Source organism: Colwellia sp. BRX10-9 (assembly GCF_014077405.1).
In the GTDB taxonomy this organism is placed as follows: Bacteria; Pseudomonadota; Gammaproteobacteria; order Enterobacterales; family Alteromonadaceae; genus Colwellia_A.
The window spans coordinates 230,685-322,161 of sequence record NZ_JACGVV010000001.1 but is presented as its reverse complement, the minus strand read 5'-3'; the positions used below and the strand labels follow the sequence as shown (position 1 = coordinate 322,161).

The 91,477-nt window shown below is 37.9% G+C and carries 75 protein-coding genes (1 of these 75 running past the window's edge); 40 read left to right on the top strand and 35 right to left on the bottom strand.

Annotation, left to right across the window (positions count from 1 at the left end; genetic code table 11):
• Positions 1–313: 313 nt before the first annotated feature.
• Positions 314–2,818 (bottom strand): S8 family serine peptidase, encoded by a 2,505-nt coding sequence (locus H4J69_RS01355; RefSeq protein ID WP_182245171.1) that lies wholly within the window; start codon positions 2,816–2,818, stop codon positions 314–316.
• Between the two features lie 268 nt (positions 2,819–3,086).
• On the opposite strand from H4J69_RS01355, the gene H4J69_RS01350 reads away from it, so the two are divergent.
• On the top strand, positions 3,087–3,464 hold the full coding sequence (locus H4J69_RS01350; RefSeq protein WP_182245170.1) for a hypothetical protein: 378 nt from the start codon (positions 3,087–3,089) through the stop codon (positions 3,462–3,464).
• Between the two features lie 157 nt (positions 3,465–3,621).
• Here H4J69_RS01350 and H4J69_RS01345 read toward each other — a convergent pair whose 3' ends face one another.
• A complete protein-coding gene (locus H4J69_RS01345; RefSeq protein ID WP_070373951.1) occupies positions 3,622–4,239 on the bottom strand; it encodes a response regulator transcription factor in 618 nt (205 codons plus the stop codon).
• Positions 4,240–4,865: 626 nt separating this feature from the next.
• On the opposite strand from H4J69_RS01345, the gene H4J69_RS01340 reads away from it, so the two are divergent.
• The 3 genes from H4J69_RS01340 to H4J69_RS01330 all read left to right on the top strand — a co-directional run bounded on the left by H4J69_RS01340 (position 4,866) and on the right by H4J69_RS01330 (position 6,244).
• Positions 4,866–5,243: an RNA-binding S4 domain-containing protein gene (locus H4J69_RS01340; protein ID WP_070373952.1), complete on the top strand. Its 378-nt coding sequence runs from the start codon at positions 4,866–4,868 to the stop codon at positions 5,241–5,243.
• 266 nt (positions 5,244–5,509) lie between these two features.
• Complete coding sequence (locus H4J69_RS01335) at positions 5,510–5,956, top strand: RimK/LysX family protein (RefSeq protein WP_083277877.1); 447 nt, start codon at positions 5,510–5,512, stop codon at positions 5,954–5,956.
• 135 nt (positions 5,957–6,091) lie between these two features.
• A complete protein-coding gene (locus H4J69_RS01330; RefSeq protein WP_182222781.1) occupies positions 6,092–6,244 on the top strand; it encodes a hypothetical protein in 153 nt (50 codons plus the stop codon).
• 24 nt (positions 6,245–6,268) lie between these two features.
• Here H4J69_RS01330 and H4J69_RS01325 read toward each other — a convergent pair whose 3' ends face one another.
• The gene (locus tag H4J69_RS01325; RefSeq protein WP_182217008.1) at positions 6,269–6,616 is read right to left on the bottom strand and encodes a hypothetical protein; all 348 of its coding nucleotides are present in this window, start codon (positions 6,614–6,616) and stop codon (positions 6,269–6,271) included.
• Positions 6,617–6,941: 325 nt separating this feature from the next.
• Between H4J69_RS01325 and htpX the strand changes: the two genes are divergently transcribed.
• The 3 genes from htpX to rimK all read left to right on the top strand — a co-directional run bounded on the left by htpX (position 6,942) and on the right by rimK (position 11,060).
• Positions 6,942–7,811 carry a protease HtpX gene (htpX, locus tag H4J69_RS01320; protein WP_182244432.1) on the top strand — a complete coding sequence of 290 codons (870 nt, stop codon included), beginning with the start codon at positions 6,942–6,944 and terminating at the stop codon, positions 7,809–7,811.
• Between the two features lie 10 nt (positions 7,812–7,821).
• Positions 7,822–9,540, top strand: a complete 1,719-nt coding sequence (locus H4J69_RS01315; RefSeq protein WP_182244431.1) for a SulP family inorganic anion transporter — start codon at positions 7,822–7,824, stop codon at positions 9,538–9,540.
• Positions 9,541–10,133: 593 nt separating this feature from the next.
• Positions 10,134–11,060, top strand: a complete 927-nt coding sequence (gene rimK / locus H4J69_RS01310) for a 30S ribosomal protein S6--L-glutamate ligase (protein ID WP_070373965.1) — start codon at positions 10,134–10,136, stop codon at positions 11,058–11,060.
• 450 nt (positions 11,061–11,510) lie between these two features.
• Here rimK and H4J69_RS01305 read toward each other — a convergent pair whose 3' ends face one another.
• Both H4J69_RS01305 and H4J69_RS01300 read right to left on the bottom strand, forming a co-directional pair.
• A complete protein-coding gene (locus H4J69_RS01305) occupies positions 11,511–15,413 on the bottom strand; it encodes a response regulator (protein ID WP_182244430.1) in 3,903 nt (1,300 codons plus the stop codon).
• Positions 15,414–15,791: 378 nt separating this feature from the next.
• Positions 15,792–17,390, bottom strand: a complete 1,599-nt coding sequence (locus tag H4J69_RS01300; protein ID WP_182244429.1) for a cation:proton antiporter — start codon at positions 17,388–17,390, stop codon at positions 15,792–15,794.
• 515 nt (positions 17,391–17,905) lie between these two features.
• Between H4J69_RS01300 and H4J69_RS01295 the strand changes: the two genes are divergently transcribed.
• From H4J69_RS01295 to H4J69_RS01255, 9 genes are all read left to right on the top strand, one after another.
• Positions 17,906–18,817, top strand: a complete 912-nt coding sequence (locus tag H4J69_RS01295) for an urease accessory protein UreD (protein ID WP_182244428.1) — start codon at positions 17,906–17,908, stop codon at positions 18,815–18,817.
• A 54-nt stretch (positions 18,818–18,871) separates the two neighbouring features.
• Positions 18,872–19,174, top strand: a complete 303-nt coding sequence (locus H4J69_RS01290) for an urease subunit gamma (protein WP_182244427.1) — start codon at positions 18,872–18,874, stop codon at positions 19,172–19,174.
• A gap of 61 nt (positions 19,175–19,235) precedes the next feature.
• Positions 19,236–19,541 carry an urease subunit beta gene (locus H4J69_RS01285; protein WP_182244426.1) on the top strand — a complete coding sequence of 102 codons (306 nt, stop codon included), beginning with the start codon at positions 19,236–19,238 and terminating at the stop codon, positions 19,539–19,541.
• Between the two features lie 2 nt (positions 19,542–19,543).
• Positions 19,544–21,247: an urease subunit alpha gene (gene ureC / locus H4J69_RS01280; RefSeq protein WP_182244425.1), complete on the top strand. Its 1,704-nt coding sequence runs from the start codon at positions 19,544–19,546 to the stop codon at positions 21,245–21,247.
• A gap of 45 nt (positions 21,248–21,292) precedes the next feature.
• The gene (locus tag H4J69_RS01275; protein ID WP_182244424.1) at positions 21,293–21,745 is read left to right on the top strand and encodes an urease accessory protein UreE; all 453 of its coding nucleotides are present in this window, start codon (positions 21,293–21,295) and stop codon (positions 21,743–21,745) included.
• A complete protein-coding gene (locus H4J69_RS01270) occupies positions 21,708–22,472 on the top strand; it encodes an urease accessory protein UreF (protein WP_259367689.1) in 765 nt (254 codons plus the stop codon). Before H4J69_RS01275 ends, H4J69_RS01270 begins: the two co-directional genes overlap by 38 nt.
• A 53-nt stretch (positions 22,473–22,525) precedes the next feature.
• The gene (gene ureG / locus H4J69_RS01265; RefSeq protein ID WP_182172872.1) at positions 22,526–23,137 is read left to right on the top strand and encodes an urease accessory protein UreG; all 612 of its coding nucleotides are present in this window, start codon (positions 22,526–22,528) and stop codon (positions 23,135–23,137) included.
• Between the two features lie 86 nt (positions 23,138–23,223).
• Entirely contained in the window at positions 23,224–23,412 is a 189-nt protein-coding gene (locus H4J69_RS01260; RefSeq protein WP_182243755.1) for a hypothetical protein, read from the top strand.
• Positions 23,413–23,596: 184 nt separating this feature from the next.
• Positions 23,597–24,289 (top strand): DUF2982 domain-containing protein, encoded by a 693-nt coding sequence (locus tag H4J69_RS01255; protein ID WP_182244422.1) that lies wholly within the window; start codon positions 23,597–23,599, stop codon positions 24,287–24,289.
• On the opposite strand, the gene H4J69_RS01250 is transcribed toward H4J69_RS01255, so the two are convergent.
• The 3 genes from H4J69_RS01250 to H4J69_RS01240 are packed head-to-tail and all read right to left on the bottom strand — an operon-like array spanning position 24,286 to position 28,337.
• Entirely contained in the window at positions 24,286–26,361 is a 2,076-nt protein-coding gene (locus H4J69_RS01250) for a DUF3488 and transglutaminase-like domain-containing protein (RefSeq protein WP_182244421.1), read from the bottom strand. The two genes, H4J69_RS01255 and H4J69_RS01250, sit on opposite strands and share 4 nt — an antisense overlap.
• Complete coding sequence (locus H4J69_RS01245; RefSeq protein WP_182244420.1) at positions 26,358–27,395, bottom strand: DUF58 domain-containing protein; 1,038 nt, start codon at positions 27,393–27,395, stop codon at positions 26,358–26,360. Before H4J69_RS01245 ends, H4J69_RS01250 begins: the two co-directional genes overlap by 4 nt.
• Before the next feature lie 9 nt (positions 27,396–27,404).
• A complete protein-coding gene (locus tag H4J69_RS01240; protein ID WP_182244419.1) occupies positions 27,405–28,337 on the bottom strand; it encodes a MoxR family ATPase in 933 nt (310 codons plus the stop codon).
• Positions 28,338–28,698: 361 nt separating this feature from the next.
• Here H4J69_RS01240 and H4J69_RS01235 point away from each other — a divergent pair, with 361 nt between their 5' ends.
• Entirely contained in the window at positions 28,699–30,396 is a 1,698-nt protein-coding gene (locus H4J69_RS01235; RefSeq protein ID WP_182244418.1) for a proline--tRNA ligase, read from the top strand.
• A 179-nt stretch (positions 30,397–30,575) separates the two neighbouring features.
• Here the strand turns inward: H4J69_RS01235 and H4J69_RS01230 are convergent, their stop codons facing one another.
• Both H4J69_RS01230 and H4J69_RS01225 read right to left on the bottom strand, forming a co-directional pair.
• Positions 30,576–31,898: a hypothetical protein gene (locus H4J69_RS01230; RefSeq protein ID WP_182244417.1), complete on the bottom strand. Its 1,323-nt coding sequence runs from the start codon at positions 31,896–31,898 to the stop codon at positions 30,576–30,578.
• Between the two features lie 100 nt (positions 31,899–31,998).
• A complete protein-coding gene (locus H4J69_RS01225) occupies positions 31,999–32,589 on the bottom strand; it encodes a hypothetical protein (RefSeq protein ID WP_070373984.1) in 591 nt (196 codons plus the stop codon).
• A gap of 169 nt (positions 32,590–32,758) precedes the next feature.
• Between H4J69_RS01225 and H4J69_RS01220 the strand changes: the two genes are divergently transcribed.
• Together H4J69_RS01220 and yfbR are read left to right on the top strand one after the other, a co-directional pair.
• A complete protein-coding gene (locus H4J69_RS01220; RefSeq protein ID WP_070373985.1) occupies positions 32,759–33,973 on the top strand; it encodes a pyridoxal phosphate-dependent aminotransferase in 1,215 nt (404 codons plus the stop codon).
• Between the two features lie 23 nt (positions 33,974–33,996).
• Positions 33,997–34,590 carry a 5'-deoxynucleotidase gene (gene yfbR / locus H4J69_RS01215; RefSeq protein ID WP_070373986.1) on the top strand — a complete coding sequence of 198 codons (594 nt, stop codon included), beginning with the start codon at positions 33,997–33,999 and terminating at the stop codon, positions 34,588–34,590.
• Positions 34,591–34,678: 88 nt separating this feature from the next.
• On the opposite strand, the gene H4J69_RS01210 is transcribed toward yfbR, so the two are convergent.
• Positions 34,679–36,229, bottom strand: a complete 1,551-nt coding sequence (locus H4J69_RS01210; protein ID WP_182244416.1) for an HD domain-containing phosphohydrolase — start codon at positions 36,227–36,229, stop codon at positions 34,679–34,681.
• Positions 36,230–36,631: 402 nt separating this feature from the next.
• On the opposite strand from H4J69_RS01210, the gene H4J69_RS01205 reads away from it, so the two are divergent.
• Positions 36,632–38,593: a methyl-accepting chemotaxis protein gene (locus H4J69_RS01205; protein ID WP_182244415.1), complete on the top strand. Its 1,962-nt coding sequence runs from the start codon at positions 36,632–36,634 to the stop codon at positions 38,591–38,593.
• A 792-nt stretch (positions 38,594–39,385) separates the two neighbouring features.
• Here H4J69_RS01205 and H4J69_RS20015 read toward each other — a convergent pair.
• Entirely contained in the window at positions 39,386–40,039 is a 654-nt protein-coding gene (locus tag H4J69_RS20015) for a PEP-CTERM sorting domain-containing protein (RefSeq protein WP_259364811.1), read from the bottom strand.
• A gap of 1,177 nt (positions 40,040–41,216) precedes the next feature.
• Here H4J69_RS20015 and H4J69_RS01195 point away from each other — a divergent pair.
• The 3 genes from H4J69_RS01195 to H4J69_RS01185 all read left to right on the top strand — a co-directional run bounded on the left by H4J69_RS01195 (position 41,217) and on the right by H4J69_RS01185 (position 43,959).
• Positions 41,217–42,941 (top strand): acetolactate synthase 3 large subunit, encoded by a 1,725-nt coding sequence (locus H4J69_RS01195; RefSeq protein ID WP_070373994.1) that lies wholly within the window; start codon positions 41,217–41,219, stop codon positions 42,939–42,941.
• On the top strand, positions 42,941–43,438 hold the full coding sequence (gene ilvN, locus H4J69_RS01190; RefSeq protein ID WP_070373995.1) for an acetolactate synthase small subunit: 498 nt from the start codon (positions 42,941–42,943) through the stop codon (positions 43,436–43,438). Before H4J69_RS01195 ends, ilvN begins: the two co-directional genes overlap by 1 nt.
• A gap of 80 nt (positions 43,439–43,518) precedes the next feature.
• Complete coding sequence (locus tag H4J69_RS01185; RefSeq protein ID WP_182243490.1) at positions 43,519–43,959, top strand: GNAT family N-acetyltransferase; 441 nt, start codon at positions 43,519–43,521, stop codon at positions 43,957–43,959.
• A gap of 4 nt (positions 43,960–43,963) precedes the next feature.
• Here H4J69_RS01185 and folD read toward each other — a convergent pair whose 3' ends face one another.
• The 10 genes from folD to H4J69_RS01135 form a co-directional block, all read right to left on the bottom strand.
• Entirely contained in the window at positions 43,964–44,824 is an 861-nt protein-coding gene (gene folD / locus H4J69_RS01180; RefSeq protein WP_182244414.1) for a bifunctional methylenetetrahydrofolate dehydrogenase/methenyltetrahydrofolate cyclohydrolase FolD, read from the bottom strand.
• Between the two features lie 141 nt (positions 44,825–44,965).
• Positions 44,966–45,475, bottom strand: a complete 510-nt coding sequence (locus H4J69_RS01175) for a YcgN family cysteine cluster protein (RefSeq protein ID WP_182244413.1) — start codon at positions 45,473–45,475, stop codon at positions 44,966–44,968.
• 42 nt (positions 45,476–45,517) lie between these two features.
• A complete protein-coding gene (locus H4J69_RS01170; protein ID WP_182244412.1) occupies positions 45,518–46,573 on the bottom strand; it encodes a lytic transglycosylase domain-containing protein in 1,056 nt (351 codons plus the stop codon).
• Positions 46,574–46,583: 10 nt separating this feature from the next.
• Complete coding sequence (locus tag H4J69_RS01165) at positions 46,584–46,874, bottom strand: YcgL domain-containing protein (protein WP_182215728.1); 291 nt, start codon at positions 46,872–46,874, stop codon at positions 46,584–46,586.
• 52 nt (positions 46,875–46,926) lie between these two features.
• Positions 46,927–48,066 carry a ribonuclease D gene (gene rnd, locus H4J69_RS01160; protein ID WP_070374001.1) on the bottom strand — a complete coding sequence of 380 codons (1,140 nt, stop codon included), beginning with the start codon at positions 48,064–48,066 and terminating at the stop codon, positions 46,927–46,929.
• A 52-nt stretch (positions 48,067–48,118) separates the two neighbouring features.
• Entirely contained in the window at positions 48,119–48,979 is an 861-nt protein-coding gene (rluB, locus tag H4J69_RS01155) for a 23S rRNA pseudouridine(2605) synthase RluB (protein ID WP_070374002.1), read from the bottom strand.
• A 110-nt stretch (positions 48,980–49,089) separates the two neighbouring features.
• Positions 49,090–49,671 carry an SMC-Scp complex subunit ScpB gene (gene scpB, locus H4J69_RS01150; RefSeq protein ID WP_070374003.1) on the bottom strand — a complete coding sequence of 194 codons (582 nt, stop codon included), beginning with the start codon at positions 49,669–49,671 and terminating at the stop codon, positions 49,090–49,092.
• Positions 49,668–50,477 (bottom strand): ScpA family protein, encoded by an 810-nt coding sequence (locus H4J69_RS01145; RefSeq protein ID WP_182215747.1) that lies wholly within the window; start codon positions 50,475–50,477, stop codon positions 49,668–49,670. Before H4J69_RS01145 ends, scpB begins: the two co-directional genes overlap by 4 nt.
• A 60-nt stretch (positions 50,478–50,537) precedes the next feature.
• Entirely contained in the window at positions 50,538–51,158 is a 621-nt protein-coding gene (locus tag H4J69_RS01140; protein ID WP_070374004.1) for an L-threonylcarbamoyladenylate synthase, read from the bottom strand.
• 121 nt (positions 51,159–51,279) lie between these two features.
• Positions 51,280–52,164 carry an RNase RNM gene (locus H4J69_RS01135; RefSeq protein WP_182244411.1) on the bottom strand — a complete coding sequence of 295 codons (885 nt, stop codon included), beginning with the start codon at positions 52,162–52,164 and terminating at the stop codon, positions 51,280–51,282.
• A gap of 329 nt (positions 52,165–52,493) precedes the next feature.
• Between H4J69_RS01135 and H4J69_RS01130 the strand changes: the two genes are divergently transcribed.
• The 6 genes from H4J69_RS01130 to trpA all read left to right on the top strand — a co-directional run bounded on the left by H4J69_RS01130 (position 52,494) and on the right by trpA (position 59,419).
• On the top strand, positions 52,494–54,158 hold the full coding sequence (locus tag H4J69_RS01130; RefSeq protein ID WP_182244410.1) for an anthranilate synthase component 1: 1,665 nt from the start codon (positions 52,494–52,496) through the stop codon (positions 54,156–54,158).
• Positions 54,151–54,813 (top strand): aminodeoxychorismate/anthranilate synthase component II, encoded by a 663-nt coding sequence (locus H4J69_RS01125; RefSeq protein ID WP_182230087.1) that lies wholly within the window; start codon positions 54,151–54,153, stop codon positions 54,811–54,813. The genes H4J69_RS01130 and H4J69_RS01125 overlap by 8 nt, the downstream gene beginning before the upstream one ends.
• Positions 54,806–55,837, top strand: a complete 1,032-nt coding sequence (gene trpD / locus H4J69_RS01120) for an anthranilate phosphoribosyltransferase (RefSeq protein ID WP_182244409.1) — start codon at positions 54,806–54,808, stop codon at positions 55,835–55,837. Before H4J69_RS01125 ends, trpD begins: the two co-directional genes overlap by 8 nt.
• A 1-nt stretch (position 55,838) precedes the next feature.
• A complete protein-coding gene (gene trpCF, locus H4J69_RS01115) occupies positions 55,839–57,227 on the top strand; it encodes a bifunctional indole-3-glycerol-phosphate synthase TrpC/phosphoribosylanthranilate isomerase TrpF (protein ID WP_182215718.1) in 1,389 nt (462 codons plus the stop codon).
• 93 nt (positions 57,228–57,320) lie between these two features.
• Positions 57,321–58,568, top strand: a complete 1,248-nt coding sequence (gene trpB, locus H4J69_RS01110; RefSeq protein WP_182215716.1) for a tryptophan synthase subunit beta — start codon at positions 57,321–57,323, stop codon at positions 58,566–58,568.
• Positions 58,565–59,419, top strand: a complete 855-nt coding sequence (gene trpA / locus H4J69_RS01105; RefSeq protein WP_404842392.1) for a tryptophan synthase subunit alpha — start codon at positions 58,565–58,567, stop codon at positions 59,417–59,419. Before trpB ends, trpA begins: the two co-directional genes overlap by 4 nt.
• Positions 59,420–59,788: 369 nt before the next feature.
• Here trpA and glnS read toward each other — a convergent pair whose 3' ends face one another.
• The 3 genes from glnS to H4J69_RS01090 all read right to left on the bottom strand — a co-directional run bounded on the left by glnS (position 59,789) and on the right by H4J69_RS01090 (position 64,554).
• A complete protein-coding gene (glnS, locus tag H4J69_RS01100) occupies positions 59,789–61,459 on the bottom strand; it encodes a glutamine--tRNA ligase (protein WP_182215714.1) in 1,671 nt (556 codons plus the stop codon).
• A gap of 291 nt (positions 61,460–61,750) precedes the next feature.
• On the bottom strand, positions 61,751–63,601 hold the full coding sequence (locus H4J69_RS01095; RefSeq protein ID WP_182244408.1) for a DUF885 family protein: 1,851 nt from the start codon (positions 63,599–63,601) through the stop codon (positions 61,751–61,753).
• Positions 63,602–63,897: 296 nt separating this feature from the next.
• The gene (locus H4J69_RS01090) at positions 63,898–64,554 is read right to left on the bottom strand and encodes a DUF1456 family protein (RefSeq protein ID WP_182215710.1); all 657 of its coding nucleotides are present in this window, start codon (positions 64,552–64,554) and stop codon (positions 63,898–63,900) included.
• Positions 64,555–64,731: 177 nt separating this feature from the next.
• On the opposite strand from H4J69_RS01090, the gene mfd reads away from it, so the two are divergent.
• The 3 genes from mfd (at position 64,732) to H4J69_RS01075 (ending at position 70,170) form a co-directional block, all read left to right on the top strand.
• Positions 64,732–68,271, top strand: coding sequence for a transcription-repair coupling factor (gene mfd / locus H4J69_RS01085; RefSeq protein ID WP_182244407.1), 3,540 nt, complete (start codon positions 64,732–64,734; stop codon positions 68,269–68,271).
• 73 nt (positions 68,272–68,344) lie between these two features.
• Complete coding sequence (locus tag H4J69_RS01080; RefSeq protein ID WP_182244406.1) at positions 68,345–69,868, top strand: CsiV family protein; 1,524 nt, start codon at positions 68,345–68,347, stop codon at positions 69,866–69,868.
• Positions 69,869–69,882: 14 nt separating this feature from the next.
• Positions 69,883–70,170, top strand: coding sequence for a DUF1244 domain-containing protein (locus H4J69_RS01075; protein ID WP_182244405.1), 288 nt, complete (start codon positions 69,883–69,885; stop codon positions 70,168–70,170).
• Positions 70,171–70,184: 14 nt separating this feature from the next.
• Here H4J69_RS01075 and H4J69_RS01070 read toward each other — a convergent pair whose 3' ends face one another.
• Entirely contained in the window at positions 70,185–70,520 is a 336-nt protein-coding gene (locus H4J69_RS01070) for a hypothetical protein (RefSeq protein ID WP_182244404.1), read from the bottom strand.
• A gap of 180 nt (positions 70,521–70,700) precedes the next feature.
• Here H4J69_RS01070 and H4J69_RS01065 point away from each other — a divergent pair, with 180 nt between their 5' ends.
• Positions 70,701–71,450: a DUF2189 domain-containing protein gene (locus H4J69_RS01065; protein WP_182244403.1), complete on the top strand. Its 750-nt coding sequence runs from the start codon at positions 70,701–70,703 to the stop codon at positions 71,448–71,450.
• Between the two features lie 524 nt (positions 71,451–71,974).
• A complete protein-coding gene (locus H4J69_RS01060) occupies positions 71,975–75,676 on the top strand; it encodes a response regulator (RefSeq protein WP_182244402.1) in 3,702 nt (1,233 codons plus the stop codon).
• A gap of 369 nt (positions 75,677–76,045) precedes the next feature.
• On the opposite strand, the gene H4J69_RS01055 is transcribed toward H4J69_RS01060, so the two are convergent.
• The 3 genes from H4J69_RS01055 to H4J69_RS01045 form a co-directional block, all read right to left on the bottom strand.
• Positions 76,046–76,741, bottom strand: coding sequence for a pseudouridine synthase (locus H4J69_RS01055; RefSeq protein ID WP_182215698.1), 696 nt, complete (start codon positions 76,739–76,741; stop codon positions 76,046–76,048).
• 243 nt (positions 76,742–76,984) lie between these two features.
• Entirely contained in the window at positions 76,985–77,866 is an 882-nt protein-coding gene (locus tag H4J69_RS01050) for a U32 family peptidase (RefSeq protein WP_182221558.1), read from the bottom strand.
• Positions 77,867–78,000: 134 nt separating this feature from the next.
• Complete coding sequence (locus tag H4J69_RS01045) at positions 78,001–78,996, bottom strand: peptidase U32 family protein (protein ID WP_182244401.1); 996 nt, start codon at positions 78,994–78,996, stop codon at positions 78,001–78,003.
• 289 nt (positions 78,997–79,285) lie between these two features.
• On the opposite strand from H4J69_RS01045, the gene H4J69_RS01040 reads away from it, so the two are divergent.
• From H4J69_RS01040 to H4J69_RS01020, 5 genes are all read left to right on the top strand, one after another.
• Complete coding sequence (locus tag H4J69_RS01040) at positions 79,286–79,756, top strand: SCP2 domain-containing protein (protein ID WP_182221559.1); 471 nt, start codon at positions 79,286–79,288, stop codon at positions 79,754–79,756.
• A gap of 174 nt (positions 79,757–79,930) precedes the next feature.
• Entirely contained in the window at positions 79,931–80,566 is a 636-nt protein-coding gene (locus H4J69_RS01035; protein WP_182244400.1) for a LysE family translocator, read from the top strand.
• 24 nt (positions 80,567–80,590) lie between these two features.
• Positions 80,591–80,899, top strand: coding sequence for a DUF962 domain-containing protein (locus H4J69_RS01030; protein WP_182244399.1), 309 nt, complete (start codon positions 80,591–80,593; stop codon positions 80,897–80,899).
• 407 nt (positions 80,900–81,306) lie between these two features.
• Positions 81,307–81,765, top strand: coding sequence for a hypothetical protein (locus H4J69_RS01025; protein WP_182221562.1), 459 nt, complete (start codon positions 81,307–81,309; stop codon positions 81,763–81,765).
• A gap of 1 nt (position 81,766) precedes the next feature.
• Entirely contained in the window at positions 81,767–81,982 is a 216-nt protein-coding gene (locus H4J69_RS01020) for a helix-turn-helix transcriptional regulator (RefSeq protein ID WP_182221563.1), read from the top strand.
• Between the two features lie 25 nt (positions 81,983–82,007).
• Here H4J69_RS01020 and H4J69_RS01015 read toward each other — a convergent pair whose 3' ends face one another.
• Both H4J69_RS01015 and H4J69_RS01010 read right to left on the bottom strand, forming a co-directional pair.
• The gene (locus H4J69_RS01015; RefSeq protein WP_182244398.1) at positions 82,008–84,875 is read right to left on the bottom strand and encodes a response regulator; all 2,868 of its coding nucleotides are present in this window, start codon (positions 84,873–84,875) and stop codon (positions 82,008–82,010) included.
• 99 nt (positions 84,876–84,974) lie between these two features.
• Positions 84,975–85,808, bottom strand: coding sequence for an ion transporter (locus tag H4J69_RS01010; protein ID WP_182215682.1), 834 nt, complete (start codon positions 85,806–85,808; stop codon positions 84,975–84,977).
• A gap of 338 nt (positions 85,809–86,146) precedes the next feature.
• Here H4J69_RS01010 and H4J69_RS01005 point away from each other — a divergent pair, with 338 nt between their 5' ends.
• Positions 86,147–87,484: a sodium-dependent transporter gene (locus H4J69_RS01005; RefSeq protein WP_182215680.1), complete on the top strand. Its 1,338-nt coding sequence runs from the start codon at positions 86,147–86,149 to the stop codon at positions 87,482–87,484.
• Between the two features lie 248 nt (positions 87,485–87,732).
• Here H4J69_RS01005 and H4J69_RS01000 read toward each other — a convergent pair whose 3' ends face one another.
• The 4 genes from H4J69_RS01000 to H4J69_RS00985 all read right to left on the bottom strand — a co-directional run.
• Positions 87,733–88,932 (bottom strand): diguanylate cyclase, encoded by a 1,200-nt coding sequence (locus tag H4J69_RS01000; protein WP_182215679.1) that lies wholly within the window; start codon positions 88,930–88,932, stop codon positions 87,733–87,735.
• 50 nt (positions 88,933–88,982) lie between these two features.
• Entirely contained in the window at positions 88,983–90,335 is a 1,353-nt protein-coding gene (locus H4J69_RS00995; protein ID WP_259366327.1) for a DNA recombination protein RmuC, read from the bottom strand.
• Positions 90,336–90,560: 225 nt separating this feature from the next.
• On the bottom strand, positions 90,561–90,779 hold the full coding sequence (locus H4J69_RS00990) for a TIGR02922 family protein (protein ID WP_070374026.1): 219 nt from the start codon (positions 90,777–90,779) through the stop codon (positions 90,561–90,563).
• Between the two features lie 129 nt (positions 90,780–90,908).
• Positions 90,909–91,477, bottom strand: partial view of a fumarate hydratase gene (locus H4J69_RS00985; RefSeq protein ID WP_182215677.1) — the 3' portion only. 955 nt of this gene lie beyond the right edge of the window; 569 of the gene's 1,524 nt are visible here — the last part of the coding sequence; its start codon lies off the right edge, out of view — the gene reads right to left on this strand; its stop codon occupies positions 90,909–90,911.

Below are 91,477 nucleotides of genomic sequence, written 5' to 3'. Positions count from 1 at the left end.
ACTGCCAATTGCAAATTGCAAATTGCCAACTATTAATTCGACTATCACTGCAAGGCAATACCTAACGAGAAAAATAGAACCAGCTCACCAACCTCTGCAGAGAACAAACAAGAGATCACTTGGAAAATTTGTCAATGATATCGCTTAACATAGCATTAGCTTATCAAAACTATACTGAAAAAAGCAGAAACTATGATTAACAGTGTGAGTGGCAAGGGTAGCTAACAGGTAAAAAAAGGAGGCCAAATGGCCTCCTGATTAATATGCGGTACTAGTTACCGAAAGTAATTACTCAAAGTATTGACCAAAGAGCTTACTGAAAGTATTGACCAAAAAGACGACCGGCAGTTAAAGCATATTCTGCACGAGTGACTTTATAATTTCCACCAAAGCTAGCGTTCAACTGTGGCGTTAAGTCGTAAGTACCTTGAGTAACATCAAAGTGAACATTCAATAATGAAAGCTGTATGGCAAGTTGCACATAACCTTTCATATCGTCGGCAATGCTGTCTTGATCTGCTAGCACAATAGTCTGACCATTATAGTCAACCGTAATTTCATCTTTCTCAGGATCAAACGCTTTAGCCATTGATTCTAGTCCTAGAATTTGAACTAAGCTGTAAGCTAGGTCTACTTTAGATACACGACCGTTATGTGCAAACTCACCATTTTGACTAAGCATAACTGGCTGCTGTTCACGCAAGCTATCTTTCAATGCGCCACCGTTAACCGATACCGATTCAATAAACGCTTGGTAACCACTAGGTACTGAATTAAGCTCTGGCTTTGGCTCGTTGTCTAATTCACGGTATTGACGAACAGCGCCGCCCATGACTAGGTACTTAGCTAAGTCTTTACGTTTTAACTTTGCATCAGGGTTGAAATTACCGTTATTAAAACCATCCATTAGTCTTTTGCTTACTGCATATTTTATCGCATTTTCATAACGATGAGCGGATATATCGTTTACCCCTTCAAAGCCAATTAAGTCTTCAAAATTTATTTTAACGTCGAAATTCTCAGGAGCCATTGGACCATTAGTTAGATTAAGTGGATCTGGATTTACGCCAGATAAAGAGGTTAGTCCGTCAACTCGAACCGTCCACGTACCTGCCATTGCAGGTGCCGTAACACGCATACCAGTTTCAAGCACAGGTAAAGTTAAGTTACCAAAGTATTCTGTGCCCTTAGGGTCAATCAAAACTAATTTAGCCGTATTAGCCAATGAGCTCGCAGAGCCCTTAACCCACAATGCTTCACTATTGACGTGAAATTCAAATGAATTTTGCAGTCCTAGTGGCTCTGTGACGCCATTGGGTGTTGACCAGATAGAAGTTTCATAGCTTGTGTCACTAATTTCAACTAGCGTATTAGCATTGAAAACTTTACCGCGTAGGTTATTAACCGTGACACTGTGGTTCATATCATAGTTTTTGGCTGCGGCTACTGCTGCACGCGCGTTTACAAATCCAGCACCGACTTCAAAGCGCTCGTAACCTGGCATATTAGTCGCAGATTCTTGTAACAATTTTTTGATGGCCATGTTATCTAAGTCAGGATTAGCTTCTAACATTAGTGCAACAATACCAGCAACATGAGGCGTTGCCATCGACGTACCTGATATCATGGTATAGAAAGGTAAATGAGTAGGGTCCATCGCGTCTACATCAGCTTCACCACCATTTGCGCCGGCATTAGTAACAGCACGAGTAGAAATAACGTCTACACCAGGAGCTACGATAGTAATTTCATTATTGTAGGTCCATTTTTCACCACCTGGCATCACAAACTCGCCAGATTCATACTTATAACCACGTGAAGAGAAACCAGCTAGTGTGCCATCTTTTTCTCCTGCGCCAATAGACATGCCCCAAGGAATTTGTGCATAAGGGTTGTGCGTATCTTCACCTGAGCCTGAGTTACCTGCGGCAAATACAGATAATATTCCCATTTTATGGGCTTTATATGAAGCTAGAGAAACTGGGCCAGTCGGGTCGAACTTTCCACTTGAACCCCAAGAGTTGCTCATAACGCGCAATGGATTTTCGTAACTATCACCTTTAGTAATGGCATAGTCATAAGCGCCTATAGTATCAAGAATAAGAATAACGCCACCTGAGCCATAGCCTACTAATTTAGCATCTGGCGCTGCGCCTGGGTAAAGGCCATCTGACATAGTACCATATCCAGCAATAGTGCCAGCACAATGGGTACCGTGGCCTGAATTAGTATCTGTGTTAGGTTGGTTCTTAAGTATTAGACCTTCGGTTACACCCGTTATGCTTAATAAACTTGCATGCGTTAGACCTTGCACGTTATCAATCACTTTATCGCCAAAGAATAAATCCTGATGGGTAGCATCAATACCCGAGTCATTAACCATTACAGTTACGCCTTTACCGGTATATTCAATGCCATTTTGTAATTCAAATTCAGCACCTTGAACCGCATCAACCCCCGTGATTTGACGAGCATCAGAATTAAAGTATTCAAGCTCACGATTTAACCATACCGAGCGCACATCGCTACGTTGAGCAATGGCTTTAATTTGGTCTAAGTTAGCGACTACGCCAATAACAGGAACCGAAGCAAACTGAACAGCCTGACTAATACCTAGTCCAGAAAGATGCTCTAGTTGAGTTGTTGATACCGGCTCTAATTGGTTATAAGTTACTACGGCCATAACCGTTTGAGAACCAACCATAGTCGGTAAAAACTCAGCTAACTGCTCACCAATGGCAGCGTTAGCGAAAACTTGAGACGGCATAGTTAATGCCATGGTTGCTGCTGCTATTGCACTTAAGGTAAATTTTTTCATTATTTCACTCGTTCTAGTTATTGTTAAGGGGTGTATATAATTCACTCAAGCACTCTATCGAGTTAAGGGGGGCTGAGTAAATAGGGGGTTCCCCCTATCTAAAGAACTATTAGCTAAATTAAAATCGCTAATACGATCAACTCACTGATATTTTTTTTCTAAAATGATTCACTGTATAGGTTTGCTAATTAAGCAGTTATTTATCAAATCTTAGGGGACCCCCTATTTCATCTTTTTTGCTGAATCAGTTGCTATGTAAGCTGCTGTATTGAAAGATGCTAAACAACAATTTGGTCCCGTGATGACGGTTGATAATAATGGCGACTTCCACGGAGAATCAGCGTTGACTCGTGCACAGCTAGCTTACAATCTCGTGCAAGTTATTGGTAAAAATCAAGAGGCAGTAGACTTGAGCGAGGCGCATGAAATCACGGTTAATTACCATGGTGAATCAATCGTGATTGCTGACCAAAGTGATATTGCTGGCGATATGCGCGGTTATGTGCAAATTGCTTTGAACGAAGGTCTGTTAGGTGTTCGCTATAACCTTGAGCAAGGTCAATTTTATTTACAACCGACAATGGTTGCTACATTTAATCCAGAAGACGGTGTAACTCGAGCTAGCTATGCGATTATCGCTAATTAAATAGATAAAAATTACTTTGTCTCAGGGACAAGTTCGAACGCAGAGTAATAACAGCTAAATGTAGAGCAGAGTACGTATAACATTTACGTTCATTAAACGCCCTCCTTGTAGGGCGTTTTTTTGTCTCTAGCAAAGTTCAAATGAGATAAAATAAACGCTATTCAAGAAGACCTGCTTTATTAGCCATTCTTAGTAGTTCTGCCACACTGCCAACCTGCAGCTTTTTATATATTTTGGTGCGATGATTTTCCACCGTTTTTACACTCATATTGAGTAATTCTGCTATTTTCTTACTGGTATTTCCGGCAATTACTGAGAAAAACACTTCTCTTTCTCGACGAGTTAATACTTCTAATGGGTTGGACGCCGGCTGACAATTATTGGCAGATAAGTTTGGAAAGAAGGTTTTACCGTTATAAACATCTTTAATCGCATGAATAAGAAGATCTGAGGACGACTCTTTGAGGATATAACCTTTAGCACCCGCTTTTTGCATCGCTAAAATATACTCAAGTTCGTCGTGCATGGATAAAACTAATATTTTTGTCGTTGGCCGTTGCGACAATAGTTTGTCAATTGCCACCAGTCCGCTCATATTTGGCATAGAAATATCCATCACCACAACATCAGGATCGGTTTTTAAGGTTTGACTGATTAATTCTATTCCATCTTTACATTCAGCCAAGATAGTAAACTCGTTACCTGCCTTTAAATAGTTTACTAATGCTTGGCGCATAAGCACATGGTCATCAGCAACAACAAGTGAAATACTCATAACGAAAGAGCCATGGTATGAACGCTATCATCTTGAGCATCTTTGACAAACATGCACCTGTACAAGCGTTTTACTAATTGACTTAATTGACTTAATTGACTTTTTTCAAGTTTATTCAAATTAGCCTCTGTGTCCGGGTAAAGAAAAAAATAATGCGATACACCACTAATAATAGAAGGATGCATAGTGTTGTTCTGCAACTTTTCATGTTTTCTTAACAAGTAATAAAAGTTATTTACCCTGTTCGCCGTAAATTTGATTATGGCATAATTATAAACTTTAGCATTGTATAAAACATTTAAAAAGCATCAACTTATTCCTCAGCCAAGTAAACCTTGCTGTGGCTAATAATGGTCATAAAGTTTGATCAGTTTGTCAAAGCGGTCGACTAACTGCCGCTAAAAAAGCTAGATACAGAAACTTTATCAGCCGAAAGTCAGCTTAACCATTAACCCAAGCATTTAAATTATCAAGGCTATATATTAAGTGAGCTTTAAAAAGACCTGTTTTAATTGACGAAGTGCGATAATATAATTTACGACTAAATAATCTATACCTTATCCTTGTCACACTTCTTTATGTTATAATTGTTGCCATTAAATTTAATATCACTAGGCTAACGTTACATGTCTGCACACCCTATTATTAATATTTCGGTTGAACCAATCGAGCTTTGTAAATTACTAAAAATTGCCAATATGGTCGGTGGTGGTGGCGAAGCCAAAATAGTGATCAGCGAAGGTTATGTTCTAGTTAACAATGAAGTTGAGTTTCAAAAACGAAAGAAAATTCGTCATGGCGATACCGTTGAATTTGATGGCGAAATTTTTGAAGTTGCCCATACTCCAAAACAAAAGTCATCAACGACTGCACAGCCCAGTGGAGCTGGAACTAAAAGCTCGCTTAAAAAGAGTAAATCAAACACTAAAGAAACCTTTGTTTCTGCAGAGCAAGCAATTGAACCATCATCTTTGCCGGCGAAGAGAAGACCTATTTCCTTCTAATTTCAAACAAATTTGATGATATACCCCCAGAAAAACACTCCTTAAATGGGTGGAAAATCAAGCCACCCTACTTTACTTTAGTAATAAAAAAGCTATGCTTATCGAACAGTTATGGCGCTTATAACAATAAGAGCTGTCATTATTGCTGACAACGGCAACATCTTTTTGGCGTAGTATTTCTTAATAACAATGATATGCTATTGTTTTAGCACTTGTGCCGTAAAATATAATTTTGTCTGCTACAACAACATAATGAAATGAATAATATGAAAGAAAAAATACTTGTCGGTGCTAGAGAAACTATTGATTTACCCGAATTAGAGCTATTTGAGGTTGCAACCCGCATTGATACTGGCGCGCAAACTTCATCGCTCCATGTTGACCATATTTCTGAAAATAAAGTCACTGGCATGTTGGACTTTGAATTTCATCCTGATTCTCACGATGTCACTAAAACGATTAAATGTTCGGCAAAGATAGTCGATAGAAAACGTATAAAATCGTCTAACGGAGAAAAAGAACGTCGCTATATCATCAATACGTTGGCGGTAATGGGCGAATTAACATGGACAGTAAGACTGTCATTAACCGACCGGTCAAGCATGAACCACTTGATGCTATTGGGACGTGAAGCGATGAAAGGTGAAATGTTGGTCGATCCAGAATTTAGTTATCTCGCCTCAGTAGAAAAAATATCACCGAGTGTTGAGTAACGTTGAATAACATTAATAATAGTCAATAATCAATGATCAATGATCAATGATCAATGATCAATAAAGCAAAGGCCTTAATATGACCTTAAGGTTAACATTTTATCATAGATAGTTTTGTAGTAAGCGGAGTAATAAATGCGCATATTAATCGTCGAAGATGACAAGATCATCGGTGATGGTTTAGTTCAATGTCTATTGATGGATAATTACGCCGTTGATTGGGTTGAAACTAAAGAATCCGCTGAAACAGCATTTAGCCTGCCACTAAATTACAGACTAAAAAAATGATGACTCTCTATTCAAAAAATGTCATTACTTGCGCTGAAGATGAAGAACTAACCGACCTTTGTGCCAATACTCTACGAAGTTAGCTTGGGTCTGAAGTCTATCAGACCAGATATCGTTACCACGAAAACCTTTTGATTGAAGATCAACACTGCCATTAAACCATGGACGATATAAATCTTTATCTTTACTTGAAATTCGTATAATTATTTCATCAGCAAGATTAGCGGCTGCCAGTTTAATCCAAATATTTTCTTCCTCAGCGCGAATATCTTTCACTAAGTTTGTATCTTGCACTAGCACGTTGAATATATTTTGCGTTGCGTGAACAGGAGCAACCATGACAATAGCAATCAGTAAAATTAGAGCTTTCATATCTTTCCTTTAAATGTTTTGTATTCTTAATATTGTGATCATAATTTTCCACCTCTATCTAGACTCGTGAAAGTAAAATAAAGTCACATTAACCGTAAACACAAAAAAATCATTGATAATGCAGACAGAGTAAAACCTAAAACCAGTCAGCACATCGCTTATTTTCAGTCTAAATAAAACACCCGAATAAATTTTTAACACTTCGCCTATTATCAATAAATATACTTTGATTACTTGCCCACTATTTGATTAAATTACTTTGTGACTATTTGACTAACAGCCTTGTCTATAAAGGCATTATTATTGCAAAATGAAGAGATAAAAAATGAGAATCTTACTATTTTTGGCCACTAACATTGCCATTATGATGATTTTGAGTATTACCTTTAGCTTATTTGGTATTGAAGGCTTGTTGGCAGAAAATGGCGTCGACCTTAATTTTCAATCATTACTCATTTATGCCACGGTTATTGGCTTTAGTGGTTCGTTTATCTCCTTGTTTATTTCTAAGTTTATGGCGAAAAGAAGTATGGGCGTCGAGGTTATCGTGACGCCGAATAATCAAACCGAGCGCTGGCTACTCAAAACAGTACAAGAACAAGTCCTTAAAGCCAATATTGGCATGCCTGAAGTCGGTATTTTTAATCATCCTTCACCGAACGCTTTTGCAACGGGTTGGAGTAGAAATAATGCCTTAGTCGCGGTAAGCACCGGCTTATTAAGTCACATGAGTCAAAATGAGGTAGAAGCGGTTCTTGCTCATGAAATAAGCCACGTCGCCAATGGCGATATGGTAACAATGACACTTCTGCAAGGGGTTTTAAATACCTTCGTGGTGTTCTTATCACGCATTATCGGTCATGTGGTTGACCGCAATGTATTTAACGTAAAAAGTGGTCACGGACCTGCCTTTTGGATTGTCTCATTAGTTTCTCAACTCGTATTGGGCTTATTAGCGACTATGATAATGATGTGGTTTTCTCGCTATCGAGAATTTAGAGCAGATGAAGGTGGTGCAAGCCTTGCGGGCCGACAAAATATGATTGCCGCACTCAGTAAACTAGAGCAACTACAAAACTTGCCCCAGCTACCGACCGAAATGTCAGCTTTTGCCATTAGCTCAAGTAAAATGAGCGCACTCTTTTCGAGTCATCCGCCATTAGCAAAACGCATAGCATCGCTGAGCACTAAATAAGGGAGCTATTGTGTTGTCACGTTTGTATGATTTTATGCCAGGTTTAAACACCTTATTTAACTATGAAAGAAGTTGGTTTGCTGATGATGTTAAAGCGGCATTATCGGTTGCAGCCGTTGCATTACCGGTTGCTATAGCTTATGCACAACTCACCGGAGTTAATGCCGTAGTAGGCTTGTACTCCTGTGTATTACCTATGATGGTATATGCATTATTTGGGACCTCTAAGCAATTAATCGTTGGGCCTGATGCGGCAACTTGTGCAGTTATTGCGGCACTGATCACCCCTTTAGCCGCCGGCGACAGTACTAAGCATTGGCAGTTAGTTATTACCATGACAGCGATGACCGGTTTTTGGTGCATTCTGGCCAGTCGTTTTAAGCTTGGTGTATTGGCTGACTTCTTGTCTAAACCTATTTTAATGGGGCTGTTAAATGGTGTTGCCATAACAGTTATTGTTGGTCAATTTTCTAAAATATTTGGTTTTACCTTTGATGAAAGGTATCTGCTCGAACGTTTGGGCGGTGTCCCTGATTACTTAGCACAAACACATTTCCCAACATTAACTATCGCCTTATTTACCCTGGCTATTTATTTTGGTATGAAACGCCTAAAGCCCACTTGGCCTGCTTCAATGTTTGCCATTGCGTTGGGTGCAGCCTTAGTATGGCTTTTTAAATTAGAGCAGTTTGGTATAAAAACCATTGGCGTTGTCGAGGGGGGCTTACCCTTATTTCAAACACCTGAATTTAATGTCGGTGTTATTCGTGAGCTTGTTATGCCAGCACTTAACTTAGCGATAATAAGTTTTGTTAGCATGATGCTCACCGCTCGCAGCTTTGCCGCAAAGAATGGCTATGACGTTGATGCAGATAAAGAATTTATGGCTTTAGGTATTGCTAATTTAGCGTCGGCTGTATCACAGGGTTTTGCCGTCAGTGGCGCCTCTTCTCGCACCGCAGTCAATGATGCCAATGGCGGAAAAACCCAATTAGTCTCTATTATAGCCGCAGCCATTATTGCAATTATTGCTATTTTCTTTACTGCACCCCTTGAATTTATTCCCAGTGCCGCCTTGGGGGTTGTCTTGATTATTGCTTCTGTACACCTACTAGATCTGAAGATGGTCTGGAAACTCAGACTAAAAGACCGACAAGCATTTTACTTAACCTTAACCACTTTATTGGCGGTGTTATTTATTGGTGTTATTCCCGGTATTACCCTTGCTGTATTACTAGGTTTATTCCAATTTATTAGGACAGTAATGCGCCCCACCGACCATATACTCGGTGTTGATATCAACGGTGTAGTGCGAAGTTTAGATGCCAGTGATAAGGCGAAAGCGGTGGACGGTATTTTTATTTATCGTTTTAATTCGCCTTTAACTTACTTTAACTCTAGTTTCTTTAAACGCCGATTGTTAGAACAATATGCCAGACAAAAAGATGACATTGAGTGTGTAATTATTGATGCGGTGCCATGTTTTACTCATTTAGACTTAAGTGTGATGGCGATGCTATCAGATTTAGAGGTTATTTTTAGAAAGCGCGGTGTTCGCCTTGAGCTTGCTGGCAGAAAAAGACAGTTGTTGGCGTGGTTTGTAAAAGCAGAGATTAAATCAGGTCACGAAGGAATTTATGTGCATTCTGATTTGTATTTAGCCTTGAGAATGAACCAACGTAAACAAATCAACGAAACCGTCAGCAGCGCAGAAGAAGTGACGCTTTAGCGTAAAATAATGCCATGCTTTTTATGGTAGTCCTGCAATAAACAGCATCACTCAATATGATAAGTACAAAGCCTGTTTAACAAAGATTAAACAGGCTTTTTATTAAGGGTTACGCCATTACTTAGACTTGAGCACGTAATCTGACTTCATTACAAAATCAACAGCTAATAATTCATTAATATCAACGAAAGGGCTAGCGTGCATGGTAATAATGTCAGCAACTTTTCTGATTTCAAGTGTTCATAAACGCTTTGATATAGCCATTAAATCAGCCGAGTTAAATGTTGCTGATTTTAAAATTTCTTGTGATGTCATATCGGCTTTATACCTATCATTAAAGGCTCGCGACCAATTCAACACAAACCATTGAATTTGTAGTTTTATAAGGCTAATCCAAAAGAAGACGGTGCTTTATCATCGGTCTACTATATATGCTGTACTTATCAGATGAAATTTCAAATGGTCATATTGACATGCACAATAAAGTTGAGCTTGTTTACCGCCTTTGTCAAAAAATCTTTTATTTTTTGTGACTATTTAGTAAACAGTCTAGTCTATAGATTATTGTTCTTTATAAAAACAGGAAATCAAACATGAAAATAGCAATCTTATCTAGAAACAAGAAGTTGTACTCGACTCGTCGCTTAAAAGAAGCGGGTGAAGCGCTGGGTCACCAAGTTGACGTTATCGATACACTGCATTGTTATATGGATATCACTAGTGATAGATCTGTTGTGCGCTACAAAGGTAAAGAGCTGCCACAGTACGACGCTATTATACCGCGTATTGGCGCATCAATTTCTTTCTATGGCACCGCGGTAGTCCGTCAATTTGAAATGACCGGTGCTTTTAGTGTCAATGAATCTGTAGCGATTAGTCGCTCTAGAGACAAGTTACGCTCTATGCAACTCCTGTCAAGAAAAGGCATCGGCTTACCAAGAACAGGCTTTGCTAATCGTCCTGATAATGTAAAAGATTTAATTAAGAACGTCGGTGGCGCACCTTGCGTGATTAAGTTACTTGAGGGTACACAAGGTATTGGAGTCGTACTTGCTGAAACAACTAAATCAGCAGAAGCGATTGTTGAAGCATTTATGGGTTTAAATGCTGATATTTTAATTCAAGAGTTTATCAAAGAAGCCGGTGGTGCTGATATTCGATGTTTTGTTGTTGGAGACCGTGTTGTTGCCGCAATGAAGCGTCAAGGCGCCGAGGGTGAATTTAGATCAAATTTACACCGCGGCGGTTCAGCGGTACTCGTTAAACTGACCCCAGAAGAAAGAGCAACGGCCGTATCAGCAGCAAACATTATGGGGCTGAACGTTTGTGGCGTTGATTTACTGCGCGCCGAACGTGGCCCAGTGGTCATGGAAGTAAATTCTTCACCGGGTTTAGCCGGTATTGAAGCCGCGACTGAAAAGGATGTTGCCACCATGATCTTCAAGTTTATTGAGAAAAAGTTTATTGAAAAGAATGCTAGCGCTAAATCCAATCGAAATCGCACCCAAGGTAAAGGGTGATCTCCACGTTTAATCTCGATAACTTAGGGTCGTGACAGCCGATATTTAGTCTTCACGACCACAACATTCTCTGAGTTCACTCAACACTGGTCAATGCACTGACATACCGCATGACCTTAACTTGAAGAGAATATTTACGGTTTTCTGCTTTCAAGCCAACGATAAAATGAGCTGTCGTTGGTTTGTATACATCATTGCAAGAATGCTTACTAGCCTATGGATTAGACGTTTTCTATCATTCAAAAACAAGATAAAAAACTATCAATGATATTCATAATAAAATCACTAAAATATATTTTTAAAATAATCACTTTTGCTGTAATAACAACACAGAGCAGTCTAATAAACATTAATATTATGACCAAGCCGCCCTATTAAGACGGCTGTTTTTTACGCGATTTTTACTATTTTATTACGCTCAATATTGGTTTGACTTTTTATGCCTAGCAGCTATTTTAATTGAAATATTTTGATTGCCTCTTTCACTTGTTCTTTGTTGATCGGCTTAACCAAATAATCATCCATCCCTGCAGACAAGCATTTTTCTTCATCTCCAACCATCGCATTGGCCGTCATAGCAACGATAGGAATACTTAAATAGCGAGCTCCTGCATTACCTTGCCTAATTGAGGCTGTCGCTTGGTAACCATCCATTTCAGGCATTTGACAGTCCATAAAAATAAAAGTAAATGGCTGGCTCTCATCACTTGCTTTAAGCTTTTCAATGGCATCTTTACCGTTAATGGCAATAACACATTGGGTTATTCCTATTTTTTTCAATACCGCCATAGCAACCATTTGATTAACTCGATTATCTTCTACCAGTAGTAATTTAACCTTTTTTGTCCAGCTACTATCCTCATTAGATAAACGTGTTAATTTAGCCGTGGTCACTTCACTGATGAGCTCTTTTTCAGGTTCAGCTAATAAAGTGTTTAATGCTCGTTGTAAATCGGTGGTAATTACCGGTTTAGGAAAAAAACCATCAATACCACTTGCCGTGCTATCGGCTAAATTATGCTGAATGCTCATTAGCGTCATAAACATTATTTTTAGATTTTTATGCACCGGATTCAAGCGCACTATTTTAACAAATGCTAAAGCATCTAAATCAGCAAGTTGTTGATTAATGATCAACAAATCATAGTGGTCATTTTCTGTTTGCTTATTAAGAGCTGTGAGCGCAGGTTGTAAGGTCGTTATGATATCAGCTTCTACATGCCAGCAGTTTAATTGGCGCTTAATGACGTTAGCGCAGGATTGATTTTGCTCTATAACCAGCACACGTTTGCCTTGCAAAGCTTTTACAGGTTGAGACAATAAAGAATCCGCTGATTTTTCTAACAATAAATCACAGCTAAAAGTGCTACCTTCACCTGGGTTACTATCAACATCGACACTGCCTTGCATACATAAGCAAAGCTTTTTAACGATAGCAAGACCAAGCCCTGTGCCGCCATATTCTCGTGTTGTTGAAGCATCAACTTGACTAAACACTTCAAACAATCCTTGCTGCTTATCTTTTGGTATACCGATACCAGTATCAGATATTTCAGCAATAATTCGCCATTGCGTTGTCGAGTGATTTTGCTGGCAAAGACGAATAACCACCTCGCCTTGTTTGGTAAACTTAATAGCATTAGCTAATAAATTGGTCAATATTTGACGAAGTCGATTAGGATCGCCAACCACTAGCGACTCTTCAATATCAACAAGGTCAACGATTAACTCTAAGCCTTTGTGCTGAGCTTGTTGCGCAAAAGATTCGGCTAAGTCACCAACCATATCACGTAAGTTAAAACTAACATTTTCAAGTTCTAACTTATTAGCGTCTATTTTGGAGAAATCTAAAACGTCGTTAATTAATGCTAAAAGCGAGTGAGCACTTTGCTGGGCGATACCGATTCGGTGATTTTGTTCTTGGCTTAACACAGAGTCTTTAACTAAATCCAGCATACCAATAACACCATTCATTGGTGTTCGTATTTCGTGGCTCATACTGGCAAAAAATTCATTTTTAGCGGTTACCGCTACTTCTGCTTGCTCTTTCGCTTTAATAAGCGCGATTTCATTCTCAACGATTGCGCTAACGTCATAGTTCACACCTATCATTGATACCGGTTTTTTATTATTGTCGTAACTGATAATCGCCGCTGCTTTAATATACTTTATTTCGCCATTTGGCCATATAATTCGAAATTGTGTATCGTACTGACCGTGTACTTTAATTGCATTAATGAATTCACGACCGGCCTTCTCGATATCTTCAGGATGTACACCTTTGTCGCAAACGTCTTGCGCAATTAAAGCTGGTCGACGGTCGACACCATAAAGCTTAAACATCCAGTCGTCCCACTTTAATTCGTTACTAAGCAAATTAAGTTCCCACACACCGATACCGGCAGAGTCTGTTGCTAATCTCATTCGTTGGTTGTGTTGGCTAATACGCTGCTGGCTTATCTTTTTATCAGTAATATCTTGAAATGAACCATACAAACGGACACATTTTCCATCGGTAAACTCGGAACGACCACGGGCAGACACCCAAATTTCTTTACCTTTGGCAGTGACCAACTGCATATCTTCCTCGTAAGCACTACCGTCATTCATACACTTGGCAATTAACGCTTGTACTTTCTCTCTGCTTTCTCCTTCTTTATAAAAATTAATTGCCTGAGATAGTTCTGGTTGATACTCATTGGGCACTTCATGAATGACTTTAGTCATTTTTGACCAGTAAACATTGTTGTTAACTAGATCAACTTCCCAGACACCAATGCGAGCTTGCTGTGCCATTTCTTCCATTAAAGATTGTTGCCCTAGCAATCTATCTTTATGTTTAACACGTGTTAGCTCTGCACTTATCCAATGAGAAAACAATTGAATTAAGTCTAATTCCCTCGTGGTAAAAGGCCTTTCCGAAGGCTCAGGGCCAGAAAAGTTTAATGTGCCAAAAAGTTTGCCATCAACAGTCAATGGCACACCAATATAGCTTTCTAAACCAAAAGCTTGATAACACGGGTGATCTTTTATTTCACTTTCACCTGCATGGTAAAAAGAAATAGGCTGGTTTGCATGTAAGGTATGAAAACAATAGGTATTGCCTAAATCAAAAATATCTCCAGGATTAATTTCATTATTCGGAGTATGGCAATAGACAACTCGATATTCTTGATGATGAATTTCACTGATCAACGCAAGCGGTAAATTAAATATTTTTTTTCCAAGCTCTAAGATGTTTTGAATTTTATCAATTAAGCATTTGTCTATATCCGAGGTTATTTTATGGAGTTTATTAAGAGTCATTTCAGTTTGCTTAATACCACTAATATCGTTCTGAATAACAATAAAAGATTCTGCCTTATTGTCATTGTTGATCAGTGGCACTATGGTGGTACTTAACCATAGCTCTCGGCCACCTTTGATTTTATTAATGGATTCGCCATGCCAATATTCTTTAGCGATAGCTGTTAGAAATATATTTTTATAATCGTCTTGGGTATAACTTGAAGCGCAGATTTCAACAACACTGTGACCAAGGATCTCTTCTTCACGGTAACGATAGAAATCAAGAAAACGTTGATTAACTTCCGTTAACGTACCCTTTTCATCGACATTGACTCGATAAACAATCGCGTGCTTATTTATCGCCAGCATTAACTCGACGCTTTTTTGTTTAGAAAGTGAAAGTTCATGGTGATAATTGCTAATGAGCCGTTGCAGCGGCCTAAAAATGAAGAAGCTTATCGCAAATAATAGGGCCATTGAGACCAGCCATAAAAATGCTTCGAGTCTTTCTATGTTAACTATACGCTGATTAGTATGTTGCTCTATTTTGGAAACGACTAGATCTAAAGAAATCAGTAAATTATTAATAGCCCCTGGATTGAATTTTTCTTTAACTATTGCCTCAGCATTCTTTTTGTTTTGAGTCAGACTAAGCGCGATAGCACTTTCAGCGAAGTAATTGACCCGTTTGTTAAGCTCAGTCGGCGCGTTAAAATACCATGAATATAATTCACTAGGCATGCTATTAGATTTGTTAACCACCATCATTGTTAAAAGTTGCTGGTTAGTCGTAAACAATTTGACCGTATCGAAGAGATTTTTTGTCACCTTCTCATCAATTTCAGCCGTAGTTATATTGTGATAATGCTGAATGGCTAGGTAAGCTATTTTTTGTGACAACATTCTTTGGCCGCCAGCAAGATTAATCGTTTCAGCGTCTTTGGCTTGTTGATTAAATAATAGCATCAAACTTAAAAATGACAGGCTAATTAACGCAGCAATTAAAGCTATAGCTAATGAGTTACGACGTTTAATTTTCTGTTGTAGGGTTTTAATATTAGTCATATTATTTTGTTTACAATCCTTTAGCAGGCCCAGCGGCGATTTCAGCAATGACCTGACTATCTATAAGACAACGAGGCTAGCTTAACCCATTAATTAATTGTCGGATATTATCTCTGCCCAAGTATAGACCCTATATTCACATTAACTAAATATTAGATCAAATAATCAATAACTTATTCAAGGTCTATTGGTTAAGTTTTATTGATGAATTTCTATATGAAAGTGAAATTATTATAGATATAAAGCGGACTAAAATAATATTATTATGTCTTCTACCGGTTTTTAATAGGTTTTAGTGACGAAAAACTTTTGCCTATAGGATTATTACTGCCCTAATCAAGCTAAAAAATTATTATTACTCAGGTTATAAACTTCAATTCAAACCATACTTTTTTTAACTAATAGCACCGCTGTTTCATGTTGTGCATGAACAAAAAAGTTAATATTAATGCCCGCCAGTGCCTTTTTCTCCTCAAGTGAATTCACTTTAACGACTAAGTTTGCATTAGGATAGTAATCGAGTACGGCTTGGCAAATTATTTGTTTGTTCTTTAATGTGTTGACCGTAATAATGATACTAGTTGTTTGCTCTACTTTTAATGATTCAAGTACGGGCGTTTTATCTAGGTGACCAAAATAAGCGTTATAGCCACGCTTTCTTGCCAATAATACATGTTGTAAATTATCAGAAATAATTAAAAAGTTGATGCCATTATTTGTCAGTTCTTTCGCTACAATGCGACCTAAAATAGCAAAACCACAAACAATGGTGTGATTAGTCACCTTTACGGTGGTTATTTTATCAGCTTCAAAAAATTCAACGACAAAAAGTGCGGCTAATTTATAAATATTACTGACCATAAAGGGGGTTAATATCATAGATAAAACGGTAACCAATATCAGAAAACTCGCTAAATCTTTTGCTATCAGGTTTTGACTTATTGCCATAGCAAAAATCACAAAAGAAAACTCCCCTACTTGGCATAAGGCAACAGCAGATTTAATTGATTCGCTTTTATTCGATTTTTTTCTCATCAAAATATAAATAATCGTCGCTTTTATTATCATAACAAGGACGAGTACACTCATCACCCAATGAAGATGAGTTATAAAATAATCAACGTCTATTTTTGTGCCAATAGAAAAGAAAAAAACACCTAAAAAAAGATCTTTATATGAAGATATATCCGATTCAACTTTCATGTGAAATTTAGTTTCGGCAATAATCATCCCCGCAATGAAAGCGCCTAAAGAATAAGTAAAACCGAGGTTATGAGCAATAATTGATGCCCCCAATACGATAGTAAATACCGATATTAAAAACAGTTCTTCCATTAGCGCATTCGATGAAAAATGCAGTAACCAAGCAATTATTTTTTTTCCTATCGTAAACATAAAAATAATAATACCACTGGCATACAAAAAAGTTTTTAGCAGCACATCGGTTAGAGACAATTCATTATTTGAGAGAAAACCCATTAAGAGTAAAATAGGGATAACGGCTAAGTCTTGAAAAACCAGTATAGCAACTGATTTTTTACCATAGGGTGTCACTATATCTTTTGATTTTTTCAGGTAAGGTAATACGATAGCCGTTGAAGATAAACTAAATGAAAGCGCAATAATTAATGAGGGTATCGGTTCAATATTAAAAAGATAAAATGCAAGTATAAAAATAACAATAGCGCTAAAGCTAACTTGGATAAAACCATTAAAAAATATCAATTCCTTCATTTTACCTAGCTTCGCAAAAGACATTTCCAAGCCAATCGTAAACATAAGAAAAACAATACCAAATTCACCAATAAGCTCAAGGGAATGAATATTGTCACTGCCATTGAAATCAAAAATATTGCTTACTATGGTGCCGGTAATAATGTAGCCAATAATGTGCGAAATTGAGAACTTGGTTAACACTATATTGATAACGCTAGCGAGTGCTAACGAGACTGCAATAATAACAAGTATAGCGTCCATATTATCCTTTTAATTCATCTGTTGATGTATAGTAAAATTTAACTCATTAACGTCTATGCACATTACAGACCATATAAAATTAAAATTTAACATTTAAATACAATAACTTAAACAATCACTAACACACTATTTATTTTTAATACTCAATTAATCGCTCCATTTTAAAGCGCAAGCACCATAGCGGTGCAATCCCCTCCATGATTCTATTGGTGAACTAGCCGCCATGATAAGCGTTTAATTTAATTCACAGCTAAACCTTTATCTTCTAAACGCACTTAACCCCTTAAGTCAAACTGACATTGTCTTTGACACCAGCGTAATAAAAAAAGTAAAAACAATAACTTAACAAATAAACAGTCTTTCTTAGATGACATTATTTTTTTAGCCAATCAATCTCGTTATAACACTGAAATAATTAACTTTTATTATTTGGCGTAGTTTGTGCAAAACAGCTTTAGCCATGCACCCTCTTCTACTTTCAGCGAAAGTTAGAATAAAAAGTAGCCCATATAACCATGACAGCTAAGCCAGCCATCAATAATTTTCCCATTAACCCTTTGCCTAAAAATGCATGGTTTGCCAGCTTATCTTTAGAGTTTAGTTTTACATCGACTGGCACTCAACTTACCCGTACTCAACGCAATGGACCATTAAGCGTGCAAAAAGCTTTCTACCCAGAAGGAGGCGACTGTGCACATATTTATCTGTTACACCCACCAGCGGGCATAGTGTCGGGTGATGAATTAAACATTAACATTAAACTCAACAGACAAGCCCACAGTTTAATAACTACACCTGGTGCTAACCGCTTTTATCGCGCTAGAACAAACCTAACAATTGGTGATCCCAAACAAGTTCAACACCTTGATATTATTATTAACCATCAGGCGAAGTGTGAAAATTTCCCCTTAGAAACGATCGTTTATGAGGGGGCTGATGGATTTAATACTGTTGATGTTCACTTTAAAAGTGATAGCGCTTATTTAGGTTGGGATATTACCTGTTTGGGCTTACCCCTTTCAAATCAACCCTTTAAATATGGCAGTTATAGCCAATTAAACCGTGTTTATTGTGAAAACACTTTAATTTATCACGATAGAATTTCGATAAAACCTAGCAGTGGAGTACATCAACACATCGCAGGTTTAAATAGCCACAGTGTTTTTGCCACTTTTTTAGCTTATGCCCCAGCAGGTCTACTTAGCGATGCTGACAATAAAGCACTCGTAGCGCAATTACGCGACTGTATGGTTGAAGAAAACGCCGAAGAAAAAGTGAGTATCAGCCAAATACGCCAGTTATTAGTGATACGTTATTTAGGTGAGCATAGTGAAGAATGCAAAGCACTTTTTATTAAATTATGGCAAAAAATCAGACCGGTATACCTAGAAAAACCAGCGAACATTCCGCGTATTTGGCATACCTGATCAGACACTTAATGACCCCCCTTACTATTAAATAAATAAACAAAGGTGCACAGCATGGACTTATTACCAAGAGAGAAAGATAAATTACTGCTCTTTACTGCCGCATTATTAGCAGAGCGACGCTTAAAGCGTGGTGTGAAATTAAATTATCCTGAAGCTATGGCTTATATTTCAATGGAGATTATTGAAGGGGCCAGAGATGGTAAAACTGTCGCTCAAATGATGGATTATGGCCGCACGTTATTAACCCGTGATCAAGTCATGGAAGGAGTTGCAGAATTAATTCCTGATGTACAAATAGAAGCTACATTTCCAGATGGCACCAAACTTGTCACCGTTCATAATCCTATCATTTAACTAAACCTCTACAGAAGGTTACATAAGACCTAGTTAGACATTAAACACAAGAGAAGCAAAGATGATCCCAGGTGAAATAAAAACAGACCATGGCGAACACGAACTCAACGTAGGCCGTGAACGATTGAAAATTACCGTGGCTAATTCAGGCGATAGACCCATTCAAGTTGGCTCTCATTATCATTTTTTTGAAGTAAACCCTGCCTTGCATTTTAATCGAGAACACGCCAAAGGTTATCGTTTAGATATCACCTCAGGTACCGCCGTTCGTTTTGAACCTGGGCAAGAACGCCAAGTAAGCCTGGTTGCCTTTCAAGGCAAACGCAGGATCTTTGGTTTTCGCGGTGAAATACAAGGAAACTTATAATCATGGCCAGTATTGATAAAAACGCCTACGCACATATGTTTGGACCAACAGTCGGTGACCGAGTTCGTTTAGCCGACACAGATTTATGGTTAGAGGTTGAAAAAGACTTCACACAATACGGTGAAGAAGTAAAATTTGGTGGGGGAAAAGTCATTAGAGATGGCATGGGGCAAAGCCAAGCATCATGCTTTGACACCGTTGATTTAGTGATTACCAACGCCGTTATTCTTGATCACTGGGGAATAATTAAAGCTGATGTTGGTATTAAAGAGGGTCGTATCGCGATTATAGGTAAAGCAGGCAACCCTGATATTCAAGACAATATCGATATTGAAGTGGGTCCCGGCACCGAGGTTATAGCCGGCGAAGGGCAAATACTGACCGCAGGCGGAATCGACGCCCATATACATTTTATTTGTCCACAACAAATAGATGAAGCACTCATGTCGGGTGTTACGACTATGATTGGTGGAGGTACAGGCCCAGCAACAGGTACTAAGGCGACGACTTGCACACCAGGTCCTTGGTATATTCATAAAATGTTGCAAGCAACAAATGATTTCCCAATGAATTTTGGTTTCTTAGGCAAAGGGAATGCAAGTTTACCACTTGCCCTAGAAGAGCAAATTGAAGCGGGTGTTTGTGGTTTAAAGCTTCATGAAGATTGGGGAACAACCCCCGCGGCAATTGATAATTGTTTATCGGTTGCCGACCGTTACGATGTTCAAATAGCGATTCATACCGATACCTTAAATGAGTCTGGTTTTGTTGAGGACACCTTAGGAGCATTTAAAGGCCGCACTATTCATACCTATCACACTGAAGGTGCTGGTGGTGGACATTCACCTGATATTATTAAAGCATGTGGTGAGGCTAATGTTTTACCGTCTTCCACTAACCCAACACGCCCTTATACCATTAATACTATTGATGAACATTTGGATATGTTAATGGTTTGCCATCACTTAGACCCGTCTATCCCTGAAGATATTGCTTTTGCTGATTCACGTATTCGCAAGGAAAGTATTGCCGCCGAAGATATTATGCATGATTTAGGCGCTATTAGTATGATCGCTTCTGATTCACAAGCCATGGGACGAGTCGGTGAGATGATCACTCGTACTTGGCAAACTGCACATAAAATGAAACAACAACGAGGACCATTAGCTCCCGATACTGAACGAAATGATAACTTTCGTATAAAACGCTATATCGCTAAATATACTATAAACCCTGCAATTAGCCACGGCATTAGCCATGAGGTCGGTTCTATTGAGCTCGGGAAACTAGCTGATTTAGTGCTATGGAAACCGGCATTTTTTGGTATAAAACCTGCGTTAATTTTAAAGTCAGGCATGATAGCAGCAGCGCCAATGGGCGATGCAAACGCGTCTATTCCAACACCGCAACCTGTCTACTTCCGCCCAATGTTTGCAGCCTATGGCAGTGCCTCAGCCAAAACCTCAATGACTTTTATGTCACAAGCATCTATTGACGCTAATGTACCTGAAAAAATAGGTATGACACGGATGATTGGTGTCTGTAAAAACACTCGAAACATTGGTAAAAACGACATGATTCATAATAGTTGGCAGCCCAAAATAGACGTTGATGCTCAAACGTATGAAGTACGTGCCAATGGCGAATTATTAACCTGTGAGCCTGCGGTAACCTTGCCACTTGCACAACTTTACTGCCTATTTTAAACAAAAAATAAGTGATTCAATAAAATTAAAAGATTAGGAAATTACATGCTACAAGCACATCAGCGTTTTGACCATACTCACCATAATATAGCTGACTCAATAACTTTAGATCAAGACACCCGTAAAAAAGCACGTATTAAAGGTAAAACGGATGCTGGTTTAGACATAGGTATTTTTATGGCCCGTGGACAACCATTATTAGTCGGTGAAGTACTAAAAACTGACTGTGGATTATTCATTGAAATAAAAGGTCAAGCGGAGCCTGTATCAACCGCCATTGCAACTGACTGGTTAACCTTTTGTAAAGTTTGTTATCACTTAGGTAATCGTCACACCTCACTGCAAATAGGCGAGTTATGGGTACGTTTTAAACCCGATCACGTATTAGAAGAACTTGCACAGAAATATGGTTTAACGATTGATAATACCCCAACAATATTTGAACCTGAAAATGGTGCTTATGGCGTTAGTAGCCACGGCCACGCCCATGCCCACTAAACCTGCAGTGAAACCTGTGTCACTAGTACCAGCAGAAATAACACTCGCCGAGCCGATTAAGCTTAATCGGTTATTACAGTTATGCAGCGCAAACCTACCCGTGGGCGGTTTTGCGTTTTCACAAGCATTAGAATATGGCGTTGAAATGGGTTGGTTAACATCATCAGAAACGACCGCAAGTTGGATAAAGATTAATTTAGAGGAGTCTATAGCACAAACCGATTTAGCCATTTTAAAACGATTATTTAATGCCTTATCAATAAATGATTTTGACGATTTTAACGACTGGAATAACCATTTAATTGCTTGTCGTGAAAGTCATGAATTATTATTGGCTGATTTAGCAATGGGCAAAGCCTTAATAAGATTAATAAAACAGCTAAACAACCTTAATTTAGCCGCTTATCAAGCAATAATAACGCTTAAAGAAATCAGCTTTGTTAGTGCTTTTGCGCTTTGCGCTTATCTCTTTAAGTTAGATTTAATTTCAGCACAAAGTGGTTACTGCTGGACATACATCGACAACCAAGTCGCAGCAGCGACAAAACTAGTGCCTCTTGGGCAAACTCAGGCACAAAACCTTCTATTTGAATTATCTGAACAGACGCCATTAATTATTGAAAAATCAAACGGTATTTCAGATAACGATATTGGTGCCAGTCTGCCGCACTTAGCCATGACAAGTGCTTGGCATGAAACACAATATTCACGACTTTTTCGTTCTTAATATATTAAGTTGATTAATAACATGCTTTATAAAAATAAAAAGAGAAATAAAAAATGATAAAACAAGTTTTACGCATTGGTGTTGGCGGCCCGGTAGGATCAGGAAAAACCGCATTATTACGACAGCTATGTTTAGCGCTACGTAATAAATATGATATGGCAGTGGTCACCAACGACATTTATACGCGTGAAGATGCTGAATTTTTAACTAAAAATGACGCTCTCGCAGCAGACAGAATTATCGGCGTTGAAACCGGTGGCTGTCCTCATACGGCGATTCGTGAAGATGCCTCAATGAACCTAGCAGCCATTGACGAACTACAAGAGCTTCACCCCACTCTAGACTTTGTATTAATTGAAAGTGGTGGTGACAACTTAAGCGCAACGTTTAGCCCTGAACTTTCCGATTTAACCCTTTATGTTATTGATGTTTCAGCCGGAGATAAAATCCCACGTAAAGGAGGTCCGGGTATCACTAAGTCTGATTTATTAATTATTAATAAAATAGATGTTGCTGATTTAGTCGGCGCATCACTTGAGGTGATGGATAGAGATACTAAAAAAATGCGCGGTGATAAACCCTTTGTTTTCTCAAATATGAAAACACAACAAGGATTGGCCGAGATCATAGCCTTTATCGAAAAAGAAGGCATGTTGCAGATGTAATTTTTGCGATAACGACTTCATTATCTATAGCTAGTAAACAACAAAAATTAAACATTAAACATTAAACATTAAAAAAAGGATTAACCATGAAATTTATAACGCTACTTGTCAGTTTTATTTACCTCTTTTCGGCGCAAGCATTCGCCCATGATGATCACGGTTTGGGTGAAGGCTCTTTTCATGCATTTTATCATGCTATTTTTTGGACTATATTTGTCCTAGTTGTCTATAAAGCCGTGGTATGGTTTAACCATAAGCGCTCACAAAAAAACTAATCTCCTTTAAGTATGAATAGGACACCACAGATAAATATAGTTATTTGTGGTGATAATATGATGCACTCAAGCAGACATAAACATATATTAATGAACATTGAAGACAGTAGATTTAAAAATACGCTGTTAAACGCACAAATAATTAGGCATATTTGCATTATCAATAAAAAATAATGATGGTTAAATGACAGGTAAAGCTGTGCAACATCCAAGCATAATAATTAAACCCATCGCTAAACATAACGGGATCTCTCTTGTTATTTTTGGCGTGTTACTTTTACTTACTACGCTTTTATTTGCTCTACATTATTGGCAATCATATAGATTCGCCTACATTTTTATGATCCTTCTCTGTCTGGTTATTACTTTGGTAGGTGCAGTTAAACTTTTTGAACCTGCCATTAGCCTCTATTTGACGCCTGATAAAATAACCTTTAATCACCGTTATGGTCACTGGCAATTAGCATGGCAAGATATACAAAATATTAATATTGTTGCTGAAGTTGTTGGTATAGAACGTGAAACATTACCTTATATCGGTATACGATTGGTTCATATCGATAATATTGCTAAAAACATTTCCGTTAGATTAGCGAATAGGTTAATCCATCAACAACAAGGATTAATTATTTATGGGGTATTGCATCAGCTAATGACAATGGAACAAGCTCAAATTAATTTTGAGCCCTTTATTCTATCAAACGGAGAGCCTGTAAAAGGACCCATTGCGGCATTTCTCCATCAAAGTGAACGATTATCTTCTGCTTTTGGTTACCATTTATTCTTACCTGCTGACAGTTTTGACCGCGGCATTAATGAGTTCAGCCAACTACTAAAACAATGTAAAATGGCAAGTTCAACTTATCAAGTAAATTAATGGCTGCCCGTTGACGTTTTTTTAAGCTGCTTTAATTGTTTTTTTAATTGTCTTTGGTAGCGATTCATTTCGATTAAGCACTGCTCTTTTTCCTGGGGGGATAATGCTTGATACATGAGTGCCTCAAAGCATTGGGTATAGCCAATGAAGTTTTTCGATAACATAGGAAATCGTTCAATAACTAACCTTGAAAATTGACTCGCGGGCATAGTGTCAGGTTTTATTAAGCCTTTAGCTTTTAATCGCGTTATTATTTGCTGATACTGAGCTAACCATTTTACCGGCGGTTTATCTTTACCCCTCTTTAAATTAACTAACCACAACACAGCCATCATTAACATTAATGATCCACCAATAACTGCCGCTATTTTCCAAGCCCGAAGATCACCAAACCACTGTTTAAGTAAATCATATTGTTTTTTTGATGAATAACCTAAAACCAATCTTGTCCATTGATAATCTAGCGCATCTAGCTGTAAGCGCAGACTATTGATCCAAGCGAGGTGTTTGTATCGATGTAAATTTAGCAAGTCGTTATTGAACAGGGCATCTTGCTGTAACATTTGTGAAAGCCCACTTTCTACTCGTTCTGGGTTAACCGCCGCCGTGGGATCTACCCTTACCCAACCTTGGCCATTAACCCAAATTTCAGCCCATGCATGGGCATCATATTGGTAGATGCTAAGATGACCACTTTGTTTATTATACTCGCCACCTAAATAGCCAGTGACCAAGCGAGCAGGAACACCAGACGCTCTCATCATAAAAGTAAAGACACTGGCATAATGAACACAAAAGCCTTTTTTAGTTTGATAGAAAAACTGGTCTAATTCATGCCCTAATTTAGCCCCATTTAATAAAGGCGGCGTTAACGTGTAATAGAAGTCTTGTTCTCTAATCATATCCAAAATAGCTTGTGCACGTTCAATTTCATCTGGGTAGTTTAACTTAAGTTGTTGGCCTTGCGCTTTCAGTTTAGGGTTACTGTCGGTGGGTAGTTGTAAACTTGTTAGCCATTGGTAGTCACTTAACGGCGCATCAAGCAACGATTGAGTATAACTACTGATTTGATAACTGGTTGTTTGACTAACAGGCTTACTATTTATAATGGTGTAATTGGGTAATGGCCTGATGGTCACTTGATTATTAGTCAAACTTTTAGGGTCAACCACGGCTAAAGAAAAAAGCCAACGTTGATAACTCGGCTCAACCATGACTTGATAACGGGTTTGTGCTCCGCTTAATGTCGCACGGCTAAGGCTAAGTGAACTTGCCTGCTCCTCAATATTTGCCCAACTATTTTTGCTCTGTTGCCATGTCCGCCCATCAAAAACATCCATAACCATTGCTCGCCAATACAATTGGTTGTATTGCGGGATATCGGTAAAAAACTTCACTCGAAAGGCCAATGCTGAAGATCTGGCTAAATTGGCTATATCTCCCGGTGTAACACTTTCTGCTAAACCTGTTTGGGCAGACTTTGCTGATGGTACTTGCCAAAAAGGCGCAACTCGAGGAAAAACGATAAATAAAACCACAGCAAGCGGAATACTCTTCAACACGGTTATTGCACTTTGAGAAAGATTATTTTTAATGTTCAGTGACGCTGAAAAATAGGCTAACAGCAGGCTTAAATTTAACACCAGTAAGCAAAAGACGAAAAGCGACAAAAATAAGGATTGAGAAAAAATAAGCACCGATGCCAGTATAAAAACACCCAGTAGGACAATTTGATAAAAATCTTTGCGGCTAGTTAACTCTAAACTTTTTAAAGCATAAGCAAAGCAAAGCAAATGTAACATGCTTAATAAGACCCCTAATTCTCGACCACTTAGTGCTATAGCAATAGAACCAGAGCAAGCCAGCAATAAGATAATGAGTCGCTGTGGTTTTATTGCTGGCTTAATAAGCGTTAAGCCACGCCAGCATAGACAAACAGCAATAATGAACAACATCCAGAGGGTTAATTCACTAACAAGTAAAGCTAAATTAAGGCACTGACAAACAAGCAACACCCAGGCATGTTGAGGTAATAAGCTAAATTTTTCACTTGTTACTTTATTATTTATCATCGTGGCGACTTAGGATAAATGGCTAGCGCCATTAAACATTCTTTAAAATGAAATTCACCTTGGCTAGGCTGTATTTTTTCTACTACTAAATCCAAACCAAATACTTGCTCGCTACGGTGGTATTCACTGACTAGAAAACACAGGTATGCGAGTTGCTTCTCCAGTCCGTGATTGGGCATATCGTTAAGCTTTAGCCAACACCTTGTTCCTTGTTGTTGGTGATAATGCTTAGTTAACCGACCTTGACCGCGCGCGAATTGTTTCCATGCAAGACGAGAAAGTGGCTCTCCCGGAAGATAGGCTTTAAGTTCATAAAAATCATCGACACCCGGTTTACTGCTTTGTGAAAATACATTTTCTTGCTCTGCATCGCCAAAATCACTTTGTCGATAACTTAAGGACATGGCTTGAGGATAAACAATACATTGCTGGTCAAAATCGATTCTTGTCCAGGTGATAAATAAACCTAACGAATATTCACTCGACACTTTCAACCGACCCGGAGTATATACTCCTCGGTTTGGGTAGGAGCAGCAAACATAAACAGTTTGTTCGCCTGGCTCACTTTGAGGGAGATGAAGAACAGCTTGGTCATCAAAGCAAAAGTTAATCGCAAGACGTTTATTAGCTGAAGATATCTTAATAGCAAAGTGTATATTTTGATTTGCATACCCTAGGGCGGTTTTATCTGCAGATATTGCCAAACCCGATAAGTTAAAAAAACTATGCATCATAGTGGTTATGAACACACTCGCCATTAAGTAACTTAATAACATGATGACATTATTTTGATAGTTGGTTGCTAAAAGGAATAACAACACCACGAAAAAGAGATAAACAACACCAAATCGGCTTGGCATAATAAAAATATTATGATTTGATAATTTATGCTTTCTTGCAGGCGGTATCCGACGCTTTAGCCAACGATTAAATTGCTTATTAGCAAAGCGACTAAGATAATTTTTTATCGGTATTGCCAGTTTTTTCACTGTTGTCTCTATTATTGAGCTAACGCTATTTATAGTTAACGTCATTGATATACATTATGAATTCAGTGGGTTTAAAACATTAACTTGTGCAATAACCTGCGCTGAAATTTTATCTTGTTGCTCACCAAAGCCAAGCGTGGTCAACTCAAGTCTATGTTGACATACCGAACTAAAGACGGTTTGAATATCTTCGGGGATGACATAGGTCCTCTCATCGATAAAGGCCCATGCTTTCGCTGCAGCCACCAGTGCTTGTCCAGCTCTTGGTGATAAAGGTCTACCAGCAAACCCTTGTTGACGACTGACATGATTTAAGGCGATAACATAGTCAATAATATTATCTGATACCGTCACTTGTGATACAGCAGCTTGCATGGCGATAAGTTTGTCGGTATCAACACAAGGTAATAGCTTTTTATAGCTCGCGTGGCTACTTTCACTCTGTAAAATTTGTTTTTCTGCCGCTATATCAGGAAATCCCAGAGATATACGCATCATAAATCGATCGAGTTGTGACTCAGGTAAAGGGTATGTGCCCGCATGTATTAAAGGATTTTGTGTGGCGATAACAAAAAAGGGTTGTGGCAGTGGGTAGGTTGTCCCATCAATACTAACCTGATGCTCTTCCATTGCTTCAAGTAAAGCGCTTTGTGTTTTAGGACTTGCTCTGTTGATTTCGTCACTTAACACCACCTGATTAAAAATTGGTCCTCGATGGAGCTCAAACTTTTTAGTGTCAGGATTAAATATTGAGATACCAATAACATCCGCCGGTAACAAGTCACTGGTAAACTGCGTTCGTTGATAACTAAGTCCAAGCGTTTGTGCTAAGACCTGCGCTAACGTGGTTTTACCCATGCCTGGTAAATCTTCTATCAAAAGATGACCTTTTGCTAATAGACACGCCAGAGCTAGACGTATTTCGTTAGGCTTACCTAAAACAACCGAGCCGACCTGAGCTAAAATTGCCGTAACTAAAACTTGCATAAAGTGATCACCACGCCATTTAAAAGAGTTGTTGTCATTAAATATACCTGCCGATAAAGTAACAGAACTGCCAAAATAATATCAACAATTACTTAAGATAAACACCCGCAATTAATACCAAAGGGCGATCATTTTACCTAGCCTTGATACGAAGATGAGCTCAAGTAATTAAAATGTACACTGGCACTTAATGGTTAGACTTTATTTTATTTAATTAAATAACCCGTGCAGATAGCTAAAACTGACTCTTTAATGCGTTAAACTTTATTCATCTGAGTTTATATTTTCCTTTTGCCCATCGCCCCGCCCTGCTAGAATAACCGACAATTATATACTTGATATTTTACGGAACCTTTAGTCAATGCGTACTACTCAATACCTACTTTCTACCTTGAAAGAAACGCCAGCCAGCGCCGAAGTGATCAGTCACCAATTAATGTTACGTGCCGGACTTGTTCGAAATGTTGCTTCTGGTTTATATACTTGGTTACCCACAGGTCTCAAAGTATTAAGAAAAGTTGAAAATATTGTTCGTGAAGAAATGGAACGAGCAGGCGCTATTGAAGTATTAATGCCTATGGTTCAACCTGCTGATTTATGGGAAGAGTCTGGACGTTTAAATGATTATGGCCCTGAGCTACTACGCATAAATGACCGTCATGACCGCGCCTTCGTTTTAGGTCCAACGCACGAAGAAGTCATTACAAAATTAGTCGCTAATGAAATAAATAGTTATAAACAATTACCGCTGAATATATTTCAAATTCAAACAAAATTTCGCGATGAAATACGCCCTCGGTTTGGTGTGATGCGTGGTCGTGAATTTTTAATGAAAGACGCCTACTCTTTCCATTTAGGCGAAGAATGTTTAAAGAAAACTTACCAAATTATGTTTGACGCCTATTGCCGTATTTTCGACCGTTTAGGTTTGGATTACCGCCCAGTCATTGCTGATACAGGTTCTATTGGTGGTGAAGCTTCACATGAATTTCATGTTTTAGCTGACTCTGGCGAAGACGATATTGCCTTTAGTGACGGTAGCGATTTTGCAGCAAACGTTGAGAAAGCTGAAGCTATTGCGCCGCTAGGCGAACGAGCAGAGCCAACTCAGGAATTGACTAAGGTAGAATTAAAGCTTGAACGTTTAATCAAAACCTCAAACATAGATTTAAAAACTACGGTTAAAACACTATTAGTGCTTGGCTCTAGTGCTAAAGGTGAGCCAGAAAAATTCATTGCTCTAGTGCTTCGTGGCGATCATCAACTAAATGAAGTTAAAGTTGAAAATTTATCTGCTATCGCTTCACCTTTAACATTTGCAACTGATGAACAAATATCTGCAATTGCTAACTGCCATATCACCTCATTAGGCCCTAAAGGCTTACCTGTTGACGTTATTGTAGATCGCAGTGCTGCTCATCTAAGCGACTTTGTCTGTGGTGCCAACGTAAACGGTCAATCTTATACTGGGGTTAACTGGAAACGTGATTGTGATGAAATCAACGTTCAAGATATCCGTAACATCGTCGAAGGCGATCCTAGCCCTTGTGGTCTTGGTAATATTGTCATTAAGCGCGGTATTGAAGTGGGCCATATTTTCCAGTTAGGCGAAAAATACGCACAAGCAATGAATTGTGGCGTATTAACAGAAAATGGTAAAAATCAAACGTTAACTATGGGCTGTTATGGCATAGGCGTTTCACGTATTGTTGCTGCGGCTATTGAACAAAATCATGATGAAAATGGCATAAAATGGCCAGCAGCTATTGCACCATTTCAAGTAGCGATTGTTCCAATGAATATGGCAAAGTCTGCTCGTGTTAAAGAAACCGCAGAAGCTTTATACACACAATTACAGCAAGCTGGCATTGAAGTTATCTTCGATGACCGTAAAGAACGTCCGGGTGTGATGTTTGCCGACCATGAATTAATTGGTACGCCAATATTATTAATTGTTGGTGAACGTAATCTTGATGAACAGAACGTTGAAGTGAAAAACCGTATTAGTGGTGAAAAATCGTTAATGGCAATCAGTGATGTCATGTCTTTATTTAGCTAAACATCACATTGATTAACGGTGAGATGCAAGGATTCAGTAATAATGACTTGAGAGTTGATGGTATTTGAGAAAAACCATCTTCGGCTCTGGCATCCAGGCAGTTGTGAATATAACCCCTCATATTGAACATAAAAACGCGACCTTAAGGTCGCGTTTTTTATTGCTGGCTAGCGCTTTAGTTAATCTTGATAAACAGGAATTTTACGTAAACGCTCATCAATGCTTTGCAGCATGCTACGATAAACTAACGAATCAATATCACGATAATATTGTTCGAATTTTTGTTGGGATATACCTTCGGGTAAACCCGTCAATTCAGGTAAAATCAAGCTTTCATTAATGATATCAGCCAAGTGTTCTTGCACTTTTAAGGCGCTTTCATCCGAGGTTGTCGCCAGCATTGCCAGGCGAGTTCCAGCCCGATCGGCCATCAAGTCGGCAAAACTAAAACCACTACCACCACTGTTTGAGTCTAAAAATTCTTTTAGCTCGCCAATGGCATTACTTGCGGTACTGGTGCCAAATAGCTGCAAAGCAACGGAGTAAATAAAATGCTTTTGAATATCCACTCTTTCGCGTAACGTAACCCTTGCTCGGCGTATTGTTCGCTGTTGTATTTGCTCCGCTGACAGCTTAGAAATATCCCCGACTAAGAGCTCAAACTTATCGGTACCAAAATAAAGCACTAAGGCCATTAAAGCCGCTCGATTCTCTTTTGCCGGTGAATCAGTTATTGCGGCTAAATTACGTTGTTTTACTAAACCAAAAGTAAAACCAACATATTGAGCAAACGAAAGCTTAAGCGTTTTTGACTGCTCAATCGTGTCAACAAGGCTTTGATAATAAAACCGTATCACCTCAACATCACCATATAACGCAAGTTGGTCACGTAAAGCAAAAAGACTATTTTTATTGCTTAATGGCTCATTTTTTAAATCATCTGAAAGCACAATATCTACAGAAATTTTCTCTGCACTAATATCAACGCTTTTGATCATGCTTAATAGCGTGCTGCCAAATTCTTCTTTTACATATAGGTTAGTAAACCATTCAGCCAATTTAAGCAATCCATTACCCGGGAGCGCAACATTACCAATATAAACAGTGCCCAAATCAAGACCTTCCTTTGAAGAAACAAGCATCATCTCCACATTAAGGTATTTTATAAACGTGGGTAAAGGCAAGGCTATAGAAAAGTTAATTAAAGCACTGTCTTTAAATAAAACCACATCAGAGCTTAGTTGTGGAATGGCACGGTGACCAAAAGCACTGAGTCCATGAAGTTCAGCCTGAGTAGCTTGCAATTTAATCGGTTGCTGATCACTCTTTAAGGACTGAATTAAACGCTGAGCAATACGTTTATTTTCTGTCGCCGAATTAGCATCAATTTGATGTGTTCTTTGCAACTGCGGCGTTGACTGTAAAGCCATAAAAATGACAATGATAGCAAAGCAAAACAGTGAAACGAACAAGAGTAAAATTCTTTTTAACCAAAGTTTCAAAAGTAAACCTTCATTGTACACAATATTATTGAGCTATATTCTGATTGCCTTACCGATAAAAGTATAGTGATAAATACCACTAATTTATCTAGTTAACTGATCAGCAATCACAAATATCCCAATAAATTTTCCGATCGTATAATCTCGCTAAGCGAATATTAAGCGCCTTAAACGTTGTTAAATTCTTATCATGGGGTTTAAAACATTGCCAAATAAATTGGTGACAGTTATTTTCTATCATATGATAATCTCGGTATTGAAAAATTTGTTGCTGAGCACGTTGCGCGGCAAGTTCACTGGCAAAAGGTTTTGCTGTTGAATCACAAGCAATAAAAATATGTTTTCCTGAGCGCTCCTTAGTAAAGCGTTGCACCGAAATAGCTTTAATTAAACCATTACCATCGAGTTCAACAATCGTATTGTCACCAACCCAAATACCGGTGTGATCAAGTATACCGCCAACGCCACAACAAACAATTGCGCCAATTTCTGGTTTCACTTTTTCCGTGGTAGTAAACAAATCGGTTGGATACTGGACAACTGGAGATTCATGTTCATTAAACCGACCGAGACATTGTACATCACGATAATAAAAGCGTTTTCTTTGCTGTTTCTTGCGGTCGTCGGCTAACTCTTTTACCGCGAATGCAGATATTGCAGCAGCCCCTAACCATAATAAAGGTAATGGCATTATTGACCTCCGTGCTTAAATTTCACTCAATTAATAACAAGATGACGCTTTTATTTCATTAATGCTATAAGAAACTTGCAAGTAACTGTTTCAAAGCGGTTGATTATTAGTAACAATGAGGGATACATAATCAACCACAATATGAAAAATATTCTATGAGACGCCGCTAATGAAAAACATCAAAAAATCATCAAAATTGAATAATGTTTGTTATGAAATTAGAGGACAGATCGCCGCCGAAGCCCGAAAGTTAGAAGATGAAGGTCATAAAATATTAAAGCTTAATATCGGTAACCCTGCCCCGTTTGGTTTTGCTGCCCCCGATGATATTTTAAAAGATGTTATTCGCAACCTACCGACAGCTCAAGGGTATTGCGAATCTAAAGGTATTTATTCAGCACGTGTTGCCGTGATGCAGTATTTTCAGCAACAAGGTATATTAGATGTTAGCGTTGAAGATATTTTTATCGGTAATGGTGTCAGTGAATTAATTGTGATGGCGATGCAAGCGTTATTAAATAATGACGATGAAGTCTTGATACCCGCACCCGATTACCCCTTGTGGACAGCATCTGTAGCGCTATCGGGTGGCAAAGCTATTCATTATCGCTGTGACGAAGAAAACCAATGGTTTCCTGACCTAGTAGATATGGCGAACAAGATCACCGATAAAACAAAAGCTATTGTGCTAATTAACCCCAATAACCCAACGGGCGCTGTTTACAGTGAAGCGCTGTTAAAGGGCATTATTGAACTAGCACGTAAGCACGACTTAATTATTTTCAGTGACGAAATTTATGACAAGATTTTGTATGACGAAGCCACTCATATACCTACCGCAAGTTTGGCACAAGATGTTTTAATTATTACCATGGGCGGTTTATCAAAAAATTACCGTATCGCTGGCTTTCGCGCTGGGTGGATGGTAATTAGTGGTCCTAAATTTCATGCGGAAGATTACTTAGAAGGCTTGAATATTCTTGCTTCAATGCGCTTATGTGCCAACGTGCCTTGTCAACATGCTATTCAAACAGCATTAGGTGGCTATCAAAGTATTAATGAATTGATAAAGGATGATGGCCGTTTAATCAAGCAGCGAAATCTAGCGCATAAAATGATTAACGAAATTGATGGTTTATCTTGTAACCCTGCGATGGGGGCCTTGTATTTGTTTGTTAAAGTTGACCAAGAAAAATTTAACATTCTTGATGATGAGAAAATGATTTTAGATTTACTCAGACAAGAAAAAATTCTTTTGGTTCATGGCGGTGCGTTTAACATTCAGGAGAAAAATTATTTTCGTTTAGTTTTTCTACCCCATGTTGACGAATTAGTGCCGGCAATGGCCAAACTTAAGAATTTTTTCAGTACCTATAGCCAATAACTACTTATATTAAGGAAATAACCATGCAGAGTACTTTTTTAGCTTGGATGTTCAGAATGCCGTTAATCAAACGTTGGGCGCTAATGTTTTGTGTGAAGCCAGAAAACGTTGCCGAGCACTCCCATCAAGTTGCGATTGTCGCTCACTTGCTAGCGGTCATTAAAAATAAGAAATTTGGCGGTAACATCAATGCTGACCGTGTCGCCACTATCGCTTTATATCATGAGGCAAGTGAAACTCGCTATGGCGATATTGTTAGCCCAACTAAATATGCTAATAAAGAAATTGCAAGAGAATTCAAGAAGATAGAGTACCTAGCAGAAAAAGAATGTTTAGCGTCTTTACCGGAAGAATTTCAGGAACTTTTTTCGGATATTATTGTTCAAGATAACGTTGAAGTCCATTATAAAGCAATAGTAAAAGCGGCGGACATTTTAGTCGCTTATATCAAAGCACTCGATGAGCTCAATCACCACAACCCTGAGTTTTTACACGTTAAAGAGCGCTTAGAAATAAAACTAGACGGGTTAAAAAAAGAAATGCCTGAAGTTGAATATTTTATGGATATATTCCTTGAAGCTTGTTCAGCCACGGTCGATAAGATAAGCCAAAATTAAGTTTATGTTAACCTGAAAGTAGAACATTGATAAAAATGTTCTACTCTTTCCCTAATTGACAAGAATAACCTCGGTTGCTTATACAGTTTTATAATGGAAATTCACCTGGATTTAACACTCTAATTTGGCAAAACTCATCATAGTTCTCTATAAAAACATCAATCATTTTTGCTTCAAACTTTTTGCCGCTTTGTTCAATTAAGAAAGCTTTTATCTCGGTATCAGACCATTTCTCTTTATAACAACTCTCAGAGCCCAAGGTATCGAAAACATCGGCAATAGCCATAATACGTGCTTCAAGCGGAATTTCTTCACCACTTAAGCCATCGGGGTAACCACTGCCATCCCAATTTTCATGATGGTAATGTGCTAACCTTGCACCTAGCTTTGAAACACTCGTTTTAGATTTTGACAACAATTGAAACCCTGCGTCGGCATGAGTTTTCATAATTTCCCATTCGTTGTTATCAAGCTTGCCCGGTTTATGGAGTAAATTAACGGGAATAACCACCTTACCAATATCATGTAATGGTGCAGCTAAGCGAATAGCATTAATAAATGCCTCACTTAGTTGTAATTTTTTCGCTAACAGTTCACAAATAAGTGCAACTCGATGAACGTGAGCCCCAGTATCTTTACTACGCGTTTCAATGGCTTCTCCAACGATATAAAGCAGTTCTTTCTGAGTTTTTTCTAGCTCATGTTGTTTGGATAAACTATCAAGAATAAGGGCAACATTAGTGGCAAACAACTCGGCTAAACTGGCTTTAAAATGCTCTGCGTCATCTTCGAATTCAATATAAAGTACTGAGACTGAATTGCCTGATGTTTCATAATATCCAACAAATATTTCATCGGTGAAATAATGCTTTTTATTTTCGAACGCTTTCTGGATTAAATGTTTAACATCACTAGAAATATCTGACGCTTCAAGACTATCTGACTCACTCACATACTTACCGGTACAGGCAATAATCAGATTTGAGCTAGTTTCATCATATTCTAATTGGCTTCGGGCAATATAAAGCGCAGAGCTGTCAACATCCATTAAAGTCAATAAATGTTCTAAAGCAGCAGAGCCAAAAGGCTTAAATTGATTAATTTTCAAAAGATCATGAGTGGCTTTTATTAACTGTTTAAAAGCATCTAAACTACGCTGTATCGTCATTATGTCACGGTAAGCGCGAATACTTGCGTAGACAGTTGTAGTCATTTTACCGGCAGTAAAATCAGTTTTTTCTTTATAGTCATTAATATCAAATTCTTTAATCACTTTAGCTTCAGGAGCTGATCCTGCCTGACCCGTTCTTAGAATAAGACGTATTGCTTGGTTTTTTAAGGTATTACGGATCCATTCAACAAGCTCCAAACCTGCATGATCAGTTTCCATAACAACATCAACAAAGGCCATGCAAAAGGTATCATCTTTTAATAATATCTCACGAGCTTCAATAGAAGAATAAGCCGAAACAATTTCCAAGCTTCTGTGTTCAATAGTAGCATCCGCTAAAACCAGTCGAGTGACTTGATGCACAGATTCATCATCATCAATGACAAGTATCCGCCAGACCTTGTGCTTCTTTGGTTTTGACGTTAAGGACTCGCCTGCAGATTCTTCTTTAAAGAGAAAGTTTGACATTATTAATTCGTATTATTGTTATAGTTAACCCTAAGTGTAATAAATATATAGAATATTTCCTGCTATTTATGTAAATAATTGGTAAATATAATAAATAAATCCTTAAAATAATGGGCAATATAATCCAAAACACCTATAGACAAAGCAAAGTGGCTATTCTTCACTGATAAACTTTTACTAATAAAACACAACGAATAGTCATAGATGGCGAGAGAATTTTCCGTGAAGTTTGTTGAGGCTTTTTTGAAAATTTTTGGATTTTTAAAATACTGAAATGGGCAAGTAAGATCGGTCACAGTTTTGTCGTTTAGCCAGTACTTTCGCTCTGACTCATTTGGGCTTGGTCTCAGTATGATTCTCAGTTATATTATGGCTACATTTACGATTATTTAATGAATTTTTATGAATATTCGCTCTAAACTAACGTTGAGCTTTGCTGCTACGGTTATTTTACCAATTATTGCCATTGCAATTGTCAGTATATCAATGACGATTTCTATATCTTCAACAAGCTTTGTGGAACGCACTCAGGATGAATTAAGGCAAGTAGACAACGGCTTTCAGCTGTTCTTCCAACAAATCAAAGCTAACGTAAAATTTTTAGCTCAAAATAAATTGACAACCCAACTTCCTGATAATACTCATACTTATATTGACTCTGATCATATGATGGAGCCAAAAAATGATTCTGTCGAAGAATTAAATTTATATAAGCTATATGAAGATTTTGGTTCATCACACCCTGATTTACTATACGTATACACAGGCACCAAAGAAGGTGGCTTTGTTCAATATCCATTAGAAGTGCTTGGAGGTTATGATCCAAGACAACGTCCTTGGTACAAACAGGCGCTAGCCTCTCCAAACGCTCCAATTATTACTGAAGCATATCAAGATGTCATAGGAAAACCTGTAGTAACTTCTGCATTAGTGGTCAAAAATAAGCAAGGCGACATCATAGGTGTACAAGGTCTAGATGTTACCCTTTCAACATTAACGGATATATTAAGTAATACAAAACTAGGTGAAAGCGGCTATCTCATTCTTATTGATGAGTCAGGAACCGTATTAGCTGATGCCAAAACACCCGAGAATAACTTCAAAAATATTAAAGATCTTTCATCATCATCATTATTTTCCATATTACAAAAAAGTCCAAATCAAGATCATTTTTCTACCGAGCATTTAGGTGAAGATGTTGACGTTGCCAGTTATTATTCAAAAGAACTAAAGTGGCGTTTTGTTGGCGTCATCCATAGCGATGAAATTTTAGCGCCTGCATATAATATGAGTCAGACCATTACCGTGATTGCCTTTATCATGGTTACATTATTTATTGCCATAGGATTTTGGTTAGCCAACCGTATTGTTCAACCCATTAACCGTGTGGCTGAAGGTTTGCGTGATATTGCACAAGGTGATGGAAATTTAACTAAGCGACTAGAGATTATTGGTCAAGATGAAATCAGTGAATTGGCTCAATGGTTTAATCAATTCTTAGACTCGATTCATCAGCTTGTTGTTGATATTAAAACCTGTGCATCAACATTAAATGTGGTGGCTAATCAATCGGGTATACAAATCGCTGATGTAAAAGCAGTAAGCCATAAACAAGAACAATCAATAGATAATGTGAATAACCTTATCGCAACGATGACAGATATAGCACATCAAACATCAAACGACTGCCAAGAAAGTTCAACGACTATTATGAAAACTGAAGAGTACTCCAAAAAGGGTATTTCGTTAATTTCTGTCACGGTAAGTGAAGTGAGTTCGTTAAATCAATCGTTAAGTGAATCATCTCAATCGATGAAGTCACTTGAACTGGAAAGTGAGAATATTACTAAAATATTAGATGTTATCAGAAGCATTGCTGAACAAACCAATCTGTTAGCACTTAATGCGGCTATTGAAGCGGCAAGAGCTGGTGAGCAAGGGCGAGGCTTTGCTGTGGTCGCAGATGAAGTGAGAACATTAGCGCAACGCTCGCGAGGCGCTACCGAAGAAATTGATGCTGTATTAATGAACTTGCTGGATAAAACACGTGTTGTTTCTCAACAAATGGGCGTGAATGTCGAACAATCGAAACAGGCTATCAATAAAATTGAACAAGCGAACCAATCATTTAACGAAATCAGTACTTTGGTTGGACAAATGAAGGTAAATATCTCGCGTATTACTCAAGCCGCAGATCAACAGTGCAGTTCATCGGACTTGATCAATGACGATATTAGTGGCATTAATCAATCGGCAAAAGGTATTGTTAATACTGCTGATACATTGGCCGATGGATCGAATGACTTACTTGTTTTATCTAAAGATTTAACAAATTTAGTCGGTCGCTTTAAAGTCAATAATTAACACTAATATTAGTATTAAGTAACGAAGCACTATATTTTAACTATTTATTACCAGCCTGTAACAGATTTTGTTACAGGCTCTAGCCAACTTTTTTGCCCTACTTAAACGCCTTATTCTTGCTTAGTAAAGATTATAAGTAATGAGCCCCATAGACCAAAAATACTGGTGAGGGCATTTAATAAATATTCCTTAGTAACCTAACACCTTATTAGTATGCATTTCGATTTAAACTGTCGACATATCGAGCTGATTAATTCACACACAACATTTTATATAATAGATTTAGTAAGTGGCCAGCAAGCTTATCTGTTTTGAGTGTCTTTTATGAATAAAAGTAACAGGCTATGTGTTATTCGATCCCAAAAATGGCACGTTATGCACATACTCCAAACAGTGTAAACCGATAAAAAACAAATGGTTGAAAATTCAATTGAGATAAACTCGTCTAAATTCCTATGTTACATAAACGTACCAAATTTATCATTCAGTTATTAATTTAGCAGCAAAATAGATTCATTAGAAAATATAGGAAAAATTTTTTATGTTCATTTACGTAAATTACACTAAAAAGACCTTGGCAGTAGTACATAAAAATGGTCGGTAAATTAATTATCTAAGGCTCACTAATGCCACAAAGCAGACCTAATTTAGACACGTATTTATCACAATAAATAGTCCGCTTTGTTTGGCGGTCATTCGACAGAATGTTTTTGGGCTAAAACTATAAACTAGATACAAAAAAAACACCAATCATTACAATTGATGTTTTCTAGGATAAACAATTTTAAATGGTTAAGATTGTTTTTTAAATCGACGCGATGCTAAACCAATAATTCCTAACGCAAAAATAGCAAGTGTTGATGGCTCTGGAACCTGTACACCTACGTCAACCGCATCGAAACTAAATAAGTGTGCATTGAGGTGAGAAAATGCGAATCCCGAACCGTAACCAGCTCTTCTAATTACGGTTTGAGTCGTATTGAAATTTGAGGCTGCATCGGCCCATGTCACATTTGAGAACGCATTTTGCACATCCGTTAGACTAGCGTTGTATGCTCCTGCTGCTACTGCTGAGGCGTTGTAACCACTAAGGTATGATGTGAGGTTAGAGCTCATTGAAACTGATACGGATGTCATATTCACACCGTTAACCAAACCACTAATGTCCTCTTGACCACCACCTCCCATCCCTAAAACATAGAATTTGTTATCACCGGCAGCAAGAGTAAAGCTGAGAGTGGATAAATTTCCTATTTGGGCACCCCAACCAACGTTGTTTTGATACAAAATGTTGTTGATATTTGTGCCGTCTCCACTAAACACTGCAAAGTCATTGTCAGCCACAATTGACATTTCAAAGGTGATAAGGGAGGCATTTGCAGAACCAATCGACATAAGTCCGGCAAGCAAAGTGGCCATTGTCATTTTTAATAATTTAAATTTCATTCGTTGTTCCTTTTTAATCCCTTTCCATTAGTTTTGGTAGGTAATCGTTAAAATAAATATTTATCAACTTTTGTAACTAAATACAAAAAATGTGCCAAGTTTTAAATGTCATTTTATTTCAATGTGATGGGGATTCGATGGAGTTTATATGTAATCATACTGTAAAATATCCTGACACAAAAAACTCATCAACCACTTGATTTTATAATATTATTTTTGGCTTCTTGAATTTATGTGAGCTTTAAGCAATAAGTGAACTAAGACCGCTTAATTTATAAGGTTGTGTAGGTAAATACCTAAGAAACTGGATAGTAATAGTCAGTAAAACTAGCCTTCATGATGATAAATTAGTTAGAACTAATCTTATTATCCTTAGTAACCAACCACTAGAGTGAGGGGCAGTAATGAGCTTGCCGCAGTCATATATATTGTTCTCGTTCTATAACTGTATTTTGATTTTTTAATCATAGTATTAGTCTAAAACCAATTTGGGGAACGTCGGCTATGCCAATGATTATCAAGTTAGCTACCTACATGCTTAGGTCAACTAACGGTGTGCTGTTGACCTCGATAAATACTCAAAACTTCAAATGCTAACTTCTTCAATGCGCACGCAGAAGACGTTAACACTGTCATTTCATGATGTGTTTCGAATGATGATTAAGGTTCACTTATGCCAGTTGAAGTCAGGTTCCAACTTTATTTAGAGTGTTTCTGGTACTTTATTAATAAATAAAAACTTACTGCCCCATTTGTTTCAGTCTTTATTTAGCTTATTCAGATACTCATAAAATTAAATCGTTGCAGACCAAATACCGCTTAGTAATGATAAAAAAGCAACCTCACTAGCATGGACTTATACCTAAATCATTAAGATAGAATTAAAATGTTATGAGTATATTCATTTAAATCGTAATAATTTATTGACAGATAGAGCAAAACATCTTAAAAATAGAGGCATAAATAACTTTTCTTCGGATTCAATTTACAATGAATGTTACATTTTTACTCATTACACTCCTCTCTGTCGTCGTGGTCATTAAACCATTGCGGAGTTGGTGTTGTGTGTAAGAAAAGTTATTAAATAACAAATACAATAAACCCTCGCTCTGCACAAGACCGAGGGTTTTTTTATTGTTGAAACTTAGTTTAACCATACTTTATAGAAGGCAAGCTCATGACAAAGAAGCAATTCACTGGTGCACAGATGGTAGTAAAAGCATTAGCGGCACTCGACGTGAAGTACATTTTCGGCTACCCCGGTGGTACTGTTTTAGATATTTACGATGCCTTATTTCAACAAACAGACGTTGAGCATATCTTAGTACGTCATGAACAAGCGGCAACCCATATGGCCGATGGGTTTGCTCGGGCCACCGGCGAGGTAGGTGTCGTACTTGCCACATCTGGTCCTGGGGCAACAAACTGTATAACGGGTATTGCGACCGCTTACATGGATTCAATTCCTATGGTGGTGCTTTCAGGACAAGTACCGACCACACTTATTGGCGATGATGCCTTCCAAGAAACTGATATTGTTGGCTGCTCTCGTCCCATCGTTAAGCACAGTTTTAACTGCCGGGTGGTTGAAGATATCCCTAATATTATTGCTAAAGCTTTTTATATTGCCAGCACTGGAAGACCGGGACCTGTGGTTATTGAGCTGCCCAAAGACTTATTAATGCCAACCAGCATGGGCGAATTTCATATTGAAACTGATGTTAAGATGCGTTCATACAATCCAAGCATTAAGGGTCACCCTAAACAAATAAGAAAAGCCGTTAAAGCAATGACTACGGCTAAAAAGTTGGTTGTTTATTCGGGGGGTGGTGTCATTATCGCCAATGCATCAGGCTTGTTAACAAAACTTGTTGAAAAATTAGATGCCCCAATTACTAATACCTTAATGGGTTTAGGTGGCATTTCAGGCACTCATAAAAACTATATTGGTATGTTAGGCATGCATGGTTCAGTTGAAGCCAACAAAACGATGGCAAATGCTGATGTCATTCTTGCACTTGGTGCTCGCTTTGATGATCGTGTCACAAATAATGTTAAGAAATTTTGTCCCGATGCCAAGATAATTCATGTTGATATCGATCCGACTTCTATTTCGAAAACCATTAATGCTCATATCCCGGTTGTTGGCCAACTTGAGGTCGTGTTACAACAGTTATTAGATGAATTAGCGGCAACAGACTTCGAGCCTAATAAAGAAGAAAGAATGCAGTGGTGGCAAGAAGTTAATAACTGGCGCGACATTAACCGCGTAGCTTATGTCCAAGAAGGAGACCAAATAAAACCTCAGCGTGTTATCGAAGCTATGTATAAAATTACCCAAGGTGAAGCATATGTTTGCTCTGATGTCGGTCAACATCAGATGTTTGCCGCACAATACTACCCGTTTGCTAAACCTCGCCAATGGATAAACTCTGGTGGTCTAGGCACAATGGGCTTTGGCTTACCTGCTGCTATGGGGGTTAAATTAGCCTTCCCTGAAAGTCATGTTATTTGCATAACGGGTGATGGCTCTATTCAAATGAATATTCAAGAGCTTTCAACTTGCCTACAGTACAACTTACCTGTGGTAATTATTTCATTAAACAACCGCTCATTAGGTATGGTTCGCCAATGGCAGGATATGGTTTATGGCGGTCGTCATTCATCTTCCTATATGGAGTCGCTTCCTGACTTTGTAAAACTTGCTGAATCATATGGTCATGTAGGTATGCAGATAAACCATTTAGATGAATTAGAAGATAAGCTAACCGAAGCCTTTGCAATTAAAAATCGTTTAGTTTTTGTAGATGTATTAGTTGACGAAAACGAACATGTTTACCCAATGCAGATAAGATTGGGCGCAATTGATGATATGTGGATAAAAAAAGGAGTAAAAGCATAATGCGCAGAATTTTAGCTGTTTTATTAGAAAACGAACCGGGCTCTTTATCACGTATTGTTGGCTTATTTTCTCAACGAGCCTTTAATATTGAAAGTTTGACAGTGGCTCCCACTGAAGATCCAAGTTTGTCGCGTATTACTATAGCAACACGAGGCGACGATAGAGTACTAGAGCAGATCGTCAAACAAGTTAATAAACTCATTGATGTCATCAAAATTACCGACTTAACCGAGCGTAGCCATGTTGAACGTGAACTACTGCTGATCAAAGTTTTGGCGATGAATGATAAATCACGCACTGAAGTTAAGCGTATTACCGATATTTTCAGGGGTTCAATTATCGATATTGGTAAGCAAGTTTATACCATTCAATTAACCGGCGATGCTGAAAAGCTTAATGCTTTTATCACGACACTCGCCAATGAAACAGAGATAATTGAATCGGTGCGTTCTGGCTGTGTCGGTATTGCCCGTGGTGAAAAAGCGCTTAGGATATAACGAACACTGAAGTTTAAAAACCAAGCAACCTGCTTGGTTTTTTGTTTTATAATGAGCAGCCAATCATCAAAAGACAGATAATGAAAACGACTTTTTCTCTCGCAACTAAAAGTGATAAAAAATCACTGATGCGTTTTTATAAACAGCAAAGTTACAGCGCAGGCCTAATGGGTTTAGACAACGCTTACTTGCTTAAGTGCTCATCAGAGATTATTGGCGCGGTTATAATTTCAACGCTGTCAGAAAATAGCCAACAATCGTTTTTACATGCATTGGTTATTGAACGGGCCTTTCGACAACAAACGTTAGCCTCACAGCTATTAACCTCTGCTTTCACTCAACATCAACACCAAGAAATTTTCTGTTTTGCTGATGAAACGCTAAATCACTTTTATCTGCAAAATGGCTTTGAAAAAATATCTGAACAACAATTACCTGAGCCACTGCTAGGAAGATTTCTAAGAGTAAAGAAAGCTAAAAAAAATTTATTAGCTTTCACTTGTAAGCCGCTTATTTTATAAAAAATTAACCATTAGTGCTTGCGGCTATAAGGGTGTTTTTCAATAAGCAGGCAATGGTCATTGGGCCAACGCCACCCGGTACCGGTGTTATCGCACCACAAACCGGTGCAACATTAGCAAAGTCGACATCACCAACGAGTTTAGCTTTGCCGTTCTCATCTTCTATATGGTTAATACCGACATCAATAACAGTTGCGCCTGGTTTTACCCAACTGGCTTGAACAAAATTAGCTCGGCCAACCGCCGCAATTAAAATATCGGCTTGATGACAAATACCTGCTAGGTTTTTAGTGCGGGAATGAGCAATGGTTACTGTGCAATTTTCTTGTAGAAGTAACAAAGCAACAGGCTTACCAACGATATTAGAGCGACCAATGACAACCGCATGCAATCCTGATAAGTCTTCGCCTAAATGTTGTTTAGCCAATATAATGCAGCCTTGCGGCGTACAAGGCACTAATGCGCCTGGCTCGCCATTTAACAAGCGACCCGAGTTCATCGCATGAAAACCATCAACATCTTTATGTGGAGCAATAGCCGCAATAATAACGCTTTCATCAATGTGCTTTGGCAAGGGTAATTGTACTAAAATACCGTGCACCGCATCATCACTATTTAACTGTTGCAGCTCGGCTAATAATTGTATTTGGCTAGTGTCATGAGGCAATTTAATTTCGTTAGAAATCATGCCGACATCACGTGTCTGCTTTATTTTATTACGCACGTAAACTTCACTTGCTGGATCTTCCCCAACGAGTACCACAGTTAAGCCTGGTACAATTCCCTTATCTTTTTTAAGGTGGGCGACTTGAAGCGTTAGTGTTTTTCGTAAATCAGCAGCTGCCTGCTTACCATCAATGATCATCTATATTTCACTTTATTAGAATTAGAATTAGCGTTGGAACCATGGGCAACGAGTCACGACTCAATTGAGCGTTAGCCGTCAACCCTTGTTGCTATCACTCTTTGCACTTACCTTTTAGATAGAGGAAAGCAAAGCATAAAATTAATCGATATCATTTAGCGGCCATGAAACAATGAAATCTTCAAAATATTCTATCGCTACATCGTCATCTTTAACTATTTTTCCTCGAACCGACATCCCCGCTTTATGCATGGCTGTCTTTTTGCCGTTATTAAGCAGTGGATGCCACAAAGGCATGCCACGTCCCTCTTTTAGACGACGATAGGTACAACTAGGCGGCATAAAAAAAACACCGTCTAAATTTTCTTGTGTTAAGCGCACACAATCAGGCACTAAAGTGGTACGTTGTTCGTATTTTGAACATTGACAACTTTTTTCATTCAGTAAATGGCAAGCAATATTGGTGTAATGAATCTGCTCACCTTCGTTGATATAAGTGGTTGGCAGTAACTCAGTTTCCTGGGTTGTTTCATCATCATCAATAAACTTGTTTAGACAGCATTTAGCACAACCATCGCAAAGAGACTCCCACTCAGGTCGACTCATTTCTTCTAATTTTTTGGTTTGCCAAAAAGGAGCTTGTTCGCTCATAAATATCTTCTCTTTTATTTTCTCTGGTGAATCGAATGAATTTTACTGAATAGGTGGAAATTTTATTCTGTCTGATAAATGACCGACCGAGCTAACAAAATAATAAGATAGATTCCAATGCATTAGACTCTTATAATTATTATAAGCTAAATAAACACGGCCATTCTCGTCATCAGGAAATACTAGTGCAGCCTTAATGTCGACTTTAGGTAAGTGAGTACCATCGGCACGCCTAACACCTAAAGCTTGCCACTGTGCTAAGGTTTTTTCTGTTTTTTCCCAAGCTTTTAACCAGTTTGCTCGACTACCCGTATTTTTAGGGATAGCCAACGACTTATCGAAATCTGCTGGTAATTTAACCTGTCTACCCCAAGTTAATTCGTCGCTCCAACCTTCTTTTTTAAGATAGTTAGCCATAGACGAAAACACATCGTCTAAATTGCCCCAGATATCTTTCTTGCCATCGCCATCTCCGTCGACCGCAAAAGCAACAAACGAGGTTGGCATAAACTGATTTTGCCCCATAGCACCCGCCCAAGAGCCTTTCATCTGTTTAACACTGATATGTCCCTGTTGAACAATAGTTAACGCAGCCCAAAGTTGTTTCTTAAAAAACACTTCACGGCGGCCTTCATACGCAAGCGTGGTTAATGCCGAAATAACATTATAATTACCCATGATTTTACCGAAGTTTGTTTCTAACCCCCATAACGCCACGATAAAACGGGGTTGAACGTTATATTCTTTACCAATTTTTGTTAACAAGGGTAAATGTTCTTTATACAGTGCACGCGCTTTATTAACTTTCCAGTCAGGAACACGTTTTGGTAAATAAGTATCTAAAGTTTCAACAGTTTCTGGCTGAGAACGATCGGCTTTTACCGCACGCTGGTGAAATTTGACCTGTGAAAAGGCGTTATTAACAAGTGCCGTGTCATAGCCCTTGTCCAGCGCTTCTACTTTGAGTGTGGCAACATATATCTCAAAACCCGCTGCGCTTAGATTTTTTTTTGCCGCTTGAGCAGAGCTAGTTAAACAAAGCAAAATACTACAACTCATTAGCACACTATATTTTTTAATATCAAAGCAAAACGACATGTAACACTCCTTAATCATCATTGTTATTTTTTATTTTCATTTCCGTTTTATGTTGGTCAAGTAAGTTTTCTACGGGTGGTGGAAGCTGTAAGTAAAACCCTTGCTCATTTAAATTTGCTTTTACTTTTTCAATGTCTGCTAGTGCCAGCTTTTCTTTTTTTGCTAAATTCATCACAGTAACAAGTGTTGGCGTACCAAAAATCGACATCAAAGGTGCCGGTACTGATGAGAAATCATTACGTTGTTTAACAAAAAGATATGTTTGCGCTTTTTTAGTACTTTTATAAATGGTACACAGCATAAAGTAGACCTATGTTTTTAGTTGTAGTGTTTTAAAATGCCTAATAGACAGTTTATTTAAAATCATTTTTAGCGAATAAATTTAATTGCTCACCGAACAAGGTTTTACGCCAGCCCGACAATATATCAATCGATTCACTATACTCGGGCGCATTATGTAATTTAAAATGCCATGACAAAAATTGATTAATTTGTTTTTTCGAGGCTAAATTTTCAGGGGTAAGTTCAGCGTTTAGCGCTTGTTCAGCGACAAAGTTTTTCACTTTCTTAAAGATTTGTTTATAACCCGGATATTCATCAAGACGAAAAATTTTCTCTGGGTATTGACCACAATCTTCTTGCTCAGCCTTTTTTAAAACCATCAACATTGTTTTGCCCTTGTGGCGAACATCAAGCATTTCGACGCCTTCAAGGTTGGCCATAACCGCAACGTTATCAGGGTTATGAACCGCTAAAGCAAACAAGGTGTGATCTTTGGCAATGAAGCCTATCGGCATATCACGACTCTTCGCTTGCTGAAAACGCCAACTGGCTAAGTGTTGCAAGATGTACAGTTGCTTAGCGCTGAGTTTCCAGCTTAACTTGATATTACGATATAATTTACTTTCATCGATAGGCGTAAATTTTTTCTCTATCAGTAAATCACTTTCTTCCTGCGCAGCATCGAGCCAGCCTTTTTGCTCAAGTTCATCACGAATACGCGGGTAAAGTTGAAATAGATACTCGACGTCTGCTTGCGCATAATCAAGCTGTTTAGCACTTAAAGGACGCTTCATCCAATCGGTTCTAGACTCTGACTTATCAACTTCTATATCAAGATAATGGTTGACCATTGCGGCATAGCCCATTGATAAACCATGACCAAGAAACGACATCATTATTTGACTGTCAATTAAGTTAACCGGACGACAATTTGCCGCAGTCAGAAAAACTTCTAAGTCTTCTGAGCAAGCATGCAGTACCTTGCAAATTTTTTCATCGGTTAGTAGCTGCCAAAAGGGTGATAAATCATCTATCGCAACGGGGTCAATTAACGCTAAATTTTCCCCGTCGTTCACTTGAATAAGACCTAATTTAGGATACAAGGTACGAGTACGAACAAATTCGGTATCTATTGCCAAAAAGTCTGCTTGCGCAAGTTTCTGACAAAGTACAACCAATGAGGCATGATCTTCTACGTAAGTTTTATTCAAGTTTATCCCTTAAAAAATTAATGACAGCTTATGCAACAATATCAACAAAAGACTAACGGCGACGACGCGTTGCTTGTTGACTTCTTTGTTGATGTTTTTTCACTGAGCGGCGAATACGACGGCTTTTGGCATTATCCATCACTTTTTCGTCCACTTTTACTTTGCTTTGTGTTTCAACAGGCAAACCCACTAATTTACGGTAGTAATTGACTTCAGGTAAAGCTAACTCAGTCCAACCACCATTAGGTAATTGTCGTTTCATTTCCATATCGCCATAGCGCACACGAATTAGACGGCTGACTTGAACTTCTTGGCTTTCCCATAAACGGCGAACTTCACGGTTACGCCCTTCAGAAAGTACCACATGAAACCAATGATTACGGCCTTCACCACCTTTGTAAGTGATCTTTTGAAACTTCGCCGGTCCATCTTCCAATTTAACACCCGCACGCAATGTTTGCAGCATGGCTTCATTGACTTCGCCAAAGACACGCACTGCATATTCACGTTCAACTTTTTGTGAAGGATGCATTAAACGATTAGCAAGCTCACCATCTGTGGTAAATAACAGCATACCCGAGGTGTTAATATCTAATCGACCAACAGCAACCCAGCGACTATTCTCTAGTGGCGGTAAACGATCAAAAACCGTTGGACGGCCTTCAGGATCTTTACGGGTACACATTTCGCCTTCGGGCTTGTTGTACATAATGACACGACATAAATCGTCTTCTTTAGGTTTTAACTTAACGATGTGACCATCAAGACGAATTTGCTCACTTCCTTCGATGCGATCCCCTAAAAAAGCGGTTTTTCCATCAACACTGATACGACCAGCACTAATGAAGGTTTCCATTTCACGGCGTGAACCTTTACCGGCACGGGCAAGGACTTTTTGTAATTTTTCAGACATGGCTTTAACTCTCTTTACGTCAGTAACTTCACGGTGTTTTCCGCTACGTTGCTGTCTCTAAAATAAATAGTGTTTGTATATTTTTATTAATACGGGTGCTGTTGCTATAACTAAACCAATGCTTGCAAAGGTTTATCTATAGCGCCTAAATCAGCCATAGGCAATAATTCGGGTAACTGGCTTAATGAAGTTAATGAAAAATAATCTAAAAATGCTTTTGTGGTCGCATATAACGATGGCCGCCCAGGCACTTCTTTATTACCAACCACTTTCACCCAGTTTCTTTCTAATAATGTTTTCATTATATAACTACTTACCGCTACTCCGCGAATCTCTTCAATTTCGCCGCGGGTTATTGGCTGTTTATAAGCAATAAGGGCAAGCGTTTCTAAAAGTGCTCGCGAATACTTAGGCGTTTTTTCTTTGGTGAGCTTAGCAACAAAAATAGCTAAGTCTTCATTAAGCTCACTAATCGTTTCAAATCGGTAACCTGAAGCAACCTGCACCAAGTTAACCCCTGAATTTTTATATTTTATCACCAATTCACCAATGACATCACGAATTTGCTGGTGATTTAGCTGATAATTAACTAATAACTCTGTTTTTATTTGCTTAACACTCAAAGGTCCATCACTAACAAAAAAAGCCGCTTCAATAAGTTTAGCTATTTTTATTTTTTCAACAGTTGTCATACTGGTAAACGCACTCTTAATTGACCAAAAATGGTAGTTTGTACACATTCTATCAAACTTTCTTTGATCAACTCTAAAATAGCTAAAAAAGTTACCACAACACCTTGTCTGCCCTCAACGACTGTAAACAAAGCGCTAAATTCAACAAAAGCTGAGCTATTTTCGGCAGCACACTTTAACTGCGCTAATATTGATGACATCCGCTCTCTGGTTGATAAAGATTCTTTTTCTATATGGTGATGTTCGAGTGCTTTGGTACGTTTAAGTACTCCTTGTAAAGCACTAACAAGTTCACTTAAATCGACATCAGCCTGAAAAACGGCGGCTTGAAAATCTTCAGATAATTCAACATTCCCTTGAAAAAAATCACGTTCAAGACGAGGAATTTGATCAAGTTGTTGTGCAGCACTTTTGATCACCTCATATTCTTGTAAACGACGTACTAATTCGGCACGTGGGTCTTCATCCTCATCAGCTACCGCTTGTTTTGGTAATAATAAACGTGACTTTATTTCCATTAAAATGGCAGCCATGACTAGGTATTCGGCCGCTAATTCCATTTTAATTTCTTTCATCAACTCAATGTATTGCATATATTGTGTGGTAATGGGCGCAATAGGCATATCTAAAATATCAAATTTTTGCTTACGAATAAGGTAAAGCAATAAATCAAGTGGTCCTTCAAATGACTCTAAAATAACCTCTAAGGCATCAGGCGGAATAAATAAATCTTTTGGCTTATTAACCACCACTTCACCACGGATCAATGCCAGCGGTAATACTTGCTGAACCATCTCTCGTGGCATAGTTTTTTCTTTTGAATTAGCGGGCTGACTCACTCGTTATTAATCCATAATAAGTTGTAGTTATTCAAAGGGGCTTGGGTCGCCTTCACCGACTCGAATAACTTTCACTTCATCATCAGAAAAATCAATGACGGTGGTTGGGTGCTCACCCAAGTGCCCACCATTAATGATTAAATCAACTTGGTGCTCTAAAATATCGCGAATGTGCTCAGGGTCATACTCTGCTCGTTCTTCACCCGGCATAATTAGCGTTGTCGACATAATAGGCTCTTGCAGCTCAGCCAGTAAGGCTTGCACTATGGCATTATCAGGCACCCGAATACCTATGGTTTTTCTTTTCGGATTTAATAACCGTTTAGGTACTTCTTTTGACCCTTTAAAGATAAAGGTATAAGGACCTGGGGTATTACTTTTTAATAACCGATAGGCGCTGTTATCAACACGGGTATACTCAGATAATTCAGATAAATCACGGCACACTAAGGTGAAATTATGATCTTTATCGATATTTCGGATATTACAAATACGTTCAAGCGCTTTTTTGTCGCCGATATGACAACCTAAAGCATAGCCTGAATCAGTAGGGTAAACGATAACACCACCTTGTTGAATAATAGCCGCCGCTTGCTTCATCAAACGACCTTGCGGATTATCTGGGTGTACATAAAAAAACTGACTCATAAATTTTCTCCACTAAGATGTTGATGTTAATTTCGGTGTTACTTTAGGTGTTAATACAGTTGTTAAGCTTACTACTCACTTACGACTAGCTCGGGTATACCTATGTTGCTCAATTAGTAACTCACTTAACGGCGTTAGGCCAAAGATCCCAAATGGGTTTCACCTGATCGGGCATACGTAAATTACGACCTAAATCACTCCATCGTGTTGGATAATGAAAGTCTGAGCCCATAGATGCATGTAAATCATATTCTAAACAAAAGCTTAGCATTAATTTTCGTTGTTCGTTAGCCATTTGCGGTAATACTATTTCTAAACCATCACCTTTTGCCGCTTTAAACTGCACCACTAAGCGGCGTAACCATTTGGTTGATAAGTCATATCTAACCGGATGGGCAATCACCGCATTACCACCGGCGTGATGAATAGCGGCAATCGCTTCTTCAATAGAACACCAGTTTGGCTTTACAAACGCGCGTTGGCCTTTGCCAATGTATTTATCAAAGGCTTTTTGCATATGATCAACATGGCCTTCTTGTAATAATATTTTAGCAAAGTGTGCCCGCGTTATAGAGCCTTGCCCTGCAAGCTCTTTCGCTTGCTCGTAGATGCCAGGGAAGCCACATTTGGTGAGTTTTTCACCCATGGTGGTGGCACGTAATTCTCTTGCTACTTGCTGGCTGGCAATTAACGTTTGTAATTGTTCATTATTTTCATCGATGTTTAAGCCAACAATATGAATTTCAAAACCATGCCAGCTGGTTGATATTTCGATGCCATTGATAATGGTTAATGGATGATTTTTTTCTAGAATATAATCTTTAGCTATAGATAAACCTTTAAGCGTATCGTGATCGGTGATAGCCAAAACATTCAATTGGAAGTTAACCGCCCGTTCAACAAGCTCTTGCGGCGTCAGTGTTCCATCAGAACATTTGGTATGACTGTGCAAATCGACCCGTAGGCTATAATAATCAGCTAAATCAGAGGTTGACAATACAGTCATAATCGGTTCTTCTATAGGGGAATTAATTGCTAAGGCAATTTTACTGAGATGAAGACAATAATGATACAAGTAAAACAAACTATTTCGATGAATTGTTGGTGGCATAAATCTGCATAAGTGGGTTGTGATGTTTACTTGTACGTAAAAATTCAAAAAGCCTGCTTATTTCATAATGAGTGGGCTTTTTACTTTTTAGCTCAAAGCTAAAGTACTATGGCGAGAAAAACATGATTATTACGCGCGTTAAAAGTTGGTTTATATGGTGGCTATTGCCTATTTATGCAGGTTGACCATTAATTTAAATTAGACGTTAAAAGCTAGGAAAGAATATGAATCATCAGAATACGCTTACCATAGATAAGCAAACTGGAAGTGTTACCACACTATCAGAAACCGTTAAATATCAGACCGATCCCCTGGCGATATTTCACCAGTTAAGCCAAAACAGCGACAATAACTTATTATTAGAATCGGCTGAAATTGATAAAAAACATCAATTAAAAAGCTTATTACTTACCGATGCGGCATTAAAAATAACCTGTCATGGTAATCTTGTTACGTTTGAAGCGTTAACAAACAATGGTCAATCGGCCCTTGAGTTTGCGCAACAGCATTTAGCTGAACACGCTACGTTAAGCGTTAAAGATAAAACACTTAGCGCCATTTTCCCTGAACTGACTCAACAACTGGATGAAAAATCGCGCTTACTCGCTATTAATCCTTTTCAAAGTTTGCGCTTATTTAATAAGCTTAAAAATCGCAACAATCACCCTTTTGCGATATTTTTAGGTGGAGTCTTCGCCTTTGATATGATGTCGATGACCGAGCAATTACCGACAGTAAGCCAAGGTGATAATACCTGCCCAGACTTCGTCTATTATTTGGCTGAAACTGTTGTGGTTATCGATCATGAAGCGCAATCAACTGAAGTTATTGGTAATATTTTTTCAGGAGAAGCGGCCAATCATAATCTAGTGACAATTCGTCAACGGTTAGCCGATATAAAAAATATTTTGGCCCAACAATATATTGCTCAAGAAAGACCTTATGACAAGCCGATTGAAAAAAGTGAAGTTAGTAGCGACATCTCAGATCAACAGTTCTGTGACACGGTTAATCAGTTAAAAGAAAATATTCGCGCCGGTGATATTTTTCAAGTGGTACCTTCTCGTACCTTTACGCTAAAGTGCTCAAATACCTTAAATGCTTACAAAGCGTTAAAGCAAAGCAACCCTAGCCCTTATATGTTTTACCTAAAAGACAGCGAATTTTGTATTTTTGGTGCTTCTCCAGAATCTGCATTAAAATATCAACATAAAAATCGTCAAGTAGAAATTTATCCCATTGCCGGAACTCGTCCGCGCGGACTTAATAAAGACGGTTCAATTTCACTTGATTTAGACAGTCGTATTGAACTTGAATTACGATTAGATAAAAAAGAATTAGCCGAGCACACTATGCTGGTTGATTTAGCCCGCAACGATATTGCCCGCGTTAGTCAAGCAGGTACTCGCTATGTTGCTGACTTATTAAAAGTTGACCGTTACTCTCATGTTATGCATTTGGTCTCTAGAGTTTGTGGCACCTTAGCGCTTGATCTTGATGCTCTGCACGCTTATCAGGCTTGTATGAATATGGGCACTTTATCGGGAGCCCCCAAAGTAAAAGCGACACAATTAATTCGAGAAGTAGAAGGCAAACGTCGAGGGAGTTATGGCGGCGCGGTTGGCTATTTAACCGGTGACGGTGAAATGGATACCTGTATTGTTATCCGCTCTGCTTTTGTTAAACACGGTATCGCGCATGTTCAAGCGGGTGCCGGTGTTGTTTACGACTCAGATCCCCAGTCAGAAGCCAATGAAACCAAGCAAAAAGCACAAGCGGTCATTAATGCCATTCAACATGCAGAACGGTTTACTGTTGAGATCACCGCCGCACCGAGTAGCGACAGCGCTAACCTAAACACCCCGTGCAAGGAGAGTAATCATGCATAGTCATCAAGAACCCGCTATTAATGGCAATGTTAGAATCTTCATGCTCGACAACCTCGATTCTTTTACTTACAACTTGGTCGATGAATTTCAATGTTTAGGATTTGAACCGACCATTTATCGAAACACTCTATCGGCAGATTTTATCTTTGAACAAATGCAAAAATCCACCGATCGAGTATTACTCGTATTATCGCCCGGCCCAGGAGAACCCAATAAAGCCGGCTGTTTAATGGCATTAATAGCCAAATGTGCCGGTAAATATCCAATCTTAGGCATTTGTTTAGGCCATCAAGCCTTAGTTGAACACTATGGCGGTAAAGTTATCCGTGCACCTGAAATTGTCCATGGTAAAGCGTCGAGTATTACTCATCGTCAAACCGGTGTTTTTGACCAGATAAATCACCCCTTACCTGTGGCGCGCTATCATTCACTGATAGCAAGTGAAGTCCCTAATACCATTGATATTATTGCTGAATATATAACATCTGAACAAATCAGTTTACCAATGGCCATTGAGCATAAGACGGACGTAGCCTTAGGATTTCAATTTCATCCAGAGTCAATCCTAACGACTTATGGCGGCACGTTATTAGCGCAAACTATTGATTATTTACTGGCTTCACCACACAAAGCAGCGGAAGGTTCTTATGAGTAAAATTTTACAACAACTTGTTGATGGAAATGATATTAGTCAGACTGAAGCTGAAGATTTTTTTAAAAATATGATCAAAGGTGAAGTTGATCCCGTACTGTTAGCAAGTGTATTAACTGCCTTAAAAATAAAAGGCGAAACGGCTAACGAAATTTCAGGTGCTGCCCTAGCAGTAAGAGGCTCAGCAACACCATTTCCACAGCAAGAGCATAACGTTGCTGACTGTGTAGGTACCGGTGGCGATGGCGCGAATACCATTAATATATCAACTACCGCGGCAATTTTAGCCGCGGCATGTGGCTTAAAAATGGCGAAACACGGTAACCGAAGTGTTTCTAGCATGTCTGGCTCCGCAGATTTATTGGAGGCCTTTGGCGTCAATTTAATGATGTCGCCAACGACAGCAAGTGCGTGTTTAGCGCAAACAAATTTATGTTTCTTATATGCTCCGGCTTATCACCCGGGTTTTAAACATGCAGCTCCGGTTAGAAAATCTATGGGTGTGCGCACTTTATTTAATATATTAGGGCCATTAGTAAATCCTGCTTCACCGAGCACTATGTTACTCGGTGTTTATACACCAGCGCTTATCGATGTAATGGCAAAAAGTTTACTGTTAACTGGGGTTAAACGTGGCTGGGTCGTTCACGGTAGCGGCTTAGATGAAATTGCCTTACACGGCGAAACGCAAATTAGCGAGATAGCCAATGGTCAGTGTACAAGCCGAACCATTTCTCCCGCTGATTTTGGTTTACCCAGTTACACATTAGAAGATATTAAGGGCGGTACACCACAAGAAAATGCTGAGTATATTCGCGCAATTCTTAGTGGTAATGGCAAGGCTGCTCATAATGCCGCCGTCATTATTAATTGTGCCGCATTATTGTACCTACATGATAAAGCAACTGATTTAAAAATAGCCGCTAACATGGCAAGAGAAGTATTAGCTTCAGGTAAAGCATTAACGACTTTAGAAAATATGGTCGTGATTTCAAACTCAAATTTAGACTCAAAGGCAATGGCATAACATGGCAAATGTATTAGAAAAAATTGTTGCTGATAAACGTATCGAAATAGCGCAACGTAAAATTGATTTTCCATTAAGTGAATTTATTGACACTTTAGTACCCACTCAAAAAGATATGTACGGTGCACTTGATAGAAAAAAAGGTCACGCGCATGCTGGCTTTATTTTAGAGTGTAAAAAGGCTTCGCCATCGAAAGGTTTAATACGCGAAAATTTTGACCCTAAGGCTATTTGCCAGATTTACGATAAATATGCTGCCGCTATTTCTGTTTTAACCGATGAAAAATACTTTCAAGGCACTTTTGAATATTTAAAAATAGTGACTGACTCGGTAAATTGTCCAGTACTTAATAAAGATTTCTTTGTTGATGCCTATCAAGTTTATTTGGCGCGATATTACGGTGCTGATGCGATTTTATTGATGCTAAGCGTTTTATCAGACCAAGAATATAAAGACTTATCTGCTATCGCAGAGCAATATAACTTAGCGGTCTTGACTGAAATATCTAATGATGAAGAGCGCGATCGAGCCATTGATTTAGGCGCTAAACTTATTGGTATTAACAACCGAGATTTACGCGACTTATCCACCGATATCGCTCGAACCTTTGACTATGCGCCGACACTGCCTGCTGATCGCATCGTTATATCTGAATCGGGTATTTATACCAACGAACAAGTTCGCGAGTTAGCGCCAGCAGTTGATGGCTTCTTAGTGGGTAGTTCAATCATGGCAGAAGATGATATTGATTTAGCTTGTCGTAAACTCATTTATGGCAATAATAAAGTCTGCGGCTTAACACAAGTTGACTATGCCCAAAGTGCTGTTGATGCCGGCGCACAATTTGGTGGCTTAATTTTCGCTGAAAAGTCGCCAAGGTATGTTAACGAACAACAAGCAAAAATGATTGTCGAGCAGGTTCCCTCTTTACGTTACGTTGGCGTGTTTGTTAATCATGCCATTGAAGAAGTGGCGAAACTTGCACACAAGCTAAACTTATTTGCGGTGCAACTTCATGGTAATGAAACTTCACAATATATCGCTTCATTGCAGCCATTACTTCCAAAAGGCTGCCAAAGTTGGAAAGCTTTGCCGGTCGAAAACGAAGTACCTGAGTTAATAAGTAATGCGCAGTTTTATGTCTTAGACGGCAAAAATGCCGGCAGTGGTGAAACCTTTAATTGGCGAGCGTTAGCCGATTCTGGGCAAGACTTAAGTCATTGTTTTCTAGCGGGCGGGTTGTCTATCGATAATATAGCGCAGGCGGTTAGCCAGAAAACAACACTAGATTTATTTGGTTTGGATCTCAACTCAGGCGTTGAAACAAGCCCAGGCGTTAAAAGCCGCGAAAAACTTCAACAAGTTTTCGCCGCCATTAGACACTATTAATAAGACCGAACACACAAATTAAGTGAATATTTATACGCTATAAATAACTCACTTAATTCATGTAACTCGTATAAAGCATTAGGAATAAAGAAAATGACAGATCAAACAATTAAACAAGAGACAACCCAAGTAAAAGCAACTTTACCAGCCTATTTTGGCGAATTTGGTGGCATGTTTGTTGGTGAATTATTAGTCCCTGCCCTTGAGCAGTTAGAGCAAGCATTTATTGACTCACAACAAGACGAGAGCTTTTTAACTGAGTTTAATGACCTACTAACAAATTACGCGGGACGTCCGACCCCCCTGACCTTAACCCGCAATTTATGTAAAAATCCATTAGCTAAAATATACTTAAAGCGCGAAGACTTATTACACGGTGGCGCGCATAAAACCAATCAAGTCCTTGGCCAAGCATTACTCGCTAAACGTATGGGTAAAACAGAAATTATTGCCGAAACAGGTGCTGGGCAACACGGCGTAGCTACAGCTATCGCTTGTTCACTATTAGGTTTAAAATGTCGAGTTTATATGGGCGCATTAGACTGTGAACGTCAACAACCCAATGTATTTCGCATGAAATTAATGGGAGCAGAAGTTATCCCTGTTACTGCAGGCTCCGGCACCTTAAAAGATGCCGTTAATGAAGCTTTGCGTGACTGGTCTGCAAACTATGAAAACGCTCATTACTTGTTAGGCACAGCCGCAGGTCCTCACCCGTTTCCAACTATCGTTCGTGAATTTCAAAAAATGATTGGCGAAGAAGCTAAACAGCAAATCCTTAAACAAGAAGGTCGCTTACCCGATTATGTCATTGCTTGTGTGGGTGGTGGTTCAAACGCCATTGGTATATTCCATGATTTTATTAAAGAGAGCAGTGTAAAATTAATTGGTGTGGAAGCAGGTGGCAAAGGTGTTAATACCAACCAACATGGTGCAACTTTAGTTGCCGGTACAAAAGGTATGTTACACGGTAACTACACTTATATTATGCAAGATAAATCAGGACAAATAGAGGAGTCGTACTCGGTTTCAGCCGGTCTAGACTACCCAGCTGTTGGTCCGCAACATGCCTTTTTAAAAGATACGGGTCGAGCTCAATATGTGCCTATTAATGACGACGAAGCGTTATCAGCTTTTAAACTGTTAGCAATGAATGAAGGTATTATTCCAGCACTTGAACCATCACATGCCCTTGCTCACACGATTAAAATGGCGGAAGCGGTTACTGAGGAAACCGTATTTCTTGTTAATTTATCAGGGCGCGGTGACAAAGATTTAGCGCATGTGCAAACAGTGTTACAAGCTGAAAATGAAGCAAAAATTCAAGGAGAAGCAAAATGAGCTTAGACACAACGTCAAACAAGCAGATGACCACACGTTATCAGCAAACTTTTGCTGAATTAGCAAAAAAGAATCAAGGCGCTTTTATTCCGTTTGTGACCGTAGGCGATCCAAGTATTGAGCAGTCATTTGAAATAATCAAAGCTTTAATCGATGCTGGCGCAGATGCATTAGAATTAGGTATTCCATTTTCAGACCCAAGTGCTGATGGTATTACTATTCAAATGGCGGCATTGCGTGCACTCAACGCTGGGGTAGACACTGATGTTTGCTTAACTATTTTAGCAAAAGTTCGTGCTTACGCGCCTGAAATCCCAATCGGTTTACTACTTTATGGAAATTTAGTTTTTGCTCGTGGTATTGATGATTTTTATAAAGATATGGCTGCTGCTGGTGTTGATTCAGTGTTAATTGCTGACTTACCTTTGCGTGAAAGTGCCCCGTTCCGTGCTGCTGCACTAAAGTATGGTGTTGCGCCAATATTTATTGCTCCGCCTAACGGCAGCGAAGAAACATTAAAGCAGGTTGCAAAATATAGCTACGGCTACACCTACGTATTAAGTCGTGCGGGTGTAACGGGTGTGGATACGCCTAAAAGTGCATCGGTAGAAGCTACTAATCCTGCTATTCATTTAATTGAAAAGCTAAAAGCAAATAATGCCTCACCGGGCGTGATAGGATTTGGTATTTCTAACCCAGAACAAGTTAAAGCAGCACTTGCAACCGGTGCCGCTGGCGCAATAAGTGGTTCTGCCGTGGTTAAAATCATTGAAAATAATCTTGATGATAACCAAGCAATGTTAGCGGCATTAACACGTTTTGTTCAAGAAATGAAAGCAGCGACACGTTAATAATAAACGCCTGTTTATTATCTATAAAATTAAATAAAGCCAGCTGAATTAACATCAGCTGGCTTTATTTTTATCACTATGTTTTGTTAACTTGCTAATAAAATCTTATTAACTATCACGTTTAAATAATAAATATAACGCTATTGCATTATTTATCACTAGCGGACTTTTTAACTTCGTTAGTTTTTCAAAAATAGCTCGTCTGTTATCTAAACTTTAAAATCACACACCTAAATATATTAAGAATTACGATACCATTCAAAACAAGCTATATGATGAAAAATTAAAGTATAAATTTAGATAAAAAAAAACCTTTATATACCGGTAAAATTCCAGTAAACAAAGGTTTTAAACGTAATTGCAGGGTAATTAGTTACCCATTTTAGCCCAAGTATCGCGTAAACCTACCGTGCGGTTAAATACTAACTTATCACCTTGTGAGTCTTTATTATCACGACAAAAATAACCTTGACGTTCAAATTGAAAGGCTTGTTCAGGTTTAGCATTGACCAATGATGGCTCTACTTTAGCGTGACTAATGGTAATTAACGAATCTTCATTCATCACACTCTGAAAATTTTCTGCAGCAGCAGGATTTGGTACATTAAATAAACGGTCGTATAAACGAATTTCTGCATCAATAGATTGCTGAGCAGCAACCCAATGAATAACACCTTTTGGTTTAGTACCATCTTCAGGGTTTTTACCTAAGGTATCGGCATTATAATTACAATAAACGGTCGTAACATTGCCTTCGCTGTCTTTGTCACAACGTGTGGCGGTAACAACATAAGCTCCACGTAAACGCACAGCTTTATCAAGTACTAAACGTTTATATTTTTTATTAGCTTCTTCACGAAAGTCTTCCGCTTCAATATAAAGTTCTGCGGCGAAAGGAACAATGCGAGTACCTTGTTCATCATCACTTGGATGATTTTTTACTGTTAATTCTTCTACTTGATCTGCTGGATAGTTTTCTATTACCAATTTAATCGGATCAAGTACCGCCATAGCACGAGGTGCATTGTCATTGAGGTCTTCACGAATACAAGCTTCTAAAACTCCAATTTCAACGGTATTGTCCATTTTAGTAACGCCAATACGTTTAGCAAACTCACGTAATGAGCTCGGAGTGTAACCGCGACGACGAAAAGCAGCAATCGTTGGCATACGCGGATCGTCCCAACCATTTACAAGCTTTTCATCAACTAACGTATGAAGTTTACGTTTACTCATCACCGTATATTCAAGGTTTAAACGTGAAAATTCATATTGATGTGGTACAACATCAATCGATACATTTTCAAGTACCCAGTCATATAAACGACGGTTATCTTGAAATTCTAATGTACAAAGTGAATGGGTAATACCTTCAATAGCATCAGATAAACAATGGGTAAAATCGTACATCGGGTAAATGCACCATTTGTCGGCTGTTTGATGATGATGAGCAAAACGAACGCGATAAAGAATCGGGTCACGCAAACACATAAAGCTTGATGTCATATCAATTTTAGCGCGAAGAACACATTCGCCTTCTTTACATTTACCGTCTTTCATTTTGGCAAAAAGTGCTAAGTTATCTTCGACACTCGTATCACGATACGGGCTATTTTTCCCTGGCGCTTTGAGCGAACCACGATGTTCGCGTGCTTCATCCGCATTTAAGAAACAAACGTATGCCAAGCCTTTTTCAATTAATTCAACAGCAAAACCATGCAATTGATCAAAGTAATCAGAGGAGTAATGAACCTTACCCGCCCAATCAAACCCTAACCATTTTACGTCTTCTTGAATTGAGTTAACGTAATCAATGTCTTCTTTTTCAGGGTTGGTATCATCGAAACGTAAATTACATAAGCCTAGGTAATCTTGAGCAATGCCAAAATTTAAACAAATTGCTTTCGCATGGCCAATATGTAAAAAACCATTGGGCTCAGGTGGGAAACGAGTTTGTACACTCGAATGTTTACCACTTTCAAGATCCGCATCGATAATTTGACGAATAAAATTTGTTGGGCGTTTTTCAGCTTCCGACATCCACAAAACCTCTAAAAAGAATTTAAACTACGTTATTTTTCGGCATTATAACAACTGTTAATCAAAGGGAATAGCGCTTATCTCGGCAAATTATAAATTTTACGCATTAAGGGTAAAAGTTGCTTAAGAATTAAATAAATATCGGCTTATTCCTAGAAAAATCAATTAACGTCTGATTATCATCAATAGATATTTACCTAATCCCCATAAAAAAGAGAAGTACCGAACGGCACTTCTCTTTTGTAAAGATTTTTTACTGCAATAAGACTTTAGCTTAAGCTTTTTTATTCGCTATTTTTTATTCGCTATATAGGTATCAACTAATTGCGCTAAAACATTTAAGGGTACTGGACCATTACGAAGTACCACATCATGAAACTCACGAATATCAAATTTCTCAGCAAGTTCGACTTTAGCGTGTTCACGTAGCTCAATAATTTTTAACATGCCAATTTTATATGCGGTTGCTTGTGACGGCATAACAACATGGCGCTCTACCATTTTTACAGCGTCAGACTTAGCATTTGGCGTATTTGCGACATAATATTCAATACCTTGAGCTCGCGTCCATTTCTGTGTATGGATACCGGTGTCAACCACTAAACGACAAGCTCTCCATAACTCCATAGCTAAACGACCAAAATCAGAATAAGGGTCTTGGTATAAACCAATTTCCTTCGGGATCATTTCTGAGTACAAACCCCAACCTTCGGTGTGTGCGGTATAACCACCAAATTTACGAAATTTTGGAATATTTGTTAGCTCTTGTTTTATCGCTATTTGCATATGATGACCAGGGATCCCTTCGTGATACGCAAGCGCTGCCATTTGATAAGTTGGCATCGCTTGCATATCGTAAAGGTTGGCATAATAAACACCTGGACGAGAGCCATCAGGTGCAGGCTGTTGATAAAAAGCTTTACCTGAAGATTGTTCTCTAAAAGCTTCAACCGCTTTAACCTTTAGCTTAGCTTTAGGTTTGGTTAAAAATAAACTGTCTAAACGTCCTTCCATATCATCAATTAAAGCAACAGCTTCATCTAAGTAACGTTGTTTACCCGCGTCATCAGCAGCGTAATAAAATTGTTTGTCATTACGCATGAATTCAAAAAACTCACCAAGTTCGCCTTCAAAGCCAACCTTTTCCATAATTACGCGCATTTCACCGTGAATTCGAGCCACCTCACTTAAGCCAGTTTGGTGAATTTGGTTAGCGGTTAAATCTGTTGTGGTGGTGCGTTGTAATGCATTATTAAAGAATGCTTCACCTTCTGGAAATTTCCATGCGCCATCTCTATTGTCTGCTTTTTTTTCTAGCGTTTCTAAATAACTGACTAATTGTTGATATCCAGGCTTTATGCTGGTTATTAATGCGGTATTAACCTCTGCTAACAGCGTACTTTTTTCAGCGGCATTGATCTCAAGTTTATTCACCTTTTTAGTGAAGTCAGCTAAAATCGTACTGTCTTTTCCGTCTTCAAATGGAGCACCTGCAAGAATATTTTGTGAGTCACGAATAACGTGAGGAAAAACAAACTTAGGGGCTATAATACCTAAGTCTTCACGCAATTTTAGTTGTGTCGTTAATTGTTCTAAAAGTACTTTAGCACCCTGCACTCGAGCAATATAATCTTGTGCTTCTTTGACATTGCTAATGGAATGCTGATTAATTAAAAATGCAGGTAAACTCGAGTGTAAGCCACGCATTTGATTTACAGGATAGTTATGAAAACGCCACTTATGGTCAGCAATTGTATTTTCTAATTTTTGTACCAATAAGTGATAGCTGATCATTGTCTGCTCATCGAGTTTTTGACTATCGATGGCTTTAACACGTTGGAGGTTTTCATGAGTAATCGCTAATTCTTTTAACGTGTTTTCTTCTGAAATATCATCCCATTTATCATAATCTGTTTTTATGCCTAAATAAGTTTGCATCATCGGGCTTCGTGCAACACCTTCATCAAAAATAGCATCAAATATTTGGTTAGCTTTTTCTGATTCAGACAGTGCTTTAATCGCACTTTTTTTCTCAGCTTCCTTTGAGCTTGTTTGTGGTGTATCAATACCTTTTTGTTCTGTGCAAGCGGCAAGTAATGAGCTAGAAATAGCCACTACCAGTAATGTACTTTTGAAAGTCATAAGTATCTCTTTTTATAGGAATATATAGTTACATTGCAATAACTGTAAATGTTCTGAATTTAAAATGCTTTTATCTAGTCTTGATCAAAAATGATAGTGTTGGCAATAGCTGTTCGACAAATCGCATTGTAATTACGATAAAAGGAACTTTACCTTTTCTATTTTTATAAGACATAAAAAAGAGCTTATACCGAGGTAAAAGCTCTTTTCAATTAGAGTAGAATTTATACTTTTATGATTAACAAAGAAAAATTTATTCTCAAGAATTACTGAATATAAATAACCACGCCTAAAACCTAATTTTTATAAATATCTGAAGGCTTAAGTTTTAACACTGTTCTTTTAGGTTTATCATCGTTATCTGTTGCTTTAGTGGCATTGGGGTTTATGTATATTTTGCTCACTTTAGGCTTAGCTGTTTGATAGTCTTTTTTTGGTAACTCAGGTTTTTTTACCGTTTCAACTTCACGCTTTGGGGTGAATTTTTCAGGACGATTAACATGATATTTGGTATCAATGGCTTGAATAAAGTTTCTCAAAAACTGATCTTTACACTCGCGGTAATGTTTGTGATCGGGCTTACGAAAAAATGCACTTAATTCAGGTTTAGTCATACGTATACCTGAGGTAGACATCATATCGAGAACATCTTCTGCGCGCAGCGCTAATGCTATTTTTAATTTGTTGAGCACAAGATTGTTATTCATTCGTTTTTCAGCTGGCGGTGTTTCACCATCACGGGCGCCACGTTTGTCAATAATTAAACCGTTCAAAAAAGTTGCTAGCTGAACATCGGTGCAGTTAACAACTTGTGGATCATCTTCTTTTTTCAACCAATAACTGATTTGTTCACGACTTACCGTTAACTTTGCTAAATTAAATAGGTCGATCATCTTTTGATCATTAAAATTAAAGGTATATCTTAAACGACGTAAAACATCATTATTGGTCACGAAACTCTCCAAAAAACACAGCAGGCTCTACCCAATGTAAAGCTGGGCCTTATTATATCACTATAGTTTTTTAAACAAAAAAGTATTTACTCGTTCTTAAAATTTAACCATAACTCATGTTAAGATAATGCGCTGTTTTAGACGCCTTATTAACAATCATTATTTGATAGAGAAATCATGAGTAAAACTGCTAGCTTATTTGAACCTGTATTAACTAAACGTCGTGGCAAACATGCTGATAAAAAGCATTGGACTAATTTACTAGGTAGTAGTGACACGCTAGCTATATACCATGGCGCCCTCAATGCCGACGCTCCGATGTTGTTATTAACCAATGACACCCAGTCAGCATTGCGTTTCGAGCAAGAATTAAAAAGTTTAAATAAAAAGCGGCAACTGCCTATTTGCTTATTTCCTGATTGGGAAACATTGCCCTATGATACCTTTTCACCGCATCAAGATATTATTTCCCAGCGACTAGCAACGCTTTACCAATTATCAAATATGAAAAGTGGCATTATTATTGTGCCGGTTTCAACATTATTACAACGCCTTGCGCCAACGCAGTATTTGCGTACGAATAGTTTGATCGTAAAAGTAGGTGATAAAAAAGACTTACATCAAATGCGACAAAATCTTGAAGCCAGTGGTTATCGCTGCGTAGAACAAGTGATGGAGCATGGTGAATTCTCGGCACGTGGTGCAATTCTCGACATATTCCCTATGGGCTGTAAAACTCCGTTTCGCTTAGATTTTTTTGATGATGAAATTGATGATATTCGCTTGTTCGATCCTGAAAACCAGCGTTCAAGTGATAAAATAGATGAAATAAATTTATTACCCGCACACGAATTTCCGACCGACGAAGCAGCAATAAATTTATTTCGTCGTCAATACCGAGAAGAATTTCCTAACACCATTCATAAAGAGTCAATATATCATCAGGTCAGTGATGGTATTTTGCCGGCAGGTATTGAATATTACCTCCCCTTGTTCTTTGAAGAAACGAGCACTTTGTGTGACTATTTAGGCGAAAACACACGGATAATGCTCAGTGGCGATATTGATAAGGCTATTGAACAGTACTGGCTTGATATTGATTACCGATTTGAAGAACGTCGTTATGATCTGACTCGGCCATTATTACCCCCCAAGAAACTCTTTTTAAATAGTGAAGAGTTTTATCGTGCCTTAAAACCTTTTGACCGAATTTCAATAGAAAAAGTGCCGGTAATAAACGCGTTACAAGAAACTGACAGTGACGACATTGAAAAGTCAAAAGCCGGTCATATCCGTTTTGATGTCAGTCCCTTACCTGATGTTACGGTTAATCATCAACTGAAACAGCCTTTTGAATTAATCAATAATTTTATTCGCGACAAAGAAACCCCAGATAAAATTTTATTTGTTGCCGAAAGCCAAGGCCGTCGAGAAAGCGTTTTAGAGTTATTAGAGCGTAACCATATCAAGCCACAATATTTTGACGATATTGAAAGCTTTGTCGCAAGCCCGGACAAACTTGGCATCACAGTGAATACCCTCAACAGTGGTTTTATCTTTCAAAGTAAAGGCACCGCTAAGAAAAACGCGATAGCCCTAATCACCGAAGATGAACTTTTAGGAGAGCGGATAAAACAAAGTCGCCGCCGTACCAAACAACAAACTATTCAAGCGGATGCTATTTTTAAAAACTTAGCCGAGCTTTCAATGGGACAACCTGTTGTCCATTTTGAGCATGGTATTGGTCGCTACATGGGCTTACAAACCATTGAAAATAGTGGCATAACCACTGAGTTTCTAGTTTTAATTTACGCAGGTGAATCAAAGCTTTATGTACCGGTTGGCTCATTGCATTTAATTAGCCGTTATTCGGGCGCCGACGCAGAAAGTGCACCGTTACATAAATTAGGTAACGATACTTGGAGTAAAGCAAAACAAAAGGCCGCTGAAAAAGTGCGTGACGTAGCGGCTGAACTACTCGATATATACGCCAGCAGAGCCAGTAATAAAGGTTATCAATTCAAACGTGACAAAGCTGAGTATCAAGCTTTTTCAGACAGTTTCCCGTTTGAAGAAACCTTTGATCAAGAGCAAGCCATTAAAGCAGTAGTGTCTGATATGCTCAGTGATAAGGCCATGGACAGACTCGTTTGTGGAGATGTCGGTTTTGGTAAAACTGAAGTTGCGATGCGTGCCGCTTTTGTTGCCGTTAACGACGGCAAGCAAGTGGCTATCTTAGTGCCAACAACCTTGCTTGCCCAACAACATTATGAAAACTTTCGCGACCGTTTTGCTAATTTACCGGTTGCTATAGAAGTATTATCACGTTTTAAAACAGCCAAAGAGCAAAACGTTGTTATTGCCGATGTTGAATCAGGCCAAATAGACATTCTGATCGGCACCCATAAGTTATTGCAAAATAGTATTAAATATAAAGACCTAGGTTTATTAGTGGTCGATGAAGAACATAGATTTGGTGTAAAGCAAAAAGAAAAAATCAAACAATTACGCAGCAATGTTGATATTTTAACATTGACCGCAACCCCTATTCCTCGGACCTTGAATATGGCGATGGGCGGCATGCGCGACTTATCGATTATTGCCACACCGCCGGCAAAACGCTTAGCGGTAAAAACCTTTGTTCGCGAACGTGACGACGCCCTTATTCGTGAATCTATTTTACGTGAAATCCTTCGTGGTGGTCAGGTTTACTTTTTACATAACAACGTTGATACTATCGATAAAACCGCTGCAGATATTCAAAAACTGCTGCCAGAAGCAAAAGTAACCACCGCCCATGGGCAAATGCGCGAACGTGAACTTGAACGCATTATGGGCGACTTTTATCACCAACGTTACAATGTATTAGTTTGTACAACGATTATAGAAACAGGTATCGATGTGCCAACAGCTAATACCATTATTATGGACAGAGCCGACCATTTAGGTCTAGCGCAACTCCATCAATTACGAGGCCGAGTGGGTCGTTCACATCATCAAGCTTATGCTTATTTATTAACACCACATGTTAAACGTATTACTAAAGATGCGAAGAAACGTCTTGAAGCTATTGCGTCTCTTGAAGATTTAGGCGCTGGTTTTACCTTGGCCACACACGATCTCGAAATTCGTGGCGCAGGTGAATTATTAGGTGAGGGACAAAGTGGTTCGATGAGCCAAATCGGCTTTACCCTTTATATGGAAATGCTCGATCAAGCTGTTTCAGCGTTGAAGCAAGGCAAACAGCTTTCGCTTGAAAATATGACCGCTAAGCAAACTGAAATTGAATTGCGGGTACCGGCGTTACTACCAGACGATTATATTTTTGATGTCAGCTTACGGTTAAGTATTTATAAACGTATCGCCAGTTGTGGCAATAAAAATGAACTTGACGAAATTCAAGTAGAATTAATTGACCGTTTTGGCTTATTACCGCAGGCTGCTAAAAATCTAGTCCATATTGCGAAGTTACGTTTAAAGGCCCAAAAAATAGGGGTTTCTCGTATCGAAGCAGGTCCAGCAGGTGGCTCTATTGAGTTTAGCGATGAGACAAAAGTTGATCCTATGCTTATTATTGGTCTTATTCAGCAACAGCCAAAAGTTTATAAATTAGTTGGCGCTAATAAACTCCAATTTAAAATTGCCACTGAAGACAGTAAATCACGCTTTATTTTAGTGACATCTATGTTAAATGATTTAGTAAAAACAAAAAAATAACCGTAAGATAACAGAGTAGACTCAATGCCTTAGTTTACAATAACAAGGCAGGTTATAACTCTTTGGATGATTAATGAATTTAAAACATTTAGCGCTGCTCTGTGCAGCCTTAATATTTTCACAACAAACCAGTGCCGCTGATAAAGATAATGACGACCGCTGGTTTGAAGTGGAAGTGATCCTGTTTAGTCAACTGGGCGATAAAGCGCAATTAAAAGAGAAGTTTCCAAATAATACGCTTTTACCCCAATACCGAAATATTATTGACTTGTTAGGCCCCTACCTTAACCCTGATATCACCAGCTTAAAACAGCAATTACCCCGTTGTGATAATCCTACTTATGCTCAATCACTCCTTGAGCAAGCTATAACGGCCATAAAAGAACAGCCTTACTATGTTGCTAAAAGCTTAGCTGAATTACAAACGCTTTCAGCCCAAACGATAGACGAGTCGTTAACCGATCCATCAATATCAAAATTTAGCGATGGCACACATAGACAAGTGGCTTTAGACAATATCGATGATAGCCCAGCGCCGATAAATAATTCATTAAAAGCGTATGACAACAGCAGCTTAGCTATGCCATTACCAAAACAAGTGATGAGTGAAAAAGAATTAACGCAACGCTTAATGTTACTTGAGCAAGCAGCGGCTGAATTTTCAACTTTGCCCTTAACTTATGCCAACGAAACTGCCTCATTTACCGACGGTGTTTGTACTATTTCTGTAGAGGAATTTCAGCACTTTAATCAATCAACCGATGCTTATGCTTATCAAAGTTATAACGCTTTTAATATTGAGCAAGTACCGCCTACTATTAATAATATTGAAAATATCTATAGTGATGAAGACTACTTACTTAATAAAGAATCATTACAACTTGACGATATTGTTAAAGAAATAGCCCGCAGTCGAAATTTCAAACCATTACTGCATTTTGGCTGGCGTCAAAAGACAAAAACTAAACAATTAGCTGTGCCACTGAAAGTTATTGCCGGTGAAAATTTTGCTGAACAATACCAAAAAGAATTGCAACAATTTCAACAGCAACGCAAACAAGCACAAAGGCAAGAAGAGGCCCTGCATAGCGTATTATACAAAGATACTTCGGCCCAAATAGAAGGGTCAGATGAAACAGTAAAAGAAAAAATAATGGCAGAACGTTTACAAGAGCTGCTGATAAAGCTACCCAATTTACCTACTGAGACAAAAAGTTTACTCGCTGAAATAGAGCAAGATATAAACGACACAGCGGTAATATTGAATACTAACACAATGCAGGCAGCCCCAATAAAGCCTCCTCAAAATTGGACAGTAGAGGGTTTTATCAAGGTAGAAGTTGACTTTTATTTACATATTACCGCTGATCTTAATGTAATGAATATGTCGTTAGCCGAACAAGCAACGCAAAAGTTATTACCTGGTGATAAACAAAAGCCATCGGCAATTTTAAAAACGATAAACTTTAAACAAGACAGACGAGTCAGAAGCACAGAAATACACTATTTTGATCATCCTTATATAGGTATGATTATTCGTATTCTGCCTTATGACAAACCCACTAAGGAAGTTGAACAGTCAACTCCACTTAACTAAATAAAGAGATTAATATGGACAAAGAAATAGAAATACAAGCTGCTGTTTTTCGTCGATTACTGGCTCACTTAGACAGTAGAAAAGATGTACAAAATATTGAGTTAATGAATTTAGCGAGTTTTTGTCGTAATTGTTTTTCTAAATGGACCGTTGCTGAGGCTGAGAAGTTAGGTGTTGAAGTAGATATCGAGACCGCTCGTCAGCAAATTTATGGTATGCCCTATAGCGAATGGAAAGAAAAACATCAATTGCCAGCAACAGCAGAGCAAATGGAAAAATTTAATCAGTTACAAAAGAAGTAAACAATTTAGCGCAATTAAATTTTCACTGATATTGCATATTGAGTCGTTCGGCGATCATTTCTGTCGCGTGACTCTAACCAACGTCCGCGTTTATTTTTTAAATGACGTCGATCAGCAGATGAGCGGCGTTCAGGTCCTGTCCAAAGCACTTTTTTTATTCCCACTCCATTTTTAACATCATCTGCTATATCGGGCAGACTTGCTGCTGAGTTCATTTGACGATTATATTTATTAGCTTGGCGCTTATCTTTTTTTGATTGAGCGATTTTTACTTGATTGGCCGCAGGCAATAAATCTGTCAGTACATCCACTTTACTTGTCCGTTCATCAGTAATTGTCTTGTTGTACATTTAATCGGCAACTAAGAATAAAAGTTTAATTTTTTATATAAATAGTACTGCTAGGCTAACTGACGATTATTTTCAGCCATGGTTTTGATACAAATCAAATAGATGTTCTTCAGCAAGCCATTTAAAAATATGCTCAGGTAAAATGCTGTTATCGTTATAAATAAGTAAAGACTCAGTATTATGGATAAAGCCACGCCATCAATAAAAAAATGGTTAGCATTTGGTTGGTCAAGTTTCATCAAAACTAAAACCATCAGTATAGTATTTAGCAGCTTTTTTGGCATTATCGCCGGTCTACTCTATTGGTTATTATTACGCATTGGTGCCGATTTAGTTATCTTTCCTTTTATCGCCGGTTTTTTCATTGTTGCTCCTATTCTTATTATTGGTTTTCAGCAAGTTGCAGGTCTATTAGAAAAAAATAAAATACCTACATTTAAAGACTTAATTGCGATTAAGGGACAAAAAAATAAAGGCATTTGGTTTTTAATCTTTATTCTATCCTTGTGTTATTTTATTTGGATAACCGATGCTTTAGTGATTTACGGACTGTATTTTGGCATAGAGCCCTTACCTTTAGACCACACTTTCATTACTGATCCAGCGTTAAGAGAATCATTACTTTGGTTTTTACTTTACAGCGGTTTAATCGGCTGGGTAACTGCAGTGATTGGCTTTTTACTCGGTGTGTTTTCTATACCCTTGATTATTCACCAACAGTTAAATTTTGTTGATGCGGTAAGTATCAGTGTTAAAACCGTATTTAAACATAAAAAATTAATGTTTAAATGGGCGCTAACCTTAGTCATGATAACGTCTTTAACTTTAGTGGTAGCACTACCGCTATTAATTATTGTCTTTCCTGTGTTGGGTTATGCAAGTTATGCGGTTTATGCTGACTTGTTAATCAACAAGGATAATAGCCCCTAATATTGTCAACACTCGAAAACAATACCTTGATAATTCAAGTAAAGCTATTTACCTCAGCATTCGCTAAATAGCGCCACTTGCCCACTTCAATACTCAATTAATTTACCTGTTAATTGACGAACTAAACCAAACCCTTTATTAGCAACACCGGCAAATATTTGTTTAAGCTAATGGTGTTTACCTTCGGTGATAGTCGTTAATACTTATTTTTCATTTCCCCTTTATAGCTCGACATCTAAGTTAGTTGCTCCTATTTTTTGAAGAGGCTTCAGGGTAAAGTGGTTAATTGGCTAAGCTGACTTGTCTGACCATATGGCCTTACGTAAATTGTTTGTCTTATAGTGAATAAGTAAAATAACGATGCTGCAGTTAATTGTTGATGCTAGGCTATATGACACCCCATCAGAATTGTTTAATATAAAATAAAAATTCATAAAAATTAAATATTTTAAGTGTTTATTATGAAAGACTTAAAATTGTGTCTATACTTCTCAGGACATTAACTAACGGCGCGGTAATATCACTTGAGTCTCCTATCAAAGAATAAGAATCAAACTCATATTTTAATTATTCTCATTCTTATCTTCGTTGCCATTGGCTTTACCCAATTTTTAATTATGCAGTTCTTGCCTTGGATACAAACCTTATTTCCATTTTTACCTGAAGCGTTATTGAACGCTATATTACTGAGCCTATCGATTACACCGATTATTTATTTATTAATTAGAAAGCATATTATCGATGTATCATCTGACGAATCAAACATTCGTAAAAAGCTTATAATTTCTGCCGGCTTACCTCTTATTATTGCTATTACATTAATGCTAAATATTGTTCACAATAAACAACAAGATATTTCAATTTTACACAATACTGAAAGCATAATAGCGTTGGATAGTAATATTGCTAAGCTCATTGATGCCCTCAACAAAGAATTAGAACTCAGTGCGCTTTTTTTAATTAGTCTTGATGAAAAATCAGCAAAAATTTCGTCAAATACTCGATCACTAGATGACTTGAAAGTACTCCGTATCGCTGTTGATACATTGCTGTTGTCAATAAAGAAAAGCATGACATCTGAAGACATTGTTGTTGGCGAATTTAATCAACAATATGTTGCTGAGCTAAAGTCAGCGTTAATAACTCTTAGAGAAGGGATTGATGCTAACAATATATCTTGGCAGCAAATCATTGATTTTCATATTGATTGGAAAAATGATTTTTTATCAAAATTACAATCATTTTCAGATCAAATAAGAAATAAAAATATTGCAAAGATGCACAGTAATTTCCTTATTTTATTGAAGTTGAAATCTTTAAACCTGCTCAATAGTACTATTTTAACAGTGACCCTTGAAAATGAAGAAACAAATGATAATACCATTGACATACGTCCACTTAAGCTCAGTATCCGCCAACAAAATAGTCAAGAAAGACTGTATAATAATATATTTGTCTCTTCACTATTTAAAGACAACGAAAGCCATGTAATTCAATTACTTGATAATAAAACAATAAGTGAAGCTAATCGACTTCAAAATGTTTTGCTCGAACGGAATACTGAGGAGCTTGTCGCTCAACTAAAAACTTCTATAGGCTATAATGGACTGATACATCAATTTAAAAATTATCTACTGCGTGATGATGAAAAATATCGAATCGCTTTTTTAACGCTTCATAGTGATGTAGAACAACTTATCAGTAAGTTACGAACGCTTAAACAATATAATCGTAAAGCCTTGTATCAGCTTGACAGTTTTTCAGCTGTATTGAATCAATATAAACAAACGTTGTCAGATATTTCTCAATATAGACAGCAAGGAAAATCGGCATCAGAGATTGACCAATTGGTTATTATTAATGATGACCCCGCCAATGAAGCATTAGAGTATTTGCAAAACCATTTATGGGAGAATGATCCTTTATACACCTTAGGGGTGCTTAAAAATAAAAACCTAATATTACAAAGTATTGAAAATCATCTCTCTGCACAAATACAAAAAACGCTCACCCATTTGTTGGTAGAAAAGCGAAATGATTCTTACATATCCGCAGTAACTGCACTTTTACTCAGCCTTTTCGTTATTGCACTTTTATTGGTTATTAGCCGAAATATTAATGACTCATATCAAGAAAGAATTGCTGCACTTAATAAAGCGGAAGAAGGCGCGAAATTAAAGTCAGAGTTTTTAGCAAATATGAGCCATGAAATACGCACCCCCATGAACGGTGTATTAGGCATGCTAGGTTTATTACTTAATAGTAAACTTGATGATGAACAAAAACACCGAGTTAATATCGCAAAATCTAGTGCTGACTCCTTATTAACTTTAATTAATGACATTCTAGATTTTTCAAAAGTTGATGCGGGTAAACTCGAACTTGAATACTTAGATTTTAATTTAAGAAACTTATTAGGTGACTTTGCTGAAGCTATGGCCTTACCTGCTCAAGATAAAGGTTTAGAAATAATCCTAGATCTTACGGGTATAAAAGAATCGATGATCAAATCAGATCCGGGCAGAATTAGACAAATACTGACGAATCTTGTCGGCAATGCAATAAAGTTCACAAATCATGGAGAGATAGTTATTACTGTAAAACTCATCACTAAAAAGAGTAATTATGGTGATGAATTAATATTACATTGTCGGATATCTGATACAGGAATCGGCATTCCGGCAGATAAAAAAGAAGTGCTTTTTTCAGCATTTAGTCAAGTAGACTCATCGACGACACGTAAATATGGGGGCACAGGGCTTGGGTTAACAATAACGAAAAAACTCTGTAATTTAATGCACGGCGATATTAATGTAGTTGATAAAATGGGTGAAGGTAGTTGTTTTGAATTTAGCTTATTAGTTGAGAAAAGTAAAAATTCGACCCTAGTTATACCCGAAATAGATATTTCGGCATTGCACATTTTAATTGTTGATGACAATAAAACCAATCGCGATGTCCTTCGCTCGCAGTTACAGCTGTGGGGGGCAAATATTGAAGAAGCTGATAGCGGTGATGCAGCATTGGCTCTATGTAAAAAGCGATATGAAGATACCGGCACACCCTTTTTTGATATTGCCATACTTGATATGCAAATGCCTAATATGTCAGGAGAAACCTTAGCGAAAAAATTAAAAAACCAACAAGAATTTAAAGCAATGAAACTCGTGATGATGACCTCTATGGGTGAAAGAGGTGACGCAAAACATTTTGCAGATATTGGTTTTAGTGCTTATTTCCCTAAGCCAACAACAACATCAAATCTATTTAAAGCCTTATCTGTAGTTGCTCATGGCGGAGAAATACTAAAGCAAGCGTCACCATTAGTTACTCATGATTATGTTAATGCAATGAAAATAGTAACAACAGAGGATAAAAAACCATTATTCGTTTCATCTGCCAAAAATATAAGAATATTAATTGTTGAAGACAATCGCATAAACCAAATGGTCGCTTTGGGTGTTTTAGAAGAATTAGGATTAACAGCTGACGCAGTAGCAAACGGCTTAGAAGCACTGATAAGCTTAAAAGAGTCATTAAAAAGCCACCCTTACTCTTTGGTCATAATGGATTGCCAAATGCCAGAAATGGATGGCTATGAAGCAACACGACTTATTCGCAAAGGAGATGCAGGCCAAAAGAATAAAGTTATTCCTATCATTGCGATGACAGCAAATGCAATGCAAGGAGATAAAGAGAAATGTTTAATAGCAGGCATGGATGACTACTTAACAAAACCTATAGAAATAAATAAAGTTAAAGCTAAATTAAAGTTATGGCTTGGAGTAACGGCTGATAAAGAAGAGCGTTTCGATACTAATACCTTAAATTCAGACCACCTCACCTTAAGTAGTCAATCAATTGAAAAATCTAAAAGTGAGCATGATAGCCCTTGGCAAAAAGCTTCTTTATTAAAACGGCTGGGTGGAAACCCTAAAAAAATGACATTATTGGTAAAATGTTACCTAGAGGATAGCGAAGAAAAAACACTCGAACTGCAAGAGTCAATAAAGGCAGAAAATTGGCAAAAGATAAATTATAACCTGCATTCAATTAAAGGTGCAGCAGGTAACTTAGGTGGATCTCAAGTACAAAACTTAGTCACTAAGATAGAAATACTATCAAAAGAAAAGAATATAACGGCATTGAATGAGAGCATAAGTGAATTATATACTGCACTGGAAACGTTTAATTCATTACTTGCTGACCACTTAAAAGCGCATTAAATTTTCATCACTTAACTTGGTGAGAAGCACCATGAAAACTTTATCAGCTTGACTATTAATCAGAACAATTGATTACTGAGTTTCTGTATCACTAGTGGTAGTGGCTAAATCAGCTTTTTATGTCCCAATAAACATTAAGCCAAGATAAGCCACTGTTTTACATAAAGATATAAAAATCAGTTGCAGCCCTGATAGATAATTAATATGGACAACGCTCAAAAAACGCCTAGATATCTTATTGCATTCTTATACTGTAAAATTTCCGGTGATGGCTATTTGGCTGACTTTTTCTTCATTTGAGATAGCTTTGTTACTCGAGGCAAAGACAAAGATAACAGTCAGTGAGGGTCACAACACCAAAGTAGCCAACTAAAAGCTATTTACCTCGGCATCCGTTAAGTAGCGCCACATGCCTAATTCAACATCTAAGTTAATTTCGCCGATTTGCTGGCGATGTAAACCAATCACTTTATTGCCAACAGCAGCAAACATTCGCTTAACTTGATGGTACTTACCTTCGGTGATGGTCAGTAATACTTCTTTTTCATTGAGTATTTCTAATTTAGCCGGCAGAGTCAGTTGATCTTCTCCTTGTAACTGTAAGCCAGCTGTAAAGCGCTCAATTAGCTCCGCTGACTTTTCAGATAATATTGCATTACGTAAATTAACGCGGTAAACCTTGGCGCAGTTTTTTTTGGGTGAAATAATATTATGCGACCAACGGCCATCATCGGTAACTAATACTAAACCTGTGGTATCTGCATCTAAACGTCCAGCAATGTGAAGATCAAACACTTTATCCACTTCAATATAATTGAGTAAAGACGGATAAACTTCATCGATATTACTGCAAATAGTATCTAAGGGTTTATGCATCATGATATAACGAGAGGTGCGCGCCGTGAGCGCTTCACCGTTAACAGTAACGCTGTTATTTTCATGCACTTGTGTTGCTGCGTTCTTAATCACCTCACCATTAACTAGAACATCCCCCATTTTTAGCAGTTTCTTCGCTTCACTTCGGGTCAGTTCAGTGCTCTTACATATAAATTTATCAATACGCATGGTTAATTAGGTCAGTGTTTAGTCATTATAAGTATCGCTATTATCCTTCATAGCCAGTAAGAATCAACAAAGAAAAATAAAAAGCCAGTAAGCGAAATCAATTTAACTGATTTTAAAAAGCACTTGTCAGGTTAATAAATCAATATTGCTTTATTATAAGCTTAAAAAGTGAGCTCAACTCATTAAACACTTACCCTTTTTTATCAGTATTGAAAGTTACGATTTACAGCATAAGATCAGATATCATGCTAACGACATGCCTGCAATTTTATGCCAGTAACCATTACATTCTTCAACACCATTTAGTGGATAATGTTTAGCTTGATTAAGCTGTTCTCTAAAGGTAGATATTTTAGTAAAGGCGTTCACACTGTCTGCACTTATACGGACAATATCGACGCCTATTTCCGCCATATTCGGTACTTCATTTATTAAGTTATATTGATAGCCCGACATTGTTTGTATGCCATTTAGTACAAAAACACGTTCACCTTCACGACTGTTCATTTTCCTGCCTAATGGGTATTTAATACAACAGAGCTCGCAATTGTCTTTAGCTTTGTCTTCAGAACGAGCGGTAAAACAACGAGCAGAATAAGCCAATGGCATATAACCCCAAGCAAAGACTTCACACTCAAATTGTGAACGAACATTATCTTCCTCTGCCTGTAGTAATAATGTTTTTAGCCAATCACCTGATAACTCAACAGGCATAACCCAACGACTCATCCCTTGCTTAATTAAGACTTTCAATGTTGATAAGTTATAACAATTGATTGCTGGACCCACAACAAATGGCATTTTCAACTGATGCATAATTTGTACAGCGCTAAGGTCATTCGCTTCAATAAGCAGGTCGCCATTATCACAAAGTTTTCGCATGGTTTGGATTTCAGCAGGTGACTCAAGTAGGGTCATGGTTGATAGAACGATTTCTTTATCAAGATCACACGCCAAGTCTTTTGCTAAGCCAATCCAATCTTTAGCACGCAACTGGCGGCGTTTAGAGCAGACTGTTTCACCTAAATAAATAATATCCGCTGCGCTATCTTTAGCTTGTTGATAATAAGCTTCAACTTCAGCTTTGGGCCAAAAAAACTGACTAGGTCCAAGAGAAAATTTCATAGTATTTCCAATTTTTATTATGCTGTTTAAAATAAGGCTATCGTGCAAAGTAAGTTCGTTTAACTGCCGTCATTAATGCCTATGCAAATAATGGCAAGCTACGAGCATGGATAAACAAATATTTAGCGCTTACCTTATTGCCATTTACGATGGTAAGCGCCAAGTGTCGTCTGCGTGCCTTCTGAAAGGTTCGCTAAAGTGTTCATCCACGCACCTTCGACGGCAAAATTGTCTGGGTTTTGTTTAAATCGGTCAATGGCACTACGCCATGTTTTAGTAACCTGTTCAACATATGCAGGGCTTCGCTGTCGTCCTTCAATTTTAACTGAAGCGATCCCCATTTTACTGAGATCAGGAATAAGCGCTAAAGTGTTCAAACTGGTTGGCTCTTCAAGCGCATGATAAATATTATTATCAACCTCAAAACGTCCTTTACACAATGTTGGATATCCTGCTTTTTCATTGGGTTGATAACGGTCTATTAGCACACCATTTAAACGACTATCTAAACCTTTTGTTGTTTCTTGCCAGCGAACATATTTTGCTGGTGAGCAAGCGCCCGCAGTATTTGGTGACTCACCCGTCATATAAGAAGACAAATAGCAGCGCCCTTCCGACATAATACATAAGCTACCAAAAGCAAAGACTTCAAGCTTTACCGGGCTTATTTTTGCTAATTGTCTAACTTGCCCAATCGAGAGTACGCGTGGCAAGACCACGCGTTCAACGGCGAAGTTATTGGCAAAAAAGTTTATTGCTTCAATGTTAGTGGTTGAGGCTTGCACAGAAACATGACGTTCAACATCAGGGTACTTATTCGCAGCATAATCAAGCACGCCCAAATCGGCGATAATCAAAGCATCCGTTCCAATAGCCACGGCGTTATCAACAGCTTTTCGCCATCGATGTTCACCGCCAGCATGAGCAAAAGTATTAATGGCAACGTGTAATTTTTTACCATGACGATGTACATAATCAGCAGCTTTTTCAAGCTTGCCATCATTAAAGTTTAATCCAGCAAAATGACGGGCATTGGTATCATCTTTCATCCCAATATAAACGGCATCAGCGCCATTATCTATGGCAGTTTTAAGTGCAGGCAGGTTACCTGCTGGGCATAAGAGTTCCATAAGGTAGACAATATAATTAATAAGAATAAATGTACGCGAAGTGTAGCGCTAAAAAATTTGTACTTTTTTGACCTGAAATAACTTCTTTGTTTTTAATGCTGTTTGATAATATTTGTCCCTAAACTTGATCTACCCCCAAATAATAAATAAACAATTAGGTAAACTTCTCTTATGACTCCTTTTAAATGTTGCCTCAATTTTGCTTAATATTACTGAATGTTCAAACTTACTTAGCGCTGTAAATATTAAAAGAATCCCGCTAGCCTTTAGGGCTACTGTAGTTACTTTAGTGCCTAAAATATTAAAACCAACGTTAGGTGTCGTACCTTACAGCCTTCAAAAAAAGTTATTGTTGACCGCACTACAATCGGTATTTAAAGAAGCCTTAGCCGACAATGACTTCGCGTTTTTAGAAGATAAATGGCTACATATTTCAGTAACCGACTTGGCATTAAATTGGTTACTCAGCTGTAACAACGGTCAATTAATTATGACCGAAGATAACCAAAGACAAACAGCTGACGTAAGCTTTTCAGCCAGTAGTGATGACTTACTATTAATTGCTGGGCGTAAAGAAGATCCCGATACCTTATTCTTTCAACGACGATTAAAAATTGTCGGTGACACTGAGCTAGGGCTTGAAATAAAAAATTTGATTGATGCGCTTGATCTTGAACATTTGCCCAGTATCGTTCATAACGTGGTTAACTGCCTTGCTATTATTGTCCAACAGACAAAGCAAGAAAGTGATTTAATATAAAGACAAAAACCTCACGTCAATGCCGAATACTCAAATACTGATCCAAGATTAACTTTAAAGATACGGGTAAGTTTTTTCAGAAACTAAATAAACCTTAGTTACACGGCAATTCATTACTTGCTGAACACGTCAAAGAACATTAAAGTTTCACTAATCATATCAATGAGAAACACTATGGAACTTTTACAAGGTTTACTGTTAATTAGTTCAATTCATTTATTAGCTGCCGCTTCACCTGGGCCTGATTTTGTTTTGGTGTCTCAACAAACACTAAGCCATGGCAAAAAAGCCGGTTTTATGTGCAGTATTGGCATTGCACTCGGTTTATCGATACACATAATTTATTCTGCTTTAGGATTAGCTGCTGTTATCGCTAACTCAGCAACAACGCTATGGGTAATTAAGATCTTGGGGGGCTGTTACTTATTATATTTAGGTATTCAGGGACTCCGTGCAAAAGCCTCGACACAAATCAGTAACAAAGCGGATTCAAAACCCTCGGTGAAACGTTCATCTCTCAAAAATATCGGTGTTGGTTTTCTATGTAATGCTTTAAACCCAAAAGCACCGATTTATTTTGTCGCGCTTTTTACCGTGGTACTTTCTCCTGATTTACCGTTATTACACTTAGTTATTTATGGACTTTGGATGATGGCTATTCAACTCGCTTGGTTTTCGTCTGTGGTCGTTTTGCTATCTCAGCCAATAATAAACGAAAAATTTCAACGCTTGGGTCATTGGATAGACCGAATTTTAGGCGGAGCAATGATACTTATTGGCTTAAAAATATTGACCAGTAAAATTAATTAACATCACTGACGAGAGGAATAACTGATGGCGGTAAAAAAATACCAGTCCTTTAGCGAGTTTTATCCATTTTATTTAAGCCAACACCAAAATATTATCTGTCGACGCTTACATTTTATCGGTTCGTCGTTAATAATATTACTGATTATTTATTGTATTAGCTATGCGCTATGGCAAGGCTTATGGTTTATTCCCGTGATAGGTTATGGATTTGCTTGGCTGGGACATGTTTTCTTTGAAAAAAACAAACCTGCCACATTTACCTATCCTTTCTATAGTTTACTCGGCGACTGGGTGATGTTTAAGGATATGTTGACAAGAAAAATTAAATTTTAACTGAATTAAGGCATAACGATAAACACTTGCATTCAAAAAATGCGATAACAAAACCTTAACAATCAGTTAAAACAGCGACTTAGCTATTTTAACTTTAATGTCTACTCCATATTAACCAAGAGTGAAATAGCCAATAACACTAATAACCTGCCTTTTATCGATATTGAACGAGAAGGCAGAAAGTTTTTTGAATGCACTTTATTATATCGCTAACTACCCTATTATAATTATCAAAAAATTAAATTAAGATCCGCTAAGATCACTGCTGCCCTTCTCTGTATATAACAAAATGTAAAATAAACCAATCATGATGTAAAAGATATTTGACACTGGGTGTATTAAATCTTATGCTAACTCATGTCAAATATAGTAGACACAGTGTCAAAATTATCAACCTAGGAAAGCTTATGTCTTACAGAGAAACCAGTATTTTAGTATCACTTTTAATTACCCTCGGTATTTGGAGCAATTATGCATTGGGTGTCGTCAATTTATATCAGCGGCAATTATTCTCGGTAGAGGCTATGTATGGCTTATTGTTTACTGCAGTAATTTATACGATTTTTTTAGAAGTTGTTTTACAAACTATTCTCGCTATTTTTAAGTATAGAGAAGCAAATGATAAAAGTGATGAGCGTGATAAAATAATTTCAAGGCGGGCAAACTCATATGCTTATAAGATATTGTCCTTGGGTGTTTTCTGTGTGACCTTCTATATTCTATTTCCCGCACTATCCAAATTTACTTTTTCAATGCCTGGTTTAGCTAAAGAGTATGAAATTATGCATTTAATTATTGCCTTTTCTTTGCTTGCCGAAATTGTTTGTTCGTCAGTTAAATTAGTTTCTTATCGTCGAGGCTATTAATATGGCTAAAGTTATTACCAATAACATTAGAAAATTGCGCTTTGAACATCAAGAAATGACTCAGCAAAAACTTGCTGATAGCGTTTCAGTCTCTAGGCAAACCATAGTAGCCATTGAAAAAGGAAAATACTCTCCCTCTTTAGAAGTTGCTTTTAAAATTGCAGATATATTTGAACAACCGATAAACCAAGTGTTTATATATCAAGAGCAGCGTTAGCGGATGAAGACTAAGTGGAATAATCCTACCAAAGCACTTGGTCTATTTCATTAAGTAGGTTTTGCGCCGCTTCACTGATCAGCTGAGAAGAGCCAGTTTTAATATGTTTTTCTAATTTTATCGCACTCATTGAAACCAGTGAAAAACCAAACATTTGTGCGGCGCCAGCAATACGATGAGCCAATTCAGCAAGCTTCTCTAATTCATTATTTTTAATATGAAGAATGATATCTTGCTGCTCTAACACTAAATTCGATTTAAATTCTGTCACTAAATCGGACATATCTACGCTTGAAATGGCTTGTTCAGCTGCGCTTTCATCCATTTGTTCACCAAAATATTTAGCTATGGTCGCAATAAATAATTTTCGCTCAATAGGCTTTTTTAAATGTCCATCGAAACCAAGCGCTAAATATTTGTCGACTTCATGAGACATGGCATTGGCAGTTAATGCGACTATGGGGCTAGCGCATCCTTTTTGTCGCAATACTTTAAAAGCCTCAATACCATCCATTTCTGGCATTTGTATATCCATAAGAATGAGTTTAGGTTTGTTTTTTAAACAAAGCTCAACTGCTTCTCGACCATTTTTAGCTGACAATACCTCTAAGCCTAGCGATGTTAATAAACGAGCGATTAATCGGCGATTATCATCATGGTCATCGGCCAGTAATACTTGCCCTTCAAACTTAATATCACTAGCATCTGCAGTGAATGCAGAGGCGATAATTTTAGTGGGAGGAAACTCGGCTAATTGAATCGATTCGAGTTGCTTGCAAGGTAAGACTAAAGTAAAAGTACTGCCCTTATTTAGCGTACTGATAACGGTGATTTTTCCTGACATTAATTTGGCCAATTGCTCTGATAGACATAGACCTAAACCTGATCCACCAAATCGTCGGCTAATGCTGCTGTCGCCTTGAGTAAAGCTGCTAAAGACTTCCTGCAATTGTGTTTCACTCATACCAATACCGGTATCGCTAACCGCAATAGTTAACGCGGCGTTTTTGACCGATATATCAAGAGTAACTGAGCCCTTACTGGTAAATTTAATGGCATTGGAGCATAAGTTAATTAAGATTTGTTTTAAGCGAAAGCCATCAATGGTGAGCATAAACTTGTTTGGCAAGGTGTGTACTATCTGAAATTGTAATCCTTTGACTGTCGCTGATTTAATAAAAATATTAGCAATGTCATGCAAAATAACGTGTAAGTCTTGCTCGACAAGTTCTAACTCTAACTTATTGGCCTCAACGCGACTTAAATCTAAAATATTATTAATAAGCTCTAATAAATGTAAACTATTACCGTGAATTATTTTAACTTCTTTTTGCAGGTAACTTTCATCAACATCACCATTTATTATTGCCTCTGCTTGGCCAATAATTGACGTTAAAGGGGTCCTTATTTCATGGCTCATATTGGCAAGAAATTGACTTTTAATGGCATTAGCTTTGACCAACTCACTGGTTAGAAGCTCTAGCTCTTGAGTACGGTTTTTAACTCGCTCAGATAACTTTAATTTGGCGCGTCTTTCAACATTTCGGTTGAAAATAAATAAGGCCAAAACAATGATAAAACAAGCGGCTACTAAGCTAAAATTACGTTGTTGATCGGCTTGCTCTGTCTCTAATGCCTGAAGTTGCTCATTTTGCTTGAGCTGGCTAACTTCTTGTCTTAATTTGTTAGATTCAAAGTCTGACAATTGACTATTGAGCTGATTGTTCGCTATTTTTCTTGTTCTTTTAATATATTTTTGATGTGTTTCAAAGGCCGCACTTTGCTTGTTTTGTGCCGAATAAATCAACGCCAGCAGCGCCATATTATTCGTCATTTGTTCTTCATGACCAGATTTTTTAGCTATTTCATCAGAGAGCTGTAAGCTTTCATAGGCTTTTTCAACATAGCCCAACGAAAAATCTGCTTGCGCTAGACTATACAAGCCACCCGCATAAGCGGTGTTATGATTTGAAGCTTTAGCCAAGTTTATCGCTTGTGTTGCATACTTAATGGCATTTATTGGCTGGTTCATCATATTATAAAGACCGGCAATATTATGACTAAAAGCCGCTAAATAATAGTCGTTCTTAGATTGTTCAAAATACGCTATTGCCTGTGACAGAAATTTAAGAGATTGCTGATACTCTCCTGAATATTTATAAACAGTGCCCAATTCTCCCTTGGCTTTAGCTAAGGTGAGCTTGTCATCGACAAAAGCAAGCTGTGCAATAACATCGAGATAGAGTTCAATCGCGATATCGTATCTTTTTAAAGTTAAATATAAACCGGCAATGTTATAACGCACATCTATTTTATCTTGCTTAGTACCCAATTTATTGTAGATGCTTTCGGCTAGTTGAAAATTGACTAAGGTTTTACTGGAATTACCCAGATTAATATAAGCCAAGGCAATATTATTATATATCCCAGCCAATGTAAGCGGCTCAAGTGAGTTTATATAATAACTTAATGCGGCTTGAGAAGCGGCTACAGACTCTGGATAATCACCAATTAAATAGTGATATATACCGATCATTTTATTAGCATTAGCGGCTATTTTTTTTAAGTTATTTTCAGTGGCAATTAATTGTATTCGTTGAGCGCTAGCTAATCCTAATCGAAGCTCGGTTAACTGATAGTAACGTTTTTGTTGAATATCTAAGATGTCAATAATTTGCTTGGGAATTAAAGCTGAGCGCGTTAATAATAAAATTGAGTAATCAACCGCTTGCTGATCATCTTCAATTTTTTTAAGAATTTCAATTTCTTGTGATATCTTTTGCTCATCACTGAGCAGGGTATTTTGATCAGCGGCAAGCGCCGCAGACGAAAAAAATGAAGCTTGAACAATAATAACGATAAAAAAGTAGAAAATTCGCTTGAAAGCAATCATTAAGAACAACCAAAACACTTGAATTAAATATGATTTTTATTTTATACCATCTTATTTAATTAAATCCCACAAGTGTTCGGTTATCTATAAAAATTAATCTCAGCGATGGTTGAGTTTTTCTTTGAGTAAAGTCTTAATTTCGGCAAGCTCACGCTCAAGGTTTTCAATTTGTGCTCGGCTAGCCGGCTCTCCACCTTCACCTGATTCGCCATGTTGTTCGGCGCGATAAATTTCATTTTCTTTGCCCATAACTTCTAGAATAGTACCGACCATCATGTTTAAAAAGATAAAAGCCGTTAAGAAAATAAAGGTCAGGTAAAAAATCCAGCTAAGCGGATAAATCGCCATCGTTTCATACATCACATCCGTCCAATCTTCAAAAGTGGCTATACGAAAAAGGGTCAACATCGATATTGAAACATCGCCCCAAAGCTCTTTATTAATATTATTAAAAACCATACTGCCAACTGCAGCATAAATATAAAAAATAACAAACATGAGTAAGGCGATATAGCCCATACGAGGAATAGCTTTGAGCAGCGAATTAATCAGCAGGCGTAATTCAGGTACCATAGAAACTAGACGTAACACCCGAAACACTCTCAACAGCCGTGCTAATAAGACACCTGAGCCACCTGTTGGTATTAAACTACCAATAACAATTAAGGTATCAAAAATATTCCAACCACTTTTGAAGAAATTCTTTTTATCTTGAAAAGCCATAAAACGTATTGATAATTCGATGACAAAAAATACCGTGATAACACTGTCTAAAAAAACCAATATTCTTAATGCTTGCGGGGGCAAGTTATGGGTTTTTGCGCCAATAAGTAATGCTGACATAATAATAACGGCAATAATTGACCATTGAAAAAACGGGCTAGCGTCAATTTTTTTTAGCCGTTCTTGGACACGCACCACATAGGAATTCATAAATAAAGTTCTCTCAAAATAACATTCAACCGTGTTAACGCCGACAAACGGGTTATTACAACGTTCTTATTAAAATAAACGTAGCTTCGGGGGATAATGTCCAAGCTTATCTTGATAACTTTAACAACACCCACACTTTTCATACGTATTTATAATGACATTAATTTAACTTCAACCTATATAGGGGTAATATTTTTGAAAGCAAGTTTATCAGCCATTAGTTGCTAGGTTTACAGTGTTTATATTTTATCAGAAACAAATTTTTAAAAAACCGTTGCTATATGATCTGAACTCGGTAAGCTCATCACCAAATAAAAATAATTTGCATTCAATACTATATGACACACACTAGAGATTCTTTTCATTCCCGTATCGGGTTTGTCTTGGCCGCTGCAGGATCAGCCATTGGTTTAGGCAATATTTGGGGATTTCCAACCCAAGCCGCTAATAATGGCGGTGGTGCTTTTTTATTCGTCTATTTACTCGTGACACTTTTACTCGCCCTCCCCGCTTTGTATGCAGAAATATATATTGGTAACCAGGCGCAAAAAAATCCGGTAGCCGCATTAAAAGAGGCCTGTAAAGACACTTGGCCCAATGTAGGTAAGTATGCCGGCATAATAGGCCTATGTGGCGCTATAATGATGTTAAGCTTTTACACTATCGTCGCTGGTTGGATGTTAGCGCATGCTCTATCAGCATTTACTGAGCTGTTAGGCCTAACTAATATTTCACAGTGGTTAGCCACATCAAGCACCGAACGTAATTTATTATTTACGCCACTTTTTATCTTACTCGGCGCCGCCATTATACATCAGGGCGTTAATGCCGGTATTGAAAAATGGTCAGGGCGTTTAATGCCGTTATTGTTAGTGATGCTAATTGGTTTAATCATTTATATTTTACGCCAACCCGGTGCAGAAAAAGGCTTAGCGTTATATTTAATTCCTGACTTTTCACAGGTGACTAACCCTAAACTCATCATATCAGCAATGGGACAAGCCTTCTTTTCATTGTCTATTGGCGTAGGCGGTATGATGGTGTACGGCTCGTACATGCAAAAAGGTAAAGATATCGGTAAATTAGCCATCTCTATCACCGCACTTGATACTTTTATCGCTTTTATGGCCGGTCTGTTAATCATACCGGCACTTTTTGTTGCTCAAGAAGCCGGAGTTGAAGTTTTCAGTAATAACGAGTTGATTGGTGAAGGACAGTTAATCTTTAAGATATTACCTGAGCTGTTCAATTCAATGGGTAATGTCGGCTTGATTGTCTCAAGCTGTTTCTTCTTGTTGTTATCCATTGCGGCATTAACTTCAACTATTTCTTCAACTGAAGTACCTGTCTCTTATTTAATGGAAGACAAAAGCTTTACTCGTTCAAAAGCGACATGGCTAGTCTCCTTCGTGGTGCTTTGTGCCAGCATGTTGTTAATTGCTTTTTTTGACGAATTATTTGGTTTAGTGATTCGAGCATTAACAACCATATTGCAGCCATTAAGTTGTTTATTCTACTTTATTGTGGTCGGTTGGTTATGGAATAGAGGTAATAAATTACGTGATAAAGCGCTACAAGAAGGCAGGAAGTGGCTACCCATTTGGGGAAATTACCTTCGTTTTGTCTGCCCACTATTGTTAAGTGTGGTTTTTGTTAACGTTGCGATATTAAATTAAGCGTTAATAACTGGCTTACCCAGCATTATTACAGCCTTTTAACATCAGCCCCTGAAGCAAGTTCAGGGGAGCCGGTACTTTGTGCTCGGTGGCGATTAATAATATCACTGGTCACGTTAACGTCAATAAACAATGCAAGGTTTGCTCAATAATGATGCTTTGCATGAGCGTGGTTCACCTTGCTTGTGAACGATGATTTTTACTGGTCCAGTCTTATACTTGCAAACAATCATCATATTTAGCCCGCTTTAAACACTAACGTTGTTTCGCCCTTTACTCTTAGCTTTGTATAACGCTTGATCCGAGCACTTTAACGCTTGTTCAAAGCTTTGTTTACTTTCCCGTACTGCAACGCCAATTGAAATAGTGACATTGACCGTTTTAAACTCACTATTTTTGCTTACTTTTTTAGCGTTTCGTTGTTGTTTTGTTTTTCTTTGTGGTTGACGAATGACAATTTTATAGGTTTCAATAGCTTGACGTACCGCTTCTAACTCAGTTAAGGCTTGCTCAATAGTTTTACCAGTAAATACGATGGTAAACTCTTCTCCGCCATAGCGAAATGCTTTCCCTCCCCCTTTAACGTTGCCAATTTTTTTTGCCACTAGTTTTAATACTTGGTCGCCAATATCATGGCCATAGGTATCATTAAACTTTTTAAAATGATCAATGTCTAGCATAGCAAGGGTGTAGTTTCGTCCAAGTGATAAGGCTAACTGATTGAGCGCCCGACGCGATGGTAAGCCCGTTAAGTCATCTCGATAGGCAAGAAAATAAGCGTCGACAACAATGACTAACACGAAATACAAACTGAGTAATGCCAGCGTTAAACTTAGCGGTAGCTCAATTAATTGATATTGATAACATAGCCAAAACAGTAAAGAAAGCGCAACCGCTGAAGTCACTAAATCCGCTTTAATCACTGCTCGCCAAACAATAACCATAGTGCATAAAGCTAGTGGTAACTCTAAACGAATAACCTTACTAAAGCCTGCAATATGGGGAAAGGTTTGTACAAAAATGATAATTGGCTCACTCATCGTTAACCAAGCATAACTAATGATAGCCACTAAGGCGATAGCGACTAATCGATAAAGACCATGAATTGAGATGACGCCACGGTCTTTTATCAAAGACAATAAAAGTAAAACACTACAGCCAAATAACGTTAACCAATCACCCTGCTGCAGTAACCAAGTTGACCAAGGCGGTGAAAAAGTAATACTGGCGTAATATAAAAGCCACAATAATGATAAGTAGGCTAACCTGCTACGATTAAAATAACTGGCAAAGACGATCACAACAGCCAAGAACACCACTAATAATTGTTCGACAATCACTACTTGCTTTAGCCAAAAAGCTTGGCTTTTCATCATCAAAAAATAAACTAAGGCAACTGTGCCTAAACTAATAAACAGAGTTTTTAGTCCTTTAATTCTTTGCAACAAGATTAACTCCTTAGATTAAGTTATCGCTAAAGGGTAGAGAAGCAATCAGGTTAAACAACAGGTAGAGCTTGCTCATTATCTATTTTACTGTCTGTACCAGTGGGCTTTTCATCACTTTCATTTTTCAACTCAACCTGTTCAATTTTATCAAAGCGTGACGATATTTTATCTGCAGAGGTATGTATTTGTTTTACGTCACTCGCCGCTTGATCTATGTGCTTTGCTAAATTGGCAAAACGAGATTTAAAACGACTAAAGTCCTGAGATAAGTGTGAGAGATGCGCTTGAATAACATGTATTTGCTTACGGGTTGCTTCATCTTTTAGTACCGAGCGTGACGTTGTTAATATAGCCATTAACGTGGTTGGCGATGCCAGCCATACTCGTTTTTTATTGGCGTAATCAACTAAGTCACCTTGATGTGCATGAATTTCAGCAAAGATAGCTTCTGCAGGAATAAACATTATAGCGCCGTCGGCGGTTTCTTTTTCAATTAAGTATTTAGAACTAATATCGTTAATATGTTTTTTTATGTCGAGTTTAAACTGACGCTCTGCCGATTTTCGGTCATGTTCCCCTAATTGGTTATCCAGCATTTTCTTATAGTTTTCTAAAGGGAACTTGGAGTCAATAACGACATTACCGGTTGGCTCAGGTAAAAATAAAATACAATCAGCAATTTTTCCATTTGATAAAGTGTGCTGTAAAGAAAAATTTTGCTCGGGGATCACGTTGCGAATTAAACTGTTAAGCTGAACTTCGCCAAAAGCCCCCCGCGAACGCTTATCACTTAATACTTCTTGTAAGCTGACGACGTTTGAGGAAAGTTCCGTTATCTTCTTTTGCGCGTCATCAATCAAGGCAAGGCGTTGCAAAATATCATTAAAGGTTTTTGTTGTTTTCTCAAACCCTTCCGCTAAACGTTTCTCTACTTGCCCGCTAATTTCTTTCAAGCGGTTATCGGTAGAGACGGTTAATCCATCAATACGTTTAGCCATTTGCTCACTCGATGCTTGCAATGACTTCGTTAACTCTTCGCGGCTAATGTGCGTCACTCGATTTAGGTGTTCAACAAGTTGATCAACCGATTTTAGCTGATTCTGATTAAAAACGACTTGGTGCTCGTGTAATGCGCGGTGTAACTTTTCACTACTTGCATGTAAACTCGATGACTGCTTCTCACCTTGCTCAGCATGTTGATACAACAGCTTAATTTTAAAGTCAGAGATTTGTTGTTCAAAATAAGTCTTTAACTCAACTTGTTGGTTTGCCAATTGTTGATGATTAAAGCTAGTTTGCTGCTGTTGTTGCTGTTGATATTTATTTGAGACTTCACTATCAACGGTTAATTTTTCAAACAATAGCTGTAACTTTTCATGTTGCAAAGACAACTGTAGTGACATTTTTTTTATTTTAAAAAATACTATAAAACTGATTAAAAAACACAATACCAATAGAATAACGCTAAACAGCATAAAAATTTCGGTAGGGATTTTCTCTAAAAAAACAAGGAGTTCATCGATAGGCATAAAGTCACATCAGTAACACTGTAAATATTATCAGTATTAAACCATAGAAATATACTCAGGTTAAGTTTATTCTAAGCTTGTTCATTAACAAGTCCATATTTAATAATCATTGATAAGATGAATGCGATCGCCAACTTTATTAAGAATGGTTATTTCTCCATCACACACAGCAACAATCGATTTATCTTCTTTAAATTTTTCCGGAATAATGACCCGCCCACTGGCATTTTCTGCAAATTGTCCAACAAAGTGCATTAACTCAAGTGAATCTTCAATATAATAAATAATAGTAACAGTGCGCAGGTTAGTGTTAGTCATAGTTAATGTTTTCAAAACTTAATTTTATTAATGTTCTTTTAGTATAGACAAAATTTTCAACTTATTATCGTCAATAAAAAAGCGCCCTAAGGCGCTTGTTTTAAAATTATTTGCTTACACAAGCATCAATTAATTTTTTGATTTGGCATCTTGCACTTCAATCTTAGCTTTCCAAATAGCAGGACCCGTGACATGAGCCGACTCTCCTTGGCTATCAACAGCTACAGTGACTGGCATATCTTCAACTTCGAATTCGTAAATAGCTTCCATCCCCATATCTTCAAAAGCAACAACTCTTGCTTTTTTAATAGCTTTTGATACTAAGTATGCAGCACCACCGACGGCCATTAGATAAACTGACTTATGGTTTTTGATGGTTTCAACGGTCTCGGCACCACGTTCAGCCTTGCCGATAGTGCCAAGTAACCCTGTTTCAGAGAGCATCATTTCTGTAAATTTATCCATGCGTGTTGCTGTCGTTGGGCCAGCTGGGCCAACTGCTTCATCGCCAATAGCATCGACAGGACCTACGTAGTAAATAAACTTGTCAGTAAAGTCTACTGGTAACTTTTCGCCCTTGGCTAGCATATCTTGAATACGTTTATGAGCAGCATCACGTCCGGTTAAGATAGTCCCGCTCAATAATACAGTTTCACCGGTTTTCCAGCTACTGATATCAGATTTTTTCAAGGTATCAA

Coding starts and splice junctions, on each gene's coding strand:
- H4J69_RS01010 (WP_182215682.1), bottom strand. CDS start 85,808: ATGAATTCCTATGTGGTGCGTGTCCAAGAACGGCTAAAAAAAATTGAC.
- H4J69_RS01210 (WP_182244416.1), bottom strand. CDS start 36,229: ATGTCAAACTTTCTCTTTAAAGAAGAATCTGCAGGCGAGTCCTTAACG.
- rimK (WP_070373965.1), top strand. CDS start 10,134: ATGAAAATAGCAATCTTATCTAGAAACAAGAAGTTGTACTCGACTCGT.
- H4J69_RS01355 (WP_182245171.1), bottom strand. CDS start 2,818: ATGAAAAAATTTACCTTAAGTGCAATAGCAGCAGCAACCATGGCATTA.
- H4J69_RS01235 (WP_182244418.1), top strand. CDS start 28,699: ATGCGTACTACTCAATACCTACTTTCTACCTTGAAAGAAACGCCAGCC.
- H4J69_RS01260 (WP_182243755.1), top strand. CDS start 23,224: ATGAAATTTATAACGCTACTTGTCAGTTTTATTTACCTCTTTTCGGCG.
- H4J69_RS01020 (WP_182221563.1), top strand. CDS start 81,767: ATGGCTAAAGTTATTACCAATAACATTAGAAAATTGCGCTTTGAACAT.
- H4J69_RS01070 (WP_182244404.1), bottom strand. CDS start 70,520: ATGTACAACAAGACAATTACTGATGAACGGACAAGTAAAGTGGATGTA.
- folD (WP_182244414.1), bottom strand. CDS start 44,824: ATGATCATTGATGGTAAGCAGGCAGCTGCTGATTTACGAAAAACACTA.
- htpX (WP_182244432.1), top strand. CDS start 6,942: ATGAGAATCTTACTATTTTTGGCCACTAACATTGCCATTATGATGATT.
- H4J69_RS01045 (WP_182244401.1), bottom strand. CDS start 78,996: ATGGAACTCTTATGCCCAGCAGGTAACCTGCCTGCACTTAAAACTGCC.
- H4J69_RS01340 (WP_070373952.1), top strand. CDS start 4,866: ATGTCTGCACACCCTATTATTAATATTTCGGTTGAACCAATCGAGCTT.
- H4J69_RS01335 (WP_083277877.1), top strand. CDS start 5,510: ATGAAAGAAAAAATACTTGTCGGTGCTAGAGAAACTATTGATTTACCC.
- H4J69_RS01220 (WP_070373985.1), top strand. CDS start 32,759: ATGAAAAACATCAAAAAATCATCAAAATTGAATAATGTTTGTTATGAA.
- H4J69_RS01195 (WP_070373994.1), top strand. CDS start 41,217: ATGACAAAGAAGCAATTCACTGGTGCACAGATGGTAGTAAAAGCATTA.
- trpCF (WP_182215718.1), top strand. CDS start 55,839: ATGGCAAATGTATTAGAAAAAATTGTTGCTGATAAACGTATCGAAATA.
- H4J69_RS01170 (WP_182244412.1), bottom strand. CDS start 46,573: ATGTCGTTTTGCTTTGATATTAAAAAATATAGTGTGCTAATGAGTTGT.
- H4J69_RS01130 (WP_182244410.1), top strand. CDS start 52,494: ATGAATCATCAGAATACGCTTACCATAGATAAGCAAACTGGAAGTGTT.
- H4J69_RS01140 (WP_070374004.1), bottom strand. CDS start 51,158: ATGAGTCAGTTTTTTTATGTACACCCAGATAATCCGCAAGGTCGTTTG.
- H4J69_RS00995 (WP_259366327.1), bottom strand. CDS start 90,335: ATGTCACTACAGTTGTCTTTGCAACATGAAAAGTTACAGCTATTGTTT.
- scpB (WP_070374003.1), bottom strand. CDS start 49,671: ATGACAACTGTTGAAAAAATAAAAATAGCTAAACTTATTGAAGCGGCT.
- H4J69_RS01125 (WP_182230087.1), top strand. CDS start 54,151: ATGCATAGTCATCAAGAACCCGCTATTAATGGCAATGTTAGAATCTTC.
- H4J69_RS01005 (WP_182215680.1), top strand. CDS start 86,147: ATGACACACACTAGAGATTCTTTTCATTCCCGTATCGGGTTTGTCTTG.
- H4J69_RS01035 (WP_182244400.1), top strand. CDS start 79,931: ATGGAACTTTTACAAGGTTTACTGTTAATTAGTTCAATTCATTTATTA.
- H4J69_RS01185 (WP_182243490.1), top strand. CDS start 43,519: ATGAAAACGACTTTTTCTCTCGCAACTAAAAGTGATAAAAAATCACTG.
- H4J69_RS01075 (WP_182244405.1), top strand. CDS start 69,883: ATGGACAAAGAAATAGAAATACAAGCTGCTGTTTTTCGTCGATTACTG.
- H4J69_RS01025 (WP_182221562.1), top strand. CDS start 81,307: ATGTCTTACAGAGAAACCAGTATTTTAGTATCACTTTTAATTACCCTC.
- ureC (WP_182244425.1), top strand. CDS start 19,544: ATGGCCAGTATTGATAAAAACGCCTACGCACATATGTTTGGACCAACA.
- H4J69_RS01135 (WP_182244411.1), bottom strand. CDS start 52,164: ATGACTGTATTGTCAACCTCTGATTTAGCTGATTATTATAGCCTACGG.
- H4J69_RS01240 (WP_182244419.1), bottom strand. CDS start 28,337: ATGCAAGTTTTAGTTACGGCAATTTTAGCTCAGGTCGGCTCGGTTGTT.
- glnS (WP_182215714.1), bottom strand. CDS start 61,459: ATGTCGGAAGCTGAAAAACGCCCAACAAATTTTATTCGTCAAATTATC.
- H4J69_RS01255 (WP_182244422.1), top strand. CDS start 23,597: ATGACAGGTAAAGCTGTGCAACATCCAAGCATAATAATTAAACCCATC.
- H4J69_RS01165 (WP_182215728.1), bottom strand. CDS start 46,874: ATGCTGTGTACCATTTATAAAAGTACTAAAAAAGCGCAAACATATCTT.
- H4J69_RS01145 (WP_182215747.1), bottom strand. CDS start 50,477: ATGCCACGAGAGATGGTTCAGCAAGTATTACCGCTGGCATTGATCCGT.
- H4J69_RS01065 (WP_182244403.1), top strand. CDS start 70,701: ATGGATAAAGCCACGCCATCAATAAAAAAATGGTTAGCATTTGGTTGG.
- H4J69_RS01270 (WP_259367689.1), top strand. CDS start 21,708: ATGGCGTTAGTAGCCACGGCCACGCCCATGCCCACTAAACCTGCAGTG.
- H4J69_RS01030 (WP_182244399.1), top strand. CDS start 80,591: ATGGCGGTAAAAAAATACCAGTCCTTTAGCGAGTTTTATCCATTTTAT.
- H4J69_RS01080 (WP_182244406.1), top strand. CDS start 68,345: ATGAATTTAAAACATTTAGCGCTGCTCTGTGCAGCCTTAATATTTTCA.
- mfd (WP_182244407.1), top strand. CDS start 64,732: ATGAGTAAAACTGCTAGCTTATTTGAACCTGTATTAACTAAACGTCGT.
- H4J69_RS01305 (WP_182244430.1), bottom strand. CDS start 15,413: ATGACTAATATTAAAACCCTACAACAGAAAATTAAACGTCGTAACTCA.
- H4J69_RS00990 (WP_070374026.1), bottom strand. CDS start 90,779: ATGACTAACACTAACCTGCGCACTGTTACTATTATTTATTATATTGAA.
- H4J69_RS01300 (WP_182244429.1), bottom strand. CDS start 17,390: ATGGACGCTATACTTGTTATTATTGCAGTCTCGTTAGCACTCGCTAGC.
- ureG (WP_182172872.1), top strand. CDS start 22,526: ATGATAAAACAAGTTTTACGCATTGGTGTTGGCGGCCCGGTAGGATCA.
- H4J69_RS01345 (WP_070373951.1), bottom strand. CDS start 4,239: ATGAGTATTTCACTTGTTGTTGCTGATGACCATGTGCTTATGCGCCAA.
- H4J69_RS20015 (WP_259364811.1), bottom strand. CDS start 40,039: ATGAAATTTAAATTATTAAAAATGACAATGGCCACTTTGCTTGCCGGA.
- H4J69_RS01205 (WP_182244415.1), top strand. CDS start 36,632: ATGAATATTCGCTCTAAACTAACGTTGAGCTTTGCTGCTACGGTTATT.
- yfbR (WP_070373986.1), top strand. CDS start 33,997: ATGCAGAGTACTTTTTTAGCTTGGATGTTCAGAATGCCGTTAATCAAA.
- H4J69_RS01275 (WP_182244424.1), top strand. CDS start 21,293: ATGCTACAAGCACATCAGCGTTTTGACCATACTCACCATAATATAGCT.
- trpD (WP_182244409.1), top strand. CDS start 54,806: ATGAGTAAAATTTTACAACAACTTGTTGATGGAAATGATATTAGTCAG.
- H4J69_RS01050 (WP_182221558.1), bottom strand. CDS start 77,866: ATGAAATTTTCTCTTGGACCTAGTCAGTTTTTTTGGCCCAAAGCTGAA.
- H4J69_RS01175 (WP_182244413.1), bottom strand. CDS start 45,475: ATGAGCGAACAAGCTCCTTTTTGGCAAACCAAAAAATTAGAAGAAATG.
- trpA (WP_404842392.1), top strand. CDS start 58,565: ATGAGCTTAGACACAACGTCAAACAAGCAGATGACCACACGTTATCAG.
- H4J69_RS01330 (WP_182222781.1), top strand. CDS start 6,092: ATGCGCATATTAATCGTCGAAGATGACAAGATCATCGGTGATGGTTTA.
- H4J69_RS01245 (WP_182244420.1), bottom strand. CDS start 27,395: ATGACGTTAACTATAAATAGCGTTAGCTCAATAATAGAGACAACAGTG.
- H4J69_RS01285 (WP_182244426.1), top strand. CDS start 19,236: ATGATCCCAGGTGAAATAAAAACAGACCATGGCGAACACGAACTCAAC.
- H4J69_RS01250 (WP_182244421.1), bottom strand. CDS start 26,361: ATGATAAATAATAAAGTAACAAGTGAAAAATTTAGCTTATTACCTCAA.
- H4J69_RS01055 (WP_182215698.1), bottom strand. CDS start 76,741: ATGCGTATTGATAAATTTATATGTAAGAGCACTGAACTGACCCGAAGT.
- ilvN (WP_070373995.1), top strand. CDS start 42,941: ATGCGCAGAATTTTAGCTGTTTTATTAGAAAACGAACCGGGCTCTTTA.
- H4J69_RS01290 (WP_182244427.1), top strand. CDS start 18,872: ATGGACTTATTACCAAGAGAGAAAGATAAATTACTGCTCTTTACTGCC.
- rluB (WP_070374002.1), bottom strand. CDS start 48,979: ATGTCTGAAAAATTACAAAAAGTCCTTGCCCGTGCCGGTAAAGGTTCA.
- H4J69_RS01095 (WP_182244408.1), bottom strand. CDS start 63,601: ATGACTTTCAAAAGTACATTACTGGTAGTGGCTATTTCTAGCTCATTA.
- H4J69_RS01325 (WP_182217008.1), bottom strand. CDS start 6,616: ATGAAAGCTCTAATTTTACTGATTGCTATTGTCATGGTTGCTCCTGTT.
- H4J69_RS01015 (WP_182244398.1), bottom strand. CDS start 84,875: ATGATTGCTTTCAAGCGAATTTTCTACTTTTTTATCGTTATTATTGTT.
- H4J69_RS01225 (WP_070373984.1), bottom strand. CDS start 32,589: ATGCCATTACCTTTATTATGGTTAGGGGCTGCTGCAATATCTGCATTC.
- trpB (WP_182215716.1), top strand. CDS start 57,321: ATGACAGATCAAACAATTAAACAAGAGACAACCCAAGTAAAAGCAACT.
- H4J69_RS01295 (WP_182244428.1), top strand. CDS start 17,906: ATGACAGCTAAGCCAGCCATCAATAATTTTCCCATTAACCCTTTGCCT.